We start from the raw sequence: 115,343 nt of genomic DNA on the forward strand, positions 1-115,343 counted from the left end.
TTATAGCTTCTGTTCCATCATTGCATTTAATTTACCCCTTTTATCACCCCCCTCCCCCCTTTCCCCCGGGGGCGGCCCCACTCCCCCCCGTTCAACGGCCGCCACCACACCTCGCTCCAGCAAAACGGCAAGGAGGTCTCGCACTTCACCTTGAGGTCAAAGAATAATCCACACACACGCCGCTGGAGCAACGGGTGGCGACGGACCTGTGGCCACACCTGGGGGCCATTTGGGACCATCCGGGACCAAAAAACGGGCCCCGAAAACCAGCAAGAGCGAGCCTTTGGTTTCCCAAGTGCCCGCTCTCACAACCGACTTCACAGTCGGGACGACAGGATTTGAACCTGCGACCCCTTGACCCCCAGTCGCCCGGCGATGACTGACGCTGCACGTCAGACGGTAGACAACCCGCGTTGTTCGTTCACCGAAAGACACCTCGGAGACGGCGGTGAACGACGCGCGGTCCCCGGCAAGTCCCTACCAAGTAGGCCATCCTGCTGCAATGGTGCCGCACCGGGATGGTATGGGGCGACCACGCCAAGCGTACCGAGCCCGGCCCAGAGGAGGAGCTGCGGGGTGCCACACCGGTGAGATGCGGAGTGACGGCGGGCTATCGCCGCAATCGAGACCATGAAACACACGCGATGGTGCCGCACCAGAACAGTGCGGAGCGACCCATGCGCCGGTACCAGCGGCAATCCAGTTGCCGAAGCTGTGATGGTGCCGTACCGAGACGGTGCGGAGCGACCAGCGAACTTACCGGTTCGGCGTGCGTCGGCATCGGCGAGCTGTGATGATGTCGCACCGGAGTGATGCGGAGCGAGACGTTATGGCATTCCGCAGGCGCTGGAGTAATGACCCGCTGCGATGGTGCCGCAGCGGGACAGTGCGGAGGGAGTTGGCCTTGGCCTTGTCGCTGCCCGCCTCGTGGATGCTGTGATGGTGCCGCACCGGGATGGCGCGCAGAAACCCGCGGGACGCGCCGGTGACGATTGATCAGCCGGTGCCGCTGAGGGTGCGGAGCGACTGGTCAGCGCCGCCTCGATGGCGTCGCGGATCTCCTTGCTGCGATGGTGCCGCACCGGGGTGGTGCTGAGCGGCTGGAGAGCCATGTGGGGCCCCCGGTGGCGACCTGGCAGCGATGGTGCTGCGCCGGGATGGTGCGGAGCGACGTATCGGCCCCACTGCTCCGACCAGATCACCTTGCCGCTGCGATGGTGCCGCGCCAGGACGGTGCGGAGTGACCCGAGCACGAGCGCGGCTGCAGCGCGCAGAACATCATGCTGTGATGGTGCCGTACCAGCAGGATGCGGAGGTACCTACTGACGGCGGGGCTCTCAAGATGGAAGAGGAGAACCTGCGATGGTGCCGCACCCGGATAGTACGGAGGAATGCGACTACGTCTTTACGGATGAAGCGCACGAGTACAAGCTGCGATGATGCCGAACTGGGACAGCGCGGAGTGACTCCGGCTCCATACGCAGCCGTATCGGGCCGCGGTGGTGCCGTATGGGGGTGCGGAGCGCTCGCTGAAGCGTAGTAAAGGTCGGGCGAGAAGGATCAAGCTCTGCAATGGTGCGAAGCGACGCCGGTTCAGCTGACTCTTGAACGTCCCCGAGAGATGCTGCGATGGTGCCGCACCGGAACAGTGCGGAGCGACAACCGGAAAATACGCGTTCACCGCTATATACCGCGCACTGCGATGCTGCCACACCAGCAGGGTTCGGAAGGACTTTGTCCCCGGGGGCGCTGAACTTCTTAGTCAGCTTGCTGTGATGCTGCCGCACCTACATGCGGAGGAACGCCAAGGCCGGGTAAGCCGCAGAGCTGCAGCTGCGATGGTGTCACATCGGAACCCGCGCGGAGCGACCGGTTACGGAGCCATGCAAGCCCCACACAGCAGCAGCACCAGATTCTCTTGGCTGCAACGGCGCCGCGCCGACCAGGTACGGAGCGGCGCTCCTGATGACGCACCAGTTCAACGCGGAGACGAATGAGCGGGCATATCCAGCACGGCATCCATGGCTGGCTGTGAAGGTGCCGCACCCAGATGCGCGGAGGGACCTTCCAGAAATGGGCCGGCCACCAGCACGTCCCCAGCTCGGATGGTGCCGCACCGGGACGGTGCGGCACCATGGGCGTCGGTGGTGGCGGGCAGTTGTCGCCAGTCGGTCCTGCTATGGTGCCGCACCGGGACGGTGCGGAGTGGCCCCCTACGACGACAAGCTGACCGCCACACTCACGTGGCTGCGATGGTGCCGCACCGGAACTATGCAGAACGACTGCTTGATCAACAGCCCGACCAGCGTGAAGTTGAGCCTGCGATTGTGCCGCACCGGGACAGTGCGGAGCGACAACCAAGACGGAGCAGTGCCCGCCACTGTGGCGGCAGCTGCGATGGTGCCGCACCAGGACAGTACGGAGCTACAACTCTTGCGGCGCGTACACGCGAAGCTGGGACGGGGCGGGGCGACAGCCGGCCTGACCCCTCAACTGCTTCCGCGGCCGAGTGGCTGCGATGCTGCCGTACCGAGATGGTGCGGAGCGAGGCCTACACCAAGGACAAACAGACCGGACTGAAGGCGCTGCGATGGTGCCCCGCACCGGGACGGTGCGGGGCGAGGACGACTGCCTACCTCGGCCGCTCCGGCCGCGGGATGCGATGGTGCCGCACCGGACGGTGCGGAGCGACCCGGATTGCGAAGCTCGACTCGGACCGCGCCATGGAGCTGCGATGGTGCCGCGCGGGATGGTACGGAGTGATGGCCGTGCGCCCGGGTGTCCGTCAGGCGAAGCAGTCGCTGCGATGGTGCCGCACCGAAATAGTGCGGAGCGACCTGCCTGTCGCTGCTGGACGTCGCCCGGTGGACGAAACTGCGATGGTGCCGCACTGGGAGGGTGCGGAGCGACTGCTTGGTCAGGTCGTCAACGTCAGCGGCGACGCGCTGCTGCGATGGTGCCACACCGGCCAGATGCGGGGGGACTTCGACCACCGGACGATCAGCCGCACCAACAAAGTGTGGAGGGATCCTGACGGCGGCCAGCGTCCCGCAGGCAGTCATCGAGCTGCAACGGAGTCGTTCCAGCAAGGTGCGGAGGAACCGGCCACCAGGCGTTCTGAACCAGGTTTGGACAGTCCCTGCGATGGTCCCGCACCGGAAGAGCGCGGAGAGACAGCCACGACCGACCGTCGACGCGTTGGATGATCCGACCTCGATGGTGCCACACCAGGTTGGTACAGAGAGCCTCAAAGCCCATGAAAGACATGGCCGGAGGCAACGTGCGGCAATGGTGCTGTACTGGCAAGGTGCAGAGGGACGAGCGGCTGGACCGGATCGAGCACGAGCTGCACCCGCTTCGATGGTGCCGCACCGAGGGGTGCGGAGGGATGGTCGAAGTCCGGCGACCACTGCTGGCGGGTGACCCAACTGCGATGGTGTCGCGCCGGCAGAGTACGGAGGGACACCAAGAAGGCCGAGCTCTCGGTCGAGGTCGAGAAGCCGCGGTGGCGCATCGGCCGCGTACGGAGGCATGTAAGCCTCACACAACAGCAGCACCAGATTCTCTTGGCTACAACGGTGCCGCGCCGACCAGGTACGAAGCAGCGCTCCTGATGATCCACCAGTTCAAAGCAGAGACAAAGGAGCGGGCATCTGCAGCACGGCATCCACCGCTGGCTGTGATGATGCCGCATCGGGGCGGTGCGGAGCGGCCAACTCATGCTGGATGCCTGGAGCTGGCTGAACTACCTGCGATGGTGCCGCACAGGGATGGTTCGGAGTGACCTACTGCGAGGACCAGACGAAGGGATACGCGAAGGAGCTGCGATGGTGCCGCACCGGCAGGCCGGGCATAACAATGGTGGTGCCGGACCAACCGACCTGCGATGGCGCCACAGCGGGATGGTGCGGAGCGAAGGTAGTGCCGCCGAGAAGGTAGTCCTGCGGGACCCCACTGTGATGGTGCCTCGTCAGGGTGGTTCGGAGCGACATCCCCGAGTTCAAGCCAACGCTGCCATGCAACGTGCTGCGATGCTGCCGCACCGCGAGTGCGGAGCAACGTGCTGATGTCGCTGCGGACCAATCTGGCCAAGGCGCTGCGATGGTGCTGCACCGGTGAGGCGCCGAGAAGCGACGCTCGCCTCCGAACGGATCCGGTCTAGTCTGGGGCTGAGATGCTGCCGCATCGGCATGGTGCGGCGTACCGGGAGGCTGCGACGCCGTCGGTCTGTTCGATGGCGGCGAGGTGTCCACGGACGTCCTGCGATGGTGCCGCGCCGGGATTGATGCGGAGGAAGTTGGCCTCGTGCCCGGACAGGCGATCGGTCTGAAATGGCGCCGTGCCCGCGAGGCGTGTGCCGCACCGGGATGGTGCGGAGGGACTCCCACACCCGCAGGTGCACCAGGTCGATCCGACTGCTGCGATGATGCCACACCGGCAAGGTGCGGAGGACTCGGCCCGCTGTACCGACTCCACACGGGCGACCCGCTGCTACGGTGCCGCACCATGAGGTGCGGAGGGACGCCGAGAAGGTCTACACGGCCGGTGATGGCAACAAGCTGCGACGGTGCCGCACCGGGACGGTGCGGAGCGAGTGGGCAGGCTCAGGTCCTCGGTCATCTGGACGTCCGCACTGCGATGGAGCCACGCCGATGCGATGTGGGGACCACTGCTGACAGGTGATCCAGCTGCGGTGTGCGGCACCGGGATGGTGTGGAGCGACCTCCGGCGTGATCTTCTTCGACAAGGCGCAGGATGTGCTGCGATGGTGCCGCACCGGGACGGTACGGAACGACCTCCGCTCGACCAGTGGAACGGTTCGGCGGGCCCGATGCTGCTATGGCGCCGCGCCGGGATGATATGAAGCGACCGCTGAATCAGGCCTTCGACTTGCCGACACACGCGAGGCTGCGATGGTGCCGCATCGGAAAGGTGTGGAGCGACGCCCAGTGAGCCGGCGAGTCCGGGTTGATGGTGCAGCTGCGATGGTGCGCACCGAACTTGCGCAAAGGCCCGCCATGGAGACGTACCTAGCCGAGGCGACGCTGGAGCCGTGATGGTGCTGCAGCCCAGGACAAGGCGAAGGGGCGCCAACTCGTTCGGCCTGCGGCAATGCTGCCGCACTGGAAAGGTGCAGAGAGGCCCCGGCCCCTGTCCGCTGCTCAACGTCGCGTGGGATGAGATGCTCCAATGGTGCCGCACCGGAACGGTGCAGAGTGACAACCCAATGGGCCGGGCTGTCGGGGTTGGTGGTGGCGCTACGATGGCGCCGCACCAGGACGGTGCAGAGCAAAAGCGGTTGAGTTGCTGGGCCGAAACCGCGGGCAAAGGCATCCTGCTGCACCGGCGTCGTCAGCTGGCTGCGATGGTGCCGCACCGGGGGGGGCAGTACGGAGCGACTGGCGCGTCTGAGCGGAAAACGAAACCGGCGGCGAAGCGCTGCGATGATGCCACACCGAGACGGTGCGGAGCGACACGGTACCTCGGCTGGAGCGCATCAAGGCCGCGCTGCTGCGATGGTGCCGCGCCAAAACAGTGCGGAGCGACACCGCCGACCGTCCGCAGAGTCATTGCCAGTGTCGTAGCTGCACTGGTGCCGCACCGAGATCGTGCGGAGTGGAGCCCAGGAGCCGGTTGCGGAACGGGGCGGTGGAAAAGCTGCGATGGTGCCCCACCGGGATAGTGCGGAGCGACCTTCGGGGCGTCGTCCCGAGCTGGAATCCACGCCTCACTGCGACGGTGCCGCACCGAGACGGTGCGGACCGACGTCGGAACACACCACTGCGGCGGCGACGATCCAGCAGCTGCGATAGTGCTGCACCCGGAATGGTGCGGAGCGACCTGCGGCATTGCCGAGTTGGACGGATGGACGGCCGGGCTGCGATGGTGCCGCACCATTCGGGTGCGGAGCGGCGAGGACCTGGTGAGGGTAACCACGGGCGACGAGCGACTGTGATGTTGCCGCACCTGCATGGTGCGGAGCGACCCGTCGGGGTCGGGTGCGTCGTCGGTGAGGGCGAGGCCGTGACGGCGCCGCACTGGGGTGGTGCGGAGTGACGTCCAGGCCGAGCGGGTCGTTGACGAGCCACGCGGTGCCGCACCGGGACGGTGCGGAGCGACCGGACGTCGCCGGCGTGGTAGCCATGCAGGACGCGGTGCCGCGATGGTGCCGCACCGGGAGTGGGGCGATATTCCGGGCTTCATAACCGCCCTACGAGTCCCCCGGCTGAGATGAGCCGCACCACCGGCGTGCGGAGGCGCAATCTTCCCCGAGATCACCTCGGCGACAACGAACAGGCCGCGATAAGGCCGCACTGGGAGGGTGCGGAGCGATGGTCATGGAGGGCCCTGCCAGCAAGGGCGATCGGGCCGCGATGTTGTCGCACCAGGTGAGTCCAGAGGGGCGCCAGACAGCTGGCATCACCCTGCGCGGCATCTTCGCGCTGCGCGGGAGCGGCGCGGAGGCGCTCGGCGTCGTCAAGCGTGTGCGCGCCGCTGCGATGGTGCTGCACCGGAATTGTGCGGAGTGATGGCGCCGACCGTGTGCAGGTCAACGCTAGCCCGGCCGCTGCGGCGGTGCCCTGAGGTTCGGAAGCACGACTTCTCACGAAGGCGGTCGAGGCGCTGGTCGCGTAGCTGCGATGATGCCGCACCTGGGAGCGAGAGGGTGCGGAGGGACGTTGAGGGAGCCTGCGGTCGCGGAGGCGAGGAGCGAGCTGAAATGGTGCCGCACTGGTGAGGTGCGGAGCGACCCACGCGAGGACTGCCCCGAATGCGTCTGCCACATGATGCTGCGATGGTGCCGCACCGAATTGGTGCGGAGGCACAGGGGCTGCACAAGCGTCGCGCCAAGGCCGTGGTGCTGCTGCGATGTAACCGCACCGAAGAGGTGTGGAGCCGCGGGACAGGCCGCGTACGTCGCCCAGGATGATACCGAGACTGCGGTGGTGCCGCACCGAATGGTGGGAGGAACGACGCCCTGCGAAGGGCCGTAGGTGTCCGCGATCTTGCTGCGATGGTGCCGCACCGGGGCGGTGCGGAGCGACCCGTGATCTTCGCCAACGAGTACCGGGCCAACGCCGGGCTGCGATGGTGCCGCACCGGGATGGTACGGAGCGAACTGGGACACCATCAGGAACGCCACGGTCGCGGCCTGGCTGCGATGATGCCGCACTGGAACGGTGCCGGAGAGACTCGGGGGATCTCGGCTCGGGCAAGAGCGTGCTGCTGCTGCGATGGTGCCGCACCGGAATTGTACGGAGCGGCTGGCGCACGGTTCCCGTTCAGCTGGGAAGCGTACCTGCTGCGATGGTGCCGCACCAGGATAGTGCGGAGCGACGCGCTTGGGCTGCTGGTTTAGCGGCTCGGGGAGCCCGTTGCTGCGTCTGCGGGGGCCTTCTTCGGGGCACATCGTTGCTTCGGTGTGGTGGGGTGTTTTCATGTTTGCTTGTGGTTCCGAAGCCGTGTCCGGCCGGGGCCTCATGCTGTGTGTTGGCGCTGTGGAGTTGTCAAGGACCGGGTGTTGGAGGGGTGGCCAGCAGCGAGGTTCAGGACCAAAGGTGGCGGCTGGCGGCCAGGGGTCCGTTGGATTGTTTGAGGCCGGTTCGGGGTGCAGTGTAGAGGGCGGTGACGCCGAGGTTGGTCAGCATTCTGGCATTGCGGTTCGTGCTGGGGTCGGTGGCGCGAACGGCGGGGTGTTCGAGCAGGACGGTCACGTCGGTGGTGGTGAGTGGTGGTGCCCAGGCGGGCCAGCGTAGGGCACCGCGGCTGTCAGTGGTGTCCCAGCTGGTGGCGGCTTGGGTGCGGCCGGTGGCGGTGAGGCGGAAGGTGGCGAGGGCGTGGAGGGCGAGCCAGGTGGGGCCGGGGGCGCCGCGTTGGTAGGCCTTGCCTTCGGAGTTGGTGTGGGCATCGCCGAGGGAGCGGTGGTCGAAGTTGGCGGAGGCGTAGTCGGAGATGCGGCGCCAGCCGTCCAGGGCCGAGCGGATCTGCCGCGGGTCATTGCGGCAACCGAGGACGGCTTTCTGCATCAGGCCGGTGATGGTCATCTGGCCGGCGGCGGCGATCAGCGGGGTGACGGAGGTGCGCCGCACCGTGGCGGGTCCCGGCTCCTCCGTGGGCTCCGGGTCGTTCTTGCCGGTCTTGGGTTTGGTGTCTTCGAAGCACATGACGTTGGCCAGGGAGGCGAACCAGCGGGCTTGACGGTCGCCCGTCTCGCGTTCGCACTGGGCGAGTTCGCGCAGCGTCTGGTGCGCGGTGTCGACGCGCATGCGCAGGGCTTCGTTGGGGGCAGTGGCGTCCTCGCGTGGTCGGGTCAGGAGTCCGGGAACGTGCGGGAAGGAGTCCCAGACTTCACCCTCCGCGCCGGCCGCGTCGGCGTCCTCGCCCTCCCCGTCCTCCGTCTCGGCGGCGTCCGTGGGCTCCCCGGTTCGGCGGGCCGCCTTAACGGGCTTGGGCGGGAGGTGGCTGGTGAGGAGCTCGGTGAGGGTGTCGAGCGTGAAGGGTTGGTCGGTCGTGAGGACGGCTCCGCCGGCCGGGCCCTTCCAGTGGAGTAGGGGATCGGTGGGCAGGGTGGCTGTGGTGAGTTCGAGGATGCCGAGGGCGGCGAGGAAGCCGAGCGGGTCGTCGGAGCGGAGTGCGGGGAGTTCGAGCTGGTGCATGGTCAGCTGCCTTCCTCGGAGCAGGCGATGTCGGCGAGGCGCAGGACCGTCTCGAGGAGGGCCAGGCCCCAGAAGCCGTAGCGCCGGTTGAGGTCACGGAAGCGGCGTGGGCCGTTCCAGTCGGTGCCGATCACGGTGCTGGAGACGGTGACGGTGGTGTCGTCGGGCATGGTGCACTCGACGAGGACCGGCTCGGGGTCGGCGAACGCGGGCAGCATCGGGCGGCCGTAGCCGTGATGGGCAGCGACGAGGTGGGTGACGAGGTCGTGGTCGACGCCTCGGGCGGTGAGGGGGTTGGTGGCGAGCCAGGCCTGGACGGCGGCGGCACTGAGGGCTTCGTGCCGCAGGTCCTTGGACCAGTTGGCCAGCCGGGCGGCGCGTCGGCGGGCGGCGCGGTCGGCGGGGTCCATGCCGGACTTGGCAAGGGGCTCGGGCAGGGACTCGGCAAGCAGGCGGTCACCTGAGCAAAGCATGCACAGGAACCGCGGGTGGCCCTTCCCGCAGTCGTGGGCTCTGGCCGCCAGCACGATGGCGTCGACCAGGTCGTCGGGCAGTCCGACGGCTTGGGCGAAGTCGCGGGCGCGTTCGCCGACGGCCTGGTGGTGGTACTTGAGGGTGACGGTGCGAGTGAGGCTGCTGCTGTCCGAGTCCTCGTCATCGACGGCGATCCGATAGCGGTCGACGTCAGTGAGCCGGGGCGGGACGAGGACGATCCGGCCCGGACCACCCTGGTCGAGCAGCACCACTCCGGCCGCAGCCGCACGCCCGGTGCGCCATTCGGCGACCTCCAGCAGGGTCTCCAGGCGCCGGCGGAGCAAGGGCGTGTGTCGGGTGGCGCTGTCCTGTGCAGTGTCGGTGGGCAGGACGTCGAGGAGCCGGGTGATCGCGGCGCGGACCGCGTCGGTCGTGCTCGCGGCGTCCGGGTCGTCGGGGTCTGCGGTGAGGTCGGTGAGTACCTGTTTGATGATCGGGGTGAACTGTTCGGGGGCGGTGCCGGTGGTGCTGGCCAGGACGATGGCGTCGAGGCGTAGTGGGGTGCGGGTGTGGTCGGTGGGGTGGTCGCCGAGGTCGGGGACGGGGGTGTCGGGGTCGGCGGTCCAGCCGTAGGCGTCGTGGCCACCGGCGGTGGTGGGCAGGACGAGGGTGGCGCCGGGCTTCAGGTCTTGGATGAGGCGTGGGGTGGTCCAGGTGCCGTCGGTCCCGCGTTGGAGGACGGTGGTGCGTAGGCGGGTGGGTGGGTTGCGGGGTTGGGGTGTGGTGTCGGCGTTGGTGCCTTCGAGGTCGCTGGTGTCGGGGGTCGCGCGGGGTTGGGTGAGGAAGCGGCGCACCGCGGCGAGGGGCAGGGCGAGGGTTTCGGCGGTGTGGACGGGGGTGGTGCGGATGTGTTCGGCGAGGGTCTCGGGGTCGGTGGTGTCGGTGGGGAGGTCGGCGCGCCAGAGGAGTTGGACTTCGGGCTGGCCGGTGTCGAGTCCGTGGAGGAAGGGGGCGGGGGATTCGTCGGGGACGGGGATGGGGCTGGTGCGGGCGAAGGCGGCCAGGCGTGTCTGCTCGACTGGGGGGATGTGTTCGCCGGCGTGGGTGAGCGGTGTGGTGTCGGTGCCGTCCAGCAGGTCGGGCAGGGTGGCGGGGTTGAGGATCAGGCCGTCGAGGAGGTGGGGGGTCAGTTCGGCGGGGTCCTGAGTGTCGTGGGTGGGGGTGTGTTGGGTGAGCCACTGCCAGGTGTGGGCTGCGGCCGGGCCGTAGACGGGGATGCGGTCGGGGTCTTCGGGGTTGTGGGTGCGTACGAGGATCGCGGGCGCGGAGCCGAGTTCGCCTCTGCGGTCGAGGCGTCCGAGGCGCTGCAGGGCGGAGGCCCAGTCGCCGCATTCGCTGACCATCGCGCCGAAGGTGCAGTCGATTCCCACTTCGAGGGTCTGGGTGCTGACAACGACGAGGGGGCGTTCGCGGTGCGGGTCGATGCCGTCGAGGAGTTCGGCCAGCGGGCCGGTGACGAGCAGGTCGCGCTCTGCGGGCCGACAGCGGCCGGTCAGCAGCAGCACGTCCACGTCGGTACGCCGGGAGAGCGCTTCGTGGGCGGCGCGGGCGTGGGTGATGGTGTTGGCGATCACCGCGACCGCGGGCAGCCGCAGGATGGGCAGGACGGCGTCCAGGCCGGTCTCGGCAGCGAGGGCGAACGCCTCGGCAGGCTTCTTCGACCAGCCGCTGGCGTCTAGCAGCGTCACGTGGCGCTCGGCCGCGATCCGGCGCCCGGCGATCGGGTGGGCGCGGTCGTCTTCACCGATGCCCAGGCGGGGACGGCCGCTGTTGGCGCTGGTCGCCGACAGGCTCACCACCCGAAGCGCGCGCGCCGCCAGTCCCTCGCGCGCCGCGGTCTGCTGGTAGAGCGCGGTGTCGGCAGCGGTCGCCAGCAGGGCCTTCGACAGGTGGGCCTCGTCCAGCGCGAGCAGGGCATCGTGCCCGGTCAGGGCAGCATCGATCGGAGCACGCTGGGGGGAGGTGTGATAGCCGCGGAACAGCAGGCGACTGCCGTACTGGTCCGCGGTCGACGTCACCACCAGCGGCTGGGCCGGGCTGCTCACCCAGTTCGACTCCCAGCGGGTGCCGCCCCGCATCCGCACCACCTCCAGCGGCGACTCGCCTCCGCCGAGGTCACGAAGCGATGCGGCCACCTTCGCCCGCACCGAACCGGCTGGCGCCCCGGCGAGCGCTGCGGCCAGTTCCGTGGAGTGCTGGTGGGCCTGGTCGACCACCAGGCGCCGGTCGACGCAGAAGAACAATCGCAGCGGCACCTTCCGGTGCTCGCGGCCCAGTCCGCGGGCGTGTTCCCAGGCCAGGAGGAAGAGCCAGATGTCGATGAACGTGGTCTTGCCCAGGGCGGTGGGGACGTCGAGGTCGGGCCAGTCGGCGCCGTCGGCCACGGCGTCCAGGTAGGCGCTCTGCCACGGGAACGGCGCCCAGCCCTCGCACCCGTCGCACACCGCGGTCGCGGCCCCGTCGGGGCAGTGGGTGTGGTGGTGGACCTCCCGGAAGAAGGCCGGGAACTCGGCTGCCTCGATCGCCGGCAGCCGCTCGGTGCCCGTCACTGGTCGTCCTCCTGAAAGCCGGGCTCCGGGCGGCACAGGCCCAGGCCGAAGTTCTTCTTGCTGCCCAGCACCACCGGCCCCGTCACCGGGACCGGGAAGGTCAGGCGCACGTGGCAGCTCGGCAGCGGTCGCTCTCCGTCCTTGCGGCGCACCGGGAACCCATCCACGCCCCGCGCACCGGGCACGAGCGCGCCGCGCGGGCTCACCTGCACCTGCGCAGGTTCGGGCAGGCCGGCCGCGGCGCAGCTGGCCGTGACCGAGTCCGCCCACGCGGGTTCCTCGTACTTCTTGGGGAAGCGGTCGAGGACCATCGGCAGCACGGTGGTCCACACGGTCGAGGGCCTCTGCCATGTCCAGGGCTGGACGGTCTGCGGCCATGAGTCCTGGTCGGCGGGGCTGACCCGTGCCAGGTCCAGCGGTTCCCCGTCCGTGAACCGGATCCAGCGCAGGCCGCCGTCGTGGCGAAGGAGGGCGGCGAGCAGTGCCTTGCGGTCCTGCCTGGGCATCTCGCGGGGTAGGGCGATGCCGAGGCCGCGCAGCATCCCGTCGGCGTGGTGGTGGCCGGTGAACGGGAGCGCGAGGTAGGCGACCGGGCGCGGGCCGTCCGGGCTGTTCTTGTGGCCGTGGACTGTGGTCATCGCCTCGACGTCGTGGCCCATCGCCTCCAGCGTGCCCATCACCATGCTCCGCAGCCGGCCGGTCAGCTCCAGCGTCCACCGCGGATCCAACGCCACGCCCGGGGCGAACGAGAACGCCAGCAGGTCACCGAACGGACCATCCGCTACCGGCGGTTCGGCCCGGTCATCGTGCTCGGGGTCGAGGTAGTGGTGGGTGAGCGACTGGCTCCAGGCCGGCCGCTGCTCCTCGAACGCCTCCTCCAGCCACGCCAGGTAGCCGCGGTAGGGGATTCGGATCGGCCGCGAGCCCTTCGGGTACTCCCCATTGGCAGCCGGCCTCCATCGCTGCCGCCACCCGTCCTCGTCACCGGGCTCGTCGGGCCCGCACCAGGCATCGAGCAGCCCGGACCCGGTCGAGCGACCGAAGTACGGCACCCGAAACACCAGTTCCTTCAGCGTCGGGGCGAGCTCCTCCCCCGGCTCCGCGGCCCAGCTGAACACCATCCGCGTCCCGGACAGCGTCTTCTGCGCCCACGCTCGCGGCACACCGCCGGCGGTGCGCCCCGGCAGCGAGCCGTGGGTGACCTTCTTCGGGTCCACGGTGTTGGTGACCACCCACGCCCCACGTGGGTGCTCCCCCTCCAGCGGCCTGGCCGGCACCGTGATCACCGGCGGCTCCTGGGCCTCCAGCCAGGTCAGCGCCATCCGCTGCGCGGCGTCGTCGAGGTCGGCGTGCGCGACCAGCGCGCAGAACAGGCGGGCCGGGTGGGGCGGCCACTCGGCCTTCTCGCCGTCCATGGCGGTTGCCTGGTAGAGCGGCTCCAGCAGCTCCACCGAGATGTGGAAAGGCATGACGCTCTACTCGCCTTCCGCCTCGCCGATGCCCTCCAGGCGGAAGGAGCGCTCGATCGCCTGCTGCACCTGCGCGTTCGGCCGCAGCCGCACCGGCTCCTTCGACCACACCAGGCCTACCTCCTCGGCCCGGATGCGCGCGAACTCGAACAGCTCCAGGGCCTGCCCCGCGGTGTCCAGCTCCAGCAGTTCCGTCACCGCCACGCCCTCACGCCCGCGGCCGACCCACTCGATCCGCTCCGACACCAGCAGCAGGTCGCAGCCCGAGCGCAGCCGCACCGCCGGCGCCGCGAACGCCAGCCGGTCCCCCAGCAGCGCCAGCGCCGCCAGCAGGGCCCTGCCTGCCCGCACGTACTCCTTCGGCGCATCACCGAAGCGCAAAGCCCTCAGGCCCGCCATCGCCAGCGTCGCGTTCCGCTCGATCGCCTGCACCGTCACCCCGCCCATGCCCTCGACCGGCGGGATCATGCCGTGCCCGACCGCCGACGCCTTGAGCGTCTTCCCCTTGCCGCTCTTCTTGCCGGTGCCCTCGACCGGCCTCCAGCCGTCGGCGGTCAGCTCCACGTTGTCTCCGGGGAAGTTCCACTTGTCGAAGCGCCCTGCCGCCCGCTTCCCGGACAGCGGATGCAGGCCCACCATCTCGGAGGTGTAGGTGCGCGGCACCTTCAGCTGCACGCGGCGCTTGCGGTGCGAGTCCCAGAGGCCGAACACCAGGTCCGACGGCGCTGACTCCAGGAATGGCCGCACGTCCGCCGTTCCCGTGTCACGCAGCGCCCGGCCCGTGTTCGTGTCGTCGAACTTCGCACCGGACTCGTCCAGCGCGTCCCGGAAGTACGCGTCGCGGGAGCGGTGCGGCGCGTCCAGGTTCGTCATGCGAAGCTGCCGGCCTTCCGCGGTCACGTGCAGCGCCAGATGCGGCACCACCGCATCCCCCAGATCGATGGCCTCCAGCAGGGCCGTCTCGCAGCGGTTCGCCTGCGACTGCCGCTGGTCCAGCAGCACCACCCTCGTGCGCTGGCCGCCGACCCACCGGTCCTCGACCAACTGGCCCGGGCCGTCGGTCTCCTTGAGCTTCACCGTCGGCGGCGCCACCGGCGCCCCCACGCCGGCCACCGGCTCGTACTGAGCCACGATCCGGATCGCACCGTCCGCCGACAGCCCGCTCGCCGCCCCGGCCAGCCGCTCGTACAACGCTTCCATGAAACCCTCCTTGGGTAGAACCTCTCGGACAGCTCGCATCGAAGCAGCCCCCACTGACAGCCCTCACTCATTTGAGTGACTAGTCGTCAGAACTTTTTTCTGGCATTAGAGTTGGGCTATCATCCGGCAGATTCAGGAGACTCGCTGCGGTGATCTTCCTGAGGTCTTGAGGTGGTGCCACAGCACCGGGCATCAGCAGTTGGCCTCCGAAGCTCCCTTCTGCCCACTGGGAACCAGCCACTGCCGAGGGTGATGGAGGCAGCGAAATCTGCCCCGGCACGTCGCCCAAAGACGGCCTGCGGAGGGTCGCACTGCTAGCCATCCAGCAGGGGTCAGCTACCCAGCCCAGGTCACGGAACATCCCGAAGCCCCAGGCGTCCTCGAAGCAGGGCACCGCGCCCAGGTGTGGGCGACACTGCGGGTCCCGAACCGCAGCTCCGTCTCGCTCAAGCAGAAGCACGTCTCGGAAGCGAGATGTAGTCGACCTGGGTGCATCGAGCGGCAGCTCGCCAAGGCCGAGGGCTCACGGTCAGAACCTCCAGGTCGGCATCAGATCACCAGGCCCGGCGGGATTCGGCGCCCACCGTTGCGCAGCACACGAGGACCGATCGGCAGAGGACACGGTCTGGCTCATCGACCGCGGGTGTCGCCAAGCGCGTGCCTGGCTCCGCAGACGGTGAGCGGGCCCCGTACGCTCCGCATCCATGCCTGACAGCCATGAGAAGGCCTCTGGGTCCTTCCTTCCGCTTCGCCGCCTGCACCGCCGCCCGCGTCGGCGAAGTCTCCGGCGTCCGCGTCAAGGACATCAACCGCTTCGACTGGACCTGGGACCTGTGCCGTCAGACCACAACTGGCCCCGGCGGCCTCATCGACAAAGGAACAAAAGGCAAGCGACGCCGCACCGTCCCCGTCATCGAAGAGATCCGCGACCTCGTGAACTGGCGCATGAACGTCGTCGGCAACGACCCCATGGCCCGCCTGTTCACCGGACCACGCGGCGGCCGCATCACCACCGCCATCCTCCGCGACGCCACCCACTGGGACGAAGTCGTCGTCAGCCTCGGCTACGAGTACCTGCGCCGCCACGACCTGCGGCACACCGACCTCACCTGGTTCGCCGACGCCGGCGTCCCCATCCACGTCCTCCAGAAAATCGCCGGACACGGCCACATCACCACCACCCAGCGCTACCTGCACCCGGACAAGAGCTCCATCGAGAACGCCGGCCGTACTCTCAGCAAGCACCTGTCCACCGACCGCCACACCCCGCAGACACCAGCCTCCGCCCACCCGGCATCCGCAGAGGCGCCAGTACGCCACCTGCGTCTCGTCCAGTGAGCAACCATCGTGCTGTACAAGTGGATTTGTGACAGCAGAGGAAGAACTCGACACGCCACCCTGGGCACGGCTGCTGCGCCGCGAGCAGCTGGCACGCAACATCCACGGCAGCCTCAGAGCCTCCGGGTTCACCGTGCCGCTGGCAACGGTCCTCGACCACTGCAGCGCTCCTGCCAGAACTCCGGAACCGGACGCTCCCACTCCCCCGCGCGCGAGCGCGCCCTCAGCACAGCCCGCCGGATTCCCGGCAGCCCCAGCCGGGTAGGGCTGCCGACGTATCGCTCAGGCAGCACGGGCTCCCGCACCGGTCCGCACTGCCACGGACCAGGGGGTGGACGGGTGGCGCGCCGAAAGACCGTGGCGGAAATCCTCGCCGAGGCGTACCGCTTGAAGCAGCAGGCACGAGCCGTGGAAGCCCAGCGGGCCGCCGCCCCGCCTTCCCACCCCCGCCCCGGCCCCGCCCCCGGAAGCGGAAGGTCAACCCCGCCGTCGAACACGCCCGTCTCCTGGCCGCCGGCGAGAAGCACCTCCAACGCGAGGAGGCCACCCACTCCAAGGAAGCCGCGCGCGTGGAGGCCGAGTTGGCCAAACGCCAGACGGCCCGCCGCCGCGCGGAGGAGACACGGAGGCGCGAGGAGGCGCAGGCCGAGAAAGCAGCCGAGCGGCAGGCCCGGCAGGCGGAGACCGATCGCCTCAAGTCCCAGGCGGAGCAGGACACCGCCGACTGCCAACGGCACCGCGAGGAACTGGAGACGGTCCTGCTCCTCCGGCCCGACGGCCTCGAACTGTGGCACCCGCACGTGAAACAGGCCTTCACCCACGACGGCCCTCAGGGCGTCTCGAATGTCGTCGAAGACCTGCTGCGGCGCTCCCCCGTCCCCGACGGCTGCCGCACCGCGGCCCACGCCATCTACGTCCCGGAGGCCCAGCAACTCCTCATCGAGGTCGACCTCCCGAACCACGAGATCGTCCCCACCGTCGCCTCCTACCGCTACATCGTCCAGCGCTCCGAGATCGTTCCCCAGCCGCTCAAGCAGGCCGAAGTGCAGACGCCTACGCCCGCCTGGTGGCCCGCCTCGCCCTGCGGGCCCTGGACGAGGCGTTCTCCGTCACACCGGCCGCCTTCGTGGAGAGCATCATCCTCAACGGACGCGTCAACGCCACCGACCGCGCCACCGGCCAAGCGATCCGGGCCTGCGTCGTCAGCCTCGTCGCCCTACGCAAGGACTTCGCCGAACTGGTCCTGGACGAACCGAGACTCGACCCCCAACAGTGCCTCCACCGCCTCGGCGCCACCGTCTCCAAACACCCCCACGACCTGGAACCGGTCACACCCGTCGTCGAAGCAGACCTGTCCCGCTACCGCATCATCACCGAAACCGCCGTGGTGGCCACCCTCGACAGCCGGCCCGACCTGCTCCAGATGAACCCCTACGACTTCGAACGCCTGGTCCGCGAACTCTTCGAAGCCATGGGCTACGAGACCTGGCGCACCCAGGGCTCCCGCGACGACGGCGTGGACGCCGTCGCGACCTTGACCGACCCGACCGGATCCACCATCTTCGCCATCCAGGCCAAACGCTCCAAGAACGTGGTCCCGGTGAACACCGTCCGCGCCATGTCGGGCGTCATGCACGACAAGGACACCGGCTACGGCATCGTCGTCACCACCTCGTGGTTCGGCAAGGACAGCTACGACTTCGCCCATCGCAACGGCCGCCTCCGCCTCATCGACGGCCGCAACCTCAAAGCCCTGCTCGCCGAACACCTGAACATCGACGCCCTGATCGGGCTGCCCAAGGTCCCCCCGGGCTGGCAGGCCGCCGACCTCGTGTGAAGCCGAACGCGCGCCCGCCGCACAGGGTTGCGGCGGGCCTTCGGCCCATGGCTCCGGTCCCCAGCTGGTCCCCGGCAAGATCACGGAGCGGTGGCATCGCAGCCGCCCACCACCTGTCGGGCCATCAGCAAAAAGGCCGCTGATCTGGGATTTCTCCCGATCAACGGCCTTCCGACATTACTGTCGGGACGACAGGATTTGAACCTGCGACCCCTTGACCCCCAGTTTAGTAGGGCTATCACATTAGCTCTCGAAATGCACCCACCCGCACGTCGTGCGTGTGCAGATGAGTGCGCCTCGCGCACCTCGTGCGGCGGCGCGCATGACGTGTGGTCCCCAGCTGGTCCCCAGGTCAGGGGCTTGGTCGGGGTCCGGATAGCGTTCACGCCCCCCAGGGTAGCGCCCACTCCGACCGAAATCCAGCGATTCCCGAGGACCGCCGATGAATTCACCGCGAAAGGGAACAGAATTTCGGAGTGAAATCAATCCGACCCGAGTCGAACGTCGGCCAGAAAATGATCGCCGCAAATTCCGACCCATCCACGCCCTTCGGTCTCACCGAACTTGTCCACGCTCGCGGTGGCGCGCTCCGGGGACCGGTCCAGAGCTGGGCACCACCGCCCCGCGCGTGCGGCGGGTTGTTTAAGTTCAACAACCCGTGATCAGCCGACGAGGACCGCGCGGTCCGCAGAACCTTGACCGCCGCGTGCGAGCGGGTCGCGGCTGGCACCTCCGCCGCCCCCACCCGCCCAGCACCCCGGGAACGCCCACCGGCGCCGATACCTTCACTAAGACCCTGCCGGACGGACAGACCATGTCCGTCCCCTCGCCCTGTCGGCGATGGTTCTCCTCGAACAGATGACGGCAGCTGATCCTGCCGGACTGAACCCGTTGCCACGCCGTATCGGTTGAGCAGCCAATGTTCCGTTCAGCGGCGTTCGACGCTGAACCCGCTGTCGTGGAGAGCGGCGGTCCACACCGCCCGGTCGAACCACTTGGTGATGTCCGGCGCGAGCGTGGTGATGCTGGCCATCCGGGCTTCCCAGTCGTGGCCGGCGTCACCGCGGGCGCCTTCACATCCCGCGCAGCCGTCCTCTCCGTGGATGTGGCCGGCCATCCAGGCGTTCACCGCGACGTTGACGATCACGCTGTAGAGGTCGCCGCCCGACTCGACGAGCGAGTCGGGCACGCCCGCGAGGATCAGGGCCAGTTCGGGGTTGTCGAGCGGAGGCATCGGCGCCTGCGCGCCCTCGGCTTCGTCCTCCTTGGCGCTTTCCTGCAGCTCCTGGTACTGCTTGGCGATGGCGTCGGCGAGTGTGTCGGCGTTGAAGTACCTCCAGGCGGAGCGCACCTGGACACCCATCATCTGGGCGACCCCCCTCATCCGCTCCTCGATGATGTCCTCCACCGTCCCCGGGCGGACGGTCACTCCGCGGCGGGCCAGCGCTGCCAGGGTCTCGGCCGCTGCTTCCTTGAATGCCTTCGTGTTCCTCACGCACACCAGCCTAGGTCCCGTAGAGGACTCGCCGTCGCTACCAACCGCTTGCTTCGAAGGACAGATGCTCGACGCACGACCACGCTGGTCGCACGACGCCCTACGGCCGGGCCGCTTCAGGAGGTGTTCTCGCCGAAGCGGCCCGATCGGGTTGCCGGATCAACCAGGCGCTGTGCCTACAGCTTCAGGATCAGCGTCTCGACATTCTCCAGCTCCGCGGCACCGGCCTTCGCGGCGTCGCGGAGCGCCGTCAGCTTCTCCATCCACTGGATCCGCTGGTCGGCCGGGAGTGGCTCTTCCTCCAACTCGGCTCGCAGGTCGATCGCTTCGCCGAACCTGCCCATGAGTTCTCGGGCAGCGGCGGCGGCCAACTGATAGCTGCCCTCTACCAGTTCGATGCGCGCGGCCATCTCCTGACGCAGGATGGCGAGCCGGTCCCGGGGGTCCTGCGGTGCGTGACCGTTCGCGGTGGCCGCCGTGGCGCTGGTGGCGTTGTCCTCGGCCCCAGTGCTCGCGGCCGTGGCGGCCGTGCTGCTTCCGTGGTTCGCGTTCTGAGCGAGGTCCGGCGGGAAGGTCTCGTCGAACCATGCCTTGTCTACGACGATGCCGGTGGGCTCACCGGCGAGGTCCGGGACGAGGATCATGCCGGGCACGATCGGGCTGCGCTGGGTCTCGTCCTTCTCCGCGCGCTCGCCATAGCAGACCGGCTTGCCGCCGCCGGGGGCTTGGGGCGCCAGGACGGCGTCGGGGTGCTCGAGGACGGATCGCGCGAAGGCGAGCAGAAGGACGCGGCTGATGTTCTCCGCCTTCGCCGTGTAGGCCAGGATGAGCGCCGCGACGGCGTTGGCCGGGCTGCGGCGCACACCCTTGCGCCCGGCTCCGGCCTCGCTGCCCTGACCAGGCGTGATGAGGGGCTGGGGGGCGTGGATCAGTGCAGGCACCATGCGCCGCACCAGCGCGGCCCAGGCCGCCGGTTCGCCGGCCTCGGCCCGCAGGAACAGCTCCTTGAGTGACCCTGGGTCCTGGCTGGCGCCCTCCTTCGCGTCCGTCACCGTGAACAGGCCGAGGGCCGCGAGGATGTTGGCCCGGTGAAGGAAAAGCTGGGCAATGGCAGCCGACCACAGCCGCGTACGGTTCTCGGCGTTCGGGGCCCTGGTCTGGCTCCACGCCGGCTCCTGCATGCTCGCCCGGACGATCGGCCAGAACGCCCCGGTGTCGCGCACCTGGCGCTTGCCGTTGCCGGGACCGGCCGAGGGGATCTCCGGGAAGACCAGCGCGGTGATCGCACGGACAGCGATGTCCCGCAGGGCGGCCGGCGTGACCTTCTCGTCGGCGGGCAGCAGGGCGGCCAAGGGGTCGAGCGGGCCGTTCGCCGTCACGGCGTTGCGTACCCCGTCCAGGTCGAGGAGGTCAGTGCCCTGGGCCATGGGGAACGTCTCGTCGAGCAGCTCGACGAGCTTGCCGTCCTGGGCGTAGGCGTCGACGAGGGTCGCGAACAGGGCGACCAGCCGGGCTTCCTCGTCATAGGGCTGGATGCCGCGGAGGTGGTCGTTGACGTTCAGGCCCCGCAGCACGTGCTCCAGCGCGGCCGGCTTGCTGCAGCCGACGACGATCTCCATCGGCACCGTGGCGATCTTCGCGGCGCGCCGAGCGGGGTCCTCCGGGCCCGTGTCCTCTTTGGCATCGGCCTCGTTGAGGCGCTGCGAGAACTGGTTGAGGACCTCCCTCTGGTTCAGCAGCCGCACCCCGGGGTCGGCCTTGTTCGAGGGCGGTTTCACCAGGGTCTGCGGCATTCCGGTGACGATGTGCTCGGGGCGCAGGCCGAAGACGTTCAGGCGGGCCAATGCCCGGTTGTTGGCGGTGACCGCAACCATGCGCCACAGCTCGGACAGGGTTCCGTCAGCGTTCTTGATGCGCCACTGCTGCAGGACGCTCATGCCGCGCGAGAGCTGGCCTGCGGCGACCAGCGACTCGGCGAGGTCGTATCCGCGGGTCCTGCCAAAGCGCTCCAGGTGACCGGCGGCGTAGCGCTGGACGTGGACGGCCTGTTCATAGGTCTGCTCGGCGAGGACGAGCGCGGCCATCGGCTCGCCGTCCTCCTCGGCCGCCCGCACCACGGGGCGCGGAAGGCGGTTGCCGAGCGAGGTGAGTAGAGCGGTCTTCCGGCGCTCGGCTTCGCGCACCTGCTCGGTGGCGTCCGCCAGCTTGCTCTCCGCCGCGGCAAGGGCGGTGGCGTAGTGGGCGTCTTCGCTCGGGGCGCGGCGGCGGGTCTCGCGCTCCTTCTCCGCAGCCTTGTGCGCCTTCTTGGCAGCGTCGAGCGCGGTCTCGGCGGCGATCAGCTCGGCGACGCGCTGGGCGGCTTCGGGGCTTGGAGGGGACCAGATGCCGACGGTGCGGTCGTTGAGGTCCCACGGGGACACGGACGCGCCATGGACGTCGGCAATGAGCAGGAGGACGCGGTCGTTGCCCGACTGCACCACCCGTGACGCCGTGGGGTTGAGGACCTTCCTGTTCCGCAGGGTACTGATGAGCTTCTTGATCTCGGTCTCACCGAGGGCAGTTGCGAGGCCCTCCGTGATCGCGGCGCGCGGCGGGGGCACCAGCCCCTGGTCCTCGCAGGTGTTCTTGATGGCATCCGCTAGGCGCTCACCCCACGACGGAAGCCCGATGTATGGGTAGATGCCGGCAGGTCGCTTGGTGCTGGCCATGAGGTCTGTCCTTCTCCCGGCCGAGCCGGGCAGCAGGGCACGCCTCCGTCTCTCGGGGGCGCGACACGCGCCCGAGGACTCAGCCTCGTGCCAGCGGGAGACCAGCTCCAGGGTTTGGAAGGCGTCCTGGGCGGCCCGCTACGTACGATCCAACGGCCGGCGCCCGCAGGGCGATCACACCTGACGACACCCACGGGTCGGGTGTCCGGGATGTCGCGTCTGTTCTCCTACTCCGCCGACGGCGGCACGAGGCAAGCGGCGGTGATGAACCACCGACGTGTGGCACCGACTGTGCCAGCGCCCTGGGCACGACAGCGAGCATCAACCGAGTCGTCCACTCGATCGGGTGAACTTCCCCCCAACTAGCTTCCGCAGGAAGCAAGTTGCGGACTTGAAAGGCGGGAACCCACCCGGCGGACGCTCCGCGACGATCGCGTCGACCGAGCAGAAGCCGCGTGGAGCGTGGACCGGCTACAGCGCCGCGGACCGATCGGTGACGTCCTCCGCGTCGAGGTGCGGGGTGCCCGCCGCCAGAGCTGCGGGCGGACCCGCCGGGCTTCTGCCCGGCAGCAGGCGGCGCCACCAGGTCGGCCGGGCGGACGCGGGGGCACGCAGTTGCGAGTAGCGCACCACCGCCTGCGGGGTTGCCGTGCGGACCCAGATCGGGGCTCCGACGATGATCCGGTGGGTGCCTTCGAAGTCGGTACCGCCGAGGTGCCAGCGCTCGGGATCGAGCGTGACGTCGCTGTAGACCACTGCCAGCCACTCCGCCTCGTCAGCGTGTCCGAGGGCCCACGGGAGCGTCCATGGCTCCTCCGCTTCGCTCTCGGAACGGTCGCGGTCGCCGGTGGCGATCTTCAACGCCTCGAACGCGAGCTCTTGTTCGTCCCAGCCGCAGGTGCTGCGGGTGCCTCGGCTCTCGAGCAGCTCGCTGACCGCGTACCAGGCCGAGGAGGTCCCACCTTCGACGGCTTCGCCCGTGCGGAAGTCGGCCGCGTTGTCGACGCTGCCGAACAGGCACAGATCGACCCGCCGGCCGGAGCCGTTCCGGGTCCGGGCGTGGAGCACCACACCCTTGTCCCGCTGGGGACCGACGGTGAAAGCGGAGAACGCGACCCTGCCCAGGCCGCCGGCGAACCGCGCCCCCGGCTCGTCATAGGTGACGGCGATGCTGCCCCGCAGGGCCTTCGCCAGCCGGTCTGCCGTCTTGCGCCTGCTCCGCTCGTAGCCCTCCGGCCGCTGGAAGGCGAAGACCGGGAGGCCGAGGCCGAGCACGGACGTCGGGCTACTCGCAGTGGAGAGCCGCCATGGAGCCTCCAGCCGCAGGCCGTTGTCGCGCGCGATGACGCGGATCCGCCGCTCCGACCAGTACCGGTATGTCGTGACTTCACCGATCCGCCGCACCTGCGCCTCCTCAAGTGCCGTGAGCCTACCGAGGACCGCGCCGGCCTCCCGCCCTCTGCACAACACGTCCGCCCGGCCCGTTCATCACGCAAAGCAACCAGTTCAACGGCTTCGATGAGTCCGCAAGCCCTCCGCGCGGGGCAAGGCGGAGAGCGGGTAACGATAACAGCAACCGCCAGTCCAGCAACTCCTCCGCCACCGGCGTCGGCGGCGAGGACCTTGCCAACCTCGTCTGCATGATCCGCTTCAGCATCCCGATGCTCGGACTTCCGGAGGAGCCGCAGGCAACTCGTGCGGACGACGTCACGGCTCTCGAGGCACAGGTGGCGACGGGAAACTCCAACCAGGGCCGTGTCCGAACGCTCCTGCAGCGCGTGAGGTCGCGACGAACCCGGTGGCACAGAACATGGTCCTCACCGGAATCGGGGCAGCTACCGGGATGCCGATGCCGCAACCGTCCCAATAGAGCCAGCACATCGAGAACAGCCCCACCGGCGTTTCCCTCTATTCCCAGCTGACGCAAAGTGCGATTAACGCAACAAGACCTAGATTGCCCTGCTTCCGGCATGTATGGTGTCCGGCTCATCCCCGGGTGGTCCGGCGGATGGTGTGCTGGGGGGTACGTGGCGGGTCTGCAGGTGTTCCGCGTTTCTGATGGGGATGTTCGTCGTGTCGAGGGCGACACCGTGGAGCTGGAGCGTCACCTCCAGGCTCTCGTCGAGGCGAACATGGAGGAGATGCTGGGCGGTGTCCGCTTCCTGGCGAGCGAGTACTCCACCGGTCCGGTGCACCGGGGCCGGATCGACAGCCTCGGTCTGGACGAGGACGGCAGCCCGGTGCTGATCGAGTACAAGCGCACGAGCAGCGAGTCGGTCCTCGCGCAGGGCCTGTTCTACCTCTCGTGGCTGGTGGAGAACCACGCCGAGTTCGAGGCGCTCGTCGAGCAGCGGCTCGGCGCCGAGGTCGCCGAGCAGGTGGACTGGAGCAACCCGCGGGTGGTGTGCATCGCGGCGGACTTCACCCGGTACGACCTGGTGGCGGCCGGGATGTCCCACCACCGGATCGACATGGTGGTCTACCGGCGCTACGGGGACGACTTGGTGACGCTGGAGCTGGCGGCGTCGGTCGCCGGCGGGTGCGGCACCCTCCCGGGCCGGCGGACGGAACTTGCCCGCCCGGTCGCGCCCACCCGCCGGACGGTCACCGACGTCCTCGCGCAGGCCAGCGGCGAGATCCGCGGGCTGTACGAGGAACTCGACGCCCGTCTGCTCGACCTGGGCGAGGGCCACGCGGTGCCGCTGCAGCACTACGTTGCCTACCGCCGCCGGCGCAACTTCGCCTGCGTCCGGGTGCTGGCGCAGGCGCAGGCTCTGGTCGTCTTCCTGCGCGTCGACCCGACGACGATCCAGCTGGTCCCGGGCTGGACCCGGGACGTCCGGAGAATCGGGCACCTCGGGACGGGCGAGCTGGAGGTCCGCATCGGGTCGGTGGAGGACCTCGATCGGTCGATGGAGCTGCTGCGCACGAGCTACGCGGCTGCCGCGTAGCTCGTCTTCGGCGATGGGCCGCACCCCTTCGAGGGGTGCGGCCCATCGCCGTAGGTCGGCCCGGTCGTCCAAGGGCCGGGCCCGCGGGGCGGACCGTAACCTTCAGCGCTACCGGGTTGGCCGGGGCGGCGGTTACCGCCGGCGGGGCCGAGAAAGCGGGGGTGCTGCGGTGGCGGTCGGTTCGCTTGCCCGCGGGGCGGAGGCCGACTTGATGGCCTGCTGGATGTGGGCGCGACGGGCGGCCCAGCGGCTCAGGTCGCGCTGGTAGGTCCGGGCTTCCTCCCCTCCGGCAAGACTCGGGTGAGGGGCTGCGGGCTGACGGTCCTGGGGGTTCGGCTGTTCGATGTATTGGTCCTCTGCGTCAGGGGATGGCGACTCCCGGTACCGGGAGTCGAGCGGTCAGTGTCCGCGGTGGTGCTGCGGTTCTCGGGCCATCGCGGTGATCAGAGCTCGTTCACGGACCAGGTCGGCGTGGACGTCGGGCTGGTCTGGGGCGAGGGCTTCGATGGCGCTGTCGATCGCGTCGAGGGCTTCGGATCGGCGCCCGAGGCTCCGCCAGGCGGTGGCGGTGCGGAAGAGCATGATCGGGTCGGTGTCGTCGAAGGTGGGCCAGGCGGCCAGCTTGAGGATCCGCTCGGCCTGATCTGGTAGTCCGTCTCCGAGCCACAGGCCGTGGAGCAGGGCGTGGCAAACCTGGGGGTTGTCGCCGGCCTCGGCGAGGCTGCGGTCCAGGGCATCGAGGGCACCGGGAACGGAGCTTCCGAGGAGGGCGAACGCGGCGAGGGCGCGGGTGTACGGATCCCAGCGAATTCGCTCGCTCCCCGGGACCTGTTCGAGCAGCTGTTGGATACTGCGGCACCGGAAGTCGAAGCGGAGGGCGGCGAGGTGGATGTGCCGGAGCGCCTGGGCGTGGGTGCGGTCGGTGCCGGGCTGGGTGAGGTGGTCGGTGCCGGCGAGGTGGGCGAGGGCGCTGTTGCGCCGGCTGCGGGCGTACCAGGTGAGGTGGTTGACCAGCGCCGCGCTCGTCTGCCAGTCCGCGTTGGCGCGGCTGAGCCAGCGAGCGGCTTCGGAGGGCCAGGGTCGGCCCGCGTCGATGTCGTGTTCGATGAGGGTGCGGATGGCGGCCAGTGCGGTCGGGCGGAGGTCTTCGCGGTGGACGGCGGCGGCCAGGGCGGCGTACGAGCCGGGGGTGTCGAGCAGTCCGCGGATCATGATGCGCTGGGTGGGCGGGTAGGCGGCGGCGCGGGCGATCCGTTCGATGGTGTCGAGGGCGGTGGTGGCGGTGGCGGTGGTCAGGCCGTGTCCTTGTGGAGTCTGTTCCGTGGTCGGGGATGGTGGGTTCAGCGGGTCCGGCGGGTGCCGGCCGAATGGGGCTGGGTGGGCGGCGGAGTCGCGACTGCCGTGCTGCCCGGGGAGTTCGCGGAGGTGCGGCTGGCTGCGTCGACTCGGCTGGTGGAGCTGCTGCGTTCGGACTCCTTGGCGGCGGCGGCTGCGGGCCGAGCCGGGGGAGGTATGACCGCGGGAGCGGGCGGCAGGGGCTGCCGGGGATCGCGGGTCCACTCCTCAGCGGACTCGTGATCGGGGAAGGCGCCTTCGGTGAGGGTGTGGGTGCCGGCCGTGTAGTCGACGTCCTCGAACAGCACCCGGACGGGGCTGCCCGGCGGGGCCAGGGGGTCGTCGAGGATCACCCAGGTGTACCAGTCGTGCACGAGGTGCTCGTCTCCTCGCCACGCCTCCCCCGGCTTCCAGCCCGGATCCCAGGTCAGGTTCCTGGTGTACGAGGCGTCGCTCCTGAGCGCGTTGCCGGCGGAGCGGATCCGGTGCTCCAGCGCGGTGGTCTCCGCGTTCGCCGGAACGCTGTGGTGGCTGGACAGGGCGGCGATGGCGGTGATGTCGGCGCCGCGCTGGATGAGCCAGTGCTGGGCGAGGACGGGCAGCGGGTGGGGCGAGCTGTCGAAGTGGAACAGCCCGGCGGCCCGGTCCCGCCGGATGTGGATGGCCGCGTAGTGCGGATCATCGGGCGTGCCTGCGGTGGCCGAGTCGTCGCGTACCACGAGGTAGCTGCTGCTCACGCCGTCGGCCAACGGCTGCCCGTAGGCGTGGTGCTGGGAGATCACGGTGTAGCTGGCCGCGTTCATGGTGCCGTTGTACTCCGCTGCCGCGTCCTCCGCGGTGGCCGGGGTCAGACCGTCGAGGTCGAGCAACTCGTCGAAGCCGGTGTCGATGGGCACTCCTGTCGAGAGGGGGTGTGTGCCGCCCGCGGTGGTCAGCGGGTCGGCTGCCGGGGCTGGTCGGGCGGGCTCGTGGCGGTGGTCGAGCGGCTGGTGGCCGGTGCCGGTGGGGAGAGAACGACGCGGGTGCGGGCCGCCAGGGCCCGCGCGGAGGGGCCAGATGCAGCCTTGGGGGCGAGGGGGCGGACGTCGAGGTACAGCAGGTGCTCGAAGGTGAGGTCACGGCCGAGGCGGGCCACCGGCGTCGGGTCGGCCGTCGCGGCCGTGACGGCTTCCAGGAGCGGGGCCGGGATGTTCTCCGACATCTCGATGTTCCAGCCCTCGACTTCGCCCGGACCGAGCTTGCCGCCGTTGATCTGCCAGGCGCGGCTCTCCCCGACGAACATCTGCCCGGCGGGGGCGGTGCAGCGGTAGACGCTGGCCATCTCGCCGTCCGGTGCGTCCCACATCAGGTGTTCACGGGTGCTGTTGTCGTGCCAGCCTGCGGCGATGATCGGCACGAGACCGTCCTCGGCGTTCGCGGCGGTCCGGATCAGCTCGCTCGGGTTGGCGGCGAGCGCGGTGTGCAGGGCGGTCACGATCTCCGGCGGGGTGCGGGGGTCTGCAGTGACCCGCCAGACCTCCTCGCCGCTCAGCAGGTAGTTGAAGGACGCGGTCCAGCTCGTCCCCGTGTCGTCGGTGGTCGACTGGGCGCGCAGCCGCCGGCACGGGCTGGTGTACACCGTGGTGGTGCCCTGCTTCTCGGTGGTCCAGCCTCGATCGGTCAGGGGCTTGGCCGCGGTGGTGCGGTCGTGGCCGGGGCCGGCGAGGTAGACCGGGGCGACGAGGGCCAGCGGTGCGGGCCTGAAGTCCGGGGCGAAGAGCTCCGGGGTGCGTGCGGCGGCCCCGGCCAGCAGGCGGTCGATCGCGTGGAGCGCCTGCTCGTGCTGGGCGGTCGGAAGCGATCCCCAGGTCCACGTGGTGCCGTCGCCGACGGGCCGGTCGTGGAGCATATCGGCGATCCCGCTGAGGTCGGTCCCGTTGATCTGCGCAGCGGCGGCGTAGGCTGCCGCGTCCTTCAGGTCGCTGATGTTGAAGGGGAGTTCCCTCAGTGCCGTGGTGAGGGGAGGTGTCGGCTTTCGGCTTGCGGTCCGCGGGTCGAGGTTGGCGCCCAGGTCCAGGTCGAGGAGCGCCGGTGCACTCGCCGCCGCCGCGACGACCATGTCCTCCACCAGCAGATTCGCCAGGGCCCTCTGTTCCGCGGGAAGTTGCCCCCAGGTCGTCGGGGTGCGGCTCCGGCTGCTGGGGATGACCCGGTCCACGATGTACCACCCGGGCATGAAGTCGGGGTGCTCGATCTCCTCCAGGACCTCCTCGCACAGCTCGGCTGCCGCTTCCCGCAGGTCCGTCTCGGTGTAGGGGCTGGTGTTGGCGGGGTCGGCCACTGTCCGGTGGCCGAGGTGGGCGAGCAGTTCCTCGTCCATCCAGTCCCGGTCCCGCTGCAGGGGGGTGGGGTCGGTGAGGGCTTGGGCGAGGGTGTCGACGACGACCGCGGGGGCGTTGGTGGTGGCCATGGCCTGCCAGTAGGGCGGGTAGCCGCCGGAGCCCCGCGGGCCGATCTCCACGTACAGGTGGGGGTGGGCCATGAGGTCGTCCGGATCGCCGGGCGGGTCCAGGCGGACCTGGACTCGGGCGAGTTCGTCGGGAGCTTCGAGGTCGAGCACACCGCCGCGGTAGGTGCTGCGCCAGCCGGCGTCGGTGAGGGTGCGGATCAGGGTCCGCCGGTCGGTCGGCTGCTGGAGGGCGGGGTGCGACTCGCCGGTCCAGTCGATGGTGTCCCCGGTGCGGGCGAGTACGTCGGTGACGGCCATGATGATCTCGGGCGGCGTCTCGGTCGAGAAGCCGGCCATCCAGGCCGGTGTGCCGAGGGGCTCCGGGGCGGCCGTGATCCGCCAGGCGGCGCCGGGGTCGAGCTGGCCGTCCGCGATGCGGAAACGGTGGTTCGGGCTCCAGGCGAACTCCTGGTCCAGGTCGTGGTCGGTGCTGCGGCCCCACCCCTGCTGGACAAGGTGGTCGAAGACCCGGGTGGTGTGACTGGCCCCGGCGAGGTAAGTCGGGGTGACGTCGATCGTGCTTTCGGGGATGGCGGTTCCTCGGGGCTGTCAGCGGCTGGGGCCGTGGGTGACGGTGGCGGAGCGGGCTGCTGGTTCTGGTCGGCAACGGACTTCGGGGTGGCCGCCTCGCAGCCGCACCCCGGTGTTCATCGGGAGCGCGGCCTCGGCCCGGACGCGGACACCGAGAAGGCGATCTGGGTGGAGTCTGCGGCGGCGCGGGTCGGGGAGGTCGTGCGGGCGGCTCGGGCGCGGTGGGTGTCCAGCGGCGTCGGGCTGGAGGGGATCTCCGTCAGTTCGGCGGCGCCGATGACCGCCGCGCCGACTGCCAGGTCGCCGAGGTCTCCGATGTCGCGGATGGCGGGGGCGAGCATCGCGCTGACCATGGTGTGCAGGATCTGGTCCGGCGTGCAGATGCTGGCTGCGGCGGACCAGCCGTCGAAGTCGCCGGCGATGTCAACGCTCCAGAATCCGTCCTGCCCGGCCTCCTCCCACTCCTCCGGGTCGAGGACCGCCTGGGTGTTGAGGACGATCCTGTCCTGCGGGCTGTGCTCGGCGAACGCCGTCTCGGTGCCCGCCGCGGCGTCCCAGATGAGGGTCCACCCGTGGGCCTGGAGGGGGGTGCGCCACTCGTCGTCGGCGGCGCCCCCGGTGAGCCGCCGGCCGGTGCGCAGCCGGTCGGCCAGGTCGGTGGTGATGGCCTCGACGACCTCGACCGGCGTGTTCTCGGTGAGGCTGACGGTCCACAGCGGTGGGAGGAAGGGGCGTTCATGGACGGCGACCTTCCACTTCACGTCGCCGCCTTCCGGCTCGAGTCCGAGCCGGATTCGGCCGTCGGTGGAGATGATCAGCTGGTTGCCGCGACCGTCGTCGAGGCGTACGGCTCCCGCGTCGGTGAGCGGCCGGATCGCGCGCTCGGTGTCCCGGGTGGGGCCGGCGTACAGGGCTGGGGTGATGCGGACCTGCTGCCAGGGTCGTTCGCGGGCGCGCTTGGCCCAGTGGGGATTGGCCGTGGTCAACTACTGCTCCAGGTAGGCGTGTTCATGTGGTGCGCGGCCGGATCGTCACTGCGGCGGGCGCGATGGAGCGGGGGAAGTGGCGACCTGGACGTCGTCGGACATGGGCAGGGCCTCGCGGGGTTGGTGCGGGGGTCAGCGGGACTGCGGCCGCGGGCTGTCGTGGCCTGGCGCTCCTGTGTGGCCGAGCGGGCCGGTGACCGCAGGAGGTGCGGCCGGTGTGGTTCGGGTGCGGGCTGCCGCAGACCGCGGCGAGTGGGCGGTGCCGAGGCGGCCGACTGCATGGTCGGCCGCCTCCCGGCCGGAGGCGACGATCTCGGCCGTCAACCGGAGCGCTTCACCGGCGTCTCCACCGACGCGGTGGTGGAGGGCCCAGCCGCCGGCCGCCCGCAGAGCCCGGGCGCTGCGGTCCAGCACACCGCCCTCCCCGGTGATGACGCCGACTGCCCTGCGCACCTCAGCCGGGTCGGTGGTGCGCAGCAGGTGGGTGGTGACCTCGTCGATGCCCTCGGCCAGCCGTTCTGCGGTGGTGCTCGGCAGGAGCTCTCCGGTGACGGGGGCGAAGGGCCGTGGCGACGGGCGGACGCCGAGGGTGGGGTCGAGGGTGACGTCGTACCCGGCCGTGGCGAGGAGGACGGCCGCGTCGGTGGCGATCTTGTTCTCCTCGTTCCGGGGGTGGCCGGCGGGCAGGGTGTAGCGGTTCGAGCGCCCGGGGGTGGGGGCGAACCCGGTGGTGCCGACGAGGAAGGCGGCGTGCGCGTCCCCGCCGGTCGCGGTGATCGCGCCGTCGTCGGTGCGTCGGATGGTGACCGTGTTCGGGCCGGCTCGGCCGGGTTCCGCCGGTCCGGGCTCGGCTGGTGCCTCGCCCTGGTCTTCGCGGGTGGGCTGCTGGCCGCGGGCGGGTGGGAGGTTGCGGCGATGACGCGGTTCGAGGTGGACCTGGGTGCGGTTGGCGGCGGGGATCTGGAGGCTCTGGCGGAGCGCCGGCAGGGGGGTGACGACCTCGTCGAACGCCGCGCTGATGAGGGCGGTGGGCGTGTGGCCGGCGAAGACGGCATGCCAGCGCTCGCTGGGGTAGCCGCGGGGGCCGCCCCAGACGGTGACGGTCGGACCGATCCCGCGGATGTCGCCGATGTTGTGGTTGACGGCGATGCCGGCGGTGGCGTCAGGGCGGGTGCAGCTGTAGACGCCGTGGACAGGGCTGGTCTCCCGCGACCACGGTTCGTCGGCGGCGTCCAGGTCGGCCGCGATGGTGTTGTCCAGCGACCGTCGCCCCCACAGGAGTTCGTCGCGCACCGTCTCTGAGGTCGCGGTCAGGGCGTGGGAGAGGCGCTCGAGCACTGCGGTGACGACCTCGGCCGGGGTGCGGGTGCAGAACGTCGTGTGCCAGGTCCGCTTGCCGACGGGCGAAGCGTACGCGGCGATGGTCCAGCGGGGCCCCGTGCTGGTGTCGTGGTCGAGTTCGATCGCGGCGAGGAGGGACTCGTGCAGGGCGACGGTGGTGTCCTGCCCCGGGCTGTAGCGGCCCCAGGCGGGGGCCGCTTCGAGGAAACGGGCGAGGGCTGCTTCGGCGTCGCCCGGTCCGGCCAAGTGGCCTGGTGTGACCACCACTTCGAGGTCGCGAGCGGGGGTGGTCAGGGGGTCTCCTTCCGGGCGGGCTCACCTGCGGCACCGGTGCCGGCCAGTGCCGCGGTGCTGCCGGGCGGATACAGCACCGGGGGCGCGATGTTGGGGGCATCGTGTACCCGGGTGATCGCGTCGACGAGGGCGGTCAGGACCGGCGCGGGGGCTGCTTCACTCACCGAGATCGACCAGAACCGGCCGCCCTTGACGCCGTCGATGTCCCAGCAGCCGTCCTGGCCCGACTGGAACGGATCGAGCATCCGGCCGGCACGGTTGTGGTGGGTGGCCGATGCCCTGTCGCCGTTGGCAGCCCGGTAGTGGAACGGGTGGGCGCGCAGCCCGGGCGACCTCTGCCACCCCGCGTCGGCGAAGCCGTCGAGGGCGGTGGCCGGGTCGACGGTGCCCCAGAAGTCGAACAGTGGGTGGTTCTCCTGGTGGAGCCGGGCGAGCGTCGCCGTGACCGCGGCCACTACCTCGATGGGCGTGTTCCGGTTGAGGTGCGCACCCCAGAGTGGCTGCTCGAACGGCTCGTCGTGGACGAGCACCCGCCAGGAGGGCCAGCTCCAGTGCGGGAAGACGTAGCCGACGTGGATCCGGTGGTCGGGGGTGATGACCATGGTGTTCTTCGCGGCGCGGGTGAGGTGGGCGCCGAGGTCGAGCAGGGGCTGCAGCGCCCGGTCGAGGCCATCGGGCGGCCCGTCGGCGGCGTCCCAGTAGGTCGACGGGTCACCGTACTTCTTGAACAGGTCATCTCCTTCAGGCTCGGAGCGGGACCGGGCCGCCGCGCGGGCGGCGGCCCGGCTGGCGCGGTCAGGCTTCGGCCGGCTTGACGGCCTCGGAGTCAGGGTCAGGGTCGGCGTCGGGGTCCGGGTCGGCCGCGCCCTCGGCGATCTGCCGCTCGGTCTCAGCGAGTCGCTGCTCGGCGATGCCGGCGTAGTGCGGGGTGACCTCCACGCCGATGAAGTTTCGGCCCTCCAGCAGGGCCGCGACTCCGGTGCTGCCGCTGCCCGCGCACACGTCGAGCACCGTGCCGCCGGGGCGGCAGATCTTGACCAGCTCCCGCATCACCGAGACGGGCTTCTGGGTGATGTGGACCCGACCGCTCCTGGGCTGGGAGGCGGTGTAGAGGCCGGGCAGGTAGACGGGGTGGGCGTCGCCGTCGATCGGGCCCTTGCTCCCCCACAGTACGAATTCGCAGTGCTGGGTGAATCGGCCCTTTTGCGGCCTGGCGGCGGGCTTGTACCAGGCGAGTGCGCCGCGCCAGATCCAGCCGCCGGCCTGCAGTGCGTCGCTCGTTGCGGCCAGCTGGCGCCAATCGGTGAAAACGAGGGCGACGCCACCATTCTTGGTCGCGCGGTAGGACTCGGCGAGGAGCTGGGAAAGCCAGTAGGTGTAACTCCGCTGATCCTTGTTCTCGCCGGGGAAATCGGCGAGGGAATGGGCGGCGTCGTTCGAGGTGTACTTCGCTCGCGCCGTTCGTCCGGTCCGCTCCTGGGCGGTGCGCCCACCGGAATTGTAGGGCGGATCGGTGATCACGGCATCGACGGAGTTCGAAGGGATCGCGGCGAGCCGGACCAGGGCATCGCCTTGGTGGATTTCGTAGGGCAAGGGGCGGGCTGACCTCCTGGTCGGGGATGGGGCAGCAGCGGCAACCGGCGGCGTGACCTGGCCTTTCGACGGTCGACAGAGATCCGGCGGGGCGGCTCCGGAGCGCTCGGGCTGCGGCTGCGTCAGGAACCTAGCCCAGGTGCGGCTCGCAACCTAAAACGCACCCCGAGCCACCCTGGCGAAGATCGTTTTAGGTTGCGAGCCGCACTGCGCCTATCGTCTGCCGCACCCCCGGAGATCACTCGACCCGGAATCCCGTTTTAGGTTCCGAGTCGGTCCGGTTCTACGGTGGGGCACCCCGACGGAACACCGCTTTCTACCTGCACGCCGACCAGTTACCCGTTTTTGGTTGCGAGCCGAGAAGGCATTAGCGTCCGCCGGGAAGGCCGTCGGTACACCCCGGGCCGTGGGCGCCGCACCGTTTTAGGTTGCGAGCCCGCGATTCGATACCTTCGGCCGCCGCAAGCGAAATTCCACCCCACCCATCCCAGGGGACATCCATGCCTTTTTCGAGATTACGAGCGCGGCTTGCTGCCGCTCCCTCCGGCCCGCCCGCCTCCCGGCCGGGCGGGCCCACCCCGCACCCCTCCGCACGATCCGACAGGAGCCCCCGCCTTGCTCGCCCTCACCGCACGGATGCGGATGCCCAAGCCCCGCCCGCCGGACCCCCGCGCCGACGCGGCCGGAGGTGACGTTCGGAGGGCGCGATGAGCTGGCAGAAGTGGGTCGGCGGCGGTCTCGCCGGCCTCCTCCTGGCACCGTTCGCCGTCGCCTTCCCCGCCCTGGCGGTCAGCGCCAACGACTCCACCAAGTCCGACACCTGCACCCCCGGCACCGGTCCACAGCCTGTGGACAGCGCGGCCGTCGCCGCCCAGGTCAAGAAGATCCTGGACGGCGCGACCGGCCAGGTCGGACCCGTCGCCGGGCTGGACAACCCGGCCGTACAGATCCCCTTCGCGAAGACGATCACGGCGACGGGCATCTCGATGAACGTGCCCGCCCGCGGGCAGGTCGTCGCCCTGGCCACCGCGCTGCAGGAATCGAACCTGCGGAACCTGTCCTACGGTGACCGCGACAGCCTGGGCCTGTTCCAGCAGCGCCCGTCGCAGGGCTGGGGTACGGCCGAGCAGATCCAGGACCCGGTGTATGCCTCGACCCGGTTCTACAAGGCCCTGCTGGAGGTGCCCGGCTGGGAGCAGCTGCCGCTCACCGTGGCGGCCCAGAAGGTCCAGCGGTCCGGCTACCCGGACGCCTACGCCAAGTGGGAGCCGCTGGCGACCGCCCTGCAGCAGGCCATCTCCCAGGTGTTGTCGGGGAGTTCCACTCCTGTGCCGACGCCCTCTCCGGGCACGACCCCGTCACCGAGCCCGTCCGCGCCGGCCACGCCGAGCGGCTGCGGCACCGGGGGTGACGACGGAACGAACTGGGGCGTCATCCCGCCCGGCGTCCTGCCGGCCGGTTACCAGATCCCCACCGATGCCCCGCCTGCCGTGCAGAGCGCCATCAAGTTCGCGCTCGGCCAGCTGAACACGGCCTACCAGTGGGGCGGCAGCTGCACCGACTCCCATGGCCAGGACCCGATGGGCCGCTGCGACTGCTCGTCCCTGACGCAGCAGGCGTACAAGGCTGGCGGCATCACCCTGACGCGCACCACGTACACGCAGGTGGCCGAGGGTACCGCGGTGCCCGTCGACGCCATCCGCCCAGGCGACCTGCTGTTCACCCGGCCCGGCCCCAACGGCCCGGAGCACGTCGGCATGGCCATCGGCCAGGGCCTCGTGGTGCACGCACCCAAGACGGGCGATGTCGTCAAGATCTCCACGCTCGCCTCGTGGAAGGGCGACATCATCGCCGCCCGCCGCATCGCCCCCTGACGGTAACTGCCGTCCACTTCAGCGCACTTCGCGCCCCTCACCCCCTCCCGCGCGGTCCGCCCGCGCACCTTCCTGCCCCTCTAGCCGTGGAGTGTGTTTGCTCACCTACTACCTCGCCGACGCCGCCACGCAGCTGGCGTACGACCCCGGCATCACGCCCAGCCAGGGCGGCCTCCCCGGCCTGGATGTCCTGAAGTCCACCGTGGGCAGCATCAATCTCTTCGCGATCATCGCGGTGGTCGGTGCACTCTGCGTCAGTGGCATCGTCTGGGCCTGGGGCCACCACACCGGCTCGCACGGCAGCGAGCAGAAGGGCAAGCAGGGCGCCTTGGTCGCGGCCGGCTGCGCCCTCCTGCTGGGCGCCGCGAACGGCATCGTCAGCTTCTTCTCGACGGTGGGGACCAACGTCCACTGATGCCGAAGTCCTCGCCGCTCGCCGGCCAGTCCACCATGCTGCGCCGGCTGCTGATCGGCCTGGGCGTGCTCGTGGTCGTCGCCCTGCTGGCCGGGCTCACCGCCCGGCTGGCGGGCGGCGACCACCACACCCCGAGCGCCGCCAACTCCCCGTCCTCCCCTTCCGCTTCCGCGACGTCGACCGTTTCGCCGCTCGACCCCGGACCCGTCCCCTCGGACGGAGCGACACCGGGCCCCTCCGTCGTCGCTGCTCCGCCGCATACCAGCGACCCCATCAAGTTCGCGACGGCGTTCGCCACCGCACTGTGGAGTTACGACACCCGCACCGCCACCCAGCCTCAGCAGCTGGCCGGCCTCCGCGGCTGGCTGACCGGCGAGAGCAGGTACGCCGACCCGGACGCCCTTGCCGCCCAGCTGCCGGACCCGGTCCTGTGGAGCCGGATGCGCGACAACGGTCAGCACGCCATCGGCGAAGCCGCCGAGGCGCACCTGCCCGCAGCCTGGCAGCAAGCCATCGGCAAGGACCCGACTCAGCTCACCGTCGCCTACATCTACGCCGTCACCGTCACCGGCAAGCAGACCGTCAGCTGGAACGACGGCGGCCGGGGAGCCGAGGACCGCAGCCTCACCCTGGCCGTCCAGTGCCGGCCGGGCCGCGACTGCGCGCTCGCCTCCATCGCCACCACCGTCTACCCCTGACCTCCTTCCCCATCGGTCCCGACCAGAGGAGCTGATCGCCCATCGGTTTCTGCGACATTCCCGGCTCCGGCCTGCTCTGTGACGTCATCGTCGGCGGCGTCAGCGACTCCGTCACCGACTCCATCGGCAACTGGGTCGCCAAGAGCGCCGGCGACCTCGCCAAGAGCGCGGTCGACCTCGCCTCCCGCGCCGTTGACAAGACCACCTCGGTCGACCTGGGCGCGGAATGGTTCCGCACCAACTACGCGACCATCCTGCCGATCGCGCTGGTCATGATCGTGATGACCTTCATCTTCCAGCTGATCCGTGCCGCCTGGAGGCGGGACGGCCAGGCGCTCGGTCAGGCCGTCACCGGGACCGTCTCGGCGACCCTGTTCGCGATGACGGCGATCACCTTCACCGGCGTCTCCCTGGTCATCGTCGACGCCCTCTCGCGCGGGCTGTTCCAGATCGCCAACTCCAGCATGGACGACGCGGTCAGGCGCCTGGTCAAGGTGTCGATGATCGGGATCACATCACCGCTGGGCTGGGCGATCCCCGCGCTGGTGGCGCTCGGTTGCGCCGCCGGGGCGATCCTCTACTGGGGCGCGATGGTCCTGCGCAAGGTCACGATTCTCGTCCTCGTCGTGCTCGCACCCTTCGCGGCGGCCGGCGGCGCCTGGGAGCCCACCCGCGACTGGCGCCGGAGGTGGATCGAGGCCACCGCGACGGTCGTTTTCAGCAAGTTGATCATGACGATCATCATGCTCGTCGGCGTCTCCGCGCTCGGCCAGAGCGACACCAAGGACGGCGTGCAGGCCCTCTCGGACATCATCTCCGGCCTCGTCGTCATGGCCCTGGTGCTGCTCAGCCCGATGGCGATCTACAAGTTCGTCCACTGGGCGGGCGACGGCGGGCAGGGCCACGATCTGCACCGCAGCACCGCCACCGGTCTGCAGGTCGGCGCCGCGACCGCCCAGAAGGCCGGCCGGATGGCCGCGACCGCGGGTGCCGGCGGTGCCGGCGGAGCAGCGATGGGCGGGGCCGCCCCGCAGGGCCCGGCGCAGGTGCCCGGCCAGGACGCCCCGGCCGGCGGCAGCGTCGGCAGCCCGGGCTCCAGCGAAGGCTCGTCCCCGTCGCAGAACACCTTCCGCTTCCCCGGCACCTCCTCCGGCGGCGGCGATGCGATCGGGAAGGCTCTGATCACCCGCCGCGCCCAGCAGTCTGGCGGTGACCAGGGCCAGCCGCTGATTTCCCGGGCGCCGGCCTCCGGCCAGTCCTCCGGGGGCGGAGCGAGCGGAGGAGCAACCGCCAAGCCCACGAGCGCAGTTGCCGCCGCCGGTGGGAGTGCGGGTGCCACGCAGGTGGTCTTCAGCGCCGCACGTGGCGCCGTCGCCCAGGCTCCTGCCGCCCCGCCGGCGTCCGCCGCTGGCCCCGCCCCGTCGGCGTCCGCCGCTGGCCCCGCCCCGTCGGCGTCCGCCACCGGCTCGGTCTCGGCACCGAGCAGCCCCGTCGGCCCCTCCACGCCGCCGACCTCCTGACCAGCACCGGCCGGGGCCGCCGCCCGCCCCGGCCGGTGCCCCCGCCCTGACCGAAGGAGTCGCCCCTGTCGGCCGACCTTCCCACACCGACCGTCCGCTTCCCCAGTCGATCCCGACGGGGAGTTCTGCTCGGGCTGACCGCCGCCCAGCTCACCGTCGTCGGCACCGCCGGTGCGATGCTCCTGGCCACCATGGTCGCCACCGGACTCGCCGGAGCCGCCCTCGCCACGCCGCTCTGGGCCCTGGCCGCCGCGCTCGTCATCGTCCGCTTCCACAGCCGCTCCGTGGCAGATTGGGCCCCGATCCTCATCCGGTACTACCTCCGCCGCGCCAAGGGCCAGCTCGTCTGGCTCGCCCGGCCCGCCACCCGGCCCCGCCGCGACGGCCTGCTCCACCTGCCCGGCACCGACGCCAGCCTGCGCGCCGTCACTGCCCCCGGCGGCACGCTCGGCGCGATCCACAACCCCCAGAAGAACACCCTCACCGCCGTCATCCGCGTCAGCTCCCGCGCCTTCGCCCTGCTCGATCCCTCCACCCAGGCCGGTAACGTCAATGCCTGGGGACGGTGCCTGGCCTCGCTGGCCCGCACCGGCTACATCACCGCCGTCCAGGTGATCGAGCGCACCGTCCCCGACAGCGGCGACGCCCTCGCCCGGTACTGGGCCGAGAACGGCCGCCCCGACGCCCCCCTCGCGGGCCCCGTCTACGAGGAACTCCTCGCCGCCGCCGGCCCGACCGCGGCCCCGCACGAGGCGTACATCGCGATCAGCCTCGACCTCAAGGGCGCCCGCCGCCTGATCGGCGAGGCCGGCGGCGGCCTGTCCGGCGCGTTCAGCGTCCTGGCCCAGCTCGTCCCCGGCTTCGAGCAGTCGCTGCGCAACGCCGGACTCAACCCCCGCGGCTGGCTCAGCACCGGCGATATCGCCGCCGTGATCCGCTCGGCCTACGACCCGAAGGCCCTCGCCAACCTGGAGCAGTGGTCCGAGAGCGGCGAGGCCGTCGCCGACCCGGCCGCCGCCGGCCCCGTCGTGGTCGTCGAGGAACCAGGCCGCCTGACCACCGACACGGCCTGCCATGCGGTGTACTGGATCGAGCAGTGGCCCCGCTCCGAGGTTACCCACGGGTTCCTCCACCCGCTGGTCTTCGCCGGCGGCGCCCGCCGCACCCTCTCCCTCACCTACGGGCCGCAGGCACTGGATGCCGCGCTCAAGGCGGTGCAGCGCACCAAGGCGTCGATCGTCGCCGACGCCGCCGAGCGGGTCCGCAAGGGCCAGGTCGACTCCGAGGCCGACAGCATGGAGTACGCCGACGCCAAGCAGCACGAGCGCGAGCTGATCTCCGGTCACGCCGACGTCGACCTGACCGGCCTGGTGGTCGTCAGCGCGGACACCCCGGAGGAACTGCGCCGCGCCTGCGCCTCGATCGAGACCGCCGCCGCCGGCACCGGCCTGGACCCGCGGCTCCTGCGCTGGCAGCAGGCCGAGGCGTTCGCGCAGGCGGCCCTGCCGCTCGCCCGCACCTGACGGGGGCCGGCCGTGCACCACCCACCCACCAGCGACCACCGCCTCCTGCGCTTCGCGACCGCGGGCGTCGACGTCCACCACCACACCGCCATCCCGGAGCAAGCGCCCGTCTCCCGCGGCGAGTTGGACGCGCTCCACGCTCACTGCGTCGCCCTGTTCGCGCTGCTCGACACCCACACCGGCACCACCCGGCCGCTCGCCCCGGCCGAGGCCGGCCACCTCCACGCCGCCCGCATCCGGCTCTGGCAGACCTGCGACGCCCTCCACGACGCCTACCACCGCGCCCCGCGGGCCGACGGACGCCGCCCCACCCGCGAAGCCTGCGCGCTGCGGCTGCCGGAAGGCGCCCCCGACATGGTGATCTGCCAGCGCCACAGCACCACCTCGGGCCGCGTCCGGGTGATCGCCACCCCCTCCGAGCTCCGCGGCACCCCGACCACAGCCCCTCGCGTCTGACAGGAGAAACGTTCCTGCGCCCCCGCTCCGCCAGTGCCACCCCCCTGTTCACCCCGACCCGCTCGGACCGCGCCGCCCGCCGCCAGGCCAAGCGCGACCTCGCCGCCGCCCGCCGCGCCGCCCGCCAGGCCGACCGCCCCCACCGCCCGAAGAGCCGCCGCGAGGAGAACGCCGAACTCCTCCCCACCTACCCCGCAGCCGGACGCCCCGGCCCCGCCTCCCTGCGCGGCGGCCGACTGCGACTTCCCGCGCACCGCATGACCACCGCGACCGCCTCGGCCGCCTACCCCTTCCTCGCCGAGGGCGGCCTCGGGTCAGCCGGCGTCCTGATCGGCCGCGACGTCCACGCCGAGGCGTCGTTCGTCTTCGACCCCTTCGCCCTGTACGGGAAGGTTGAGAACTTCACCAACCCGAACACGCTGGTGGCCGGCGTGATCGGCCAGGGGAAGTCGGCGCTGGCGAAGAGCATCGCTTTGCGCAGCACGGCATTTGGTTACCGCGTCTACGTCCCATGTGACCCGAAGGGCGAGTGGACGTCGGTCGCGGAGGCGATCGGCGGGACCACCATCGCGCTGGGGCCGGGGCTTCACGGAAGGCTCAACCCGCTCGATGCGCCGCCCGCTCCGGTCGGCGTCGACCTGGCGGACTGGGCGGGTGAGGTTCGCAAGCGCAGGCTCTTGCTGCTCGGCTCGCTGGCCCGCACGGTCCTGCGGCGCGACCTGGCGCCGATGGAGTACACGGCGATGGACATCGCGCTGGACGCGGTGGTCGACCGGTGCGCGCGCACGGGCCAGGTCCCGCTGCTGGGCGACGTCGCGGCCGTTCTCGGGCAGCCCGCCGTCCTGGACGCCGCGCTCGGCGATCCCACCCGGCGCGTCGGCGCAGCCGCCCAAGACCTCGCCCATGCCCTGCGCCGACTGGTCAACGGCGATTTGGCGGGCATGTTCGACGCGCCGTCGACCGCGGAGTTCGACCCGAAGAGTCCGATGCTGACCATCGACCTCTCGCGGCTCGGCTCCTCGGGCGACGACACCGCGCTGACGCTGGCGATGACCTGCGCGTCCGCCTGGATGGAGGCCGCGCTCAGCGACCCCAACGGTGGTCGCAGGTGGGTGATCTACGACGAGGCGTGGCGCGTGATGCGGCACGCGGCGCTGCTGGAACGCATGCAGAGCCAGTGGAAGCTGAGCCGCGGCCTGGGAATCGCGAACATGCTGATCATCCACCGCCTGTCCGACCTGCTGTCGGCCGGTGACGCCGGCTCACGGACCCGGGCGCTCGCCGAGGGCCTGCTGACCGACTGCGCGACCCGCGTGATCTACCGGCAGGAGAGCGACCAGCTGGCCGCCACCGCCGGCCTGCTCGGCCTCAGCGGTGTCGAGACCGCCGCCATCGCCGCCCTCGGCAAGGGCCGCGGCCTGTGGAAGGTCGCCGGCCGGAGCTTCGTCGTCCAACATCTCTTGCACCGCGCTGAGTTGACCCTGTTCGACACGGACGCCCGGATGCATGCGGCTCCGGATCCGGCATGATCACGCCCGGCCGCCTGCGGCTGCTCCGCGTGGTGATCGACTCCGATCCGGCCGATCCCGGCAACGTCCTCGTCGCACAGACCGCCCTCGTCGCGGACGGCGTCCTGCAACACGCCGGGCTGCTTCCCGGAGCCGGTGGCCAACCGGCCACCGCGCCCGGCGGCGCCCAGGTCACCGCTCCAGGCCCAGCAGCGCCCGCCCTGGCCGGCTCCACCCACCACCGCTGACCGCCAGGAGTTGCCATCGCCCACGTCACCATCGCCCACCTGCCCGACCGGGACACCATCGTCGCCGACCCTCCCGACCGGCGCAGCGCGTACTGGTTGGAGCAGGCCGGCTTCGTCCGAGACGACGCCCTGCGGCTGCACCGCATCCGCCGCGACACGAGCGCCTCCACCGCCGAGCGGCAGATCCGCGACGCACGCCGGCTGCTGGCCGCCGCCGACTACGGGATCACCCGGGTGTACAGCGCGGACGAACAGCGCCTTCGTGCCAAGTCCTCACCACTGCTGGGGACGTCGGTTCCCCCGGGCCCGCCGCGGACGCTCGGCGACCGCACCGTCTGGGTGCACCTGGTGAGCGAGGACGTCACCGCCGGCCACCTGGTGATCCACGCGCACCACCAGGAACCCGAGGGGGCGGTCGAGCTGCTCGTCGACTACCCCGGCGCCGGCGAGGCGGCGGTGTTCTACACCGAGCAGGGCAGCGGCCACTACGGCCCCAGCCGTCACCCGGACTTCACCTCCGCCCGCGCAGAGTGGACCTCCTACGGGTACGCGGCCGAGGCACCGATGCCCGGCGCCCGGCGTGCCGCTGCCGCCCGGCGGACCTCCCCGGTGGTGCTCGGCCGCCCGGGTGCGCTCCCGGTGGGACCACCGCGACCCGTGTTCGGCGCCGGACTCATCGGTCCGAGCCTGGAACCCCCGTTCTGACCTTCCCCTCCCCAACCCCAACCCTGCTGCCATTCCTACCTCTTGGAGACGCATGTCGACCATGACGCTCACCCGCCAGGACGCCCGCCTGGAGGCCGCCCTCGGCCAGAGCATCACCGCCCTGATCGCCAACGAGGCCCGGGCCGACGCGCAGACCGCGCGGGTGCTCGCCACCCACCGCGCGCTGGTGGCCGCCGAGACCGCGGTGTCCTTCCAGCGCGTGCGGCTGATCAACGTCGCCGCCGCCCATCGGCGCGTCGACGACGCCGTCCTCGACGAGCTGGATGCGCAGTTGGAGACGCTGGAGGAGGCGGCCGAGGAGCGCGATGTGCTGGAGGCCGACCTGGTGCGGCTGCTCCAGGCTCGCGAGGACGAGGCGAAGCGGAAGGCCGCCGAGGCCGCGCCGGCCACCGGCCCGGCGCCGCTGCCCGTGACGACCGTCCCGGCCTCGGCCCGGCGCCGCTGAACGGGAGCCCGATGCCCACGACAACGGGCCCCGGCGCCCCCGGCGGGCGGGTGTTGTTCGGGTGGGACTACGACCACGGCGAATTCGTGGTGCTGCGCGGCCAGGTGCCCCAGCCCGCCCGTGAGGCGATCTACCAGGCCGGCTTCTCGAGGCGCGGTGATGCGCTGGACTGCTGGCACCAGCGCCGCAGCGTCGAGCCGCACGAGCAGATCCGCAGGGCCGGACGGCTCGTCGACCGGCTGGTCGCGGCCCGGGTGTCGGTCGCCAACTGGCACCGCCCCGAGCAGCGCAACGGTGACCTGTCCGAGCACTACCGGTGGCTGCAGGACGAGGGCCCCTTCCCTGACGCCGACCGCGTTGCCGAGACGGCCCGGGCGATCGTCTCCGCCGACCTGGCGGCCGGCCGCCTGATCCCCGCCGACCACAAACTCGCCCACGAGGTGGTGTCCGGCACCGTGGTCGTGGAGGCCATGCACGCCTGGGACGACGGCGTCGGGTGGTGGCTGGCACGCGCTCCGGAAGGCCCCGGCTCCCATACCTACATGGTGCTGCGGCACGACCCGCAGCACCTGAACGTCACGGACCACTACGCCGATTGGTACGGGCCACAGGCCCGCCGCGACTTCCGGGCGACGCAGATGCGGGACACCACCCACCCGCCCGCCACCCGCGCCCAGGTCGCCCGCCCGTCGCGCCGGGCACGGCTGGCAACCGCCCCCTCCACCGCACCGCTGCCGCCCGGACCGGCTCCCCGCCGCACTGCCGCCCGCTGACCGAGCCCCCTTGGAGGACACCCGCTTGCCCCACCAGCAGCCCGCCGGCGTCACCTTCCGCCGCCTGGCCTCCGCCGGGATCACCGTCACCACCACCAGCCGCGATCCGGCCGTCCTCGCCGCCCTGGCCGACGCAGGATTCCGCCTCGGCCTCCAGCACGCACCGGAGCGCTACTCCCTGGCCGAACGCGACCCGATCGCCCAGTCCAGGGCGGCGGCCCAACTCGCTGCCGCCCTGGAGGACATGGGAGTGCCAGTTGCCTCCCGCTCCGCCCAGCTGGCCGGCCTCGACGGAGTTGCCGTCACCGTCGCCCCCTCTGCGGCAGCACGAGCCGCCGCCGCCCTCACTGCGACCGCAGCGCACGCCGCCACCGTGTCCGACCAGCCCCGCCCCGCTGTGCCCACGTCCCCGTCGCCGGCACCGGCCGCCCGCCGCTGACCGCGTCCGCCATCTGCCCCGAGGAGCAGCGCATCACCCCCGAGCACGTCTCCATCACCCGCGATCCGCAGTTCGGCGTCGTCGCCGAGGTCAGCCCCGACGCCTCACCGACCGCCCACACGCTGCTCGCCCGCGCAGGCTTTCGCCAGCTGGCCGACGGGCGGCACGCCATCGACCGCAGCGAGCAGAACATCTTCCTGCACGCCCGGCAGACCACCGCCGCCCTGCGCCGGGCCGGAGTCCGGGTCTCCGCGGACCCGGCCTTCGACTACAACGACGCGACCCGGCCCGGCCCCGACAGCCCGGCCGCACGCGCCGCCGGCCCGGACGCCGTCGTCCAGGTCGGCGCCCCGGCTCCGCCCCGCAGCTTCGACGTCCACATCGGCCGCCACCCGCAGCTGGGCATCGTCGCCACCAACCCGTACAGCAACCCGGCCGCCGCGTACGCGCTCGCCGAGGCCGGCTTCACCAACACCGGCGGACGTCATCCGGGCCTCTACGTCATGGACGAGCCCGAGTTCGAGGGCGACAAGCGGGCCGCCACCGCCGTCTCCACGCTTCGGGACAAGGGACTGCGAGTCGCATCCGACCTCGCCTTCGAACCGCTCAGCGGCCCGTACGAGTCCACCGACTTGTTCGCCACCCGGCTGATCGAGGAGATGAACCGCACGCCGCCCTCGTCCGCGGCACCGCCGGCCCAGGTCGCGCAGAACGACGACCCGTTCGAGACCCGCGTGTTCAAGGCACCCGTTCTCGGGCCCGTCACCCCCACGCCGACGGACCCGTTCAACACGGTCGTCCACCCGCCGTCCGGACCGAGCCGGGAGGATCAGCGCGCGGACGCCCTGCTGCACGACCGGGCTGCGCTGAGCGCCGAGATCGCCTCCCGGCTGCGGGCGATCGAGGACCAGGTCCGCACGAGCCCGGGCAGCATCGACCTGACACGGATCGAGGCGATGGTCGCCGAGGCCACCACCGTACTCGCTGGCGCGGGCAAGGACCTCGCCGCCGTCGCGGCCCGCCCCGCCGCCGCACCGGCCCCCCGCGCGAGCGGCCCCGGCAGCCCTCGTGCCCGCGCCGCGCTCGCCACCAGCGGCCGACTCCGCTCCACCGCCGCCCTGCACGCCACCGGCACCGCCACCGCCGCCGCGTCCGCCCCGGCCGTCGACCCGCGCATCGCGTGGGCCAGCGGACACCAGAACTCCCGCTGACCAGCGCCCAACTCCGCTCCCCTCACGTCCAGTTCACAGGAGATCCGACATAGCTGTCCGAACCCGGTGGTCCGTCGAGCACGACTGCGGCCACACCGTTGATCACGATCTGTCCTCCCGCCCCGCCGACAAGCGCGCCGGCTACGCCCGCTGGCTGGCCACCCGCTCCTGCCGCGACTGCTGGCTCGCCGAGCGCAAGGAGGACACCGCCGAACGCGAGGCGTGGATCGCTGCCCGCCGCGCAGAGGAGCAGGAGGCCGCCACCGCGTGGGCCGCCCAGTTCGGCATGCCGCCGCTGGAGGGCCCCGAGCGGGCCATCGCCTGGGGCGAGCGTTGCCGGCACCAGCTCGTGACCACCGCCTACCAGGCCCTGGTGGTCGAGGGCCCGGTCACCGAGGAGGCGTGGCTGGCCGTCGAGAAGCAGCTTCGCACGCTGGACAAGGCCGGCTGGTGGATCGACCAGCGCGAGTCCGAGCCGGCCGACCTCCCCGAGCTGGCCTCCGCCGCCACCAGCGCGGACCGCGTCACCGAGAACCCGAACTGAGCACCGGCCCCACCACTGCGGCCCGGCGGCCTGCCCACCCTCCACGTTCCCGCTGCCCCGCCCCCCAGGAGAAGCGCTGCCCTCCAACTCCGAACGGCTCTACCACTTCTACGTCGACGGCGCTGCACACGGGCCCTACCCGGGCATGGTCGACCCCCGTGGGACGACCGGCCACATCGGGCCCTACTGCAGCCCAGCCTTCTCCCGGCCGGTCGCCGAGCAGATCGTCGTCGACCTGCACTCCGATAACTGCGGACTGACCGGCCGCTGGGACGGCAGCCTGCTGGTCTTCGAGTGGACACCCGACTACGACGGGGACGGCGGCACGGAGACCGTCACCCCGGACGAGCACGGCCGCTACCGGATCGGTGGCCGCTGGCCCTGGGACTACGACGGCCCGCTCGATGCCGCCGAGCGCCACCAGGCCGCACTCGCCCGCTCCGCCGCCCGTCTGGGCAACAGCCCGCCCCTCGTCGCGGCGCCGGTGCTCGCCTCGGCCGGCCCGACGGTCGCACCGGCCCCCGGACGGTGACGTGCACCCCACGATCGCCCGGTACGCCTCCACCCGCGACCTGCTCGCCTCCGCCACGGCCGCCGCCGCCCAGCAGCAGCAGACCCTGCGTCTGATCGACGCCTGGCGCCCCGTCGCGGACCTGCCCGCTCTCCACCAGACGGCGTTCGCCGCGGAATTGGCCGCGCACCTGCCGCCGCCGGCCGGGTTCGCCGCCGCCCTGCGCACAAGGCTGGTGTGGCAGTGCACCCTGCGCACCGACCCCGACGCCCAAGGCCCTGCTGACCACCGCTTCCAGGAGACCGCCCGGCGCATCCTGGCCGCCACCGGAATCGCCACCGATGAAGACCCCGCCTCGTGCCGGTGGGCGCTGCTGCGGCTCGGCGGCCACGAGGCCCGCCTCGTCGCGCCTCTCGCCCGGCCGGACGGCAGCGTCGTGGACACCGGCCGCGACCGTTCCCTCGCCCTGGCCGTCTGCCAACTCGCCGAGAGCCGCAGCACCGGCACCCGTCGCCCCCGCGCGGCGACGGCCGGCACCGCCGGCCACCGGGCCGGCCTCCTCTCCACCCCTTCTCCTGTCGTCTCCGCCGCGGCCCGACCCGGGCGGCGCCTGTAGAAAGAGGACGACCGTTGTCCGACGCCCCCGCTGCCAGGCCCCTCGATGTCGCCGAGCAGGCCATCGCCCGTGCCGGCCGCGCCTTCGCCGAGATCATCGAAATCGCCCCGTCGCTGACGGCCCACGAGGCCGCCGAGGTGCTGCTGGGCCTCACCCTCATGCCCGGCGCAGTTCAGCAACTCGCCGACGCCGTAACCGAGATCGGCCGCCAGGTCGCTCAGCAGTACGGCGACCGACCGCCGCTGTGGGAACCGCTGCTCACGGAAGCCACCGCCATCGCCGCCGCCGGGTTCCGCACGGCCGCCACGGCCGACTCCATCGCCGAGGCCGCGGACGAGACCACCCGCAGCCGGGCCGCCACCACCCAGTCCCCGGCCCTTCGGGCCGCCGGCACCACGGCCGCGGTCCACCTCTCCCCGGCCGTAGCCGTGCCGCCGCACCCCCGCGTCGTCGAGCCTCCCCACCGCTGACACCCCGAGGACCCGACCTTGACCACCTCACCCCCGGCCGCCGCCCAGGACGAGGTGCACGTCCGACCGCGCCACCTCGCAGGCCCCGGCCCCCTGCCGGTCCTGGCACCGCTGCTCCACCTCCACGAGTGGCCGTACCGGTACGACGAATCCCTCGCCCAGATCGTCGCCACCAGCCCATGCTGTCGCATCGAAATCGCGATGGAACCACACCGGGTCTTCCACCTCTACCGGGTCAGCGTCCGCAAGCACCCGGAAGACGAAATCCCCTACTGGCAGGCCACGTTCACCAAGGACACACCCGGCGAGATCGTCGGCGCGTTCGTCCAGGCCGTCGCTGCCGACCGGTACACGATGCCGGAGGAGATCGTCGCCGAGCCCACCGCCTCGCCGACGACTGCCTGGCGCCCACTGTTGAAGGCCGGCTGGCACCTCAAGGACGACCCGCACTTCGTCCGCTTCGCGTCGCCGGACGGCACCACCAGCATCACCCACTCACCCACCCTGACCGACGACAGCTGCGGGGAGGGCGTAGGCGCCTGGACGGCGGACTCCACCTTCGGCCCCGCCTGGAGCGACCAGTGGAAGATCGTGCTCGGCCACTCAACGCCCGTGCGGTACCTGGCGATCCTGGCCTCCGCCATCGCCGACCCCACCCCCGTGGTCCGCCGCCGCAGCACCCTGCCCGAGGCCGCCCTACCCCGTCTGACCACCTGGCCCGCCCGGCCCGCCGATCCCACCCGCCGCTTCACCGCCGTCGAGTACACGGGCGCCATGTTCAACCCCCGCCACCCCGGCCACGGCCACCCCCCACGCCGCTGAGCAGGAAGGACTCCCCCTGTCCGACTCCACCGAGATCGTCTTCGCCCGCTTCCCCCTCCAGGACGGCTCCGCCACCACCGGAAGCGCCTGGGCCCAGGCCACCGACCTGGCCAGCCGGGCCCTGCTCGCCCCACTCACGCATCCGTCGGCCAAGGCGTCCGCCTCCCGCTGACCACGCAGTCCCCCGCCGGCTGACCACCCGCCGGCCGCCGGGCCGATCACCCACGTCTCGGGCCTCCGTCCCGCCGTGATCGCCGCCCGCTCTCCGCCCGCTCTGGGCCCCTGCCGCAGCGCGCCCCTGCCCGGCAGGCCGCACCCCGTCAAGGAACCCGCTCCTGCCCGCCTCCCCCAAATCCCCATCTGCCAGCCCTGGTTCCGATGCCCTCCTCTACGCGCTCATCGGCGCGGGCGTCGTGGTCGCGGTCTTCGGCACCTTCGCCTGGCTGGGCGGCAACGCCGCCACCGCCGCGACCGCCGACGACGCCTCGTGGGCCCCGTTCCAGCCGGTCGACGCCGCCCTGCATCCCGACCGCGCCTTCCCGCACCTCAGCCCGCTCCTGCTGCTGATCAGCACCCGCGTCGTCCCGGCACTGCTGTCGATCGCGCTCGGCGCGGCCGGCCTGCTGCTGTGGTTCAAGCACCGCCGCAAGCCGACCGGCCTCGCCAGCCGGAGCGATCTCGCGCCGCTGCTGCCCGCCGAGATCACCGCCAAGGCCCGGGACCTGCGCCCCAGCCTCTCCAAGGCCAAGCCCCGTGAGATCAGCCCCGACGACACCGGCATCCTGCTCGGCGACCTCTCCCCCAGCGGCCCCGAGGTCCGCTCCAACTGGGAGGACGTCGCGGTCGCGATCATGGCGCCGCGATCCGGCAAGACCACCAGCATCGCCGTGCCCGCCATCCTGCGGGCCCCCGGCCCTGTCCTCCTCACCTCAAACAAGGCCGCCCGCGACGCCTACACGGCCTGTCTGGAGGCCCGGGCCGAGGTCGGGCGGGTGTGGACGATGGATCCGCAGCAGATCGCCCACACCCCGCAGGCGATGTGGTGGGACATCCTCGCCGACGCCAAGGACTTGCCGGGTGCGCGACGGTTGGCCGGGCACTTCGTCGCCGCGGCCGTCGACGAGTCCTCGCAGGGCGACTTCTGGAGCACCGCCGCCCAGAACACACTGTGCGCCCTCTTCTTGGCCGCGGGCAGCGACGGCCGGCCGATCACCGACGTCCTCAAGTGGCTTGCGGTGCCCAGCGACCGCACCCCGGTCGACATTCTTCGCGCGCACCAGCTGATCGCCATCGCGGACCAGCTCCAGGGAACCGTCTCCGGCGCAGTTGAAACCCGCGACGGCATTTATGAAACCGCTCGCCAATACGCGGCTTGCCTTCTCGATCCGCAGATCTCCAAGTGGGTCATCCCCAACCCTGATCTGCCGGAGTTCAAGCCGGAGGAGTTCGTCACCCGCAAGGACAGCCTGTTCCTCCTGTCCAAGGATGGCGGCGGCTCAGCATCGGCCCTGATCGCGGCTGCAGCGGATTCCGTGATGCGCACGGCGGTCATCGAGGCCGAACGCGCCGGAGGCCGTCTCGACCCACCGCTCCTCGCCATTCTGGACGAGGCCGCAAATGTGTGCAAGATCGGCGATCTCCCTGATTTGTATTCCCATCTAGGATCACGCGGAGTCATTCCGATCACCATTCTCCAGAGCTACCGCCAGGGCCAGAAAGTCTGGGGCGAGGCGGGCATGGATGCCATGTGGAGCGCGGCCACCATAAAATTGGTCGGCTCCGGCATCGACGACGCCGATTTCGCCGACAAGCTCTCGCGCCTGGTCGGGGACCACGATGTGGAGACGGTTTCGCATTCCACGTCGGAATCGGGCCGCTCCACCTCCGTCAGCATGCGCCAAGAGCGCATCCTGCCGCCCGACCAGATTCGTGCTCTGAAAAAGGGGACGGCGCTTCTCTTCGCTACCGGTCTGCGCCCCGCACTGCTGACCCTGCGCCCCTGGTACAAGGAGGCCGGCGCTGCCGAGGTCGGTGCGGCCTCCTCGCGGCAAACCGCTCTGATCACCGAGCGGGCAATGGCCAAGGCCGGTGATGCCGCATGATCTACACCACCGAACCGGCCACGCGAATCCTTTCACTGGGCGCCGGAGTACAGTCGACCTGTCTACTTCTCCTGTCGGCCCTGGGTGAGCTTCCGAAACTTGACTACGCCATTTTCTCGGACACCGGATGGGAACCGGCGAAGGTCTACGATCACCTCAACGAGGTGGAGCGGAAGATCGCCCGGCCGGCCAACATACCGATCCTGCGAGTCTCGTCCGGAAATATCCGTCGGGATGCCCTCGACCCCGCCCACCGTTTCGCGTCGATGCCGCTCTACATTCTCAACCAGGACGGCAGCCCGGGAATGACCCGGCGGCAATGTACGGGCGAATATAAGATCAAGCCGATAAAGCGGCAGGTGCGCCAAATCCTGGGGTATCCTCATCCCGCCCGGGTACCGAATGGCGTGTACGCCGAGCAGTGGATCGGCATCAGCACCGACGAGTTCCATCGCGCCAAGGATTCGGACGTCAAGTACACGCGGCACACCTTTCCGCTGATCGACCTCGGCATGTCCCGAACGGACTGCCTTAAGCTGCTTGACGAGTACGGATGGGGGGCCACGCCGAAGTCGAGCTGCCTGGGTTGCCCATTTCACGGAAATGCCCAGTGGAGGGAGATCCGTGACACTTCTCCCGAGGAGTGGGCGGATGTCGTGGAATTCGACGCCGCGATTCGGGCCGGGAACGCGCGGGCGAATGCGGACGGGAGGCCGTTGCTGGGGCAGGCGTACCTGCACCGCTCGCGCCTGCCGCTCGACCAGGCGCCGATCGACAAGCTCACTCGGGCCGAACTCCGCTCCCTGCAGACGCAGTTGGACCTGAATGAGGACGAGCTGGAGAACGGTCCCACGGACGGCTGCTCGCCCTTCAGCTGCCGCTCGGGGGAGGCAGCCGCGTGACGGCGCCGGCCTCCGACGCCTCGTACCTCGGCCTCCTGCACCGCGTCGGCCCAGGTGCCGAACTCGAGGCTGTCCTGGCCTCCGCAGAGGACGGCCTCCTCGCGCCGCTCCACCAGGTCCTGGAACAGGCCGCAGAGGTCTTCCGGCAGCGGAGCGATCTCCGCTCCGCTGCCGCCCTCGACGCCCGCGCGGCCACGGCTGAGCAGTTCGGCGTCGAACTCCACTACCTGGCATCGGACGTGACTGCACCGCCCCGCCCGGCCAGCGGCGCCACCGCGAGCATCCGGCCGGCCCGAGCGTTCCCCGCGGCCGTCGCCGAGCCGGTGCGAGGTGCAGGGCGGCCCCCGCGGCCAGCCCGCTCACGGTGACCTCACCCCCATCATCAGGAGGTTCCCCTGTCTCCCTGGATCGAGTCCGTCGACCGGGCCCAGGCTCTGCGGCTGCTCAGCCCGCTGCCGGACGGCACCGTCGCCGGCCTCCGGCAGGTGGCCCGTCGCGGCGACCTGGTCGTCACCGCCGAGCTGGCCCAGACCATCTGGCAGGACACCTGGAACGGCGTGCGGATCCGCATCGTCTCCCCAAGCGCCGGAGTGGTCGACGCCAACTGGTTCGGCTTCGCCGAGCACCGCGTGTTCAACGAGAAGAACCGGGCGCCGTCCGCCCGGGACGGCGGCGCGGAGCTCACCCCCTGCAACGCCGAGTTCATGCTGACCTACGACGGCATCGACGCCTACCGCCTCCGGGACGCCGTCGCCGACTACACCTCCGTCTTCGTGCCCCCGCCCGCCCCGGAGTTCACCGCCGCCGCCAAGCTGGGTGCCCTCCACGCGACGGCGCGACGGCTGGATCACCTCGGCTCCATCGACCCGCAGCGCCTGGCCGGGCGGGCGTTCGCCCACGCCGAGGTCCTGCGGGAGGTGGTCGGCGAGATCCACCTCAGCCTCTTGCCGCTGACAGGCGAGCGGCAGGACGCGGACAGCTCGGAGGTTGAACTGTCCGACGGGCTGGCCGCCCTGAGCACGGTCCGCGCCGCGCTGACCGATCTCGCCCGCAGCGCCGAGGAGGCCGACCACACCGGCCAGGCGGAGGTGTTCCACGAGCACGCGCGGTCGCTGGACGCGATCCACACCGAGATTTCGGCCGACCTCGCCGCCGACCCGCCGCGGAGCCGGAGGGCCAGCCGCGCCGGGGCCGCCCGAGCCGGGAACGCCGCGGTGGCGGTATCGGCGCCCGCGACCGGCACGCCAGCCCCGGCCGCACCCCGCCAGTCCGCCCGGCCCTCCCGCTGACCACCCCATCCTGTCTTCTGCACAACGGAGTTGACATCAACCACGACCTTCCCTTCCTGCCGATCAGCCGCGCGGACGGCACCTGGTACCTGCCGGCTGGTTCCGGCCGTCTCTGGATCCGCGACGAGGCGCTCGTCGAGGACCTGGACCGGTTGCGCGACCTGATGCTCCCCGCCGCTCTCCGCGAGGAGGTGGCGCCGCGGTGACGCCGGTCAACCGGGACATGAGCCCGCAGCTGGAGGCCGAGCAGGCGGTACTCGGCGCGTGCCTGCTCGATCCGTCCCGGGTCGGGCTGCTGGCCGGGTGGCTGGAGCCCCGGCACTTCTACCGTCCGGCACACGAGCGCTTCTTTGCGATCCTGCTGGCTCAGCACGCCGCCGGCCACCCGGCCCTCACCCCGGGCGCCGGGAACGTGCAACTGAGGGACTGGGCGCTGACGGCCATCACCGCCGCCGCCCGCGAGATCCCCGGCGTCACCGCCAGCTACGGCCACACCCTGGTCTCGGCCTGCCCTCGGTCCGAGCACGCCACCAGTTACGGCCGGATGGTGCTGGAGACCGCGGTCCGGCGGGCGCTCGACGAACACGCCCACCGGCTGCTCGCCGCCGTCCAGACCGCATCGGTCGAGGCGACCGTCGAGCTGACCGGCGCACTGCACTCCGTCATCCAGCGCCTCGCCGACGCCTGGGGCACGATCGACCAGCGCTCGCGCCGCCCGCTGCCCACCCCACCGCCGCCGGAGAACGCCTCCACCGCGCTCGAAGGCGCCCGAGAGCACGAGCGGGCACTGCTCTCCAGCCTGCTCAGCGCGCCCGGTCGACTCGCCGAGGTCGCCGCCTCGCTGGTTGGCGAGGACTTCGTCGACCCCGGCCACCGCGCCGTCTACCTGGCCATGACCGCGATCGCGCACCGGCGCGAGCCCCTCGACGAGCTGACCGTGCTGTGGGAGGTCCAGCGGCGCGGAGCGCTTGCCGCCGGCGTGATCTCCGTGGCCCAGGTCCGGGAGATCTGCTCGGCCGGGATGCCGGGCGATCCCGCCTACTGGTCGGAGCACGTCCTGCGCGCCGCTCTGCTGCGCACCGCCGCCACCTCGGCCGGCATCGTCCGGGTGATGGCGCTGGACGCCTCCATCGCCGCCGGTCCACTGCTCGGCTCGGCCGTCCAGGCGCTGGTCCCCGCCGACCGGGTCCAGGACCGGCTGCGCGCCGTGACCGCCACCCCGGCGGAGCGAGACGGGCCGGTCGTCCTCAGCGCCGCCCGACGTAAGGGCGCCCTGAGCCGCAGCCCCGCCCCACTGGCCGCCACCACCGACCGGGCGGGCGAGCCCGTCGCCCGCCCCCGCCGCTGACCCCGGAGTACTCCACTGCCTCCCACCACCGCCCGCCCCCGTGCCCAGTCCGTCCACCGGCTGTACACGGCGGCCGACGCCGTCGACTACCTCACGAACCAACTCCCGCGCGCGTACCGCGAGGAGGGACTGCCGGGCTTGGAGGAACTGGCCGGGCACACCCGGGCGATCCGCGACTGCCAGGCCGACCTGCTGCACGTCGCCGCCGCCCTGCACCACCCCCACGCCCAGAGCGCCGACCGCGCCGTCGTCCGTTCCCTGACCGCGGCGACCGCACAGCTGGGCGAGGCGCTGAGCGCACTGGGCCGGGCCACCGCGATGGCTGGCCGCCTGTACGAGGTCGACGGCATCGGCGGCCCTCGCTCCGAGGAGGTCCGCGAGCGGGGCTCCCAGCAGCTCAACCTGGCGCTCTCGCGCACCCGCCTCGCCCTGACCGGTGCCTGCGAGGATCTGCGCCGCGATGCCCGCTCGCTCACCGGCCCCGCCGCTCTCGCACACCGGCCAGTCCTTCGGGCTTCCGCCGCCACCGCCCGTTCCGCCGCCGGGGCGGGAGCAGCCACGGTCGCCTCGCTGCCGGCCCGCACCGGAGCGAGCACCGTCGTCGCCGGGCGGCGCCGTTGAGGTCCCCTGCCGCCCCCGCGACCTTCGGCGGTGCCGTGTCGGCCGGCTCGCGCCCCGACTACCGAGACGACCTGGCGGTGGTCGCCGGAATGCTGCGCGCCCTCGGGCGCAACGCCGCCGCCACCCCCAGCGGGCCGGTCCCCGGCATCCCCAGCCGGGACGCCCTGCTGGAGCACTGCCGCCAGGCACAGGCGTTCATCCGGCACTGCGGCGACAACGCCGAGCACTACCGCCACCAGCCGGTCGCGGACAACCCCTCTGCTGCGGCACTCGCCAGCGCCTACGGCACCGCGATGAGCCGCGCGGCCACCGTCCACCGTCACCTTGGCGCCGCCCTCGACCTGTCGATCAAGTGCGCCACCGCCGCCCCGGCCGAGCCGGGCAGCCCTGCCGAGCAGCTGTATCTGCGCCGAGCCGAGCACACGGTCACCGCGCTGGACAGCGCGGACCGGTGCGCCGCCGCGGGAGCCGAGGAAGTGCTCGCGTTCACCGCCCGCCTCGCGCCGGTTGCGCCGATGGCCTCCGTCGAGGCTGCGCTCGTACTCGGCTCGCCCCCCACCGCCTCTGCCAGGAAGCGCCGTTGACCGCCGACCCTCCTCTGCCGCCCGCCGCGGCCGGACTCAGCCAGCGCGACCTCGACACGCTGAGCTCGCTTGCCGAGCAGCTGGCCGCCTTTGCCGAGGCCATCCCGGTGCCGGCACGGCACGAGCCGCTGCCCGAGGTCCGGGAGCTGGTCTGGCCGATGGTCCGCTTGCACGAGCTGATCACGATCCCGTTGGACGAGACCTTCTTTCTCGCGGCCAACACCGTCGGCTCCCCCGGGCTCGGCGTCTTCACCGCGACGACGACGGCCCTCACCCTCACCCAGGCCGCGCTGGCCCGGGCGGCGAACCTGCTCACCGAGGCGGAGCCGACACCCGAGGCGCAGAGCAGCGCCCGCCGCTCCCTCACCACCGCCCGCGACACCGTCCGCTCGATGGCCGAGGAACTGGGCGAGAGCGTGGCCGCCGCCCCCGGTCTGCCCGAGGTCACCGCGCTCGCCTCCCGCCGCAGGCTGGCCGTTCCTTCCGAGAGCCGCCCACCAGCCGCAGGCGACTCCGAGCGCCGCGTGGACGCAGCCCTTCGCCGCTCACCCGCGCTCGTGCTCGTCTCCCCGCCCGCCGAGCCCCCGGCCCCGCCGGCAGGTCCGGCGCCGTCGGCGACGGTCGTGCCGCTTCGGCGAACCTGACACGCCCCGCGTCGGACCCGACGACGTTCCGAGCCTGCCCTCCCGAGCAGATCCCGATTCGATGGAGTCCCACCACGCCCTCCAACCGCCCCGCTTCCAAGGTCAAGGACCATCAGAGGCACCTGCGTGACGTCGCGCACCAGGCCGAGGCCCTGGCAGCGAAACTGCCCACCGCCCGCACGGCCTCCGCCGCCGGCGTGCCCGACGCCCGCGCCGTCGCCGGTCACCTGCGTGCGATGCAGGAGCTGCAGACCAGCACGCTCGCCGCGGCCGACTTCTCCGAGTGGTTCCCCACACACCCCACCACGATGACGGCCGCCCGCCTCACCGCTCTGTCGCTCGCCCGCGCCCACGCCGGGGTCACCGAGGCCACCCGGCACCTGTCCTACTTGCTCCAGCACGCCGTGAGCGCCGACGTCTGGGCCCTGCCGGACGCCCAGCCGGTCAACCCCGCCGCCGTCTACGGCGCCGTCTCCACCGAACTGCGGCGCGCCGCAGGGCAGCTGAGGATCGACGCCGACCATCTCGCCTCGGCCGGCGTCTCCGCCGTCCCGGCCACGCCCCGCCGATCCGCCGCCCTCAGCGTCACCCAGCGGATCCGCCGCGCTCTGCCCGGACGCCGGACCGAACCCCTGCCGATCGCCGCCCTGCCCCGCAGCAGCGCCCCCGCGCCGCGCCGCTGAACCCAAGGAACCGCACTGACCTCCACCACCCCCGTCGAAACCCAAGCCCGGTGGCTGCTCGGCACCGCCGCCGACCTGCGCCACTTCAGCGAAGAGCTGTTGCACATCAGCTCCCATCGGGATCCGCTCCCCGAACGCCTCGGCACCGTCCTGGACTCCATAGCCGACGTGCAGAAGACACTGCTGGCCAACGTCGTCGACGAGGACGGCACCCCCGCCGACTCCACCGAGCCCTCGGACATCGCCTGGCGGCGCTGCACCCTCGCCTACGCCTACGCCGGGTTGCTGACCGCGAAGGCGATCCTGCGCGCCCAGCCCGCCCTGGTCGCCGTCACGCTCAAGCAGGTCAGTCCCGAATCGGCTCGGTGGCCGCACCGCACCGCCTACTTCAAGTCCCTGGCGGCGTCCCGTGGCGTCCTCGAAGAGGCGGTCTGGAAGCTCCAGGAGACCGCAGCCGACCTGACCGGCCCGGAGCCCGACTTCCTCGCGCTCACCGGCGAGGACGCGATCCTCCTCACCCGCTCCGCCTCCCTCTATCAGCGCCCGGCCAAGCCCGTCACGTCTCGGAAGGCCGCCGGCCCCGGCGCCGCCGTACAGGTTTCACCGCCCGCCGTACGCGCCGCGACCGCCCGAAGCGGGGCCCGTCGATGAGGGCACCGGGCGGCGGGTGGCCGCGCATCGGCAGCATGTGCTCCGGGTACGCCGGCCTGGACCTGGGTGTCCAGGCCGTCCTCGGAGGAAGTGTGGCGTGGCATGCCGAGATGAACCCCAACGCCGCCTCGATCCTCGCCCACCACTGGCCTAGAGACGCCAAATCACGGCGACATCAACACAGTTGACTGGAGCAGCGTCGAGCCGATCGACGTTCTGACTGCGGGCTTCCCCTGCCAGGACCTGAGCGTCGCCGGCCGCAGGGCCGGGCTGATGGAGGGCACCCGCTCCGGACTGTGGTTGACCATCGCCCGCGCGATCGATGCCCTCAAGCCGAAGTTGGTGATCATTGAAAACGTCCGCGGCATCCTCAGCGCAGCCGCTGCCTCGCCAGCCGATGGCGACCTGGAATGCCCTTGGTGCGATCTGGGAGACGGCGGAGGTGAGCCTGCTCTGCGGGCACTCGGCGCCGTTCTCGGCGACCTGGCCGACCTCCGGATGGATGCGCGATGGACGGTGCTACCCGCAGCCGCCGTCGGCGCCCCCCATCGCAGGGAGCGGCTGTTCCTCGTCGCCTGGCCTTCCGACGCCGAAGGCCCGCGATGCGAAGGGGCCGGATGCGAAGCGGGAGGACCTGGGGCATGCGGTCACCCTCCTGAAGACCCCGACCAGCAATTTGGGCGTGATCGGCGGGAGCCAGCACCCGGACAAGCGGCGCCAGGGCGGCCACGGGCCGAACCTCTCGGACGAGGTGGAGCACCTGCTGTTCCCGACTCCGAAGGCTTCCGACGGGACGCACGGCGGGCCGAACTCCCGCGGCAGCAAGGGGGATCTGACCCTGCCGTCGGCGGCGGCACAACTGCTGCCGACGCCGAGGGCCTCGGACACCGGGACGCCCGGGCGCCGAGCGGGGGCGGGGTTCCGGCCGCCGCTGTCGGCGGTAGTGCTGCCGATCTGGGAGCAGGACGACTCGGACTGAACCGGTGGGGCCCGTACGGGCCGGCCATCGCCCGCTGGGAGCGCGCCACCCGTCCCGCGCCGGAGCCGACCGACGAGCGGGGCCGGCTCGCCCCCCGCTTCGTCGAATGGATCATGGGCGTCGGCGAGGGCCACGTCACAGCCGTCCCGGGCCTGTCCCGCTCCGCCCAGCTGACCGCCCTGGGCAACGGCGTCGTCCCCCAACAGGCAAGCCGGGCAATGGAATTGCTGGGAGCGGCCGACCTGCTTGCCGCCGCCTGCTGCTGCGGTCGGCGGTGAGCGGGGGGTGCTTATACACCAACTCCGGCCCGATACGTCGGGCCGCCGAGCGCACATCCTCGTGTCATCACCCGCCGACGAGAGGCACCCGCCCCTTTGACCACCCCCGAGCCCGACCCGACGTCCGCGCCGGACGGCTACACCAACGCCCAGATCGACGTGCTGACCGCGAAGCTGTCCGCTCTCGCGGCGGGATTCGACCTGCAGGCCGAGCAGCTGGCCAGCATGACCACCGCCCTCCCCCCGGAGGACGACGACCCGGACGCCCCCGGCGGCGCAGAGCCGCTGTTCATCCTCGCCTTCGACGACCCGCAGTACGAGCAGGAACTGGAGCTGATGACCCCATGGGTAGACGAGATCTGGACCAAGATCTACGGCCCCGAGACCACCGCCGGCCGGCCGTGGTGCCCGCGCTGGAAGGAGCACCCGGAGGCGGTGGCGCGACTGCACGCCCTCTGGCTGGCGTGGCAGGCCGCCCTCGACCCCGAGTCGGGTGCCGCCGGCCCCAGTTCGTGGCAGCGAGACCACCTCGAGCCCGCGCTCATGAAGCTGCGCTCCGCCGACGGGCCGTTCGGTGCCTGCACCAGCAGCGGTGGCCACATCAGCCACCGCGTGCTGCCGCACCCCGTGCTCACCGACACCACCCCTGTCGACCACCCCCTCACCTGACCGAAAGAGCCGATCCTTGCCCGACTTCAACCTTCGCGGATGGCGTCCCGCGGACGCCGCCTCCGCCGAGGCCCAGGTGCAGTTCCTCGCCGCGGAGGATGCGTACGAGCTGCTGACCGAGGTACACCACGACCACGACGGCAGCTCGGACGACTTCCTCCTCTTCGAGGACGTCGCCGGCTACTCCGCGCTCGCCGCGCACCTGCACTACGACGAGGACGGCGAGACCTTCACCCTCGCCACGGAGACCCTGCCCACCTTCGCCGTGGCCGCGGCCTGGCTCGTCCAGCGCGGTGCCGAGACCGATCCCTTCCTCGACCGGGCCGGCCACCCAGGTGCCCCGGCCGACGCCCGCAGTGCCGCCGCCGCTGCCCGCCTGCTGGAGTCCGGCTCCCGCTACCGGCTCGTCGACCACGGCGCCGAGCCCGGCGAGACCTGGGCGATGCTGCGCGACGGCAGCGCCGCCGGAGCCGAGCGGCCCTTCCTGCTGCACCTGGAGACCGTCGACCCGGACCGCGGGTACACGCTGCGCGAGGGCTCCTTCAGGTCGCCGCAGGAGGCCCAGCAGTGGCTGGAGAGCCAGCGCACACGGCTTCCCCCGGTCGCCGACGGGGACGTGTCCGTCGTGGTCAGCCCGCAGGCCAACGCCGCACGCACCCGCAGCACGACCGGCCAGCGCCGAACGGCCGCCGCGGAACCCGTTCCCTCCCTCGCCGCCACGGCGGCGACCACGGCTCGCAGGTCCACCCGGTGACCACGCCCACCCGGCCGCTGGCGGGATTCAGCTCCCACCCCGAGGCCCTGGACGACCTGCTGTCCGTGCCGCAGCACGTGCGGATGCTCGCGCTGAGCTACCTCGGCCGGCTGGTGCGGGCCGAGGTCCGGGGCCCCCTCCTCGAACAGCAGGGTGAGCGCGACCTTCGCGGTGCCAGGAAGCTGTACCTGGACGACGCGCTGGACTTCCGGCTCGTCTATGTCGAGCGCCGCTCCCCCCACAACCCGCGCCATCTGCAGGGCATCCACCTGGTCGCCGTCGGTGAACGCCGGGGGGTCGCGGTCTACGAGACCGCGGCCCGCCGCCTGCGGCAGGCCACCGGCCAGGAGGTTCGGCGCGGAATGCCGGCCCGCTTCCAGGCCGCCCTCGCCTCCTCCACCCGCACCTCCCCGGCCCAGTCCGCCGCCTCGGCCCTCGCACCGGCAGGTGTGTCTCCGGCCGTCGTCCTCTCCCCGGCCGCCCGCCAGCGCTGACGCCGCCCACCCGCCCACCCGCCTGAACTGGAGATCACCCCCGTGTCGACCGCCACCGCCACCCTGCCCACCACGTCGAAGCCCACCACCAGCTCCGTCCAGCGGGCCGCCGAGGTGCTCTCCATCCGGTGGGCCACCCGGATCGTCCGCGCTCTGCGGCAGGGAACGACGACCAGCGGCGACCTCCTGGCGGGCGACCCGGTCATCCCGGTGAGCAGCGCGTACTCGGTCATCCGCGCACTCGCCGGGGCCGACGTCATCACCCGGACCCCGAACGGCGGCGCCCGCATCGATCTCGCGCTGTCTCCCAAGGGCCAGGCGCTGGCGCCCGTGTACACCTCGGCCCTTGCCTGGGCCGAGCGCTACCCCCGACCGGGCGTCGAAGCCGAGCAGGCGCCGGAGATGATCGAGGAGACGCTGGGCCTGCTGGCCAGCTCCCACGCCGTCCCTCTGCTGAGCGAACTGGCCGGCAGCGCGCCGAAGCCCTACCCGCATCTGGTCACCTCCCTGAACGCCCGTGACAAGGCCGCGGCCTACCAGCGGCTGCTCGCGCTGGAGGAGCGCGGCCTCGTGGCCCGCAGCGGCACCCGCCGCACCTACCGGTGGAGCGCCACCGAGGCGGGGTTGGCGATCGGCCGGGTGTACGGCGACCTGGCTGCTTGGACCTCCGGTGCCCACACCCCGTCCGCACCGGCCAAGCCCGGCACCGCGCTGGCCGCCGCCGGCCGCGCCGCCGTCGTCGTGCAGAGCCCGGCGCAGGGCGACCTGTTCTCCGAGCTGCAGAGCGCCGACCGGCCGGTGAGCGCCCGGGCAGCGGCGGCTGATCTGCGCAGCATCACCCTTCACATCTCCTTCTCCGACGCCCCGGCCCCGCAGCCGCCCGCTCCGCTGCTCGTCGCCGCCTCGGCGCGCCGCCGCTGACGAACCCCGCCCGCCCGGCCCGCGATCCCACCCCGAGGTTCATGATCCCGCCTTCCCCGTCCTCTGTCCCTACGAGCAGCGCCCTCGCGCCGGCCGCCGCCTCAGCTGCGGATCCCGAAAGCCTCCGGCCAGTGCTTCCGGCAGGTTCCCGCCGGGCAGGTGGACGATCCATCCTTCGGACCCCGCACGTCACGCCGCTGCTGGCGGGAACCCTGGTGGGTCGTCTGCCCGCGGCGATGGCGCCGATAGCCGTCCTCCTGGCCGCCCGGGCCGATCACGCCTCCACCGCGCTCGGCGCCGTCCTGGCCGCGCTGTACGCACTGGCCGGGGCGATCGGGCAGCCGCTGCTCGGCCGCGTGGTGGACCGCTCCACCCTGGCCGCCGTCGCTGTACCCGCCGCAGCCGTCTCGGGCGCAGCGTTCATCGCGCTGGCCTTCGTGGACTGGGCCGCGCAGCCGCTGGCCGCCGCCGTGCTGTCGGTCGTCGCGGGTGCGGCCACCCCGCCGCTGGAGGCGGGCTTGAGGGCGATGTGGTCCCGGTTGGTCGAACCGCGCCACCATCACAAGGTCTTTGCCCTCGACTCCGCCTCGCAGGAGGTGGTGTTCGTCGCCGGCCCGCTGCTTGCCACCGCCGTGTGTCTGCTCGCCTCGCCCGACTTGGCGCTGGTCGCCTGCGCGGTGGCCGGCAGCGCGGGCACCCTGGCCGTCGCCGCCCGCCCTCCGGCCAGCGTCCGGTCCCCGGCACGCGCGGTCCACTGGCTCGGGCCGTTGCGCTCGACCGGTCTGCTGGTCCTGCTCACGGCCTCGGTGTTCTTCGGGGTGACGCTCGGCTCGTTCACCGTCCTGGCCCTGTCCTACGCCGACCGGCACCACGAAGGGTGGCTCGCCGGCGTGCTTCCGGCCGCGCTGTCGTTCGGCAGCCTCGTCGGCGGCGCTGCGTGGGCCAAGCTCAAGCGCCCGTGGTCATCCAGCCGCGCCCTGCCCGCGGTCGGCACGGTGTACGCCTCCGGCTTCGCCGTCCTGCTGCTGCCGGCCCCGCCGTGGCTGATGATCACGGCGAGCGTCCTGCCGGGCCTGTTCCTCGCCCCTTGGCTGGCCTCCGCGTTCGCGGCCTGCGACGCCCTGGCGCCGAGCGGCACCGCCACCGAGGCCGCCGCCTGGCTGATCGCGGTGATCGGTCTCGGCCAGGCCGCGGGCACCGCCGCCGCCGGCCAGTTCTCCGCGTACGGCCACACCGCCACGGCCGCCGTCCCCTTGCTCGGCGCCGCGCTGGCCGCTGCCGCACTCGTTGCGGGACGCCGCCGGCTCTCGCTTCCCTGATCTGCCCCCTCTCTTCTTCTTGGAGCTGGACTTCTTGCTCAACCGCACCACCAAGGCCACGCCCGCGCCGATCACCATCGTCTGGGACTGGAACGGCACCCTTCGCAACGACCTCGACGATCACGTGGCGGCCCTGAACGCGACCCTGCCCGGGCTGGGCGGCGAGCCGATCAGCGTGGAGACCTACCAGGCGCTGCACCGAATGCCCATCCGCGACTTCTACACCGACGTGCTCGGCCGACAGCTCGGCGACGAGGAGTGGCACGCCGCCGACACCGCGTTCCTCGCCGAACTCGCCCGGCGGCCGGTCCGGCTCCAGCAGGGCGCACGGCAGCTCATGATGGGCCTGCGGGCCCGAGGCGTGCGACAGAGCCTGCTGTCGCTCGCGCCGCACGAGCGGCTCGTGGGCGAGGTGGAGTCGGTCGGCATCACCGGGCTGCTGGAGCGGGTCGACGGCCGGCCGGGGCCGTCGGTTCCGAGCAAGGCGCCCGCCATGATCGCGCACCTGCAGGCCCTCGGGCCGGGGGTCGACCCGTCGCGCACCCTGGTGATCGGGGACAGCGTGGACGATGCCGTTGCCGCGCACGCCGTGGGCGCCGTCCCGGTGCTGCACAGCACGGGACTGCACGGCGCGACGCGGCTGGCCACCGCCGGCGTGCCGCTGGTGGACACTATCCAGGACGCCGTCGCCACCGGCATCGCCATCATCACCTCGCGGCAGCCGGCCGCGGCATGAGCGCGGACAGCGGACGCCCGATCGCCCCGTGGAGGCCCCGAGCACCCGGCAACACCGACCTCGGCAACCGGCTCGTGTGGTCCGAGCTTCAGATCATGCAACCCCGCGACCTGCCCGGGCACGGCACAGCGACCCTCCACGGCGCGGTCGCCGACCAGATCGCCTCCACCGCCCTCAGGCTCGACGACGTGCAGACCCGGCTGGTCGCTCTGGCCGCCGCCCTGCGGGACGACCTTCAGCGCATCGAGGCCGGCCACGACACCACCCTCCCCGTCACCAACGGCATCCTGCGCAACGGCGCTCTCGACATCGACCTCCTGGTCACACGCCGCACCGAACTGCACCGCTCGCTCACCGCGCTGATCGGCGTCTACAAGGAACTGCCCGCCTTCGTCCCGCCACCGGCCCCGGCACCGACGGCGAAGACGGCAGCAGCGGTCACCCGGCTGCCACCGCGGCAGGAGGAGGCGTTGCGGCTGATCGGCTCGTCCACCGTCACCATCTTCAAGGGCACGCGGTCGGTGAGGGTCATAGCCAGCGAGGCCGCCATCACGATCGCCACCGTCGACGCCCTGATCGGCAAGGGCTTGGTGGACCACTACGCCCGAAAGGCCCTGTTCCGGGGCCACGATCTGACCCTCACTCCCGAGGGGCAGACCAGGTACGAGGCCCTCACCGCGAAGATGCCTGTCGGCCGCTCGGCCGCCGCCCGCGCTCGGCCGGTCGGTCCGCCCGCAGCACCGGAGACGCCCGCAGCCGTCGCCGCCACCGTGTCACCGCCGGCGGTCCGGTCCCGCCACTGATCACCGCTCCCACCCAGCGGGCCCGCCGGGGCCCGGCCTTCGACCACGCTCAGGAGACCCCTCATCGGAAGCTGGGACACCGGTCCGTTCCACAACGACGCCGCGGTCGGCACCGCCGAACGCTTCGACAGCCTCTTCCCTGCCGAGCTACCGCCGTGGCTCCACCGCCTCTTCGACGTCGCGGTCGCCATGCCGGAGGGCCCGCTCGACACCGACATGGCGCAGGAGGTCGTCGCTGCCGCGGCTGTCACCGCCTCGCAGTGCCCGGGCGGAGGCGATGTCGACCTCAGCAGCGGCCCACGCGACCCGGTCCCGCCGCTGCCAACGGACCTCCGGCCGAAGGCTGTTGCAGCCCTCGACCGCGTCCTCGCCCACGCCGACGCCGAGGTGGACCGCTGGTACGACCGCGCACGAGGCGAGCAGTGGCTCGGCAACGTGCAGCAGATCCGCCTCATCCTGGCGGCCCCGGCCTCCGGTCCTGAGCCTGCGCCGCCCCGGCGGCAACGGCAGGTGTTCGCCGGCCTGTTGCTCCTCCGGAACCGGTTCGGCATCGAGGACCCCTGGGACCTGCCCGAACGGCATCCCAAGGGATCGACGGCGCACGCTCTGGCCGAGCAGCTGGAACTCCGAACTGCCGAGCTCGACTCACTCGACCGGGAGTTGCGCGCGAAGGCCGCCCGGGCGGGCGAGACGCTCGCGCAGGTCGCTGAAGGGAATCACGCCGACGTCCAGGCCCGCGGCGTCCTGCGTTTCACCGGTGTCGAACTGGAGAGCCTCGGGGCCCGCTTCGTCCTCGCCGACCGCTACCTGCGGGACCTGGCCGACCGGTACGCGCACGCCATCGCCAACGGGACGGACCAGGCTGTTGCCCCGCGGTCGGCGGCTGCCCGGGCCCGGACCACGCCCAGCGCCGCTGCCGGGGCGGAATCTCCGCCGGCAATAGCCGCGCCGACCGCTTCCTCCCACCGCACGCCCCGCCCGTAAGGACCTTCTGTTCCGTGTCCACGACCGTCACCCACCAGGCGCGCGTCGCCCGCGCTCTGGACGCGCTCGCTCCTCCCGGCGCAGTCCGCGTGCTCTTGTCCGTCCGGCTCACCGAACGATCCGCCGAGGAACAACAGACGCCGCGGGCCACAGTGCTTGATCCCGCCGACAGCCTCCACCCCGACGATGTCGCGGACCACTACCGCGACCTGGAGCGGCACGGTCTGCTCCGCACCGGCCCCGCTGGCCCGGAGGCCACCGCAGCGGCGAAAGAGCTGTGGCCGGTGTTCCTCGCCGCCGCCGGCTGGGCCGCGAAGCACCGAGCCCGTCTCGTTGCCGAGAAGCCCATCGCGGTCGTCCTCGAGGAGGTCCTGCGCACCAGCGCCCAGCCGCTCACCGTGCCGGTCCTGGACCGGCTACGTGCCGGGCCGGCCGCCGAGGACGATCTCGCGGCCCCGATGACGGCTGCCGCCCGTGCCCAACTACCCGACCAGCTCTCCGTCCTCATCCAGCAGGAGCTGCTGGAACGCCTACCGGACGGCACCCTTCAGGCGACCGCGCCCGGCAGCCAGCTCGCCGAACTCCATGACACCCTCGCCTACTGGTACGGCCAGCACCTGGCCCCCGCACTACCAACAAACTCCGCCGAACCGGTGCTCGGCCACCGAGCGCAAGCAATGAACGCACCAGCAACCGACGTGCCCGTTGCTGAGGGCGCCTCGTACCTCGATCCGTTCGGGCTCGCAGACCTGCAACCCCTCGACAGCGCCTGCGAGGAGTCGGCGGACGTGCTGTCGTACTACGAGGAAGTGGCACCCCTGCAAGCCCAGCACCATGGGGCCCACAGCTTCTACCTCTTCCTCGACGAGCACTCATGGATGGGAGACCTGCCCGGCCCGCCCCAGGTCCTGGCCGCCTACGTACACCGCCAGCGAGACCAAGGCCGCGTCCGCGTCGAGCACACCTTCCAGCCCATGGTCCCTCTCGCGCAGCGCTGGCTGGCCGAACGCGGAGCCGACCCGGCGGCACTGGAGGTCGCCTCCGGTGTGTATGCGCGCCCGACCGACCGCGCCACCCAGGAGGCAGAGGAACGCCTGCGAGCCCCCGGCCGCTACGAAGTCCTCGCCGCGTTCACCTACGACTGGGAGCCATCCCCCAGCTGGGTTCTGGCCCTCGACCGGCACCGGCCCGACCCCAACGAGCCGTACCGCATCTTCCACCGCACGGTCGGCCCCTACACCCGCAACCCGGTCGGATTCTTGCGGCCCTACCCCGGCAGCGCCGTCTACACCGTCACCGAGCACGGCTTTCGTAACCTGCGGGAGGTCGCGGCCTGGTGCCGGATCACCGATGAGAACTGGACCAGTCGGGAACCCGGATTGCGGCCCGCCCTGCGATCTTTCACCCGCACCGCGATAGCTCCGCACACCCCGCCCAGCAGTTCCTCCCGCTCCAGCGCGGCCACCACCCGCACCGTCGTCCCCGGCAGCGGCCCCACCGACCCGCTGCCGCCACCCGATGCCGTCGGCCACCGACCCGGCCACCGTCGCTGAACAGAAGGACCGCACTCATCCCCACCCGCGAAACCCTCGAAGAGACCCGCTTCGACGTCGACGGCCTCCGACCGGTCACCGCCGACGACGAGTCGAGGCTCGACCACCTCTGCTTCAGCCTGGACATGTACACCTCGCTGGCGGTCCAGCACGCAGCGAACCCGCACACCGAACTCCTCGCCGAGAGCTTCTATGTCGTGCACGACGGCACCGTGACCTGGGCCGACGTCCCCGGCCTCGCGCAGTACGCGGCCGTCCACGTCGAGCGCGACCTCGGGTTGGGCACGTACCGCTTCGACTACAGCCGCCACCCCATCGCCGCACTCGCCCGGAACTGGCTCATCTCCCGCGGTGCAGACCCGGGCCAGCTCGCCGTGGATGTCGAGGACCCCATGAGCACCGACCAGGCCACCCGGGACCTGGAGGACTTCCTGGCCGTCTCCGGAGACCGCTTCGGGATCCGCGACGACTACACCCACGACAGTCCGGACTTCTACAAGACGTGGATCATCGCCACCGACAGCCGGCCCGATCCGGGCCAGCAACCGGTCCGCGTCTTCTACGAGGACGTCGACACGGCGAACCACTCCTACTCCCTGCGCCAGGGCGGCTTCGCCACCATCGAAGCCGCCCGGAGCTGGGTCGACCGGCTGGGGCACCCGGACAACCCGCTGCCGCCGCTGACCGCCGCCCCCAGCGCCCGCGCCGCCGGCGCTGGAGCGCACAGCTCCGTCGCGATCACCTTCTCCGCCCCGGGCCCCGCGCAGGCACCCGCTACGCCGGAGAACAGCCCCACCCGGCCGCACCGCCGCTGACGCACCACCACCCACTGGAAGGACCGCAGATCTCCCCGACCGACAGCACTCAGTCTCCGGCCACCGCCAGGCCGCAGCGGCGACCGCGCACGGCGGAGCGCCGCAGCGTGCAGACCACGGTGCGGTTCACCCCAGCGGCCATCACCGCCATTGGCGAGCGCGCCGCCGCCGAGCGCCTCACAACCGCCGGGTTCATCGGCAACGCCGCCCTGGCCGCCGCGCAGTGCGGCGATCCGATCCAGCGCCCCGACCGCGACCCGCGGCGCCCGCTCGTCGAAGCCCTCGACCGCGTGGCCGGTGAGCTGAACGCCGCCGTCGCCGCCGTCCGCGAGTCGCAGACCGGGCCGGGGCAGGAGGCCGCGCTCGCGGTTCTTCCGGCCGTCGCCGAGCGAACATACACCGTCCTGGACGCCGTGCTGGAGGTGTCGTGATCCCCGACGTCTCCCGGGGCAACGGCATCCGTCCGCTGTTGGCCTACCTCTACGGGCCGGGCCGGCGCGAGGAACACGTCGATCCGCACCTCGTCGCCGCGTGGGACCTGCACGGCGCCCCCGACCCGGGACGTCAGCCGGGTGCGAGCGTCAGCCGGCTCGCGGACCGCCTCGACCAGCACGCCCGGCTGCGCGCCGCCGAGTTGGGGGCGGTGCCGCCGAACCGGGTGTGGCACTGCTCCGTCCGCGCAGCCCCGGAGGACCCCGCCCTCAGCGACGAGCAGTGGGCCCAGGTGGCTCGTCGCATCGTCCGGGCCACCGGTCTCGCACCCGATCAGGGCCCCGGCTGCCGGTGGGTGGCGGTCCGCCACGCCGTCCACCACATCCACCTCGCCGCCGTCACTGTCCTGCCCACCGGCGCCCGGCCCGCCATGCACCGCGACGCGATGCGGGCCCAGGCCGAGTGCCGAGCCATCGAGGCCGAGTGGGGGCTGCGCCGGGTCGGGCTCGGCGAACGGACCAGCACCAGCTACCCGACCACCGCCGAGATCATCAAGGCCGAACGCCAGGGCTGGGACGAGACGTCCCGCGTCTGGCTCCAGCAGCAGATGCGCCAGGCCCTGGAAGAAGCCACCACCGTGGACGACTACGCCTCGGCGCTGGCCGCCCGCGGCGTGCTCGTGCGCTGGCGAACCGACGCGCAGGGCGCCGCCGTCGGCTACAGCCTCGCCCGCCCCGGCGACACCGGCGGCAGCGGGGCCCCGGTGTTCTTCGCCGCCGGACGCCTCGACTCCACGTTGACCCTGCCTCGGCTGCGCCGCGCCCTGGCCCCCGCCGCCGACCGGCTCTGACGCCGGACTGCCCGCCCGTCAACTCCCTTCGCCCGGAGGTCCCCCGCGGCTCGGACGGCAGGTCCCGTCGAACCCCGACTACGACGAAGGAACAGCTTGCCGACACCACACCAGCTTGCCGCCCAGCCCCACCAGGCCGTCCTCGCCGCCGCCGCCGACCCCGACCACCAAGTCCCGAACACCTTCAACGCCCGCACCCACCGCGTCCTGGTGGACGAGGGCCTCGCCCACATGCGCCCGTTCACCATCGGGGACCGCACCTATCAGTACGACGAACTCTTCGGCCCTCCGGACATCCACCTCACCGCCGCCGGCCGGGCCTACGCCGAACGGCACGGCGTGCAGACCCCTCGCCGCAGGATCGTGGTGATCTCCTGTGGCTCACTGAAGTTCGATCCCGGGGTCAACGAGTTCGGCCGCCCCAACGCCCTACCGGCCGGCGATCTCTACCGGGGCCAGTACCACCGATCGCTGCGCGCCGCCGCCGACGCGCTCGCAGCTGGACGCCGTCGGCCGGTGATCGTCAGCGCCCTCCACGGACTGGTGGAGCTGGACCGCAGCCTCCTCTACTACGACGTGAAGCTCGGGGACGCCAAGGCGGTGAGCGCCGTCACCATCCGCGCCCAGGCCCGGCGTCTGGACCTGGACGACGCCGATGTGATCGTCCTCGGCGGGCGGGCGTACGTCGAGCTGGTCACCAGTGCCGTGCCCCATGCCCTCGCGCCCCTCACCGGTGGGCTGGGGGCTCACCGCGCCCAGTGCCGAGCCGTACAAGACAACGGCGATCTCGCCGCGTCCTGGTGGACGAAGGCCGCCCGCCTCTTCGAACAACATCAACCGGAACGCACCACCGAGCCGCTCCAACCCCAGATTCCCGGCCGCGGCCCGGAGCAGGAAGCGAACGCCCGCCCCCGGGCCTGCCGGTCCCCGGCATCGGTCCGGAACCGCCACGGTCCTTCCGAGACCGGGGCCGGCGTGCCCCCCACGGTCCGCTCGACACCGATTCCCTGGACCGCTCCACCGCCGTCCACCGCCCCCAGCCACCGGTCCGTCCCTCGCCGCTGACCAGAAAGACCACCCTCGCCCTTGTACATCGCTTCCTTCCACGACGCCCATGACGAACTCGACCTCGACGAGTTCGACGCGGCCGATGCCGAGTCGGCCCGGACCATCAACCGGCTGTTCCACCCCGAGAGTTCGCTGTGGATGATCGCGAAGCAGTGGGCGTCGGACACCCCGCGCCGCCCAGGAGCGCGGTTGCACGACTACTTCCTCCTCCTCGACGCATACGCCTCCTACGACGAGCGGCCTGGTGCACCGCAGATCGTCGCCGCCCACTTCGATCGCACCCCGGGCACCCGCACGGTCCGGGCCACCATGACCTCCCACGCACTGATCCCGCTGGCGCAGAACTGGCTGGTGGGCCGCGGGGCGGACCCCAGCAGGGTCTTGGAGCCGAAGGGGTGGAGCGATCCGCTGGATGCCGAGACCGAGCGGCTGGAGGACTTCTTGCGTGGCAGTGGCGAGAGGTTCGAGGTCCACGACACCTTCAGCCGCCACGAACCGCCGTACGAGACCTGGGTGATCGCCACCGACGCCCAGCAGACCTCCGGCCCAGCGGCGGAGGTCTTCTTCTGGCGGGTGCCCGACGAGAAGAGCCCCGCCTACACGGTCCGCCACGGGCAGTTCGACAGCCTCAAAGCCGCGTACGAGTGGACCCGGGACACCTCCGCGCCCCTTCCGGCAGCCACTCGGGCCCAGGCGGCCCGGCATCGCGTCGCACCGCTCAAGCCCTCACCGACCAACTCGCCGACACCGCCGCCGGCCACCGATCCCAGCACCCGCCGCCGCCCCGGCCGCTGACACCGGCGCTCGCTGCACCACCCCCCACTCTGGAGTTGTCGCCCTTGCCCGACACTTATCTGCCGCACCACGATCCCGACGTCGAAACCCTCGTCCGCCCCCGCTACCTCGCCGGCCCCGGCGACCGGGAGGCCGTCGACGCCGTCTTCGAGCCGCTGCGCGGCTGGCGGGTTGTGGCTCTCGGCCCGTATCTCACCGAGGTGGTCGCCACCAGCCCGTGCCACCGTGTTCGCGTCGGCTACCGCCCCGACCGGGAGCAGTCGTGGCAGGTCACCGCGGCCCTGGACCCGTTCGCCGTCCCCACCTGGCGCGGCGGATTCAGCCGAGCCACCCCGCCGGAGATCGTCGGGGCGTTCCTCGGAGCGCTTTCCGACTCCCTGCAGTACGACGCGGTCAGCGACACCACGGGCACCTTCATGTCGCTGGAGGGCACACTCGCCGACGCCAACGAGGCTGCTTCCGAGGCGGGTTGGCCGACGGTCTGCGCCGACGGTCGCTGGCTGACCACCTCGGACGACGGCGAGGTCGAGTACGAGGTCGGCCCGCTCGTCGATCCGGCCGTCGAGATGGCCTCCGATGTGCAGAGCGGCTTCACCTGGCGCGTCGCATCGGGCGACCCGGACGTGGGCTGGACCGCAGGTTTCAGCTCGTGCACGCCGCTGCACCTGATCGCGGCCGTGAACGGCGCCGTCGCCGACAGCAGCCCGCTCGTCCGCACCAGCGCCGACTTGCCGCAGCGGGTGGTCGCCCGCGCCCTCGCCGAGCTGGCCGAGGCCGACCGGCGCGAGGCCGAGGCCCGCGCAGCGCTGCCGACCGCGGCCGAACTCCTCGCCGACGGGAACGGCCTGGAGACCCCGGTGGCCGTCAGCCCGCTGTACCTGGCCGGGCCCGGCCCCGTCGAGCGGGCGGTAGCGGCCCTGACCAGCGAGGCGGGCTGGCGGTCCGCGACCTTTCGCAGCGGGCGGCTGTGGGAGAGCGACTGCCGGACCGTCCGCGTCGCACACCTTCCCGAGCGGACCCGGGACGCCTGGCAGATCACCGCGCTGGCCGGCCCACTGGGCGTGCCCACGTGGAAGGCCAACTTCAGCTACAAGACGCCAGCCGAGGTCCTCGGCGAGGTGACCCGACTCGTCGCCGAGACCGTGACCGGCGACGCCCGGCCGGCCGACAGCGAGTACGTCTCGCCCTTCGAGCTAGACCGGCACGGTTGGACGAGCCGGACCGCCAGTGTGTGGACCACCTTCAGCGCGCCGGACCCGAAGGTCGTGCTCCAGCACAACTCGGCCGAGTTCGGGCGCTACGAGGAACTGGAGGGCCAGGCTCCTCCCTCATGGACGCTCACCGCGGGCATCGACGACCGGTTCTGTGCCTGGTCCGCGGACTTCACCAGCAGCACGCCGTCGTACATGGTCACGGCAGCGGCCCTCACCGCCGTCGACCCGGCCCCGGTGCTGCGGACCCGCCGGTCGCTGCCCGAGACGCACCTGCCGTACTTGCAGGTCGTCGCGGCGAGCACCGGCCGCTCCAGCGCCGCCCGCTCGGGCACCGCCCCGGCCTCCCGCGGCCCCTCGCCCGATCCGGCCGGACCGCAGCTGCCCACGGTCGCGGACCGGGGGCGGCTGCGGTGAGGGACGACCGCGCCCTGGAGGCGTTCACCGATCAGGTGGCCCGCCGGCTCCCCGGAACGTGGGAGCCAGTACTCGCGGACGTGAGCCGGTCGGCGGCGCTGACCGAGGTGTACGAGCAGCTCTGGGACCTCGGGATCACCCAGTGGGCCCTGCTGGAGTTCGTCAACGACCGTCTCGGGATGCTGCGTGACAGCCAGGGCCGGGAGCTGGTCGTGCTCCCGCGCCCGCTCCGCCCGGGCCGCTACCTGATCGCACCGCTCGTCCCCACCGGCACGGATCCCGGCACGGTGGAGGACCTGACGCCGTTCGGCGTCAGCGTCAGCGGGTCACCGGCCCGAGCGGCCGAGACGGTCCGCCGCAGGCTCCTGCCCCGTCTCGACCACGCACTGCTGCTGGTCGAGGAACGCGGGCTCTGCCCCGGACCGCCCGCCGACGACGGGCACCGCCGGGTCCGCGCGGCCACTGCCCGCACGAGCCTGCCCACCGGCACCGCACCGGCCGTCGTCTTCTCCGCCGGGCCCCTGCGCCCGGCCATCCCGCATTCGGGCCGAGGCCGAGTCCCGGCCCCCTGACCGAACGAGATCTGTGCCCACTGCCTCCCTCGCACCCACCGACCCGCTCCTCGCCGTCCGCCCCGTCCACCTCGCCGGGCCCGGCGACACCGACCTGCCCTCCCTCCTCACCACCGAGCACGGCTGGTTCCGCCCCTACAACTCACCCACCCACGTAGTCCTCGTAAGCGGCACCACCGGCATCGCGCTCTCCAACGGATCGGGCACGGCCCCGCTGTCCCTCACCGGGATCGGCTGGTCGATCGGCTTCTGCCACCAGGTGCCGGCCGAGATCACCCGGGCCCTGCTCGACGAAGCCGCCGCCGGCACCCGCCACACCCCGGGCTTCCCCACCAGCACGGGCCGCCTTGTCGGCCACCACGCCCGCGCCGCGCTGCTCGCGGCCGGCTGGTCCGGACACCACCGGGACGGCTACGAGCTGGTCTCCGCCCCGGACCGCCGCGCGGCCCTCACCTTCCCGCTGGAGGCCCCCAGCAGCGAGGTGATGCTAACCGGCGCCGCCGACACCGGAACCTGGACCATCAGGTTCACCGCGATGGCCCCCGAGCCGCTGCTGACCGCCGCCGTCCGCGCCCTCCTGGGCCCCGCCGTCCGCCGGGCAGACCAGCTGCCGGCCCGCCACCGGAACCTGCTGACCACCCAGCCCGTCACGGAGCAGCTGCCGCACAACGGTCGCTCCGGTGCCGCCCGCAGCGCCGGCCTCCGGCCCTTGCCCGCCACGCCGCAGTCCACCGGCCAGCCGCGCACCGCCGGTGCCGCATCGGTGCTGGCCCCGCGGCGCCGCCCGTCCTGACCCCACCCCTGCGCTCCTGGAGACCTCCCCTGCCCGCCGAACCCGATGCCGACGACCTGGTCGCCGTCCGCCCGTTGGAACTCGCTGGCTCCGGGACTCCGCCCGGTGACCTGGGCGACCACCTCATCAGCGCGTACGGGTGGGAGCATGACCCGGACAGTACCCCCGAAGAACCCCTGCTCGTCAGCCCCTGCCGCCGCATGGCCCTGGAGCGCGGCGACTTCCCCCTCGGCCGCCGCATCCTCCAGAACCACTGGAAACTCTCCGCCCACGACAGCGGGGAGCCGGACGCCACGGAGCTCTGGTGTGCCTGGTTCAGCCCCAGGACGCCGTACGAGCTCTCCCACGGTCTCGTCCTGGAGGCCGCCGACCGACTCAACAGCGACCCAGCCGCTGTCCTTGCCGACCGCAGGGCCGGCGACGACATCGCGCGGATCCTTTCCGACGCCGGATGGACGATCAAGCGGGGCCCCTGGCGAACGTTCATCCACTCCCCCGGTGCCGCCACCCTCCTGGTGCCCTCCCACCCTGAGCGCACACTCGCCTTCAGCCTGGGTAACACCAGCTCCGAGCTGGCGTGGGAGGTCATCGCCTCGCCGTGGACTCCTGAGGCGGTCCTGCGCACGGCAGCGGTGACGCTGGTCTCGAACACGGCGCTGCGCCGCCGCAGCGAGATCCCCGCCCATCACCTGGCTCGGGTCACGATCGAACCCGCCGCCTCCGCCACCCTGCCCCGGTGGCGCCCCCTGCTGGCGGCCCCGAACCTCCCGCCCGACTTGGAGACCCCCCTGCCGACCACCCCCGCCCCAACCACCGCCGAACCACCGCGCGGAACCGGCCCCGAACCGGCCCTGGTCACCGTGACCCCCCGCCACTACGCCGGCCCTGGACAAGGCGGAGCCGAGCAGATTTCAGCACATCTCACCTCCCTGGGCTGGACAACGGAGGCGAACTCGATGACCAGCCCGTGCGGCAGGCTCGGCCTCGCCTGGCCCGACGGCACCGACGACCGGACGCGGCAGAGCACCGCCTGGCGGGTCTGGGGTGCCCAGCACCGAGGAGCGAGCGTCGCCTGGCGCATCACCAGCGGCGACCTCGTCCCACCCGAGCTGATCGCCGACGTCGTCGACGAGGCACTCGCCATGCTGGAGGAAGCCGGACCGGATTCGCGCAGCCCGTTCCAGGCTGGTGTCCTCGGCCTGGGCTTTCTGCCCCTGGCCGAGGCCGGGTGGAAGAGCGCTGTCGCGCCCCGCGGGGCCGTCACCTTCCACTCACCCGACGGCTACGTCGCCGCCCACTGCGACGTCCCGACAGCTCTCCACGACCTGCGCGGCAAACCCGCCGCCCGCATCACGTGCCACCGCGTGCTCGGCCACTGGATAGCGGAGATCAGCGCGAACACCCCCTCACGCCTCGCTGCCGCCCTCTGCCGCGACCTCGCCTCCCCTGAACCCCTGCTGCGCAGCACCACCGGCCTCCACCTCGACGCGACCGACCGGAAGGTCGCCATCGTCACCCCGGTCACCGCCGACGGCCGGGCCACCCCGTCGGAGCGGCGGGCCGCCGCCCTCTCCGGCAGCGCGCCGACATCGGCTGCACCTACACCCAGCTCCCCGGCCACCACCGCCCCACCGCCCCCGCGGAAGCCCGTCCGCTGATCACCGGGGTGCGGTGCACCCGCCTGCGTCAACCCCTAGGAGGTTCCCCGCTTGACCAACCCCGCACCGCCCACCGCTACGGCACACGCCAGGCCCGGAGAGCTGCGGGCCAAGATCGCCCGTCTGCTGGCCGACCGGCCGGCGGACGCGCTCACGACCGGGCAAATATCCAAGGCGCTGGGCCACTCCAGCGGTGCCGTCGTGCAAGCGGTCGAGACGCTGGTGAAACGCGGCGAGGCCGACCGGATTGGCACCGGAAAGCAGTTCCGCGCGAACGCGAAGACCGCTGCAGCCGGGCGGACCCCGGTGATCAGTCCACCGGGAACCCACTCTCCCCGCGCTGCCGCGGCCACGGCCCGCACGGCCGCTCCCGCACCCGCACCCGTATCCGCACCCGCACCCGCACCCGCACCCGCACCCGCACCCGCACCGAAGCAGACCGGTCCGATCCGCCGCGCGGGGGGACAGCTCTACCACCCCCGAGAGCTGGCCGACCTTCCCGACGTCGAAGCGCTGGCGCGCCTACGCGGCGCCGACATACCGGTGCTGCTCTACGGTCCTCCTGGCACCGGCAAGACGAGTCTGGTGGAGGCCGCTTTCCCCGACCTGCTCACCGTGGCCGGCGACGGCGACACCACGGTCGGCGACCTGATCGGCGAGTACACGCAGGACGATGACGGCAAGTACGTCTTCAAGTACGGGCCGTTGGTCGTCGCCATGCAGGAGGGCCGCGCCCTGCTGATCGACGACGCCACTCTGATCTCCCCCAAAGTGATGGCGTCCTTGTACCCGGCCATGGACGGACGCCGGCAGATCCAGGTCAAGGCTCACAAGGGCGAGACCGTCCAGGCCAAGGCCGGCTTCTTCGTCGTGGCGGGCCACAATCCAGGCGTCCACGGGGCGGTTTTGACGGAGGCGCTCGCTAGTCGTTTCAGCGTGCAGATCCAGGTCGGCACGGACTACGACCTGGCTCTGGCGCTGCGGATCGATGCCCGGGTGGTCCGGGTTGCCCGAAACCTCGCCAAACAGGTCGAACTCGGAGAGCTGGGCTGGGCCCCCCAGCTGCGCGAGTTGCTCAGCTACCAGAAGACGGAGGCCGTACTCGGTACCCGGGCAGCGCTCGCGAACCTGGTCGGAATCGCGCCCATCGAGGACCGCGACGCCGTCGCCGAGGCCGTCAGCAAGGCTGTCGGTGTCAGGCAGCTCGCGCCCCTCACCCTCGGCAAGCAGCTCTCCGCCGCGACCGCTCCAGCCGCCCGGCAGACCCCGGGCAGCACCGCCTCCGCGAACCGGGGCCGCCAGCGATGAGCGCCCACCACCACGTCCAGTCCTCCGCCACCGCGCCCGACGACGCCGCCGACCTCGCACGCTGGGACGACGACGGCGCCCCGCCCGCGCGGCCCCGTACGTCGCCGGCCGCGTGGCTGCGCGTGGGAGCCGAGCTCGGCGACCGCCTGGTCGCCCTTTCCGGCCGCCAGGACCTGCTCGTCACCTGCCGCCCCGGCACCCGCAGCGGCGCACCGGCCGCGTTTTTCCCCGGACTGGGGGAGGTCGAGTTCGATGCCGAGCTGTTCGCCCCCCTCCAACCCCACGAAGTCCATCCGCGGATCGTGGGCGACGAGGAACGCTATCCCGCCGCATGGGGGGTGTTCGTCCACGAGGCCGCCCACGCGGCCCACTCCGTCTGGAAGCGGCCGGACGGCGCGGACCCGCGCGTCGTCGAGGCCGCGCTCCTGCTGGAGGAGAGCCGGGCCGAAGGCGCCCACCTGACCAGGCGTCCGATGGACCGCACGTACCTGCGCACCAGCGCTCGGACCCTGGTCATGCCCGACATCGCCAACCCGAGTTTCCAGGGCGTCGAGCACGCCGCCAGCGTGGCGGCCCTGATCCTCGGCCGCCGTGACGTCGGCATCCTGGATGCCGGCGAGACCCGAGCCGTCGCCGAACTGTGCGAACAGGTCCTGGGCGCCGACCTGTTGGCCACCCTCACCGGCATCTGGACCGCAGCACACCGGTGCGCCGACCACGACGCCACCACCATGCTCGCGCACGCCCGGGACTGGTGCGAGGCTCTGGACGCCGCTGCACCGTCCCTGCCCGCCCCGCCGGAGGACCTCACCGATCTGTTGTCCGCTGCCGCAGGGGTCGTCATGGACAGCATGGCCGCCAACGACCGTGCCGACCTCGCGGCACAGGCCGCCGCGGACGACGCCGTGGCCACCCGGGCAAGGTCACAGGCCAAGGACCGTGCCCAGCAGGCCAGTCGGCGACGTCAGGCCGCCGCCACCGCGAAGTCGGTCTTCAACTCCGGCGGCGGAACCGTCAACGCCGACGGCACACCGGCGCCCTACGGCAACCCCGTCACCGGCACCCGCCGGCCTACCACCGCTGAGCAAACCGCTGCGGCGCGCCTGAGCCGCGCCCTCCGGGCCGCTGCCTATCGCGAACGGACCGAGGAACGGACCACCAGCCCCACCCCGCCCGGCCGCCTCAACATGCGCCAGGCCCTCGCCCGCGACGCCCAGCGCGCCGCCGGCGCGGTGCCCACCGCAGAGCCGTTCACCGCCACCCGGCGCCGCCACTCTCCCACCCCGCCGTTGCGGGTGGGGATCGCGGTGGACGTCTCCGGCTCCATGCGCGCCGCCTGCGGTCCCGTCGCATCCGCTGCCTGGATCGTGGCCCGTGCAGCGGCCCTGACCGACCCCGACTCCCGCACCGCCACCATCGCCTACGACACGCATCTGACCGCACTGACCAGGCCCAGCCACCGGGCGCCGGCGCGGGTGACGACGTTCGACGCCCGCGGCGCCAGCCACAACCTGGGCGACGCCCTCGATGCGCTCGACCATGGCCTCGACCTCAGCCGCCCTGGTGCCGGCCGCCTCCTGGTGATCGTCACCGACGCCAAGTACACCCCCAACGAAACCGCCAACGCGGTCACCCGCATCCGGCGCCTCACCACTGCCGGCTGCGCCGTACTCCAGCTCACCCTCGACAAGGAGTCCCGCCACCTACCGGGGACCACCTTGCTCCACCTGCCCCGGCCCTCCAGCGCCCCCGCCGCCATCGCCAAGGCGGCAACCGACGCCATCCGCAGGACACGCTGAGACGCCCACCGAGCCATGGGCGCGGCGGAGAACCGCCCCCGGTCCGGCGCTCGCCGCGGTGCTGTGCCGCTCCTGCGGGCGGGGCCGGGGCAATCCGGTGCTCGGTGACCCGGTACGACTACCGGTGGTTGCCGGTGAAGGCGTGCGGGTCTGCGTCGGCGCAGCGAAGCTCGCCGACCTCCTGGGTCTTCGGCATGTTCGCCTGCGGCAGACAGCAACCCCTTGAAAGGACTACGCAAATCGGGGCAGTCCAAGTCAACATGGACGACCTCGCAGCGCCAGCCCGAAGGAGGGTCCTCCCCTGTCCGTCGTGATCTCCGCTCCCGTTGTCCGCGGCCTGCGTCCCGGCGACACCATCGCCCACCGCGCCTGGCCGCTCGGCGAGGGCAACCCCAACGCCATCAGCGCCTTCCTCTACGAGCACGGCTGGTCCTGGGTGATCGACGCCGAGGGCGGCCTGCACGCCGCGTCGCCGTGCACCCAGGTCTACGTCGGCTACCAGCCGGACAACCGACACGTCGACACCTGGATCATCGCGCTGCACGGCACCGCCCGGCAGCCCGGCTGGCGGGCCACCTTCAACCGGCACACTCCCGCCGAGCTGGTGATCGACCTTCTCACCTCCATGGTCGACCGCTCCATCCCCCGCCCGGCCACCACCTCCTCGTCGCCCTCCTGAAAGGACGCGCCATCCCTCGTACTCTCCGCCTGCCTGCCCGTCGTCGCCTCGCCCTCGCTGAGTACCTGATCAGCGCCGCCGCCGTGGGCCTGGCCCTCGACGCGCTGCTGCTCAGCGAACACGCCGCCGTCCGCGTGGGGCTGCTTCTGATGACCCTCCAGTTGGTCGTCGCGCGGGCCCTGCTTGTCCGTGTCCCGGCCGTCGTCGAGCCCTCTGAGCGCCGGATTCCCCGGCAGCGCTGCCCGCACTGCTGACCATCGCCTCCTCGCACGCCGCCGCGCCCCGGCCCGGCGGCCCAGTCATCGACGCACCCCGCGTCGAGCACCGCGACCACGGAGGCCCGTTGGAACCCGAGACCCTCGACCTGCGCGGTGACCGCGTCGGCAACATCGCCCGCGCGTTCGGCACCGCCTACGGTCCCGCGAACAGTGCGGGTGAGCGGACCCGCTACCACGTGCTGGCCTACCTCGCCCCCTCCGACCGTTACCTGCTGGCCGTCGGCGGCATCGACGGCGGACACGGGCGGCCCCATCCCCGCGAGGGCTACTGCGGGTGGAGCGATCCCGGCCAGCTCGCCGAACTCGTCGTCGCCCACCCGATGCGCGCCGACGGTGGTGGTCGAACCTTCTGCCACCACCACGTTGTCCCCGGCAAATCCGAGCGCCCGTGCGGGATCTGCCGAATCCGCCCTCCCCGTACCGACTGCGACTTCTTCTCCCAGTCCCGCTACGCTCCCCTACCCCAGGAGGTTCTGTGACCACCAACCCGAACATCTCCCGCCGCGGCCTGCGCGACGTGGCGGTGGTGTTCATCGCTCTCACCGCCCTGACCGGTGCCGTCGCCGTCGTGGCGGGCCTGCGCCACGACGGCGCATGGGCCGCCGTTGAGCTCGCCGCGTGCGGGGTGTCCGCACTCGCGCTGCACCGCGTGAGCAGATGGCTCGATGCCGACGCCGACCGCGCTGTGCTCGCCGCACTGGCCTCCGGTGCGGCCACACCTGACGATCTTGCCGTCGGCCTCGGCCTGCGGGTCGCCGTCGTACGGCTCAGCCTTGCCCGGCTGCTGAGCTCCGGCCAGGTCGAGAGGGACGGGCACGGCTTCGCCCGCCGCCACGATCAGTAGGTGCGGCGCCCCGCTGGGGCAACGGTGAAGGGGCGGCACCGCGATTTCTCGCGGTGCCGCCCCTTCGTGTCGTTTCGCGGAGTCCACCCGGGCCGGGTCAGGGACCGTCCGAGCGCCGGTGGCGGCTGCGGCCCGCCGGTTCAGTTGAGGTACATCCCCGCCCAGGAGCCGTCGTAGCCGGTCGAGGCCATGGCCGTCTCGAAGTCATCCCACGCGGCGGTGGGCGTCGAGTAGTGCTGCTCGAAGTACTCGACCGTCAGGTCATCCTCGAGCCACTCGTGGCCGCAGCGGCAGCGGACGAAGACATGCCGGCGGATGCTGAGGAGCAGCCAGTCGCGGCCGGCCTTGCACTCCTCGCACGTGATCACGATGCCGCGGGAGTTCAGCTCGTCGTGGTGCGGGACCGCCCGGATCACGGGCTTGTCCTGGGAGAGGGTGGGGAAGTCGGGGATCGAGAACTCGATGCGGTCGAGCGGCGGGAGATCAGCCGGCTCGGTCGGGTCGTTGGGGCCATGGCCGTTGTGAGGTCTCGGCGAATCCGACAAGTGCAGCCCTTTCGTAGAGATGCCGGATTAAACCATGTGTTGGCCGAATTTATTCCCGATACTGCCGATCGTTACCTGACTGTGATGTCTTCTGCTCCGCTGCGCGGAGTCCGCCGGTTCTGCGCGGCGAGCACCCGATGTCACCTCCGGGGTGCTCGGGGTGGGGCGGGCAGCGCGTGTTCAGCGCGCAGGACCTGCACGACGAGGGCGGAGGCCGCCATGGGGATTCGGGGTGAGCGCGCTTCCGCAGCGGCGGTGCGGCTGGCCGGCGCGGTGGAGACGGCGGCGCCGCGCAGGAGAACAGCGAGGACAGGTCCGGCGTTGAGCCAGGTGTCGATCGTCGACCACAACTCCGCGTTGCGTTCCTCCACCGCGGCGGTGTGGCCGGGCTCGATCGGTGCCCCGTCCGGCCGGCTGTGGCACTGCAGGGTGGGCTTCCACTGGTCGAGGGTCCGGTTGGCGTCCTCGAAGGCGCTGGCCAGGGTGCGCAGGTAGTAGCCGGCGCGGTCGGATTCCCGCCCGGGCGGCAGGAGCCGGTGGGCGGCGCGGCCGTCTTGGAGGAGGGCGTCGGCGTGGGGCAGGACCCGCTGCAGGTGGGCGAGCGCGGTGGCGTCGCGGCGGACTTTGCCGTCGTCGTAGAGCTGCTCGTCCAGCGGCCAGCCTTCTTCGTCGCAGAGACCGTCGGAGATCGAGTCCCAGTGGTCGAGGGCCTGTTGGGCTCCGCGGAGGGCTTCTTCGAGGACGGCCAGCCGGTGGCGGGCCTGGAGTCGGTCGTGGAGGGGCAGCAGGGTGTGCTCGATGTCGGCTGCTGCGGTCGCCGGGTCGGCGGGGACGGAGAGTTCGAGCTGTTCCCCATCGACCGCGTGCTGGGTGTAGGAGTTGCCGTCGGTCATCGCGGTCGAGCGGATCGTGTAGCTGTGTCCGGTGTTGTGCTGTTCCTCGACCACGAGGAGTCCGATCGGCCGGTCGGGGCTGGTGAGGACGGAGGCGTTGCGGAAGTCGGCGAACCGGATGGGGCCGAGGGCGAGCATCGAGAGGATGTCGGCCATGTCCGCATCGAGGTGTTGGTGGTGCTCGGCCGTCCAGGCGCCGGGCAGGCGGGCGGCGAGGGCGGTGGCGTAGGAGGGGAGGTCCACGTTCCTGTTCTCGGTGGTCGGCTTGGGTGTGGGGGTGTCGGCGGCGCAGGCGAGCGGATACGGTCGCGGGGCGGGCCCGGCGCGAGCAGTGCGCCGGGCCCGCCGCCGTTCAGGTGGTCAGCCCTCGGTCGGGGCAGGGGCGACCGCGATGTCGAGCAGGCCCTCGGCGTGGGCGAGGTGCTCGTGGACCTGGGCGGCGTCGGCGCCGGTGACCACCAGGTGGCCCAGGCGCGCGGTGCCGAGGTCGCCGGCCGGGGGCAGGAGGACCTGCCGGCCCGGCTCGCACTCCCACACCAGGCGCTCCAGCCAGGCGGGGTTGCCCAGTTCGGGGCGGGGGCGGGCGGTGCGGACGGTGCCGGAGGTGGCCGGGTAGAGGAAGCGGACGCCGGCGGCGGCCGAGCGGCTGGGGGTGAGGTCGGGTTCGCGGCCGAGGGCGATGTCGGCCGCCGCGGCGGCGAGGTCGATGCCGGTGGCGAGCCGGACCAGGTGCCCGATGAGGTCTCCGCCGATGCGGCCGTTGACCTCGATCAAGCGGGGGCCGTCGGCGGTCAGGCGCATCTCGACGTGGGAGACGCCGGAGTTCATGCCGAGGGCGTCCAGGGCCGCCTCGGCGACCGGGCCGACCCGAGCGAGCAGCGGATCGCCGGCGGACACGACGTGGCCGATCTCCTCGAAGTGGGGCTCGGGCCCGAGCTCCTTGCGGGTGACGGCGACCGCGGTGGTGATGCCGTGCACCGTGACGCACTCCACCGAGATCTCGGGGCCGGCCAGGTACTCCTCGACGAGGATGCCGCTGCCCTCCTCGCCCTGGTCCTCGGCCCGGCCGCTGGCGTAGGCGAACGAGCCGGGCAGGTCGTCGGGGTTCTCCACCTTGATCACGCCGATGCTGCCCGCGTGCGCGCTCGGCTTCAGGACCACGGGGTATCCGATGCGGCGGGCCGCACGGGCTGCGGTCACCAGGGAGGTGACCCGGATCGACTGGGCGGATGGCACACCCTCCGACGCCCACACCGCCCGCGAGGCGGACTTGTTGCGGCAGGCCGCGGCGGTGGCCGAGGACTGGCCGGGCACGCCGAGGTCGGCGGCGAGCTGCGCGGCCGGCACCAGCGCGTACTCGTCCCACGTCAGCACACCCTTGACGGTGTGCCGCTCGGCGAGGCGGGCGACCACCCAGCGCAGCTGCTCCAGGTCGCCCAGGTGGGCCACCTCGTGGTCGCGGACGTAGTCCAGCTGCCAGGTCGGGTCGGTGGCGTTCACCAGGACCAGCGGGCTGCGGCTGGCGGCGGAGGCGAGGCAGTACGACCTGTACGCCCGGTCTCCCGAGCCCAGCACCAGGAGCACTCCCTCGTCGTGGATGTCGTTCGTCGGGGTGTCGGTGGGGGTCATGCTGGTCCTTCCGGTTCGTGGCGGCGAGGCGGGCTGGTCGGCGGGCACGGCGGTGTTCACCAGCGGGCCGCCGTCGGCAGGTGCGGGGCGGCCTGGTCGCCCAGGCGCTCGGACAGGCGCCGCAGCGCGCGTTCGGTGGCGGGCTGGTGGCCGATCAGGTGGACGACGGTGCGCAGGATGCGCGGTCGGTGGCCGAGGCGGGCCTTCGCGAGGTGGTTGGCGCGGCCGGCGTCGATGAGGATCGCGCCCTGGTCGATGGCCCAACGGGCGGACTCGCACATCAGCCAGGTGTAGGCGAGCGGGGCGAGCGGGTGGTCGTAGTCGAGGCCGGACGCCCAGAGGTAGAGGCAGCCGTCGTACAGCCAGCCGTAGATCCCGCCGACGAGGCGGCCGTCGTGGCGGGCGGCGAGCAGGACGGTGCCGGGTACGGCGAGCAGCTGCTCGAACATGTCGCTGCCGTAGAGCCGGGTGCCGTGGCGGTCGGCGGTGCCGGCGGCCAGCGGGGCGAAGGCGGGGACCATGTCGAGGATTCCGCGGCTGGTGGTGAGCGGGTCGAGGACGAGGCCGGCTTCGGTGCCGCGGCGCCAGCGGCGGCGGATGTCGCGGCGCTGGCGGGAGGGCATGCCCTGCCACCACTGATCGAGGGTCGGTCCGAGGGTGCGGGTCCAGGCGACGTCGGTGGCCAGGTCCAGGGCCTGGCTTGCACCGGCGGCGCGGGCGGCGGCGGTCAGCCGGTCGGCCTGGTCCTGGTCGAGGCCGGGGTGGACGAGGGCGCTGGCGCCGAGCCGGGCGGCGAGGTCGAGGCCGGCCCGGGTGGTGGCGGTGGCCATCGCGGCGGTCGCGGTGCCGGCCCCGCTGTACTCGGCGTGCGGGCTCCCGGCGTAGAGGACTCGGCCGGGCCACACCGGGGGGAGGCCGGCGTCGGTCTCCTGGCTCGTCCAGTACGGGGAGCCGTCCGCGGTGGTGAGGAAGAAGGAGACGGTCTCGGCGTTCCCGGTGGCAGGGTCGGCCAGGTGGAGGTGGTGGTGTTCCAGGATCCGCTCGGTGGTCAGCGTCGACCAGGCGCTCGCCCAGGCCCGGGTGCGGGAGGGGTGCGGTGCCCGCCGGGTGTCGGCCGGGGCGTCGTCGGGGTCTTCGTACCAGCGGGCGGTGACCTGGGGTACGTCGGTGCGGGGCAGGGTCATGCGGTGGCGGTCTCCGAGGGGTTGGGGGCGGGTCAGGCTGCTTCGGCTCGGTCGGCCTCGTCCTGGGCGGCGGGCTCGGCGGCCGGGTGTTCGTAGGTGTGACGGTGCTGGTGGAGGCCGATTAGGCAGAAGGCTGTGGCGACGGTGACGGCGACGGCACCGGCGAACAGAAGGGCGCGCACCCCGCCGGCGGGGACGACGGCGACCAGCAGGCCGGCCAGCGGGAGTGGGGCCAGGACGAGCAGGACGCAGACCGCCAAGGTCGCGCCGAAGCGCCGGGCGGGGATCAGGCGGGCGCGGGCGGTGCGCAGGGCGACCGTCGCGGCGCCTTCGGCGGCCATCAGGGTGGCGACCGCCGCGGTGTAGGTGGCGAGGGTCGGCGCGACGGCGGCACCGGCGGCGGCTGCGCAGGTGACGACGGAAGAGGTGAGGATCACGGGGAACAGGCCGTACCGGTCGATGGCCGGCTTCGCGGCGAGGACGGCCAGCAGGGAGGCACACGCCGCGACGCTCCACACCAGGCCGGTGGCGGCGGTGCTGTGGTGCAGGTCCCGGGTCACGGTGATCGGGGTGGACACCTGCAGGAGGCCGGACAGCAGGTTGGCGGCGGCAAGCGTGGCGACCAGCCAGGCGAGGGCCGGCGTGCCGAGCACGCCGTTCAGACCGCCGGCCAGGGCGTCGCGGGCCCGCTCACGGCGCTGCTCGGTGACCAGCCGAAGGCGCACGCGTGGGGTACGCATCACCAGCGCCATGGTGATGGTGACGGCGGACAGGATGGCCACGGTGGCCAACAGGAGTGCCGGACCGGCGAGCAGCAGCGCGCCGCCGATCAGCGGGCCCAGCAGGGCGGCACTCTGGTCGATCGCGGTGAATCGCGACTGCACCCGGTGCGCCTGGGCACCGGCTCGCCGGCTGGCTTCCGACCCGAGCGACTCGACCGCGAGGAAGCTGCCCTCGGCCAGCATGCCGGCCACCACGCCGAACAGAAGGACGACGGACACGCCAACTCCCAGGCTCATCCCCACCAGGGTGAGCAGGGCAGCCCCGGCGCGCGCCAGGCTGGTCGTCAGGACCGCGGTCTGCGGGCTGTGCCGGTCCACCAGCGGGCCGCCGAGGACGATCGCGGCGAGCCTGGGCAGCCACTCCAGCAGGAACGCCGCCCCGGTCCACATCACCGAGTGGGTGAGGGTGAGGACCAACAGCGGCACGGCATAGGTGATCACGGAACCCGCGAGGGCATCGGTGCCGCGCAATACGTAGCAGCGCAGCAGCCAGTCCCGGTCGCCCTGCGGTGCCCGGCGCTGGGCACGCTCGGCGCGGTCGCCGGGCTCCGGGTACGGGAAGACGGACATGCTGCTCCTGCTGGCGGTCGGCGGCTGGGTGGTGCGCCCGCCGACGGAGCATCGATCGCGTCCGTCGGCGGGCGGACAGCCAGACTCCGGGCTCGGCGGCCCGACGTATCGCGCCGATCTTGTGGTAGCGCGCGCCCGTCACCACCCCAGACGACCTGAGTCGACTTCCTGCTGCACAGGCTGTCGTCAGGCAGCACTACTTCCCCGCCCAGGCGTGAAGGGGGCCGGCACTTCGGTGCCGGCCCCCTTCACGCATTTCTGGGGCCGTGCGACAAGCGCCCGGCCCACCACGGACGGAGGACTTGATGGAGCACCACAACCTCGCGGAAGCGTTCGGAGCGGTCGCGGCCGTGCTCGGGGTCGGCCACGTGCTGGCCGACTACGTGTTGGGCCAGTCCGACTGGCAGGCCGCGCACAAGGGTGCCCCGAGCCGGGAGGAGGTCGCCGCCGGGGTCAGCCCCCGCCGTGGTTGGGGAGCCTGTCTGGCGCACTGCGTGAGCTATCACCTCGTGATGGCCGGCCTGTACGGCGCGCTCCGGCTCGTCGTACCGCTCCCCGTCACCGCGCTCGGCACGACAACCGCGGTGGCCTGGTCGTTCGCCACACACGCGATCTTGGACCGGCGCTGGCCCGTCCGGTGGATCCTTCGCCGCCTCGGCTCCGCCGGGTTCGCGGAACTGTGCTCCGGCGGACTCAACGGAGTGCACCTGGCCGACCAGGCTCTCCACCGGACTGCCTTGATCATCTCGGCCGTCCTGCTCGTACGGCTGTAGCCGAACCCGCCTCCAGTGCCACGGCCAGCTGGCCACCGCCGACCCGCCGTGGCCCGGGAGGGGCAGCACCGCGCGGGGCTGCCCCTCCTTCCCTACCCGCCTTTCCGCGACAACCACGCCGACCACGTCGTCGGCAGAACTCTGGAGGTAGACCTTGACGATCGACGGTGCCGACATGGACCAGCCCGACGACTACGAGCTGCTGGCGACGGGGGTCTGGATGGACGGGGAGGTAGTCCCGGCCGTGGTCCGGATCCAGCGGCCCAGCCTGCCCAGGCCGCTCCCCCCGCTCCCCGACCTGGGCAGGTGTGCCGGGACGCGGGACTGCATCAACGGCGAGTGCTACTGCGCCGAGCCGATGCTCGCCGACTTCATGTTCCCCGACGGTGACGGCCCGGACAGCTACGGCTGGACCAGCTGGGACGAGTAGCCAGGGGCTGCCCCGGGGCCGCTCCCTCGCGCAGGTCTGCGGAGGGAACGGCCCCGGGCGGGTTCACCGTCGGCTGTTGCGGGCCTGACGTCCGGGGGCGGGCGCCGGAGCCCCCGGACCTGCGGCCTTGGCCCGGATGCCGGTCGTCTCGGTCTTGGCCGAGGGCGCGGCCGACAGCTTCGCGATCCGGCGGACGCGCCAGACCATGACGGCGGTGACGGAGTCTGCGGTGCCGAGTTCGCGGCGGTTCCGGGCCTCCTCCAGGAGCGCGGCCGGGTCGTAGCCGGCAGCCTCCGCCTCGGCCAAGGTGGCGGCCAGCGCGTCCCAGTCGCTTCCGCCGTGCTCGCCGGCACCCGCGTCGGGCAGCTTCGCCCGGATCGCCGCGTCCTGGCGCTCGCGCACCGACGAAGGCAGCGAGCGGCCACGGGCTGCCATGGCCGCCATCGGGCGGGCGGCCACCGTGGCGTACGCCGCCCGCAGCTGCTCGGCCGCCGCGCTGGCGGCGGCGGCCTGCTGGGCGTGCGAGCGCGCGGAGTGCCACCGGGCGGAGGCGATGGCCAGCAGGATCAGGGCCGACAACAGCATGGCGGTCACACCGCCGTCCTCGCCCCGGTTCCCGGTGTAGCCGCTGCTGAGCATCTCGCGGGCAGCTGCTCGCACCGCCCGGTTGTCGGCCCGCTCGGCACGCACGTGGGAGCGCGATGCCCGCTCGAATGCCCTTGCCGCAGAGATGAGTTGGGCCCTGGTGTCGGCGGGTGCTCGCACCGCGACCACGTCGATGATCTCGATCGCACCGACGAGCTGCGCTGCTGCTTCCTCTTCGCTCCCTTCTTCGATGGTGCGAGTGGCGTCGTCCACGGCCGCTGCGGCTGCGCGCCGGGCCTGCGCCGCGCGGGAGCCGGGCGTGCGCTTCGCCCCCTCGGCTGATCCTCCCCGCTCGGCGCCGCGGTGGTCGACCAGCGGGGAGGCACCCAGCCGCTTTCGGATCCGCGGCAGGGAGAGGTCCGGGGCCAGTTTCGACCCGGAGTAGAGGACCGGATCACCTGCGGCGTTGCGGTCGTCGGGATCGGCGACGGAGTAGCCGAGCACGTCGCCAGACGGGCCGAGCTTGCGGTTCACCAGCAGGCCGGCGGACACCAACCGGTCGAAGAACTCCGCCTCGTCGGCGGCGCCCGCGACAGCCTGGCGGACCTTGTCGCGCAGCTGAAGGCGCACGGGCTCCGGGCGGCCGAGTCGCTCCGTCTTGTACAGCTCGGCGCTGGTCGGGCGCTCTGCGGCAGTGCCGTCGCCTTCCTTGAGTTGCCGCAGCCCCCATTCTTTTTCGATCTTGCGGCACTCGGCCTGGACCCGGTAGGCGTCACCGCGCAAGCGTGGCCGCTTCAGGTCGCCGCGGACGGTGGTGGCCATGATGTGGATGTGGTCGTCCGCGTGGCGCACCGCGATCCAGCGGCATCCGTCCGGGTCGCCCTCGGGCGCGATGCCGGCGACGTCCACCAGGCGGCGGGCAACCTGGGCCCATTCCTCGTCGCTGAGGTGGCGGTCGCCCGGAGCGGTGCGGACCGGGCAGTGCCACACGAACTTCTTCGGACGGCGGGCTCCCAGTTGGTTGACCCGCATCATCAGCACGCTGGAGAGCTGCATCAGGTTCGCGGCCGGATCGCGGCCGGGATCGGGGGCATACCCGTCCCAGGAAGCGACCAGGTGCGCGTCCTCGTGCTCTTCCCGCTTGCCGGGCCCGTACAAGTAGGCCAGCAACCCGTACGTGTTGGAGCCGAGTTCCTTGCCGACATCGGGTACCACCGCTCACCCGCCGACGAGCGCGGCAGCGGTGCGGTCTACGGTGCCCACCGCCTGGCGTACGGCGGCCAGGATCCCTTCGAGTTCACCTGGGCGCGGGTGGCCGCCGGCGTTGAGTTGGAAGGCGACCTGGTTCAGGTTGTTGCCGACGCGGGCCAGGTGCGCGCGGGCGGAGGCGAGTTCGTCGACCGTGCGGTCGAGCTGCTCTTGCGGGTCGTTGCCGGGGCTGACGGATCGGGCGGCGTTGAGGGCGCTTACGGCGAGGAAGCGGCCGACGGCCACGGCACGGCGGGCAGCGGCGGCGGCGATCTCGGCTTCTTCTTCGGCGTTGAGGCGGACGGTCAGCTTGCGGGCTCGGCTGTGCGGGTCGCGGTGACGTCGGCGAGCAGCACGCTCAGGGAAGGCGGGCTCGCTCGGCGCTGTGGCGTGCGGTGCGGTCGTGATCTTCTCCTCATCTGTTCCTTCTGGCGCCCCCCGGTGCCAGAGACCTGAGGACGAGTCGAGCGCCCCCGCTCGACTCGTCCTCAGGTCGCCCCGCCCCCCTTTGGGGCGGGGTAAGCGCCTAGGGCGGGCGTAAGCCCGGCATAGGCACTAGCTTGCTGCGCCGTAGGGGCCAAGCGGTCAGGCACCGAACTGCGGTATGCGGCAGGGACTTTGGCCAGCTCAGATGCTGGCACCCTCCAGTTCGAGCTTGGTGTCGAGGAGCACTCCGAGCCCGTAGTCCATGACCTCGATCGGGCCTTCGAGGACGACCTTGGGCCCGTGTGCGGTGCGGCGGACGAGCCAGCTCCCGTCGTTGGCGGCGGTGGCGGTGCGGACGAGGCGCTGTTCCAGGAGGAGGCGCATCAGAGCGTCGGGGGTGGTCTTCGGTGTGGTGGTGCTGGTCATGAACGTTTCCTCGGGAGCGAGTTGGGCGTGGGGCGGGATTGGTGTGCGACGGAGTTGGATGGGCGCGCGGAGCTGGGTGGGGAGGTCGGCGGAGGTTGGGCATCGGTGTCCTCGATCATCCGGAGCAACTTGCCCATGCGCTCGTTGCTGATGGAGTAGCCCTCGTCGCGGAGTCCAGCGGCCACAACCTCCCGGTTGGTCCGGCCGGCCCGAGCGGCGGCCTTTCGGGCAACAGGCACCAGCACCTCCAACTTCACCCGGGCCCGTCCGGTCGTCGGAACCGGACCGGACGAGCCCGACGCGGGAACCGGACCGGACGGACCCGGCACGGGAACCGGACCGGACGGACCCGACGCGGGAACCGGACCGGACGAGCCCGGCACGGGAACCGGACCGGACGGACCCGACGCGGGAACCGGACCGGACGGACCCGACGCGGGAACCGGACCGGACGGACCCGACGCGGGAACCGGACCGGACGAGCCCGACGCGGGAACCGGACCGGACGGACCCGACGCGGGAACCGGACCGGACGAGCCCGACGCGGGAACCGGACCGGACGGACCCGGCACGGGAACCGGACCGGACGAGCCCGACGCGGGAACCGGACCGGACGGACCCGACGCGGGAACCGGACCGGACGAGCCCGGCACGGGAACCGGACCGGACGGACCCGGCACGGGAACCGGACCGGACGGACCCGGCACGGGAACCGGACCGGACGAGCCCGGCACGGAGACCGGACCGGACGGACCCGACGCGGGAACCGGACCGGACGGACCCGGCACGGGAACCGGACCGGACGGACCCGGCACGGAGACCGGACCGGACGGACCCGGCACGGAGACCGGACCGGACGGACCCGGCACGGAGACCGGACCGGACGGACCCGGCACGGGAACCGGACCGGACGGACCCGGCACGGGAACCGGACCGGACGGACCCGGCACGGGAACCGGACCGGACGGACCCGGCACGGAGACCGGACCGGACGAGCCCGGCACGGAGACCGGACCGGACGAGCCCGGCACGGAGACCGGACCGGACGAGCCCGGCACGGAGACCGGACCGGACGGACCCGGCACGGAGACCGGACCGGACGGACCGCTGACCTGCCGAAGGCGTGTTTGGTCCGCAAGAGCCTGTGCGTGGTGGAGTTCCGGAGCATCGGACCGGGTTCGGCGGAGGCGGGTACGCCACCAGGACCGAATCTTTCCCGGATCGCCGGTCCGCTCCGCCTGGACCGACAACATCTCGCTGTCGTCCTCCGGGGCCGCCAACTCGCTGTCGGGCACGGTAGGAGCGTGCCGCGAGATCATGATGTAGAGGTGGGTGGCGCCGGCCAGCCCCAGTGGGGCGAGCGTGCTCAGTGCCCCGACCGCGGCGCTCTGCAGGTGGAACGCGCCGTGCGAGGGCCGCTGCTGGTTGAGGGTGATGGCGTGGAGCGCGTTCGCCCAGATGGAGACGCTGGTCGCTCCCGAGAAGAGGCTCCAGGTGTAGAGGCGAGCCGTCCATTTCGCCTCGCGGAGCAGGACGAGGGCGCGCACGCCATAGGCGATGAAGCCGTCCACGACCAGCGGGAAGGCGTAGGTCAGTGGCTCGCGGACCTGGATGGCCTCGGCCGTCTGCTGCAAGGCGTCGTAGGAGAGGCCGAAGCCGGCCGCGCCGAGCAGTCCGATTCCGGCGACGTCCCAGCCGGACATCTGTCGCGTGCGCGGCTCACTCACGCCGCCACCGCCGTGGCCGTCGGCGCGAAGGCGGCGGCGATGCGCTGTTCGCGCCGCAACAGGAAAGGCTGCTTCTCGAGCTGGGCGCGGGCCTCGCGCACTCGGGTGAGTGCGCGCTTGCGACCGATGCCGAGCACCGGGGCCCAGATCCGCAGGTCGAGGTCGAGGATGGCGGCGACCACGCAGACGCTGTGCTTCTCCTGCCGGGAGAGGTGGACCGGGCGGCCGTTGAGGGCGGCGACGACGCGGTCTTCCTCCCAGCGGCCGACGGTGCTGAGGCGGTGCAGCACGATCCGCTCGCTCTCGACGAGGCCGCCGCGGATCCCGTACCGGTCGTTGGTCTCCAGCGCTTCGGTGAGGCACTCGTCGCTGACGGGGCAGTTGCCGCACAGGGCCTTGGCGGCCCGGGTCTCTTCGGCCTGGTCGGGCAGGGGGTAGAAGGAGTCAGGGGCGCCGGTGCCGGCGCAGGCGGCGTGCTGCACCCAGGTGTTGTCGCGGCGGCGGGAGGCGATCGAGGTGATGGTGGACACGGGGTGGGTTCTCCGGGTGGGTCCGCGGGCAGGGCGCGGAGGTTCGAGGGGCGGGCCGACGCAACCGGGGGCGGTCGCGCCGGCCTGTCGGTGGCTAGCGCGGGCGGGGGCCGGAGAGACGGGGTGCCGTCTCCGGACCTCTGGCCAGCGTTCTGATCCGCCGGTCGACTGCCGGGCTCGTCCTGGAGTCCGCGGGTGCGCTCGGGCGGCTGGCCTGCAGCTGGGCCAGGGCCCGCAGGTAACCGGGCGAGGCGTCCTCCCGGGTCTTGATCTTGGGCTCCGGTGCGGGGGCGTCGTTGCGGGTGGCCGGTCGGGCGCCCGCTGTGGCGGGAGCTCGGTGGCCGCCCAGGACTCGGATGCTGCGCAGGATCGTTTCTCCATTGGCCTGGTTGAGCGTTGCGACGAGCGCCGGAGCGAGGGTGCGGACGTGCGTCGCGTAGGCCGGGGATTCGGCGCGGACGTCGAGGCGACCCGTCTGGTGGTCGAAGCTCACCGCGGTGACGTGGTTGGCGAGTTCGCCGACGGCGGCCGGCCACAGATCGAGCAGTCCGCCGCCGGCCAGCGGCTCCTGCCAGGCGTGCTGGACCATCAGGTCGGACAAGGCCGCACCGAGGCCCACCGGGTCGGCCCGGCCTCGCCTGGGCTCGGTCGTCCTCCCGGCGGCCTTGGCCTTCACCACGCTGTCGCCGCGCTTGGCGGCGTCGGCGCGGGCTCGGCGCAGGGCGAGGCGGGCGAGGTCGATCCCGATGGCGGGCTGGTGGTCGTTCATCGTGCTGTTCCCGTTCGGAGGTGGCTGGTGGTGGCGCGGAGGCGGAGGACCCGCTCGACGAGGTCTCGGCCGTAGATCTGCTCGGCCCGCTCCCGGCCGGCGATGGCCAGGGCCGAGGTGACCAGGGAAGGTCTGCCGCTGAGGTACTGGCGCCACGCCGTGGTGCGGGCTTCGCGGTGTTCCTCGCCGGTGGGCTGGCCGTCGAGGGCGACCAGCGGCTGGCGACCGATCTCCCGCGCTCTCGCCCAGGCGCCCTGGACGAGGGTTCGGACTGCGGTGCTGCGCGGCGCCTGCCAGGTGCCGGCCCACTCGGTGTGCCGGTCCCGGGTGGCCTGCGGGGAGTCGCGCCACCAGGCGACGATCGCCTCGCGCTTGGCCTCGGTGTCGTACAGCAGCTCGGCTCCGACCAGGCGGGCGGTGAGGAAGCCGACCGGGCGGTGGATCCGGGTGGCCGGGGTCCGCTGGGCGAGCACGGCGATGACCTGGTGGGCGGTCCACCCGGCGTCGGCGAGGTGGCGCACGGCCCAGGCGACCCGCGGGACCGGGCTGCCGCTGAGCCAGGTGACCTGCTGGACGAGTTCGAGGCCGAGCTGGTGGCGGCGACCGACCCGGTTCAGCCGCCGACAGGCCTTCCCTCCTCGATGCGTCTGCTGGTCGTTCCCGTTGCCGAAGTCGTTCTCAGAGGGGTTGTTGGTAGGTGTTGCAGGAGAGGACGTGACAGCACCGACCCCCATTGGGGTGCAACGTGAGGAGGCCGAGGAGGAACGGGAACCGGCCTTCCTGATGGTGCGCCGCTTGGTCCGTCGGACCGTTCGGGCGGCCTTCTTGCCCAGCTGGGCGAGGGCGCGACGGCCCTCGTCGGTGCCGACACCGACGACCTTGCGGATGAAGGACTCGGACTCGGTGGTCCGCAGGCCGATCTCCTCGTCGAACTTCGCGGGGATGGTGCGGACGAACTCGGAAGCCCGGCGGCCTACTTGGCGCACACGGCTGCCCTTCCTGGCGTAGCTGAGCAGGCCGCACTCGCGGAGGATGGACAGGTGGTACTGCACGGTGCGCTCGGAGAGCTTCAGCATCCGCACGAGGTAGTCGACGCCGGGTCTGCACGGGGTGAGCTGGGCGAGCATCTGGGCGATGCGGATCGTGGTGCGGCCGAAACGCGGGCCGTGGGAACGGGCCGGCGCGTGAGCCTGGGTGTCGCAGACCCAGTGGACGGCCTGCATCCACGTGTAGGTGTCCGGCGCGATCCGGCCGGTGGTGGTGGATATCCACTGGGCGGGGTCGGGGACATGCAGGCCGGGGCCGCCTGTCTCCGTCCTTGGGCTCTGCGCTTCGGGGGCGCAGGCGGGCAGGGGGGCACTGGGCACGGGAGTCCTGGTTTCGCGGGCACGGGCGGCCGACACCCAGGGGTTGTCGGGGCGCGGCGGCGGGTGCGGTGAACTCGGTGCGCGGCGGAAGAGGGCTTCGACGGCGCGTCACCGGTTGAGAGGGAGGCGCCGCGCTCGGGCGCGGCAGCACGGCCTCACCCCGTGGAGCGGGGCAGGGCTGGTCACCCGACGTCGCGGAGGTGGTGCCTCGTGGTCGCGGAGGTCGGGCCTTCGGGGTGGTACGGGGTCAGGCCGCCATCGGGGTGGCGTCGGCGCCCACGGCGGTCAGGCGCCCGGTAGCGAGGTCCAGCTCGTGGACGTTGCGGGGGTCGAGGCCGGGAAAGCGCTGGACGATCCAGCGGGCCGCGGCCTGTCGGTAGGCGACCGGCTGGCGCACGGCCCGACCCTGGGCGTCGAATAGGCCGGCGGTACGGGGGTGGCCGGCCGATCCGGTGCCCAGGCGGACGACGGCGACGTCGGGGGCGAGGAGACTGGAGAGGCTCTCGACGAAGGAGGCCGGGGCGGTGGCGATCTCGGTGCTGCTCGGTCGCGAGAGCGACCCGGCTGTACCCGTGTAGGTGGGCATGGGAGACTCCTGGGCAGGTGGAGCAGATCGGCCGCGTGGTGGAAACAGGCTGGCCGGCTGCTTCGGACGTGTTCCGCGGCCTCGGCGGGTGGCATCAGGGAGCTGGAATCTCCCGGAGGCCCGCCGAGGACGGCCCTTGGACGCGGTCCGCGCAGCGATCTGCCGCTCGTTCCCCCTCCGCCGATCACCGCGCCACAGGGCCAAGCACAGCCCCTGACCAGCCAATCGACAGTTAACTGTCCGTTGGGCGTGATCAACGTACACCAAAAAGTCGACCATGGGGATAGTTAACTGTCGATCGAGATGTGCATCTGAGCACCATCGGGCACTAAAGTGTCTGCGTGGGACGATCTGACACGGAGGGAGCGCCGATGACCGAGGCTGCGAGAGAGGGCGTGGCGCGGATCGCCGCGACCTTCAACTACCTGCTGGACCACCGCCACCCCCAGGGGCGAGGACCCTACTCGATCCCCGAGGTGGCCTCCGGGACGAAGGTCAGCGAGAGCACCCTGAAGCAGATGAAGGCCGGCACGAACGACAACCCGAAGATCAACACCCTGGTTGCGGTCGCGCAGTTCTTCGACGTGCCTCCGGACATCTGGGTGACCGACAAGCCGCTGGACGAGGTCCTGATCGACCGCGACCTCCACAACGCCATGCGGGACGCCGGCATCGAGTCGATCGCACTGCGCAGCAGGGACCTGACTCCGGCGAACCGCAAGCTGGTCGCGGACATGATCACGGTGGCGCGCAAGTCCCAGGGCCTGGACCCCGGGGAGCCGAGCGCCTCCTGACCCCCGCCTGCACGCCCCTCGGGGCGATTCATTTTTCAACGGAATCTATGCGCATAGACTCGACCGTCGAGCCTGTGCGCATTTCCATCTCCGCCGCACCATTCAGAAATACGAGCAGGCCGGGGGGCACTCTGGAGAAATGAGACGCAGATCACGACGCCATTTGACATGGGCACGAGAACTCACTTTCGGTGATGAAATAACACCCCGTCATCCACTGCAGCCCCGAGATCTCGCGCATTCCAATCGGGCACATGATGCGCATCAGCACGTTCCGTGACGACGTGAAACAAGCGCCGAGCAACTCGGTACGCCCCCCTTCGCCGCATGAAGATCATTAACAAAAACGATCTTCATGCGTATGTCTACGATCATCCCCGTCACGACCGCGGTGCGGGCCGTCGCCATGAGTGCAGATCGGCCTCAAGATCGTTTCAGGAGGGGATTGTGTATGCGGCCTGCGAGGACCGCCTCAACGACCTCCTCCCTCTGCTGCCTCACCGCTTCACCGAGTACGAGCTGGTCGAGGCAGTCTCCACGCTGATCGGCCGCCCCATTATCGTGGAGCCGCGCGACATGAAGGGAAATTTCGCCTGCGGCCTCCGGGAAAGGTATTCGGACCGCGAGGTCATCTCCTATGAGATAACCGCGTCACCACTTCACCGAATCCAGATCATCGCCCATGAACTCGGCCACATCCTCTGCCGCCATCCGGGCTCGATCAGGCTCGCCGACATTCCGTCGGACGAGGAATTGGCCGACTCCACCGATTGGTCGATCCTCGGAATTTCGGCCCGCACGTCCTATGAGACGGAGGACGAGCAGGAGGCCGAGCTGATGGCATCCCTCATCATCCAGCGGATGTATCGCGCGACCGTGATGCCCGCACAGCGCCCCACCGCCGCCGACGAGCGGTGGGGCGCGATGTTCACCTGACTGAAAGAACCACCACCCATGATCCGCCTCATTACGCTCGGGCTCCCTGCCCTCCTCATGGCAGCCGCCCTGTTCTGGATCCGCCCGCGCCGGAACGGCCAGGCCCGGCCAGCAAATTCCGCCAGCACCATCACGATGCTGCTCGCCTGGGCCGTCGCCATCGTGGGATTCCACCCCGGCGTGCAGGACGCGGCGGACGGTATCACCCGCGACCTCGCGAAGTTGGTCAGCAACGCGCTGATGCTCGTCGCGAGCGTCAGCGTCGTCTCCTGGCTCATGTTCCTCAACCACGAGAGGACAGAGGCCCGCAGACGGCTCCGGCCCCGGCTCGCTGTCCTCGGCGTGGCCGTCGCCGTGATGACGGCCTCCTTCTTCGCGGTCCCCACAGACCGCCGCTGGAGCAGCGAGTTCACGAACACCCACTGGGGCCAGGCCCCCGTGCTCCTGCACGTCTACACCCTCGCCTACGTGCTGGTCATGGGCCACGCCACCTACGACTGCCTCACCCAGACCTGGCACCGCAGCAGCCAGTCGCCCTGGCGGGTCCACCGTGCCGGCCTCCGCGCCGCCGCCGCCGGCTGCTTCTTCGTCCTGCTCTACCTGGCCTACAAGGTGGTCAACTCCGGAGCCTCGATCGCCGGCGTCGAACTCTTCCCGGGCGGCCCCCGCTGCACCACGCTCGTCACGCCGTACCGCTGTGCGTTCTCGTTCACCGCGCCCCTGGTGGGCGTGCTGCTGATCACCGCCGGCCTGACCGTCCCGGCCCTGCTGTGGCCGGCCGCCAAGATGCTGCGCCGACGGTGGGAGCGCAAGACCGCCCAGGACCTGCTGCCGCTGTGGACGGACTTGACCGCAGTTCGCCCGCAGGTCGTCCTGCGGGCGGTCGTCATCGAGACCGACCCGGACGTCGTCCTGCACCGCCGGGTGGTAGAGGTCTGCGACGGCATCCTCGACCTGGACCCCTACCGCTCACCCGCGATCGAACGGCTGGCCACCGACGCCGTCGCCCGCCGCGGCCAGGACGGCACCTCGACCGGTGCGGCGATCGTCGAGGCGGCCGTCGTCGCTGCGGCGATCGAGGCGGCCCGCAGCGGCGCCCGGCCGCAGCAGGCTCCCGCCCGCCAGGCCACCGGCGAGTCCGCCCGCGCGGGAGACCTCCGTGCCGAGGCCCTGTGGCTACGCTCGGTTGCCCAGCAGTACGCGACCAACGACATCGTCCGCACCGCCGTAGCCGCCCAGCGGCAGGCGGCTCCCGCTGCGGCATAGGGAACGACTATGGCCTCCCCCTTCGCCGACCCGGCGTTCTACGCCGACCGCTACCCCACCTACACCGCCCTGCGGACCTCCTCCCCGGTCCTGCAGGTCTCGTTGGACGGCGGGGCCTCCACCTCGACCCTCGTCACCGGCTACGACGAGGCCCGTCAAGCGTTCACCGCACCGCTGTCCAAGGACGCCGGCGCCTACTTCGCGGACAGGCCCTCCAACCGGTCGCTCCACCCCGCCGTCGCCCGCACCATGCTCACCGTCGACCCACCCGAGCACACCCGGCTGCGTCGGCTGGTGACGAAGGCGTTCACCCCGACCCGGATCGACGGGCTGCGCCTCTACATCCGCGCTCTCGCCGAACAGCTGGTCGGGGGCTGGGAGCCCGGCGACGAGGTCGACCTCGTCGAGGAGCTGGCCGGCCCGCTGCCGGTCACCGTCATCTGCCAGCTCCTCGGCGTACCGACAACCGACAGGGACTCGATCAGGGCCTGGTCGACCGACCTGTTCGCCACCGGCGACCACCATCGGATCGACGCGGCCTCCCACGCCCTGGCCGACTACATGGCCGGGCTGATCGAGGCCAAGCGCGCCCACCCGGACCGCTCGCTGCTCTCCGACCTGATCGCGGTCCACGACCAGGACGAGGACCGGCTCAGCGAGGACGAGCTGCTCTCGCTCGCCGTGCTGCTCCTGGTCGCGGGCCACGAGACCACCACCGCGGCGATCGGCAACGCCGTGCTGGCGCTGCTCCAGCACCCCGCCGAACTGGAGCACCTGCGCACCAGCCCGCACTGCATCGCCGACGCCGTCGACGAGCTGCTGCGGTACGACTCCCCAGTCAGCATCGCCACGTGGCGATGGGCACCCGAGGAGGTCGACCTCGCCGGACACACGGTGCCCGCCGGCAACCCGGTCTTCGTCTGCCCGGGCGCAGCCAACCGCGACCCGGCGAAGTTCCCCGACCCCGACCGGCTCGACTTCGACCGTCCGAACGCTGCCAGCCACCTCGCCTTCGGCCACGGGATCCACCGCTGCCTGGGCGCACCGCTGGCCAGCGCGGAGCTCGAGATCGTGCTCTCCGTCCTCTTGGCACACTCCTCCGGCCTTCGGCTGGCCGTCCCGGCCGACCAGCTCGTCTGGCGGCAGTCCCGGCTGGTCCGCGGCCTGGTAACCCTGCCGGTGCACGTCTAGGTGTCCGCGTGTGCGGGGGCAGGGATTCCTCCTCGCCCCCGCACACGCGGGCACGCCGGGCCCACGCGGGCCGCAAGCGTTACCCAGGTCAGCATGGTCGCGGATCTGCTCACGCGCCCGTCAGCAGGCCCTACGCGGCCTCGGCCGTCCCGGTGGCCATCGCAGCCCGGACCTTGGCCAGCCCTCTGGCCGTAGTCCGTGCCCGCGCCTCGTCCGGACCGCTCTGGCGGCGAGTTCCCGAGCACGCCGGGCACAGGCCCGGCTTCGGCAGCGGATCCCGGCACTCCTCGCACTCGGCGAGGCGTCGGCGCTGCGACGGCGGCGCGTCCAGGCACTGCGACGACGGCATCTTGCGCTCGAGACGGTTCTGGACCACCTTGGCCGGCGAGTAGATCACGCCCGGCAGCCCGGCCAGCAGCGCCTCGCGCAGGCCGTCCTCCGAGCCGCCCCGGTCCAGCCACGCCCGCACCAGCGGCGCGAGGGCCGACGCCTCGGCCTGCCCGAGCGGCAGTCTGCGCTCGGGCCGGACCGCCCGCAGGAGGATCGCAGCCGCCGCCCGAGTCTCCTCGTCGGCCTCCTGCCCGCTGTTGACGGTCGTTCGGGAGTCGGGTTCGTCCCCCCGCCCTCCCCTCTCCCCCTCGGGCCGCGATCCGCGCGGCTCCTCCGCCTGCGGCTCCTCGGCGACAGGGAGGGAGGGTTCTTTCACCAGGTTCTTTCCAAGAAGGGTGTCAGGATCGCCGTACTCCGGCTCACCGGACGCCGGTATGTCGGCACCCGGCAGCATCGCCCGCTGCGGCACGTCGAAAAGGTGGGCCTCGGAGCGGAGGCGGCCGTTCGGCAACCGCACCACGTCCACTCGGTAGTACCCCCACGCCCGAAGCTCGTCGAGCGCGTCCTCCACCGCCTTCCGGCCCTGCGGACTGGAGTCCGCCATCTGCCGGCAGGTCTCCCGCCACTCCTCCGGCCGCGACATCAGGTCGACGAACAGACCCTTGGCGGTATAGGAGATCGCGCGGTTCTGCGCCAGGGCGTTCGGGATGATCACGAATCGGGTCGGGTGCGGGCTGCGGTGGATACGCAGGGAGGGCCTCCTCGTTCCTCGGTCGGGCCTGTCCCAACCGGAGGGACGACGGACCATAGCCGCGAACCGTCCGCAAGTGAAGCCGACGCCGAGCGACCTTGATCACACAGGACGAAGTGCGCGTATCGCCCTCACCTCTGCATCTACCACTAGCGGTGTTGAGGCAGACGCACATGCGGGGGTCTCAGTGTCGGCCGGTCCGCGAACACGGTCGGGCGGTACTGCCGGTGTAGGGTTTCGAGCTGCGCTGGTGCGGACTCCGCCGTGGTCGGAACGCATCGAAGAAGTCGGCTCATCTTGGAGGACAGGTGCCAGCGATCCAGCGGATCACCTCCCGCAACGCGAAGTTCCAGCTGTGGGAGGCCCTGCTCACGAACCGGAAGAAGCGCAACCAGCTCGGCGAGTTCCTGGTCCAGGGGGTTCGGCCAATCTCACTCGCCGTTGAGTACGGCTGGCCGATCCATGCGCTGATCTACGACGACCGGCGGAAGCTGTCGAGCTGGGCGCAGGAGCTGCTCCGGACGACCCGGGCCGAGCGGGTCGTGATGGCTCCCGAGCTGCTGGCGGAGCTGGGCGAGAAGACCGAGGGGGCGCCCGAGGTGATCGCGGTGGTCGGCGTGCCGGCGGACGACCTCGGTCGGATCGAGGTCGGACCGGACTTCCTGGGCGTCCTGTTCGACCGGCCGACCACGCCGGGCAACATCGGGAGCATCATCCGGTCGGCAGACGCCTTCGGGGCACACGGCATGATCGTCTCCGGCCACGCCGCTGACATCTACGACCCGAAGGCCGTGCGGGCGACGACCGGCAGCCTCTTCTCGCTGCCGTCCGTCCGGGTGCCGGGGCCGACCGAGGTGATGACCTGGGTGGAGCAGCAGCGTGCCGCCGGTCACCCCCTGGTCCTGGTGGGCACGGACGAGAAGGGCGACGCCGATGTCTACGACTTCGACCTGACTCAGCCGGTTCTGCTGCTGGTGGGCAACGAGACGACCGGGCTGTCCAGCACGTGGCGGGAGCTGTGCGACTTCACGGTGAGCATCCCGATGACGGGTGCGGCCAGTTCGCTGAACGCGGCGAACGCCGCGACCGCGGTGCTGTACGAGGCTTCCCGGCAGCGGATCGCGGCCGGGAAGCGTTCGCGCTGACCGCAGGTCAGGTCCAGGTGCCTCCCGCGACGGCGCGGCGGTAGACCTCCAGGTACTTCGCGGCGATCACGTGGTGGCCCCAGCGGTCGACGGCGGTGGCTCGGAGGTACTCCGGGGCCGGGAGGCCGGCCAGGATCTTGGCGGTCTCCTCCGGGGTGGGCGTCCGCTCGGCCGGCAGGACGGTGCCAACGTGCGGAGCAATCTCGGCGAGGCACCCGTTGTCGGTGGCGATGACCGGGGTGCCGCTGACGGCGGCCTCGGCGACGACGGTGGCGCCAGGTTCGATCCACTCGCCTCCGAAGGGTCCGCCGAACGGCTGAGAGAGGACGAGCAGGGCGCGGGCGGCGGCGAGCATCTCGGTGCGCCGGCTGCCTCCGACCTCGCCGACGTACTCGGCGGTGCCGCGGTAGTCGGTGAGGATGCCGTGCAGGTAGTCCGGCTCCCAAGCGGGTCCGGCGAGCTTCAGGGATAGGCCGGCGGCTTGGGCGAAGGCGGCGGCGTCCCTGGCGCCCTTGTGGACGGAGACGCGGCCGAGGAACAGCAGGAAGTCGTCCTTCTCCTCCTGGTAGGTGTAGCGGTCGGGGTTGACCGGCAGCCGGATGACCGGTGCATCCGCGGACCCGGCGGCGCGGCGCTGGGCGTGGGAGAGGTAGACGCCGTTCGCCGTGTGCTCGGGCACGCCGTTGAGGTGGTGGGTGCGTATGGCGGGCCAGTCGGGTACGGCGGGCAGCAGCTGACCGTTGGTGTGGTCGTGCACCACGTCCGGGCCGAATGCTCGCAGCGCGTCCCGGGTGGTGTCGTAGGTGGTGGCGCCGGAGACGGTGAGGCCCGGCCGGAGGGTGCTGCCAGGTGCGCCGACCAGGAGGATCTCGTGGCCGACGGAAAGGAGTCCGTCGATGAGGGTGGCGACCACCCACTGGATGCCGCCGTAGCCCTGCGGCGGGACAGTGATCCATCGGCGGGTGTCCTGCCCGAAGCGGTGAGGCGGGTTGAGCATGGCGATCTTCACGAGCGCCTCCGAGCGGGGTCGAGGAGTTCGCGGCCGACACCGGTCAGCACGGCAACCGTGTAAAGGACGGCGAGCACGGCGGGGCGAGCGCCAGGGCCGCCGGAGCGGTTGCGTGTCCATTCCTTGTGCAGGCCGGCGCCGGCGGTGCCACGGCGGACCTCGCTGCGGCCCTGCCAGTAGGCGCGGCGCAGGAGGTAGCCGGGGTGGAGCCGGTGGGCGGGGATCAGGTGGCGGACCTGGGTGTGGTGGAGGATGGCGGTGGTTGCGCCGAGAGCGGCGAGCCGACGCACCAGCGTGGTGTCCTCGGCGGAGGCCAGGTTGGTGCCGACGCGGCCCAGACGGCTGTCGAAGTCGAGGCCGAGCAGCCGGGCGTGGTCGCGGTCGAGGGCGAAGCACCCACCCCAGATGCTGGCGGGCAGGTCAGGGTGGTGGGAGCCGAGGTAGTGCAGCTGCCCGGCAGTGAGCCACCACGGGGTTCGACGGCCTTGGAAATCGGCGGTGATACGGGTGCCGACCACGTGCGCCCCGTCGGCCAAGGCGGTGCGCAAGTCCTCTATGGCGCCGGTGGTGGGGACGATGTCATCGTCCACGAAGACGACGTAGCGGGTGGGGGCCTCCTTCAGCGCGAGGTTGCGGCTGTAGGACAGGCCGATGGTGGCCCCGTTGAAGAGGACGGTGCGGCGATCAGCGGGCTCAGTGAGCCGCCGCTGGCTCGCGGCGTCCGCGGCGGTGTCCACGACGACCACGAGGTGGTCGTCCGTGCCGAGTACACCGGGGAGCCGGTCGAGGGCGGCCAGCAGCAGGCCGGGCCGGTTGCTGCACACCGCCACCGTGAGCGGGACGGTCACCGGACCACCACCGTTCGGCGCCGGGCCGGGGCGCGGTCGGTGAGCCGGGTGGCCAGGTCGGCGAGGTCGCGGGCGTGCAGGCTGTGGTCGGCGGCGGGGTGCCGGCGGACCTCCAGGCGTTCGGCGCGCACCTCCCGGTAGGCGGCGACCAGCGCCGGGTCGGTGCCGGGCGGTGCGTTCCAACCGGTGGGCGGGGGGACGAGCGCGGCGTGCGCGCCGAGGCGCTGGGCGGGGGCGGCGTCGTGGTCGGGCCGGTCGCCGACCATGAGGGTGGTGGCCGGGGTCCAACCGAGCTGCTCGATGGCCCAGCCGAGCAGGCCGGGGTCGGGCTTGGCGATGCCCACAGTGGTGTCGAGGGCGACGAGGGCCAAGTGCTCAGTGGCGCCGCTGGCGCGCAGGGTCTCCTCGCACTCGGGGGGCTGGTTGGCCACCACGCACACCGGCCGGTGCTCGGCGAGGGCGGCGAGGGCCGCGACGGCACCGGGGACCATCTGCGCGAGGTCGGACCAGCGTCGGCGGACACTGGTCCAGGCGTGCGCGCCGGCCGGGCTGTAGAGACCGGGGCTGGCGGTGGCGCTGGCCCGCTGGAGGTAGAAGCGGCGCATCTCCGCGGTGAACCGTTCGATGGTCAAGGACGGGTCGGCTTCGCCGGCCTGCTCCAGGACGCCTTGGAGCCAGGCGAGTTCGAAGGGCTCGTCGTAGTAGAGGACGCCGCCGACGTCGGTGGCGATGGTCTCGACGGCCGGGGCGGCGGCGGGCTTGGTCACAGGGCGTCCGTCCGGGAGGTGGCGGTGGTGTACCACTCGGGCTGGGTGTCGGAGCCGGTTTCGAGGGTGAGCGTGCTGCGCGGGGTGACGGGACCGTGGCCCTTGGCCCAGGCGGCGGTGGCGGCGAGGCCGGCGGCCAGCGGGGTGTCCTCCCATCCGCCGAGCAGCATCCGGGCCAGCTCGCTGCTGGTGTAGGCGGCGTGGACCTCTTCGCGGGTCTCCAGGTGGCGGATCGGGTGGTCCGGCACGCCCATCGCCTCGCGGACCGCGTGGGCCATCTCCAGGACGGTGCAGGGCTGCTGGCTTCCGACGTTGATCACCCGGTTCCAGTGCTGGGGGTTGTCGGCGGCGTCGAGGAAGCAGCCGACGATGTCGTGGACGTAGGTGAAGGAGCGGCGCTGGCTGCCGTCGCCGTAGACGGTGATCGGCTCGCCGCGCAGGATCTGGTTGAGGAAGATCGCCACGGCGTTGCGCAGGGGGTCGCCCATGTTCTGGCGCTCGCCGTAGACGTTGTGCATCCGCAGCGCGGTGAACGGCAGGCCCTGCAGGTGCGCGGTGATGGCGAGTTCGCGCTCGATGGTGAGCTTGGCGTTGCCGTAGCTGTCGACGGGCTGGGGGTGGTCGTCCTCGCACATCGGGACGCGGCCGGTGCCGTAGACGGCGACGGAGGAGGCGTAGGAGAAGTACCGGACCTTCGTGCGCAGGGCGGCGTTGACCAGGTGGATGCTGCCGAGGACATTGACCTCGTAGTTGTGGGCCTTGACGGCGTGGCTGATGCCCTCGGCGGCGAACGCGGCCAGGTGGAAGACGCTGTCGAAGGCGTGGTCGGCGAAGAGGTCGTCCACGGTGGCGCGGTCGGCGATCGAGCCGACGACGAGCCGCGCGCTGTCGGGGACGTTCTCCTTCTTGCCGCCGTCGAGGTTGTCCAGGACGACGACCTCGTGTCCGGCGGCCAGGAGCCGGTCGGCGAGGTGGGAGCCGATGAATCCGGCTCCGCCGGTCACCAGGTGCAGGGCCATGCTGTGCTCCGATCGGGTTGGGATGTTCAGGAGGTGAGGAGGGCGCGCACCCGGGCGATGTCCGCGGTCGCGAGCGCGACCTGGGTGGGGAGGCGGGTGGCGAGGTGGTCGCGGAGCTTGGCGGTGTCGAGGTGGGCGAGGTGGTCGGCGGCGTCCGGGTCGGTGGTGAAGGCGGCGATGTCGCGGTGGACGTCGTCGGCTGGGACGTCGGGGCCGTAGGTGTCGGCGAGGACGCCGTGGAACTTCGGGCTGTGGCCGAGGGCGACGGCGGGGGTGCCGCTGGACAGGGCGCCGATCGAGGCGTGCAGGCGCTCGGAGACGACCAGCTCCGCGCCTCCGAGGACGGCCTTGTAGTCGGCGGCCCCGGTGCCGTCGGCGTCCAGGACGTGCACCGGCACGTGCGACAGGCGGGCCGCGATCTGCCGGGCCAGGAGGCGGTCGTCGTTGTGCTCGCGGGAGTCGTGGCAGTGCGGGACCAGGACTAGCGGGCGGCAGCGGACGCGCCACAGGGTGTCGGCGAGTCGGGTCAGCGCGTCCAGGTGCTGGGTGTCGCTGATCGGGCTGTAGCGGGTGACGCCCCGGCTCGGTGCCAGGCACACGTACTCCTGGGCGGGGTCGAGGCCGGCGGTGGCGAGCAGCTGCGCGGCGCGGTCGGGGCCGCCCGGCTGGAGGAGGAAGGCGGGGTCGGCGGAGAGCACCACCTGGTCGTCGGGTAGAGCGAGGGGGCCGGTGAGGTAGGCCAGGGTGGTGGTCTCCCGGACGGTCAGCAGGTCGAGGCGCTGGGCGGTGGCGGTGAACGCGGCCTGCTCGGCGGGGTCGGTGAACGGGCCGACGGACTGGCCGATCATCGCGGTGGGGATGCCGAGCTTCTGGGCGCGGTCGAGCACGGCGAGGTAGGAGGTGGAGACTCCGTAGTCGGAGGTGTGCAGGTCACCTCCGGTGGCGAGGACCATGTCCGCGTGCTGAAGGAGGCGGGCGGCGCGTTCGCGGCGGTGCTGCTCGGTTTCGACCGGCCGCATCGTGGCCCAGGAGCGGGAGACGACGAACGGGTCGGCGGTGCAGTCGGCGCCGCTTCCGGCGAGCGCTTCGCTGTCGAGGTCGGGGGTCTGGGTGAGGACGGTGACCGTGGTGTCGGGCGCGGCGGTGAGCGCGGTGGCCAGGGAGCGGGCGAGGGCCTCGACGCCTCGGCTCTCGCAGCTGGTGATGCCGGTGATCAGGATGTTGGGCACGGGGTCCTCCGGGCTAGTGGGTGAAGGCGAGGAGGTCGCCGAGGACGCGCCGGTAGTTGAACCGGCGGCGGAGTTCGTCCTGGATTCGGCCAAGCCTTTGACGGTTGGCGGGGCCGTCGCGCAGGAGCCGCGCGAGGTCCTCGGCCGGGTAGCCGCCGAGCAGGAACGGGCCGATCTGCTCGCCGTAGAGGTCGGTGGTGTAGGCGAGTTCGGGCGGAAGGGCGGGCATGGTGCCGGCCGCGATGGTCTCGAACATGCGTGGGGTGAGCAGGTGTTGGTGGGCGAGCAGGGGCCGGGCCAGGACTGGGGTGATCTCGGCCTTCGCCATCTGGGTGAGGACCTGGCCGAACGGGACGGGTCCGGTGACCTTGACTCCGCGCTCGGCCAGCCAGCCGGGCCGGTTGGCGGTGGCGGCGAGGTGCTCGGGGTGCGGGTCGCCGGACCACCAGCGGCCGGCTACCCGCAGGCGGGTCAGCGGTGGCCTCGCCGACCGGGCGGCCTCGATGAGCTGGGCGAGGGCGTCCCAGCGCCACCAGTTCGCGCCGACGTACTGGAGGTCGTAGGTCGCGACCGGTGTCCGCTCCGGGCGGTGCACCGGCTTGGGCATCCCGAAGTAGGGGAAGAATTGGGCGCCGTCGGGGAGCTTGCCGAGGCGCGGCTGGAGGATCAGGTCGCTCAGGTCCCGGTACAGCTGCTGCCACTGCTGGTGGCCGTAGGCTCCGGCGGAGTCGTCCACGCCGAGGACAGTGTGCTCGCCCCAGTGGGCGTCCGGGTCCAGGACGATCCGGCGCTCCCGCGGGAAGCGCTCGCACAGCTCCAGCCGTCGCCCGTCCAGGAACTGGCGGCCCTCGAAGACCAGGACCAGGTGGGTGCCCCAGGCCAGGTCGTCGACGACCGGCAGCAGGTCGGGGACCTGGTCGTCCAGGCGGCACAGCGGCCCGGCGAGGGCGACCTCGCAGTCCAGCGCCGGGGCGGCGCGCACGTACTCGGCGATCATGTGCGCCGATCCGGCCTGCCAGTGGAAGTCCCCGGCGAACAGCACCCTGGTCATCGCGCGCCCCCGGCGGTGCGCAGTCGGCGGTGGGCTCGGCGGCGCCGGGCGATGGTCGGGGTGAGCCGCAGCAGCCACCAGGCGGCGACGGCCGTCTCCGCCCACCCACGGACCGGAGTAGTGTTCCCGCCGACCGAGCGGCCGGCCAGGTCCTGGCGCAGCCACCGCCCGGCCAGAGAGAGGATCGCGGGCCACGTCCAGGTGACGTCGGTGAGCAGGAAGTAGTACCGGTTGCGGCGCATCTGCACCCGCCGGTAGGTGCTCGCGCCGGTTCCGCCACCGCCGTAGTGCTGGATGCCCAGGTCCAGGTTGAGGGCGACCCGCCAGCCCGCCCAGCGGGCCCGGCGGCACAGGTCGGTCTCCTCGTAGTAGGTGTGGAAAACCCGGTCGAACAGTCCGAGCGTGCGCAGGACCTCGGTCCGGACGAGCAGGGCGGTGCCCTGGACGTAGGCGTGCTCCAGGGTGGCGGGGGCCCGGCCGTGCGCGGGTCCGGCCGGGGAGGGTCGGTTCGGGCGGTCGCCCACGAAGCCGTCGGCCTCGCCGAGCTTCAGCGCGAGGCGCGACCACTCGTTGTGCTCGTCCAGCGTGACGGGCCCGCCGTCGGCCTCGGTGTAGACGTACTGCATGGGGCCGCAGATGCCGTAGGTGGGCCACTGCTCCATGAAGGCGGTCAGCTGGTGGACGAGGTCGGCCGGGGTGCGGGTGTCGGGGTTGACGAGGAACACGTAGTCGGCGCCAGCGGTCAGGGCGGCGCGCATGCCGACGTTGTTGGCGCGGGCGAAGCCGAGGTTGGCGTCGTTCTGGATGATCTGCACCGTGGGGAAGGCGTCACGGATCATCTCGGTGCTGCCGTCGGTGGAGGCGTTGTCGACGTAGTAGACGGTGAGGTCGAGGTCGGGGGTGTTGCTGGCGAGGAGAGTGGACAGGCAGGCGGTCAGCCAGCGCGCCTCGTTGGTGCCGACCGTGACGGTGGCGACCTTCGGGCGGCGGGCGGGTTCGGTGCTGGTCACGGTGCCTCCGTGGTGTCGGGGACGAACTCGATGACGAGGCTGCGGCGGGGCCGCTCGGTGGGGTTGGGGCGCGAGGCGTGGACGGTCCGCACGTCGTGCACGGCCACGTCGCCGGCCTTCGCGCCGACCGTCAGCACGGGCCCGGCCTCGCGGACCTGGTCCACGTCGGCGTCGTCGGCCAGGAGGTGGCTGCCGGGCACGAACTCCAGCGCTCCGTTGGAGGCGTCGGAGTCGTCCAGGAACAGGCTCAGGTTGATGGCGCGGCCGGGTTCGGCGTCGGTGCGGTCGCGGTGCCAGGGGACGGCGGCGGCCACGTGCGGCATCTTGACGATCAAGGCGACGACGCGGGCCCGCGCCGGACCGCCCAGGATGGACTCGGCGAGGTGGTGCAGCGGGCCGGTGGCGAACAGCCCGGCCGCGAGCGGGGCGCCCGATTGCTGCTCGAGATTGTGGACGCGGTAGAGCACCGGCGTGCTCTCACCCTCTCGGGTGAAGTGCCAGAAGTCGTCGCTGCGGTGGCCGTCCTCGAAGGCGGCGACCATCGCGTCGGCCTCCGCGCGCAGCCGCTCCAGCAGCGGATCGGTGACCACGGCCGGGACGACGGTGAACCCGTCCTCCCAGAGTCGGCCGAGGATCTCGGCGGTCGGCGCGCTCACCGGGTGGCCCCGGCAGCGAGCTGTTCGGCGAACCAGGCAACGGTGGCGGCCAGGCCGTCCTCGATCGCCGTCCGCGGTGCCCACCCAAACTCCTCGCGGGCCAGGGTGGTGTCGGGCCTGCGGCGGACCGGGTCGTCCTCGGGCAGGGCGGTGAACTCCACCTCCGCGGCGGAGCCGGTGAGGTCGAGGACCAAGTGGGCGAGGGCCAGCACCGTCCGCTCGTCCTCGGTTCCCAGGTTGACCGGGCCCGGGTGGTCGCTCGCGGCGACAGCCAGCAGCCCGGCCACCGTGTCCTCCACGTAGCACAGCGAGCGACTCTGGCCGCCGTCCCCGGCGACCTGCAGCGGCTGCCCGGCGAGCGCCCGGGTGACGAAGGCCGGCACCGCGCGGCCGTCGTCGGTGCGCATCCGCGGGCCGAAGGTGTTGAAGATCCGCACGATCGCGGTGTTGGTGCCGAACTCACGGCGGTACGCGGCGGTGCTCGCCTCCGAGAAGCGCTTGGCCTCGTCGTAGACGCTGCGCGGTCCGATCGGATTGACGTTTCCCCAGTACGCCTCGGTCTGCGGGTGCTGGTGCGGGTCGCCGTACACCTCCGAAGTCGAGGCCAGGACGAACCGGGCCCCGCGCTCCTTCGCCAACTCCAGCACGTTCAGCGTGCCGATAGAGCCGACCGACAGCGTCGGAAGCGGGTGACGCAGGTAGTCCGCCGGGGAGGCCGGCGAGGCCAGGTGGAACACCACGTCCACCTCGCCCGCGACGACGAGCTTGTCGTTGACGTCCTGCTCGACCAGCTCGAAGTGCTCGGTGCCGAGCAGGTGCGCGAGGTTGTCGCGGCTGCCAGTCAGGAAGTTGTCCACGCAGACCACGGCGAGGCCGTCGCGGATCAACGCGTCGCACAGGTGGGATCCGATGAATCCGGCTCCACCGGTCACAACAGCGGTCCTTCGGGGCATGGGACTCCTCCAGGCTCGGGCACGCCCGACCCGCCCGGCGGCATGAGAGCACGGCGGGCTGGAACGGCGTACGCGGTGAACGGGTGCGGGCGCGGCCGGCTTGTCGCGCCCCGGTGATCAGTACGAGCGGTCCGTCCGTCGATGAACGTCGTCTCGTCGTGCGGCCGGGTCAGCGTCAGGTCCCTGATGTGGTCCCCGGTCGGCCCCCAGGGCACCCGGCCGCAGTTCAGCCAGCCGGGCACCCGCCGGGGGGAGCACTAGCTAACCCCCGATCAACCGCCGCTGAACAGAGCGGGCTTGTCGTCTTCCTGTCGTCTTCTGGCCCCAGCCGCCTCGGAGGTACCATCAGCGCAAAGTGGTGGGCCAACTACGGTCCGGTGAACACATCGGGGGTTGGGAATGGGCCGATCGACCGGCTTACGCGCACCGGTTCGGCTGATTCATCCGCTGAGCGTGGTACGGGAGGAGAAGGACTGGACCTACCAGGACGTTGTCGACATCGTCGCCAAGGCCACCCGCCGGTCGGCCGACCGGCGCAAGGCGTGGAAGTGGGAGCACTGGAGCGTCGAGCCGGACGCGGAGAGCCAAGCAGCCCTCGCCGCCGAACTCGGCGTTCCGATGAAGGAGGTGCACCGGCTCGGCTGGCCCGGCTGGCTGCCGGACGGCGGCCCGGTCCGCACCGGTTTCCCCTGGACCCGCGCGGGGACGCTCCAGTCGTTGGACGACACCTTGGAGCACGCCATGCTCGACCGACGCGGATTCATGAAGCTCGGCGGCGAGGCCCTGACCGCGCTCGCCGGCCAATGGCTCACCCGAGCCCCCGAGCCGGTGGCCGCAGCGCTAGCCGGAGGCCGCATCGACATCCAACTCGCCGCGGACCTGGAGGACGGCCTTCCCCGGATCCGACGTCTGGAGGCCCGCCTCGGGGGACCGCGCGCCCGCCAGCTTCTGGACGCCGAACTCGGCACGGTCACCGGCATCCTCAAGGAGGCGTCCTACTCCGACAAGGTCGGCCAGCGGCTGCTCCGCCTCGGCGCCGAGCTTGCCCGCCTCGCCGGGTGGGCCTCCTTCGACGCCGGACTCCACGCCGCAGCACAGCGGTACTGGGCCGCCGGCTTGCGCGCCGCCCATACCTCCACCGACCGCGCACTGGGCGCCAACATCATCAAGTCGCTCAGCCTCCAGTGCTACGACCACGGCCTCTACGCTGACTCGCTCTCGCTCGCTGAGGCTGCCGTCGAGGGAGCCGGTGAGGTCACCCCCCGGACCTTGGCCATGCTGCTGCTACGGCAAGCCCGTGCGGCAGCGGCCTGCGGAGACCACGCCGAGTGCGATCGGCTGCTGTCCGCAGCCGAGACACAGATGGCCCACGCCGACAGCAGCGACGACGATCCTGACTGGACCAACTACTTCGACGCTGCGGAGTTCCACGCCCAAACCGCCACCTGCCACGCCGACCTCCGCCGCCCGCGACTCGCCCAGCGCCACTACGGCACCGCGCTGGCCCTCATGCCAGCCGCCAAACGCCGCGACCTGGCCACCTACACCATCCAGAACGCCCGGACGCACACCACGCTCGGCGATGCCGACCACGCCGTCCACCTCCTGGAGACGGCCATCCCGATGATCACCTCTGCACCATCTCATCGGAACGCCGCCCGCGCTGCCGCCGCGCGTGCCGAACTTCCGCTCACCCCCAAGGACCCGAAAGTCCAGCGCCTCGATCAACTGCTCGCCACACTGGTCGCATGACCACACAACCCGTCTCCCGCGTCGCGCTCGTCTCCGGCGGAAACCGCGGCTTGGGCCTCGCCGTCGCCACCCGCCTCGCCGAACAGGGCATGCAGGTCGTCCTCGGCGTGCGCGACCGCCTCGCCGGCCGGGAGGCGGAAGAAGCCCTTGGCCGCAAGCGGCTGTTCGTCCACTCGCACGAACTGGACGTCACCGACCCGGCCAGCGTCGCCCGCTGCATCGCCGACGTTGCCGCTCCGCTCGGACGCCTGGACGTGCTGGTCAACAACGCCGCAGTTGCCGTCGACCGCGGTCAGGCCGCTGCCGCGCCGGACTTCGAGCGCGTCCGGGCCACCCTGGACACCAACCTGCTCGGTGCCTGGCGGCTTGCCGCCGCAGCTGCTCAGGAGATGCGGAAGAACGGCTATGGCCGCATCGTCAACATCACCAGCCACCTCGGCTCACAGAGCAACATGGGTACCGGAAACGTGAGTTACCGGGTCTCCAAGGCCGGCCTCAACGCCCTCACCCAGATCCTCGCCGCCGAACTCCACGGGACTGGAATCCTGGTCAACGCCGTGTCTCCCGGACGCATGGCGACCCGCATGGCCTACGGCGAGACCGACCGTACCCCGGAGGACGCCGCCGACACACCCGTCTGGCTCGCCACCCTCCCCGACGACGGCCCCACCGGCGGCCTCTTCTACGAGCGCAAGCCCCTCGACTGGTGAGCACCACCCGGATCGACCGTCACGTGAGTCGACGAGTCGGTCACCGCGTGGATGAACCTCACCACATCCGCCGCGGTGTAGCCGAGCAGCTCAGCCCGGTGGACTGCGAGCAACAGCAGCTGCGCCACCGACTCAGCCCCGTAGCCGTTGAGGCCGTCGCAGAACCACTCGTGGGGCTTCTCCACCCCAACGTCGTTCAGCACAAAACCGTGGCTTCGACGGACCTCGCGAGCAACCTGACCGATCGCGTCGAGCAGGTGCTCGCCCTCGCGCTCACACACGAGACGGCTACCCTTCTCATCTGCGACACATCCGGCCGGGAGAACCCCAGTCAGGACGAGACTCCTCGCTGGCTGGTGGTGGTCGTCGAGCCCGAGTTCGAAAGAGTGCAGCACATCAACTCCGTTTCCGCACATGACCCTAGCGAGCCAGGCCGCAGCTCACTATCGCTCGGCAGGGTGATGTGTGGCGACGAAGCGATTCAGTCCCCCTGAAGAGCGCGGATCAGCCGGGCGGCCTCCCGGTGCGCCAGCCCCATTCGCGGGTCGTCGTTCGGACCAGCGTGCCGTCCGACGATCTTCGCCAGCACGAACAGCTGCATCACCATCCCGGCGCGGCTCTCAAGGTCTGCCCGGCGCTCCCTGCGTACCCGGTCCGCGAGCGCCGGTACGGCGAGGGAGGCAGCGTACAGCGACGCCGAGTCGAGTCCGCGAGGCGCCATCCCCCAGTCCTCCCAGTCGAACATGCAGAACGCACGAGGGCCCGTGATGTTCGCCCAGTTCAGATCGGCATGAGCAGGACACCACTGGTCCACCCGAGTTTCGTGTGCTCCGGGAAAGGCGGCCTTGATGGTGGCGTCGACCAGCTGCTGCGTGATCTGTTCGGTGTCCGGGGTCGCCACGCGGGCCGTTCGTTGAAGGGCCAGCTCTGCCAGCGAGGCGTTCAGCGAGCGCCACCAATCGTCCGGTAGCTCCGGGTCGACGGCCGTCACGGCGGCTCCGACCGGGAGTTCGGGCAGCAGCGAGGTCTCGTCCGCGTGCCAGATCGCCCGGTCGTCCGGGTCCTGCCATGTCGTCGACCCGTACCAGCGTGGCATCGCCACGCCGGCCAACGCCGCTGTGGCTGCGAATCCACCCCAGCCCTGTTCCCGCGCCCGTGCCCACGGACGGCGCTCGACCCGGGCCCAGGTGCCGCGGTCGGTGCCGGCTCCGACCGTCCGGCGCTTGCGTACCACGCTTCGCCGGTCCAGCCTCGTGCCGAGGCGCTGCTCCACCTGGTCCAAGACGTGATCGACGGGCTCCTGCCGAAGGTCCATGGTCTACCGGACGAGGCCGGCGTCGGTGCTCTGCGGCGGGGTGATACCGGTCAGCTCACGTGCCCGCTCGGCGAGGAGCGGGGCGAGTTCAGGGTAGTACCCGCGGTCAACGGCCTGGAGCATCTCCGCAATGGCGATGAGCTGCCCCACGCGGCCGGCCGGGGTGTCGAGGATGTCGGCGAACTCCGTACGGATACGGTCCGCGACGGCGGGCACGAGGAGGCTGCTGACCCACAGGACCGCCGGGTCGTAGCCCACCGGCACCTGACCCCAGCGTTCCCAGTCGAGGATCTTGAGCGGCTGGGCGGTCAGGTTGGCCCACTGGAGATCACCGTGCCCGGTGGTCCGCTCGACGTCGGCCGGGGCTGGGATGCCGAGGTACTTCGGGAAGACCTCGTCAACCCACGTCTGGCGCAGCGTGAGCTTCGTGCTTGGTGCTTCCGCGATGCCGGCCAGCGCGTTCCGTAGCCCGGTCCACCAGCTGTCGTCCAGGCCGGGGTCGGCGCGGAGGTCCGGGGTCGAGGAGATCGCGGAACCTACCAGGTCGAAGACGTCGGCCTGGTAGAACCAGTTGGCCTCCGTCCAGTCCACGGTGTCGTGGAGCCGGGGGCGCGGGACGGAGACGGGTACGAGCTGGTCAGCGCCGAGGGCGCCCTGGCCTGTCGGCCGGGGCGCCCTGCGGCGGCTGCTTCTGGAGACCCGGAGCCAGACGTTCTCGGCCCGGCGGCCGACCGTGGTTCCGGAGGTGCCGAAGACCGACGGTCCGGTGCACACCAGGCCGAGGAATCCGGCGGCCTTTTGATGGGCTGCCGTCAGGTCGTGCCGGGTGTCGTCATTCAGCTGAAAGGACATCGAGCACCGTCCGGAGTCGTGCGCCGGGGATCGGCTGGGCGAGAGCGTCTCGGGCATCCTCCCAGTGCTGGAGGGTGCTGGTCGAGGTGAGGACGACGTCCAGGGCGGGGCAGGCACCGATGAGCTGGAACGCGGCGTTGTGCGAGGTCGATCCCGGCTGGATGAGGTTCACCAGTTCGGGTGTCATCAGACCCGGCAGTTCACCTCCGTGCAGCGGTGCGGAGGCGAACGTCATGATCCCGGCATCGCGCGCGTGAACGAGCGGCCCACCTCCGTCGAGGGCCTGAGTGATGGGCTCGGCCATGACGAGGCTGACCGGCAGCTGGACGCCGGCGAGACGGTGGTTCGCCGACTCGGCCGCCTCGGCGGCCAGGGCGATCAGTTCGGCGACGGTGAACGCCTGGTTGGTGAAGCCGGCCCAGGTGGCGACGCCGTACCCCCCGATACGGCTGGCCTGCGCGAACTCCTCCAGCACGGCGAACGCGGCGCGGAGGTTGTGGTGCAGCTGCTGCCGGTCATGGGCGGACCGTTCGGGGTTGTGGACGAAGACGATGTCGGCACGACCGAGGGCGGCGAGCGATTCCTCGGTCTGGGCGCGGACGTCGGCAGGGGCGAGGCTGTGGTGGCCGTCCGGGTTGAAGCCGGTCTTCGTCGTCACCTTGGCGGTCGGGTGCTCGGCGAGGATCGGGGCCAGGTCGTGGTGTGCCCGGCCGTGGCCGTAGTTGGGGGCGGTGTCGATCCACTTCGCCCCGGCGGCGAGGGCAGTGCGCGCCGCTTCGCCAGCGGCGCGCACCCGGTAGGTCCCCAGGCCGAGTTCCGGGCTCATTGGCCGACCCCGACCACGGCGAGGGCCTGGCCCTGGACGAGTACGGTGAGGACGCTGGCCACGTCCTTGACCTCCAGGCCGGAGGCTTCGGCGAGTTCCCCGATGCTGACCGGGTCGCCGGTCAGCAGGGCCTGCAGGGCGGGTTCGACCCGCTCGGAGAAGTCCCATGCGGTTCCGACGGCAGACAGGGTGACGGTCCGGGCGGTGGGGTCGCTGGTGAGTTCGGCGCGTGGGGAGGTGATCCGCACCTTGATCTCCGGCTCCGCGGGGACGGTGTCCACGAAGGGCAGGGACGGGGCCGGTCGGCCGAAGTGGGTGGTGCCGGAGGCCGTGGCCCAGCGGTCGATCAGGTCGGGGTCCGACAGTGCGGCGAGCATCGCAGCCCTCAGATCGGCCAGGTACCCGGCCTTCTCGTCCGCTCCGGCGTGGAGCGGCACGTCCTTCCGCACGGCGGGGCTCTCGTGCAGCTCGTCCACCAGCCAGCCCAGGAGCGTGGCGCCGGTCTGAGCGACGAGTCCGAAGGTG

Annotated in this window: 108 protein-coding genes (1 of these 108 cut by a window edge); 65 read left to right on the plus strand and 43 right to left on the minus strand. The window is 71.8% G+C overall.

Features of this window, described 5'->3' with window-relative positions:
- Positions 1 to 6,332 precede the first annotated feature (6,332 nt).
- On the plus strand, positions 6,333 to 6,530 hold the full coding sequence (locus ACFC0B_RS25085; protein WP_376089869.1) for a hypothetical protein: 198 nt from the start codon (positions 6,333 to 6,335) through the stop codon (positions 6,528 to 6,530).
- A 1,017-nt stretch (positions 6,531 to 7,547) separates the two neighbouring features.
- Here ACFC0B_RS25085 and ACFC0B_RS25090 read toward each other — a convergent pair.
- The 4 genes from ACFC0B_RS25090 to cas7u are packed head-to-tail and all read right to left on the minus strand — an operon-like array spanning position 7,548 to position 14,409.
- A complete protein-coding gene (locus ACFC0B_RS25090; protein WP_376089872.1) occupies positions 7,548 to 8,657 on the minus strand; it encodes a hypothetical protein in 1,110 nt (369 codons plus the stop codon).
- 2 nt (positions 8,658 to 8,659) lie between these two features.
- Positions 8,660 to 11,740, minus strand: coding sequence for a type I-U CRISPR-associated helicase/endonuclease Cas3 (cas3u, locus tag ACFC0B_RS25095; protein ID WP_376089875.1), 3,081 nt, complete (start codon positions 11,738 to 11,740; stop codon positions 8,660 to 8,662).
- Positions 11,737 to 13,209, minus strand: coding sequence for a type I-U CRISPR-associated protein Csb2 (gene csb2 / locus ACFC0B_RS25100; RefSeq protein WP_376089878.1), 1,473 nt, complete (start codon positions 13,207 to 13,209; stop codon positions 11,737 to 11,739). The genes cas3u and csb2 overlap by 4 nt, the downstream gene beginning before the upstream one ends.
- 6 nt (positions 13,210 to 13,215) lie before the next feature.
- On the minus strand, positions 13,216 to 14,409 hold the full coding sequence (cas7u, locus tag ACFC0B_RS25105; RefSeq protein WP_376089881.1) for a type I-U CRISPR-associated RAMP protein Csb1/Cas7u: 1,194 nt from the start codon (positions 14,407 to 14,409) through the stop codon (positions 13,216 to 13,218).
- Between the two features lie 717 nt (positions 14,410 to 15,126).
- Here cas7u and ACFC0B_RS25110 point away from each other — a divergent pair.
- A complete protein-coding gene (locus ACFC0B_RS25110) occupies positions 15,127 to 15,747 on the plus strand; it encodes a tyrosine-type recombinase/integrase (protein WP_376089884.1) in 621 nt (206 codons plus the stop codon).
- A 1,066-nt stretch (positions 15,748 to 16,813) separates the two neighbouring features.
- Complete coding sequence (locus ACFC0B_RS25115; protein WP_376089887.1) at positions 16,814 to 17,584, plus strand: restriction endonuclease; 771 nt, start codon at positions 16,814 to 16,816, stop codon at positions 17,582 to 17,584.
- Between the two features lie 928 nt (positions 17,585 to 18,512).
- Here the strand turns inward: ACFC0B_RS25115 and ACFC0B_RS25120 are convergent.
- The 3 genes from ACFC0B_RS25120 to ACFC0B_RS25130 form a co-directional block, all read right to left on the minus strand.
- Complete coding sequence (locus tag ACFC0B_RS25120) at positions 18,513 to 19,079, minus strand: hypothetical protein (protein ID WP_376089890.1); 567 nt, start codon at positions 19,077 to 19,079, stop codon at positions 18,513 to 18,515.
- Between the two features lie 176 nt (positions 19,080 to 19,255).
- A complete protein-coding gene (locus tag ACFC0B_RS25125) occupies positions 19,256 to 21,787 on the minus strand; it encodes a hypothetical protein (protein WP_376089892.1) in 2,532 nt (843 codons plus the stop codon).
- A gap of 471 nt (positions 21,788 to 22,258) precedes the next feature.
- Positions 22,259 to 23,191: a hypothetical protein gene (locus ACFC0B_RS25130; protein WP_376089895.1), complete on the minus strand. Its 933-nt coding sequence runs from the start codon at positions 23,189 to 23,191 to the stop codon at positions 22,259 to 22,261.
- A 686-nt stretch (positions 23,192 to 23,877) separates the two neighbouring features.
- On the opposite strand from ACFC0B_RS25130, the gene ACFC0B_RS25135 reads away from it, so the two are divergent.
- On the plus strand, positions 23,878 to 24,738 hold the full coding sequence (locus ACFC0B_RS25135) for a DUF5655 domain-containing protein (protein WP_376089898.1): 861 nt from the start codon (positions 23,878 to 23,880) through the stop codon (positions 24,736 to 24,738).
- A gap of 399 nt (positions 24,739 to 25,137) precedes the next feature.
- On the opposite strand, the gene ACFC0B_RS25140 is transcribed toward ACFC0B_RS25135, so the two are convergent.
- From ACFC0B_RS25140 to ACFC0B_RS25170, 7 genes are all read right to left on the minus strand, one after another.
- Complete coding sequence (locus ACFC0B_RS25140) at positions 25,138 to 25,950, minus strand: hypothetical protein (protein WP_376089901.1); 813 nt, start codon at positions 25,948 to 25,950, stop codon at positions 25,138 to 25,140.
- A 128-nt stretch (positions 25,951 to 26,078) separates the two neighbouring features.
- On the minus strand, positions 26,079 to 26,969 hold the full coding sequence (locus ACFC0B_RS25145) for a hypothetical protein (protein WP_376089904.1): 891 nt from the start codon (positions 26,967 to 26,969) through the stop codon (positions 26,079 to 26,081).
- Positions 26,970 to 27,004: 35 nt separating this feature from the next.
- Positions 27,005 to 29,092, minus strand: a complete 2,088-nt coding sequence (locus tag ACFC0B_RS25150) for a DUF317 domain-containing protein (RefSeq protein ID WP_376090312.1) — start codon at positions 29,090 to 29,092, stop codon at positions 27,005 to 27,007.
- A 116-nt stretch (positions 29,093 to 29,208) separates the two neighbouring features.
- Positions 29,209 to 30,078 (minus strand): DUF317 domain-containing protein, encoded by an 870-nt coding sequence (locus ACFC0B_RS25155; protein ID WP_359820904.1) that lies wholly within the window; start codon positions 30,076 to 30,078, stop codon positions 29,209 to 29,211.
- A gap of 132 nt (positions 30,079 to 30,210) precedes the next feature.
- On the minus strand, positions 30,211 to 31,665 hold the full coding sequence (locus ACFC0B_RS25160) for a DUF317 domain-containing protein (protein ID WP_376089907.1): 1,455 nt from the start codon (positions 31,663 to 31,665) through the stop codon (positions 30,211 to 30,213).
- A 44-nt stretch (positions 31,666 to 31,709) separates the two neighbouring features.
- Positions 31,710 to 32,315 (minus strand): DUF317 domain-containing protein, encoded by a 606-nt coding sequence (locus tag ACFC0B_RS25165; protein WP_376089910.1) that lies wholly within the window; start codon positions 32,313 to 32,315, stop codon positions 31,710 to 31,712.
- A gap of 193 nt (positions 32,316 to 32,508) precedes the next feature.
- A complete protein-coding gene (locus ACFC0B_RS25170) occupies positions 32,509 to 33,306 on the minus strand; it encodes a DNA methyltransferase (protein ID WP_359820897.1) in 798 nt (265 codons plus the stop codon).
- 707 nt (positions 33,307 to 34,013) lie between these two features.
- Between ACFC0B_RS25170 and ACFC0B_RS25175 the strand changes: the two genes are divergently transcribed.
- The 12 genes from ACFC0B_RS25175 to ACFC0B_RS25230 all read left to right on the plus strand — a co-directional run bounded on the left by ACFC0B_RS25175 (position 34,014) and on the right by ACFC0B_RS25230 (position 43,931).
- Complete coding sequence (locus ACFC0B_RS25175; RefSeq protein ID WP_376089914.1) at positions 34,014 to 35,180, plus strand: C40 family peptidase; 1,167 nt, start codon at positions 34,014 to 34,016, stop codon at positions 35,178 to 35,180.
- Positions 35,181 to 35,277: 97 nt separating this feature from the next.
- Positions 35,278 to 35,595 (plus strand): DUF6112 family protein, encoded by a 318-nt coding sequence (locus ACFC0B_RS25180; protein ID WP_359820893.1) that lies wholly within the window; start codon positions 35,278 to 35,280, stop codon positions 35,593 to 35,595.
- Positions 35,595 to 36,293, plus strand: a complete 699-nt coding sequence (locus ACFC0B_RS25185) for a hypothetical protein (RefSeq protein WP_376089917.1) — start codon at positions 35,595 to 35,597, stop codon at positions 36,291 to 36,293. The genes ACFC0B_RS25180 and ACFC0B_RS25185 overlap by 1 nt, the downstream gene beginning before the upstream one ends.
- Before the next feature lie 272 nt (positions 36,294 to 36,565).
- Positions 36,566 to 37,813 carry a type IV secretion system protein gene (locus tag ACFC0B_RS25190; protein ID WP_376089920.1) on the plus strand — a complete coding sequence of 416 codons (1,248 nt, stop codon included), beginning with the start codon at positions 36,566 to 36,568 and terminating at the stop codon, positions 37,811 to 37,813.
- A 65-nt stretch (positions 37,814 to 37,878) separates the two neighbouring features.
- The gene (locus ACFC0B_RS25195; RefSeq protein WP_376090315.1) at positions 37,879 to 39,336 is read left to right on the plus strand and encodes an SCO6880 family protein; all 1,458 of its coding nucleotides are present in this window, start codon (positions 37,879 to 37,881) and stop codon (positions 39,334 to 39,336) included.
- Between the two features lie 12 nt (positions 39,337 to 39,348).
- Positions 39,349 to 39,792, plus strand: coding sequence for a DUF6238 family protein (locus ACFC0B_RS25200; RefSeq protein WP_376089923.1), 444 nt, complete (start codon positions 39,349 to 39,351; stop codon positions 39,790 to 39,792).
- Entirely contained in the window at positions 39,789 to 41,321 is a 1,533-nt protein-coding gene (locus tag ACFC0B_RS25205) for an ATP-binding protein (protein WP_376090318.1), read from the plus strand. Before ACFC0B_RS25200 ends, ACFC0B_RS25205 begins: the two co-directional genes overlap by 4 nt.
- Positions 41,318 to 41,548, plus strand: coding sequence for a hypothetical protein (locus tag ACFC0B_RS25210; RefSeq protein ID WP_376089926.1), 231 nt, complete (start codon positions 41,318 to 41,320; stop codon positions 41,546 to 41,548). Before ACFC0B_RS25205 ends, ACFC0B_RS25210 begins: the two co-directional genes overlap by 4 nt.
- Before the next feature lie 96 nt (positions 41,549 to 41,644).
- Complete coding sequence (locus tag ACFC0B_RS25215) at positions 41,645 to 42,253, plus strand: hypothetical protein (protein ID WP_376089929.1); 609 nt, start codon at positions 41,645 to 41,647, stop codon at positions 42,251 to 42,253.
- A gap of 52 nt (positions 42,254 to 42,305) precedes the next feature.
- The gene (locus tag ACFC0B_RS25220) at positions 42,306 to 42,719 is read left to right on the plus strand and encodes a hypothetical protein (RefSeq protein ID WP_376089932.1); all 414 of its coding nucleotides are present in this window, start codon (positions 42,306 to 42,308) and stop codon (positions 42,717 to 42,719) included.
- An 11-nt stretch (positions 42,720 to 42,730) separates the two neighbouring features.
- Positions 42,731 to 43,492: a hypothetical protein gene (locus tag ACFC0B_RS25225; protein ID WP_376089935.1), complete on the plus strand. Its 762-nt coding sequence runs from the start codon at positions 42,731 to 42,733 to the stop codon at positions 43,490 to 43,492.
- 25 nt (positions 43,493 to 43,517) lie between these two features.
- Positions 43,518 to 43,931, plus strand: coding sequence for a hypothetical protein (locus tag ACFC0B_RS25230; RefSeq protein ID WP_376089938.1), 414 nt, complete (start codon positions 43,518 to 43,520; stop codon positions 43,929 to 43,931).
- A gap of 104 nt (positions 43,932 to 44,035) precedes the next feature.
- On the opposite strand, the gene ACFC0B_RS25235 is transcribed toward ACFC0B_RS25230, so the two are convergent.
- Positions 44,036 to 44,419 (minus strand): hypothetical protein, encoded by a 384-nt coding sequence (locus ACFC0B_RS25235; protein WP_376089941.1) that lies wholly within the window; start codon positions 44,417 to 44,419, stop codon positions 44,036 to 44,038.
- A 15-nt stretch (positions 44,420 to 44,434) separates the two neighbouring features.
- Here ACFC0B_RS25235 and ACFC0B_RS25240 point away from each other — a divergent pair, with 15 nt between their 5' ends.
- The 40 genes from ACFC0B_RS25240 (at position 44,435) to ACFC0B_RS25435 (ending at position 79,938) form a co-directional block, all read left to right on the plus strand.
- Complete coding sequence (locus ACFC0B_RS25240; RefSeq protein WP_376089944.1) at positions 44,435 to 45,142, plus strand: hypothetical protein; 708 nt, start codon at positions 44,435 to 44,437, stop codon at positions 45,140 to 45,142.
- A gap of 286 nt (positions 45,143 to 45,428) precedes the next feature.
- Positions 45,429 to 45,686 (plus strand): hypothetical protein, encoded by a 258-nt coding sequence (locus tag ACFC0B_RS25245; RefSeq protein ID WP_376089947.1) that lies wholly within the window; start codon positions 45,429 to 45,431, stop codon positions 45,684 to 45,686.
- Between the two features lie 145 nt (positions 45,687 to 45,831).
- Entirely contained in the window at positions 45,832 to 46,218 is a 387-nt protein-coding gene (locus ACFC0B_RS25250; protein WP_376089950.1) for a hypothetical protein, read from the plus strand.
- A gap of 1 nt (position 46,219) precedes the next feature.
- Positions 46,220 to 46,813, plus strand: a complete 594-nt coding sequence (locus tag ACFC0B_RS25255) for a hypothetical protein (RefSeq protein ID WP_376089953.1) — start codon at positions 46,220 to 46,222, stop codon at positions 46,811 to 46,813.
- 14 nt (positions 46,814 to 46,827) lie between these two features.
- Complete coding sequence (locus tag ACFC0B_RS25260) at positions 46,828 to 47,283, plus strand: hypothetical protein (RefSeq protein ID WP_359826259.1); 456 nt, start codon at positions 46,828 to 46,830, stop codon at positions 47,281 to 47,283.
- A gap of 18 nt (positions 47,284 to 47,301) precedes the next feature.
- Entirely contained in the window at positions 47,302 to 48,105 is an 804-nt protein-coding gene (locus ACFC0B_RS25265) for a DUF317 domain-containing protein (RefSeq protein ID WP_376089956.1), read from the plus strand.
- Positions 48,106 to 48,440: 335 nt separating this feature from the next.
- On the plus strand, positions 48,441 to 50,207 hold the full coding sequence (locus tag ACFC0B_RS25270; RefSeq protein ID WP_376090321.1) for a type IV secretory system conjugative DNA transfer family protein: 1,767 nt from the start codon (positions 48,441 to 48,443) through the stop codon (positions 50,205 to 50,207).
- Complete coding sequence (locus ACFC0B_RS25275; RefSeq protein ID WP_376089959.1) at positions 50,204 to 51,109, plus strand: hypothetical protein; 906 nt, start codon at positions 50,204 to 50,206, stop codon at positions 51,107 to 51,109. The genes ACFC0B_RS25270 and ACFC0B_RS25275 overlap by 4 nt, the downstream gene beginning before the upstream one ends.
- Before the next feature lie 485 nt (positions 51,110 to 51,594).
- Positions 51,595 to 52,398, plus strand: a complete 804-nt coding sequence (locus ACFC0B_RS25280; RefSeq protein WP_376089962.1) for a hypothetical protein — start codon at positions 51,595 to 51,597, stop codon at positions 52,396 to 52,398.
- 202 nt (positions 52,399 to 52,600) lie between these two features.
- Positions 52,601 to 53,746: a DnaB-like helicase N-terminal domain-containing protein gene (locus ACFC0B_RS25285; RefSeq protein ID WP_376089965.1), complete on the plus strand. Its 1,146-nt coding sequence runs from the start codon at positions 52,601 to 52,603 to the stop codon at positions 53,744 to 53,746.
- A 138-nt stretch (positions 53,747 to 53,884) separates the two neighbouring features.
- A complete protein-coding gene (locus ACFC0B_RS25290; protein ID WP_376089968.1) occupies positions 53,885 to 54,367 on the plus strand; it encodes a hypothetical protein in 483 nt (160 codons plus the stop codon).
- Positions 54,364 to 54,951 carry a hypothetical protein gene (locus tag ACFC0B_RS25295; protein WP_376089971.1) on the plus strand — a complete coding sequence of 196 codons (588 nt, stop codon included), beginning with the start codon at positions 54,364 to 54,366 and terminating at the stop codon, positions 54,949 to 54,951. The genes ACFC0B_RS25290 and ACFC0B_RS25295 overlap by 4 nt, the downstream gene beginning before the upstream one ends.
- Entirely contained in the window at positions 54,948 to 55,595 is a 648-nt protein-coding gene (locus ACFC0B_RS25300) for a hypothetical protein (protein ID WP_376089974.1), read from the plus strand. The genes ACFC0B_RS25295 and ACFC0B_RS25300 overlap by 4 nt, the downstream gene beginning before the upstream one ends.
- A 236-nt stretch (positions 55,596 to 55,831) precedes the next feature.
- A complete protein-coding gene (locus ACFC0B_RS25305; protein WP_376089977.1) occupies positions 55,832 to 56,278 on the plus strand; it encodes a hypothetical protein in 447 nt (148 codons plus the stop codon).
- Positions 56,279 to 56,377: 99 nt separating this feature from the next.
- Entirely contained in the window at positions 56,378 to 56,929 is a 552-nt protein-coding gene (locus ACFC0B_RS25310; protein WP_376089980.1) for a hypothetical protein, read from the plus strand.
- A gap of 216 nt (positions 56,930 to 57,145) precedes the next feature.
- On the plus strand, positions 57,146 to 58,186 hold the full coding sequence (locus ACFC0B_RS25315; RefSeq protein WP_376090324.1) for a DNA cytosine methyltransferase: 1,041 nt from the start codon (positions 57,146 to 57,148) through the stop codon (positions 58,184 to 58,186).
- A gap of 96 nt (positions 58,187 to 58,282) precedes the next feature.
- Positions 58,283 to 58,855: a DUF4913 domain-containing protein gene (locus tag ACFC0B_RS25320; protein ID WP_376089983.1), complete on the plus strand. Its 573-nt coding sequence runs from the start codon at positions 58,283 to 58,285 to the stop codon at positions 58,853 to 58,855.
- 16 nt (positions 58,856 to 58,871) lie between these two features.
- Positions 58,872 to 59,609, plus strand: a complete 738-nt coding sequence (locus tag ACFC0B_RS25325; protein WP_376089986.1) for a hypothetical protein — start codon at positions 58,872 to 58,874, stop codon at positions 59,607 to 59,609.
- Positions 59,606 to 60,103: a hypothetical protein gene (locus ACFC0B_RS25330; RefSeq protein ID WP_359826293.1), complete on the plus strand. Its 498-nt coding sequence runs from the start codon at positions 59,606 to 59,608 to the stop codon at positions 60,101 to 60,103. Before ACFC0B_RS25325 ends, ACFC0B_RS25330 begins: the two co-directional genes overlap by 4 nt.
- A gap of 42 nt (positions 60,104 to 60,145) precedes the next feature.
- Positions 60,146 to 61,024 (plus strand): winged helix-turn-helix transcriptional regulator, encoded by an 879-nt coding sequence (locus ACFC0B_RS25335; protein ID WP_376089989.1) that lies wholly within the window; start codon positions 60,146 to 60,148, stop codon positions 61,022 to 61,024.
- A gap of 215 nt (positions 61,025 to 61,239) precedes the next feature.
- Positions 61,240 to 62,343 (plus strand): MFS transporter, encoded by a 1,104-nt coding sequence (locus ACFC0B_RS25340; RefSeq protein ID WP_376089992.1) that lies wholly within the window; start codon positions 61,240 to 61,242, stop codon positions 62,341 to 62,343.
- Between the two features lie 19 nt (positions 62,344 to 62,362).
- Complete coding sequence (locus ACFC0B_RS25345; protein ID WP_376089995.1) at positions 62,363 to 63,079, plus strand: HAD family hydrolase; 717 nt, start codon at positions 62,363 to 62,365, stop codon at positions 63,077 to 63,079.
- Positions 63,080 to 63,174: 95 nt separating this feature from the next.
- Positions 63,175 to 63,882, plus strand: coding sequence for a hypothetical protein (locus ACFC0B_RS25350; protein ID WP_376089998.1), 708 nt, complete (start codon positions 63,175 to 63,177; stop codon positions 63,880 to 63,882).
- 63 nt (positions 63,883 to 63,945) lie between these two features.
- Positions 63,946 to 64,866: a DUF4259 domain-containing protein gene (locus ACFC0B_RS25355; protein WP_376090327.1), complete on the plus strand. Its 921-nt coding sequence runs from the start codon at positions 63,946 to 63,948 to the stop codon at positions 64,864 to 64,866.
- 14 nt (positions 64,867 to 64,880) lie between these two features.
- The gene (locus ACFC0B_RS25360) at positions 64,881 to 66,419 is read left to right on the plus strand and encodes a hypothetical protein (RefSeq protein ID WP_376090001.1); all 1,539 of its coding nucleotides are present in this window, start codon (positions 64,881 to 64,883) and stop codon (positions 66,417 to 66,419) included.
- A gap of 125 nt (positions 66,420 to 66,544) precedes the next feature.
- Complete coding sequence (locus ACFC0B_RS25365) at positions 66,545 to 67,234, plus strand: hypothetical protein (RefSeq protein ID WP_376090004.1); 690 nt, start codon at positions 66,545 to 66,547, stop codon at positions 67,232 to 67,234.
- A 107-nt stretch (positions 67,235 to 67,341) separates the two neighbouring features.
- Positions 67,342 to 67,665 carry a hypothetical protein gene (locus ACFC0B_RS25370; RefSeq protein ID WP_376090007.1) on the plus strand — a complete coding sequence of 108 codons (324 nt, stop codon included), beginning with the start codon at positions 67,342 to 67,344 and terminating at the stop codon, positions 67,663 to 67,665.
- Entirely contained in the window at positions 67,662 to 68,516 is an 855-nt protein-coding gene (locus tag ACFC0B_RS25375) for a relaxase/mobilization nuclease domain-containing protein (RefSeq protein ID WP_376090010.1), read from the plus strand. The genes ACFC0B_RS25370 and ACFC0B_RS25375 overlap by 4 nt, the downstream gene beginning before the upstream one ends.
- Before the next feature lie 96 nt (positions 68,517 to 68,612).
- Positions 68,613 to 69,581 (plus strand): DUF6884 domain-containing protein, encoded by a 969-nt coding sequence (locus ACFC0B_RS25380; protein WP_376090013.1) that lies wholly within the window; start codon positions 68,613 to 68,615, stop codon positions 69,579 to 69,581.
- A gap of 21 nt (positions 69,582 to 69,602) precedes the next feature.
- Positions 69,603 to 70,379 (plus strand): hypothetical protein, encoded by a 777-nt coding sequence (locus ACFC0B_RS25385; protein ID WP_376090015.1) that lies wholly within the window; start codon positions 69,603 to 69,605, stop codon positions 70,377 to 70,379.
- Positions 70,380 to 70,423: 44 nt separating this feature from the next.
- Entirely contained in the window at positions 70,424 to 72,007 is a 1,584-nt protein-coding gene (locus tag ACFC0B_RS25390) for a DUF317 domain-containing protein (RefSeq protein WP_376090018.1), read from the plus strand.
- Positions 72,004 to 72,579: a hypothetical protein gene (locus tag ACFC0B_RS25395; RefSeq protein ID WP_189277777.1), complete on the plus strand. Its 576-nt coding sequence runs from the start codon at positions 72,004 to 72,006 to the stop codon at positions 72,577 to 72,579. The genes ACFC0B_RS25390 and ACFC0B_RS25395 overlap by 4 nt, the downstream gene beginning before the upstream one ends.
- A gap of 13 nt (positions 72,580 to 72,592) precedes the next feature.
- Positions 72,593 to 73,372, plus strand: a complete 780-nt coding sequence (locus ACFC0B_RS25400; protein ID WP_376090021.1) for a hypothetical protein — start codon at positions 72,593 to 72,595, stop codon at positions 73,370 to 73,372.
- A 200-nt stretch (positions 73,373 to 73,572) separates the two neighbouring features.
- Complete coding sequence (locus ACFC0B_RS25405; RefSeq protein WP_376090024.1) at positions 73,573 to 75,030, plus strand: DUF317 domain-containing protein; 1,458 nt, start codon at positions 73,573 to 73,575, stop codon at positions 75,028 to 75,030.
- 114 nt (positions 75,031 to 75,144) lie between these two features.
- Entirely contained in the window at positions 75,145 to 76,338 is a 1,194-nt protein-coding gene (locus ACFC0B_RS25410; RefSeq protein WP_376090330.1) for an AAA family ATPase, read from the plus strand.
- Entirely contained in the window at positions 76,335 to 78,137 is a 1,803-nt protein-coding gene (locus ACFC0B_RS25415; protein ID WP_376090027.1) for a hypothetical protein, read from the plus strand. Before ACFC0B_RS25410 ends, ACFC0B_RS25415 begins: the two co-directional genes overlap by 4 nt.
- A 310-nt stretch (positions 78,138 to 78,447) precedes the next feature.
- Positions 78,448 to 78,816 (plus strand): DUF317 domain-containing protein, encoded by a 369-nt coding sequence (locus tag ACFC0B_RS25420; protein WP_376090030.1) that lies wholly within the window; start codon positions 78,448 to 78,450, stop codon positions 78,814 to 78,816.
- 83 nt (positions 78,817 to 78,899) lie between these two features.
- Positions 78,900 to 79,070: a hypothetical protein gene (locus tag ACFC0B_RS25425; protein WP_189277789.1), complete on the plus strand. Its 171-nt coding sequence runs from the start codon at positions 78,900 to 78,902 to the stop codon at positions 79,068 to 79,070.
- An 89-nt stretch (positions 79,071 to 79,159) separates the two neighbouring features.
- Positions 79,160 to 79,573: a hypothetical protein gene (locus ACFC0B_RS25430; RefSeq protein ID WP_376090033.1), complete on the plus strand. Its 414-nt coding sequence runs from the start codon at positions 79,160 to 79,162 to the stop codon at positions 79,571 to 79,573.
- Complete coding sequence (locus tag ACFC0B_RS25435) at positions 79,570 to 79,938, plus strand: hypothetical protein (RefSeq protein WP_376090036.1); 369 nt, start codon at positions 79,570 to 79,572, stop codon at positions 79,936 to 79,938. Before ACFC0B_RS25430 ends, ACFC0B_RS25435 begins: the two co-directional genes overlap by 4 nt.
- A gap of 140 nt (positions 79,939 to 80,078) precedes the next feature.
- Here ACFC0B_RS25435 and ACFC0B_RS25440 read toward each other — a convergent pair whose 3' ends face one another.
- The 5 genes from ACFC0B_RS25440 to ACFC0B_RS25460 form a co-directional block, all read right to left on the minus strand.
- Entirely contained in the window at positions 80,079 to 80,483 is a 405-nt protein-coding gene (locus tag ACFC0B_RS25440) for a hypothetical protein (protein WP_359817114.1), read from the minus strand.
- Positions 80,484 to 80,623: 140 nt separating this feature from the next.
- Positions 80,624 to 81,619 carry a hypothetical protein gene (locus ACFC0B_RS25445; RefSeq protein ID WP_359817112.1) on the minus strand — a complete coding sequence of 332 codons (996 nt, stop codon included), beginning with the start codon at positions 81,617 to 81,619 and terminating at the stop codon, positions 80,624 to 80,626.
- Positions 81,620 to 81,736: 117 nt separating this feature from the next.
- A complete protein-coding gene (locus tag ACFC0B_RS25450; RefSeq protein ID WP_376090040.1) occupies positions 81,737 to 83,005 on the minus strand; it encodes an ATP-grasp domain-containing protein in 1,269 nt (422 codons plus the stop codon).
- A 56-nt stretch (positions 83,006 to 83,061) separates the two neighbouring features.
- Entirely contained in the window at positions 83,062 to 84,189 is a 1,128-nt protein-coding gene (locus ACFC0B_RS25455) for a GNAT family N-acetyltransferase (protein WP_376090043.1), read from the minus strand.
- Positions 84,190 to 84,221: 32 nt separating this feature from the next.
- Positions 84,222 to 85,541, minus strand: a complete 1,320-nt coding sequence (locus ACFC0B_RS25460; protein WP_359817107.1) for an MFS transporter — start codon at positions 85,539 to 85,541, stop codon at positions 84,222 to 84,224.
- 305 nt (positions 85,542 to 85,846) lie between these two features.
- Between ACFC0B_RS25460 and ACFC0B_RS25465 the strand changes: the two genes are divergently transcribed.
- Both ACFC0B_RS25465 and ACFC0B_RS25470 read left to right on the plus strand, forming a co-directional pair.
- On the plus strand, positions 85,847 to 86,314 hold the full coding sequence (locus ACFC0B_RS25465) for a hypothetical protein (RefSeq protein ID WP_359817105.1): 468 nt from the start codon (positions 85,847 to 85,849) through the stop codon (positions 86,312 to 86,314).
- Positions 86,315 to 86,468: 154 nt separating this feature from the next.
- Positions 86,469 to 86,744, plus strand: a complete 276-nt coding sequence (locus ACFC0B_RS25470; RefSeq protein WP_376090047.1) for a hypothetical protein — start codon at positions 86,469 to 86,471, stop codon at positions 86,742 to 86,744.
- A gap of 63 nt (positions 86,745 to 86,807) precedes the next feature.
- On the opposite strand, the gene ACFC0B_RS25475 is transcribed toward ACFC0B_RS25470, so the two are convergent.
- From ACFC0B_RS25475 to ACFC0B_RS25510, 8 genes are all read right to left on the minus strand, one after another.
- Positions 86,808 to 88,544 (minus strand): relaxase/mobilization nuclease domain-containing protein, encoded by a 1,737-nt coding sequence (locus ACFC0B_RS25475; RefSeq protein ID WP_376090050.1) that lies wholly within the window; start codon positions 88,542 to 88,544, stop codon positions 86,808 to 86,810.
- Positions 88,545 to 88,547: 3 nt separating this feature from the next.
- On the minus strand, positions 88,548 to 89,069 hold the full coding sequence (locus ACFC0B_RS25480) for a hypothetical protein (RefSeq protein WP_376090333.1): 522 nt from the start codon (positions 89,067 to 89,069) through the stop codon (positions 88,548 to 88,550).
- 135 nt (positions 89,070 to 89,204) lie between these two features.
- Complete coding sequence (locus tag ACFC0B_RS25485; protein WP_376090053.1) at positions 89,205 to 89,429, minus strand: hypothetical protein; 225 nt, start codon at positions 89,427 to 89,429, stop codon at positions 89,205 to 89,207.
- On the minus strand, positions 89,426 to 91,132 hold the full coding sequence (locus tag ACFC0B_RS25490; RefSeq protein WP_376090336.1) for a DUF2637 domain-containing protein: 1,707 nt from the start codon (positions 91,130 to 91,132) through the stop codon (positions 89,426 to 89,428). Before ACFC0B_RS25490 ends, ACFC0B_RS25485 begins: the two co-directional genes overlap by 4 nt.
- 20 nt (positions 91,133 to 91,152) lie before the next feature.
- Positions 91,153 to 91,686, minus strand: coding sequence for a WhiB family transcriptional regulator (locus ACFC0B_RS25495; RefSeq protein ID WP_376090056.1), 534 nt, complete (start codon positions 91,684 to 91,686; stop codon positions 91,153 to 91,155).
- 94 nt (positions 91,687 to 91,780) lie between these two features.
- On the minus strand, positions 91,781 to 92,455 hold the full coding sequence (locus ACFC0B_RS25500; RefSeq protein WP_376090059.1) for a DciA family protein: 675 nt from the start codon (positions 92,453 to 92,455) through the stop codon (positions 91,781 to 91,783).
- Positions 92,452 to 93,822, minus strand: a complete 1,371-nt coding sequence (locus tag ACFC0B_RS25505) for a winged helix-turn-helix domain-containing protein (RefSeq protein WP_376090062.1) — start codon at positions 93,820 to 93,822, stop codon at positions 92,452 to 92,454. The genes ACFC0B_RS25500 and ACFC0B_RS25505 overlap by 4 nt, the downstream gene beginning before the upstream one ends.
- 247 nt (positions 93,823 to 94,069) lie before the next feature.
- A complete protein-coding gene (locus ACFC0B_RS25510; RefSeq protein ID WP_376090065.1) occupies positions 94,070 to 94,408 on the minus strand; it encodes a hypothetical protein in 339 nt (112 codons plus the stop codon).
- A gap of 371 nt (positions 94,409 to 94,779) precedes the next feature.
- Between ACFC0B_RS25510 and ACFC0B_RS25515 the strand changes: the two genes are divergently transcribed.
- From ACFC0B_RS25515 to ACFC0B_RS25530, 4 genes are all read left to right on the plus strand, one after another.
- The gene (locus ACFC0B_RS25515; RefSeq protein WP_376090068.1) at positions 94,780 to 95,202 is read left to right on the plus strand and encodes a hypothetical protein; all 423 of its coding nucleotides are present in this window, start codon (positions 94,780 to 94,782) and stop codon (positions 95,200 to 95,202) included.
- 327 nt (positions 95,203 to 95,529) lie between these two features.
- Positions 95,530 to 96,138 carry a regulator component gene (locus ACFC0B_RS25520; RefSeq protein WP_376090071.1) on the plus strand — a complete coding sequence of 203 codons (609 nt, stop codon included), beginning with the start codon at positions 95,530 to 95,532 and terminating at the stop codon, positions 96,136 to 96,138.
- An 18-nt stretch (positions 96,139 to 96,156) separates the two neighbouring features.
- Positions 96,157 to 97,404, plus strand: coding sequence for an MAB_1171c family putative transporter (locus tag ACFC0B_RS25525; RefSeq protein ID WP_376090074.1), 1,248 nt, complete (start codon positions 96,157 to 96,159; stop codon positions 97,402 to 97,404).
- 9 nt (positions 97,405 to 97,413) lie between these two features.
- Positions 97,414 to 98,595 (plus strand): cytochrome P450, encoded by a 1,182-nt coding sequence (locus tag ACFC0B_RS25530; protein WP_376090077.1) that lies wholly within the window; start codon positions 97,414 to 97,416, stop codon positions 98,593 to 98,595.
- A 130-nt stretch (positions 98,596 to 98,725) separates the two neighbouring features.
- Here the strand turns inward: ACFC0B_RS25530 and ACFC0B_RS25535 are convergent, their stop codons facing one another.
- The gene (locus tag ACFC0B_RS25535; RefSeq protein ID WP_376090080.1) at positions 98,726 to 99,640 is read right to left on the minus strand and encodes a hypothetical protein; all 915 of its coding nucleotides are present in this window, start codon (positions 99,638 to 99,640) and stop codon (positions 98,726 to 98,728) included.
- 344 nt (positions 99,641 to 99,984) lie between these two features.
- On the opposite strand from ACFC0B_RS25535, the gene ACFC0B_RS25540 reads away from it, so the two are divergent.
- Positions 99,985 to 100,821: a TrmH family RNA methyltransferase gene (locus ACFC0B_RS25540; RefSeq protein WP_376090083.1), complete on the plus strand. Its 837-nt coding sequence runs from the start codon at positions 99,985 to 99,987 to the stop codon at positions 100,819 to 100,821.
- Between the two features lie 7 nt (positions 100,822 to 100,828).
- On the opposite strand, the gene ACFC0B_RS25545 is transcribed toward ACFC0B_RS25540, so the two are convergent.
- From ACFC0B_RS25545 to ACFC0B_RS25585, 9 genes are read right to left on the minus strand one after another with little or no spacing between them, the layout of a single operon-like run.
- The gene (locus ACFC0B_RS25545; RefSeq protein ID WP_376090086.1) at positions 100,829 to 101,830 is read right to left on the minus strand and encodes a glycosyltransferase family 4 protein; all 1,002 of its coding nucleotides are present in this window, start codon (positions 101,828 to 101,830) and stop codon (positions 100,829 to 100,831) included.
- Positions 101,827 to 102,678 (minus strand): glycosyltransferase family 2 protein, encoded by an 852-nt coding sequence (locus ACFC0B_RS25550; protein ID WP_376090089.1) that lies wholly within the window; start codon positions 102,676 to 102,678, stop codon positions 101,827 to 101,829. The genes ACFC0B_RS25545 and ACFC0B_RS25550 overlap by 4 nt, the downstream gene beginning before the upstream one ends.
- Entirely contained in the window at positions 102,675 to 103,445 is a 771-nt protein-coding gene (locus tag ACFC0B_RS25555) for an HAD family hydrolase (protein ID WP_376090092.1), read from the minus strand. The genes ACFC0B_RS25550 and ACFC0B_RS25555 overlap by 4 nt, the downstream gene beginning before the upstream one ends.
- A complete protein-coding gene (locus ACFC0B_RS25560; RefSeq protein WP_376090095.1) occupies positions 103,442 to 104,464 on the minus strand; it encodes an NAD-dependent epimerase/dehydratase family protein in 1,023 nt (340 codons plus the stop codon). The genes ACFC0B_RS25555 and ACFC0B_RS25560 overlap by 4 nt, the downstream gene beginning before the upstream one ends.
- Positions 104,465 to 104,490: 26 nt before the next feature.
- On the minus strand, positions 104,491 to 105,693 hold the full coding sequence (locus ACFC0B_RS25565; protein ID WP_376090098.1) for a polysaccharide pyruvyl transferase family protein: 1,203 nt from the start codon (positions 105,691 to 105,693) through the stop codon (positions 104,491 to 104,493).
- Between the two features lie 13 nt (positions 105,694 to 105,706).
- Positions 105,707 to 106,744, minus strand: coding sequence for a hypothetical protein (locus tag ACFC0B_RS25570; protein WP_376090101.1), 1,038 nt, complete (start codon positions 106,742 to 106,744; stop codon positions 105,707 to 105,709).
- A complete protein-coding gene (locus ACFC0B_RS25575; RefSeq protein ID WP_376090104.1) occupies positions 106,741 to 107,754 on the minus strand; it encodes a glycosyltransferase family 2 protein in 1,014 nt (337 codons plus the stop codon). Before ACFC0B_RS25575 ends, ACFC0B_RS25570 begins: the two co-directional genes overlap by 4 nt.
- The gene (locus ACFC0B_RS25580; RefSeq protein WP_376090107.1) at positions 107,751 to 108,410 is read right to left on the minus strand and encodes a phytanoyl-CoA dioxygenase family protein; all 660 of its coding nucleotides are present in this window, start codon (positions 108,408 to 108,410) and stop codon (positions 107,751 to 107,753) included. The genes ACFC0B_RS25575 and ACFC0B_RS25580 overlap by 4 nt, the downstream gene beginning before the upstream one ends.
- On the minus strand, positions 108,407 to 109,363 hold the full coding sequence (locus tag ACFC0B_RS25585) for an NAD-dependent epimerase/dehydratase family protein (protein WP_376090110.1): 957 nt from the start codon (positions 109,361 to 109,363) through the stop codon (positions 108,407 to 108,409). Before ACFC0B_RS25585 ends, ACFC0B_RS25580 begins: the two co-directional genes overlap by 4 nt.
- A 453-nt stretch (positions 109,364 to 109,816) precedes the next feature.
- On the opposite strand from ACFC0B_RS25585, the gene ACFC0B_RS25590 reads away from it, so the two are divergent.
- Both ACFC0B_RS25590 and ACFC0B_RS25595 read left to right on the plus strand, forming a co-directional pair.
- The gene (locus tag ACFC0B_RS25590; protein ID WP_376090113.1) at positions 109,817 to 111,115 is read left to right on the plus strand and encodes a hypothetical protein; all 1,299 of its coding nucleotides are present in this window, start codon (positions 109,817 to 109,819) and stop codon (positions 111,113 to 111,115) included.
- Positions 111,112 to 111,825: an SDR family NAD(P)-dependent oxidoreductase gene (locus tag ACFC0B_RS25595; RefSeq protein ID WP_376090116.1), complete on the plus strand. Its 714-nt coding sequence runs from the start codon at positions 111,112 to 111,114 to the stop codon at positions 111,823 to 111,825. The genes ACFC0B_RS25590 and ACFC0B_RS25595 overlap by 4 nt, the downstream gene beginning before the upstream one ends.
- On the opposite strand, the gene ACFC0B_RS25600 is transcribed toward ACFC0B_RS25595, so the two are convergent.
- The 5 genes from ACFC0B_RS25600 to ACFC0B_RS25620 all read right to left on the minus strand — a co-directional run.
- Positions 111,798 to 112,220, minus strand: coding sequence for an amidase (locus tag ACFC0B_RS25600; protein ID WP_376090118.1), 423 nt, complete (start codon positions 112,218 to 112,220; stop codon positions 111,798 to 111,800). The two genes, ACFC0B_RS25595 and ACFC0B_RS25600, sit on opposite strands and share 28 nt — an antisense overlap.
- Before the next feature lie 86 nt (positions 112,221 to 112,306).
- Positions 112,307 to 113,140, minus strand: a complete 834-nt coding sequence (locus tag ACFC0B_RS25605) for a hypothetical protein (RefSeq protein ID WP_376090120.1) — start codon at positions 113,138 to 113,140, stop codon at positions 112,307 to 112,309.
- Between the two features lie 3 nt (positions 113,141 to 113,143).
- A complete protein-coding gene (locus ACFC0B_RS25610) occupies positions 113,144 to 113,992 on the minus strand; it encodes a hypothetical protein (protein ID WP_376090122.1) in 849 nt (282 codons plus the stop codon).
- On the minus strand, positions 113,973 to 114,818 hold the full coding sequence (locus ACFC0B_RS25615; RefSeq protein WP_376090125.1) for an aldo/keto reductase: 846 nt from the start codon (positions 114,816 to 114,818) through the stop codon (positions 113,973 to 113,975). The genes ACFC0B_RS25610 and ACFC0B_RS25615 overlap by 20 nt, the downstream gene beginning before the upstream one ends.
- Positions 114,815 to 115,343, minus strand: the 3' portion of a protein-coding gene (locus tag ACFC0B_RS25620; protein ID WP_376090128.1) for a cupin domain-containing protein. The gene runs 662 nt beyond the window's last position; only the last 529 of its 1,191 coding nucleotides appear in the window; the start codon falls outside the window, past its right edge — the gene reads right to left on this strand; it ends in the stop codon at positions 114,815 to 114,817. The genes ACFC0B_RS25615 and ACFC0B_RS25620 overlap by 4 nt, the downstream gene beginning before the upstream one ends.

Origin of the sequence: Kitasatospora sp. NPDC056184, assembly GCF_042268405.1 — a bacterium.
Taxonomy (GTDB): domain Bacteria; phylum Actinomycetota; class Actinomycetes; order Streptomycetales; family Streptomycetaceae; genus Kitasatospora.

Coding starts and splice junctions, on each gene's coding strand:
- ACFC0B_RS25085 (WP_376089869.1), top strand. CDS start 6,333: ATGGTCATGGAGGGCCCTGCCAGCAAGGGCGATCGGGCCGCGATGTTG.
- ACFC0B_RS25090 (WP_376089872.1), bottom strand. CDS start 8,657: ATGCACCAGCTCGAACTCCCCGCACTCCGCTCCGACGACCCGCTCGGC.
- csb2 (WP_376089878.1), bottom strand. CDS start 13,209: ATGCCTTTCCACATCTCGGTGGAGCTGCTGGAGCCGCTCTACCAGGCA.
- cas7u (WP_376089881.1), bottom strand. CDS start 14,409: ATGGAAGCGTTGTACGAGCGGCTGGCCGGGGCGGCGAGCGGGCTGTCG.
- ACFC0B_RS25110 (WP_376089884.1), top strand. CDS start 15,127: ATGAGAAGGCCTCTGGGTCCTTCCTTCCGCTTCGCCGCCTGCACCGCC.
- ACFC0B_RS25125 (WP_376089892.1), bottom strand. CDS start 21,787: ATGGCCAGCACCAAGCGACCTGCCGGCATCTACCCATACATCGGGCTT.
- ACFC0B_RS25140 (WP_376089901.1), bottom strand. CDS start 25,950: ATGATCCGCGGACTGCTCGACACCCCCGGCTCGTACGCCGCCCTGGCC.
- ACFC0B_RS25165 (WP_376089910.1), bottom strand. CDS start 32,315: ATGGTCATCACCCCCGACCACCGGATCCACGTCGGCTACGTCTTCCCG.
- ACFC0B_RS25175 (WP_376089914.1), top strand. CDS start 34,014: ATGAGCTGGCAGAAGTGGGTCGGCGGCGGTCTCGCCGGCCTCCTCCTG.
- ACFC0B_RS25185 (WP_376089917.1), top strand. CDS start 35,595: ATGCCGAAGTCCTCGCCGCTCGCCGGCCAGTCCACCATGCTGCGCCGG.
- ACFC0B_RS25190 (WP_376089920.1), top strand. CDS start 36,566: ATGATCGTGATGACCTTCATCTTCCAGCTGATCCGTGCCGCCTGGAGG.
- ACFC0B_RS25210 (WP_376089926.1), top strand. CDS start 41,318: ATGATCACGCCCGGCCGCCTGCGGCTGCTCCGCGTGGTGATCGACTCC.
- ACFC0B_RS25220 (WP_376089932.1), top strand. CDS start 42,306: ATGTCGACCATGACGCTCACCCGCCAGGACGCCCGCCTGGAGGCCGCC.
- ACFC0B_RS25225 (WP_376089935.1), top strand. CDS start 42,731: ATGCCCACGACAACGGGCCCCGGCGCCCCCGGCGGGCGGGTGTTGTTC.
- ACFC0B_RS25235 (WP_376089941.1), bottom strand. CDS start 44,419: ATGACGTCCGCCGGTGTTGGTGAAGCCGGCCTCGGCGAGCGCGTACGC.
- ACFC0B_RS25240 (WP_376089944.1), top strand. CDS start 44,435: ATGGACGAGCCCGAGTTCGAGGGCGACAAGCGGGCCGCCACCGCCGTC.
- ACFC0B_RS25245 (WP_376089947.1), top strand. CDS start 45,429: ATGCCGCCGCTGGAGGGCCCCGAGCGGGCCATCGCCTGGGGCGAGCGT.
- ACFC0B_RS25250 (WP_376089950.1), top strand. CDS start 45,832: ATGGTCGACCCCCGTGGGACGACCGGCCACATCGGGCCCTACTGCAGC.
- ACFC0B_RS25275 (WP_376089959.1), top strand. CDS start 50,204: ATGATCTACACCACCGAACCGGCCACGCGAATCCTTTCACTGGGCGCC.
- ACFC0B_RS25305 (WP_376089977.1), top strand. CDS start 55,832: ATGCAGGAGCTGCAGACCAGCACGCTCGCCGCGGCCGACTTCTCCGAG.
- ACFC0B_RS25350 (WP_376089998.1), top strand. CDS start 63,175: ATGCAACCCCGCGACCTGCCCGGGCACGGCACAGCGACCCTCCACGGC.
- ACFC0B_RS25365 (WP_376090004.1), top strand. CDS start 66,545: ATGTACACCTCGCTGGCGGTCCAGCACGCAGCGAACCCGCACACCGAA.
- ACFC0B_RS25405 (WP_376090024.1), top strand. CDS start 73,573: ATGGCCCTGGAGCGCGGCGACTTCCCCCTCGGCCGCCGCATCCTCCAG.
- ACFC0B_RS25415 (WP_376090027.1), top strand. CDS start 76,335: ATGAGCGCCCACCACCACGTCCAGTCCTCCGCCACCGCGCCCGACGAC.
- ACFC0B_RS25450 (WP_376090040.1), bottom strand. CDS start 83,005: ATGACCCCCACCGACACCCCGACGAACGACATCCACGACGAGGGAGTG.
- ACFC0B_RS25455 (WP_376090043.1), bottom strand. CDS start 84,189: ATGACCCTGCCCCGCACCGACGTACCCCAGGTCACCGCCCGCTGGTAC.
- ACFC0B_RS25460 (WP_359817107.1), bottom strand. CDS start 85,541: ATGTCCGTCTTCCCGTACCCGGAGCCCGGCGACCGCGCCGAGCGTGCC.
- ACFC0B_RS25465 (WP_359817105.1), top strand. CDS start 85,847: ATGGAGCACCACAACCTCGCGGAAGCGTTCGGAGCGGTCGCGGCCGTG.
- ACFC0B_RS25485 (WP_376090053.1), bottom strand. CDS start 89,429: ATGACCAGCACCACCACACCGAAGACCACCCCCGACGCTCTGATGCGC.
- ACFC0B_RS25490 (WP_376090336.1), bottom strand. CDS start 91,132: ATGTCCGGCTGGGACGTCGCCGGAATCGGACTGCTCGGCGCGGCCGGC.
- ACFC0B_RS25500 (WP_376090059.1), bottom strand. CDS start 92,455: ATGAACGACCACCAGCCCGCCATCGGGATCGACCTCGCCCGCCTCGCC.
- ACFC0B_RS25510 (WP_376090065.1), bottom strand. CDS start 94,408: ATGCCCACCTACACGGGTACAGCCGGGTCGCTCTCGCGACCGAGCAGC.
- ACFC0B_RS25515 (WP_376090068.1), top strand. CDS start 94,780: ATGACCGAGGCTGCGAGAGAGGGCGTGGCGCGGATCGCCGCGACCTTC.
- ACFC0B_RS25520 (WP_376090071.1), top strand. CDS start 95,530: ATGAAGATCATTAACAAAAACGATCTTCATGCGTATGTCTACGATCAT.
- ACFC0B_RS25525 (WP_376090074.1), top strand. CDS start 96,157: ATGATCCGCCTCATTACGCTCGGGCTCCCTGCCCTCCTCATGGCAGCC.
- ACFC0B_RS25530 (WP_376090077.1), top strand. CDS start 97,414: ATGGCCTCCCCCTTCGCCGACCCGGCGTTCTACGCCGACCGCTACCCC.
- ACFC0B_RS25560 (WP_376090095.1), bottom strand. CDS start 104,464: ATGGCCCTGCACCTGGTGACCGGCGGAGCCGGATTCATCGGCTCCCAC.
- ACFC0B_RS25570 (WP_376090101.1), bottom strand. CDS start 106,744: ATGACCAGGGTGCTGTTCGCCGGGGACTTCCACTGGCAGGCCGGATCG.
- ACFC0B_RS25585 (WP_376090110.1), bottom strand. CDS start 109,363: ATGCCCCGAAGGACCGCTGTTGTGACCGGTGGAGCCGGATTCATCGGA.
- ACFC0B_RS25595 (WP_376090116.1), top strand. CDS start 111,112: ATGACCACACAACCCGTCTCCCGCGTCGCGCTCGTCTCCGGCGGAAAC.
- ACFC0B_RS25605 (WP_376090120.1), bottom strand. CDS start 113,140: ATGGACCTTCGGCAGGAGCCCGTCGATCACGTCTTGGACCAGGTGGAG.
- ACFC0B_RS25610 (WP_376090122.1), bottom strand. CDS start 113,992: ATGTCCTTTCAGCTGAATGACGACACCCGGCACGACCTGACGGCAGCC.
- ACFC0B_RS25615 (WP_376090125.1), bottom strand. CDS start 114,818: ATGAGCCCGGAACTCGGCCTGGGGACCTACCGGGTGCGCGCCGCTGGC.